This is a genomic window from Deltaproteobacteria bacterium (assembly GCA_029858205.1).
Classification (GTDB): Bacteria; Desulfobacterota; GWC2-55-46; order GWC2-55-46; family DRQE01; genus JAOUFM01.
Genome location: JAOUFM010000004.1, coordinates 57,672 through 173,014 on the forward strand (window position 1 = coordinate 57,672; position 115,343 = coordinate 173,014).

A 115,343-nucleotide genomic window follows, 5' to 3' on the forward strand; every position below is an offset into this window, starting at 1 on the left:
AAGCCGTACCTCCACGTTCTTCTGAATATCTCCGATAGGCAGCATATTCTCGGGAATCCCTTTTATGCCGAGTTGCACGGTGAAGCTCTCCTCTGCCGCCTTTTCTCCGACTACCAGGAACCAGAGAGCAGCGGCAAGCACCAGGGCTATGACCTTCAGCCCGTGATGCCTGTATATCAGATCGAACCTGCCGCCCTCTTCCTGCGTTCCGTTGGTCGACACCTTAGCCCCTTATGTTAGAAATTATTTTCTTTCTATACCCGGCACCGGAGGTCACAAGCTCCCTAAGTATCGGCGCCACGTCCACCGGGTCCACTCCCAGCTCGCGCATATCCTCGGAGATTATGGAAATATTGCCGGTGTTCTCGGACACAACGACCAGCACTGCATCCGTTTCCTCGGAGAGCCCTATCGCGGCCCTGTGCCTCGTGCCGAATGTCGGATCGACCGCGGCCTTGCTAAGCGGCAGTATGCAGCCTGCCTTTGCTATGCGCCCGTTCTTTACGATAACCGCGCCGTCGTGCATAGCAGAGCCCGTGTTGAATATGGCGAGCAAAAGGTCGCGCGAAATATCGGCGTCTACGGCCACGCCGCTCTCCGCCACATAGTTCAACAGGTCCTCTCCGCGCTCTATCGCAATAAGGCCGCCGACATTATCCTTCGACATAGCGGCAACGGCCCCGGCTATGTGCTCAACGAACTCGGGCTTGTCGGTGCCCTCTCTGCCGGCAAAGGGCTTGCCCATCTGGATTAGCGCGCGCCTGATGTCCTTTTGAAAAACGACGATTACGAGTATGACGATAGAACCGAGAAAATTCGCCAGTATCCAGTTAAGCGTCATCAGCTCTAGCTTCTCGGATATGAAATAAACGACGATAACGAGCGCGAGCCCAAGAAGCATCCTCTCGGCCCTGGTCCTCTTAAAAAGGATCATCAGCCAGTAGAACAGGGCGGCGACGATGAGGATGTCTATTACATCCGCTATGCCCGGCAGTTTTCTTAAAAAATTTTCCATGCCTTTTGAAAACCCTCTATGCCTTTACGGCGTTATTACTTTTGCCTTTTATCGCAGCAAGCATATTAACCGCTTCGCGCGTTTCCTCCACGTCGTGCACCCTTACAATCGACGCTCCGTTCGTAACGGCGGCGCACACGGTTGCGAGTGTCGGCACGCCTCTCGATGCCGCATCCGCATACTTATCCGCGCCAAGCGCCTTTGCTATGAACGACTTTCTCGACGTGCCGACAAGTACCGGACGGCCAAACGAGGTAAACTCCCTTAATCTCCTCAAAAGCTCGAGGCTTCCGTCCGCATCCTTCGCAAACCCGATACCCGGGTCAACGGCCGTTTTTTCGATATCAATGCCAGCGGCTACTGCGCCCCTTAGCGCGCCGTCCAAAAATGCGTACACCTCTGCGGCAACGTCGCCGTAATCGGTCATGGACTGCATCGAGCCAGGCTCGCCCCTCATGTGCATGAGGATAACGCCCGCGCCGGATGAGGCCACTACACCTGCCATTTGAGCATCCCTTGTCATGGCGCTTATGTCGTTTACAATCTCCGCTCCGGCGTCCACGCCAGCCCTTGCAACAGCCGCCTTTGTCGTGTCAACCGACACTGCAGCGCCCTTCCTGACAAGCCCTTCTATGACCGGGATAACGCGCGTAAGCTCCTCGGCCTCGCTAACTGGTTTTGCCCCCGGCCTTGTGGACTCGCCTCCGACGTCTATTATATCCGCGCCCTCTTCGAGCATCGCGATACCGCGCTCTATCGCGGCATCGGTGGAACCGTATTTCCCGCCGTCAGAGAACGAATCGGGCGTGACATTGAGCACGCCCATAACGAGCGCGCGGCCAGAGATATTCCACGTCCGGCTCACGCCCTTAAAAACAATGACATCGGCCTCGATGCAGTTTAGCGCTGCCTCTATCTCGCGCCCGATGGCCTTCAAGCCGTAGGGCTGATGACCAAGCTTTCTTACGAGTTCCCTTAGCTGTTTTTCCGTGCCAGAGAGCACGCAGCCCGTAAGAGAGGCCTCGCACGACACAACACCCTTTGCAACGGCAGCCTCTGCGCCAAGCGAGAGCGCGTCCTGTTTTAGGATGTTCGCCTGCGCCGGGCTTAAGTCGTCTATCCTTAAATTGCGGTGGAATTGTTTCGGGGCCATCATGGCGATGCCCGCAGGGTCAACGCCGATACGCTCCATCTCGCGTACGGCATCAGTGCGGCTGCCAAATTCGATAAGTCTTATTCTCGCCACGAAACCACCGCCAAAGTAAAATACCGGCCGGAGGTTTTCATGCAGACATGCTGGCCCCGGCAAAAGCCATTTTCATGCTACGCCCTCGCCTCCGGCGAAGAAGGCGGCAATACCGTTTGCCCTCCGCCGCTACCGCCCGATACCTTCACGCCCTCGGGGATATTGTCGCCGAAAATAATGCGGTCTATGGCGTCGCCGTCTAACGCCTCTTTTTCGAGAAGCGCGGCGGCAAGGGCATGGAGCTTGTCCATGCGTGCGGTAAGGAGGTCTTTTGCCCTGTTATAATTCTCGTCCACTATATTCCTTATTTCGGCGTCTATCGCCATTGCCGTGGATTCGCTGAAATCACGGCCCTGCCCGACATCGCGTCCGAGGAATATATGCTCTTCCTTCTTGCCAAACTTTAGCGGCCCGAGCTTCTCGCTCATGCCCCACTCGCATACCATGCGCCTTGCAAGCTCGGTTGCACGCTCTATGTCGTTACCGGCGCCGGTCGTTTTGTGCTTCATAACTATTTCCTCTGCAATGCGCCCGCCCATGAGCATGGATATGGTGCTCTGGAGGTATTCCTTGTTGTACATGTGGCGCTCATCTATCGGAAGCTGCTGCGTGAGCCCAAGGGCCATGCCCCTTGGTATTATCGAGACCTTGTGTATCGGGTCTGTCCCCGGGATGAGCCTCGCAACCAGCGCGTGCCCTGCCTCGTGATACGCGGTGTTCCTTTTCTCCTCGTCGCTGATTATCATGCTCTTTCGCTCGCTGCCCATAAGGAGCTTATCCTTTGCCTCGTCGAACTCGGCCTTGGATATCTTGTCCTTATTTCTTCTTGCGGCAAGCAGCGCTGCCTCGTTTACGAGGTTTGCAAGGTCCGCTCCGGAAAACCCGGGCGTGCCCTTTGCGATGATGTCGAGGTTCACATCGTCCGAGAGAGGCGACTTCGAGGCATGCACCTTTAATATCTCGCCCCTGCCCTTTACATCCGGCGCCGGCACGACCACCGTGCGATCGAACCTTCCAGGCCTAAGAAGCGCCGGGTCAAGGACGTCCGGGCGGTTCGTTGCCGCAACTATTATCACGCCCTCGTTGCTTTCAAAGCCGTCCATCTCTACAAGGAGTTGGTTTAGTGTCTGCTCCCTTTCATCGTGTCCGCCGCCAAGCCCGGCGCCCCTGTGGCGGCCTACGGCGTCTATTTCATCTATAAAGATTATGCACGGCGCGTTCTTCTTGCCCTGTATGAAAAGGTCTCTTACGCGCGAAGCTCCAACTCCGACAAACATCTCGACAAAGTCGCTTCCCGATATGCTAAAGAACGCAACCCCGGCCTCCCCGGCTATTGCCTTTGCAAGAAGCGTCTTGCCCGTGCCAGGCGAGCCCATGAGAAGAACTCCCTTGGGAATCCTGCCGCCAAGCTTTGTGAACTTTTTCGGGTCTTTTAGGAACTCAATTATCTCCTCGACCTCCTGCTTTGCCTCTTCTATTCCGGCGACATCTTTGAAGGTCACTGTCTGCTGGTTCTGGGTAAGGAGCTTTGCCTTGGATTTCCCAAAGCTCATGGCCTTGCCCCCACCAGACTGCATCTGACGCATGAAGAATATCCAGATGCCTATCAGGAGAAGTATCGGGAACCAGGAAATAAATATCGTGCCCCACCCCGGGGTATCGACCGCGGGCTCGGCCTTTATGCCGACCCCTTTGACGCTAAGGTTCTTTATAAGCTCCGGATCGTTTGGCGCGTACGTGGTAAACGCCTTGCCGTCCTTTAGCTGGCCGCTTATGAAATTGCCCTGCATCTTGACGGCGGTAATATCGCCCCTCTCGACAGCAGCGACAAACTCCGTGTACGCAAGCTCCGAGGTCGTTGTCTTGTTATAATTCAAAAGGTTGACCATCAACACGATTGCCACGATGATGATTAGCCACATGCCTATGTTTTTGTATAGCTGGTTCTTCATATCTCTATTTTCCCCTGATTATTTAAAATCACGTAACCTTTGAATAAGAAAGAATTTTCCCATATTTTACGTGTAATTACAACAAAAATATTGCCATTTACGCTTGATATGCCGGGATGTAAAAGGCTATCGCCTGGCCCTAAAGTTCATCTTTATGGGCACGCTCGAGAGTTTAAGGGCCTCTCGGAAGGAATTTATCAGGTAGCGCCTGTATGAATCCGTTATGCCCTTTGGCACGTTAACGAACACTGTAAAGCGCGGCGGATTGGTGCCGGTCTGAGTTGCGTAGTATAGCTTGACTTCCTTGCCGCTATACGCGGGCGGGCTGTAGTGGTCCACGAATTTTCCAAGAAAATCATTAAGTTGAGAGGTCTTGAACTTGGTCCCCATCTCAACCATCACGTCATCCACGATGCCAAATATATCTACGACACGCTTACCCGAGAGGGCGGAGACAAACTCAACCGGCGCGTATGTAATAAACGGCGCCCTGTGGCGGATATCGTCGGTATAACGCTTTGTGGTCTTATCGTCCTTTTCAACGATATCCCACTTATTGACCACTATGATGCAGGCCTTTCCCCTGTCCGAGAGAAGCCCTGCGATTCTCTCGTCCTGAACGCCAAAGCCATCCTTACCGTCGATTACAAGGAGCGCTATGTCGCATCTATCGATGCTCTTTATAGCCGATATTACGGCATAGGTCTCGAGCTTTGCGCTTATCTTGCCTTTTTTTCTTATGCCTGCGGTATCTATGAAAAGATACTTCTTATCCCCCTTTACATAAAGCGTGTCTATGGAATCGCGCGTGGTGCCAGGTACCTCGCTTACAATCGAGCGCTTTTTGCCAACAAGTCTATTTAAAAGCGACGACTTGCCGGCATTTGGACGGCCGACTATGGCAACCTTGACGATGTTCTCATCTTCTGCTTCTTCTTCCGCTTTTCCGGGGAGCGCCTGCACTATCCTGTCGATGAGTTCGGCAACGCCAAGCCCGTGCTCAGCTGACACGGGGCAGACCTCGTCAACGCCCAGGGAATAGAACTCCGCAGTTTCGGGCATCAGGTTCTTCGTGTCTATCTTATTGGCGGCGTAGATGACCTTTTTCCCGGTCTTTCTAAGGATTGCCGCAACCTCTCTGTCCTGGGTTACGGGCCCTGTCCGTCCGTCCATCAAAAACACGATGACATCGGCCTCTTCGATTGCGAGAAGCGCCTGCTCCCGAACCTTCGCCATCATGTCGCTCGTGGTAACGGGCTCAAAGCCTCCCGTATCCACCAATACAAAGGCGCGGCCAAGGGCTCCTGTGTCCGCGTAGTTTACATCCCGCGTAACTCCGGGCTCGTCCTTTATGATTGCCCGCCTCGACCCTACGATTCTGTTAAAGAGCGCGGACTTGCCGACATTCGGGCGGCCGACTATGGCGACTATTGGTTTCATTCGTACCCGAACTCCCTCATCGACCTTGAATTGGCTGTCCAGCCCTTGCTGACCTTTACAAAGAGCTCAAGAAATACCTTTACGCCAAGGAGCCGCTCGATATCCTCTCTTGCAGCTACTCCAATTTTCTTTATCATCTCGCCTTTTTTTCCTATTATGATGGCCTTTTGAGATTCGCGCTCCACGTTTATCGCGCCGCGTATGGCGATAAGGTTCTTACCTGGTCTTTCCGTGAACTCCTCCGTGACTACGGCAACGGAGTAGGGCACCTCTTCATGCGCCATGTTGAATATTTTCTCCCTCACGATTTCAGCGACAATAAAACGCTCGGGCTGGTCCGTTGCCATATCCTTTGGGAAATACTCCGGGCCTTCGGGCAAAACTCCTATGGTCGCCTCGACAAACCTTCCAAGGCCGTCGCCCTTTAGAGCGGACACGGGAATGATTTCCTTAAAAGCGAATTTTTTGGAATAGGAATCCATTAACGGCAAAAGTTTGTTTTTTGCCACAAGATCTACCTTATTAAGAATCAACATGACCGGGCACTTAAGCGGCTTAAGGTTCTCGAATGCAAGCGCGTCGTCGCCGCTTTCCTTTCTCGATACGTCGATTAAAAGCGCAACGCAATCGACGTCGTGAAGCGCGCCCACGGCCTCCCTGACCATGAAGGCGTTCAAAGCGCCCTCGCCCCTGTGTATGCCCGGGGTGTCGAGGAATATGAGCTGCGCGCCATCGCCATCTTCGACGTTCTTTACGCCGCGAATCACGTTACGCGTGGTCTGGGGCTTACGCGATACTATCGAGACCTTCTCGCCAAGCACCGCGTTAAGGAGCGTTGATTTGCCGACGTTTGGCGCGCCTATTATGGCTATGAAACCTGATCTAAACGGCATAGACCTTATAGGATAGCACCAACGCGGGAAAGAGTAAAGCTTTGTGCTCCTGCACCGGCAATATACAAACAACGCGCAATATGTTATTTTATACCATACCCTTTTTGAATATGAAGAACTTCTCTACCGCCATATTGCTGCTGGTCCTGGCGCTTTTGCCGTACGCATACTCCTACGGCGCCAACGACAGGCCTCCACGCGTGGACGTGCCTAAAGAAGAGCAAAAACTCTGGGCCGCGAAGTCTATCGGCGAAGAAGAGGCCGGAGAGTGGAAGTACTACGGCTTTACCCCTGAGGAAGCAAGGACGTGGAAAGATGCCGACATACCGTACGCAGGATGGGCAGACCAGTGGAAGTCCGAGCAGTTTAGCCCTAAAGAAGCAAAGGAATGGAAGGTAATAAACGTCTACACCGCGCGCGACTTTAAAGAGGCAAAATTTACGCCAACGGAATCTCTTGTCTGGATAAACCTCGGCATACGCTCCGGAAAGAGGGCGGCGGAGTTCCGCTTTCACGGCTTTACGCCAGAGGAGGCAGCTTTGTGGTGGAACGAAAAATTCTTTCCCCTAGACGCAAAAGAGTGGAGGGATGCCGGGCTAACTCCAAAACAGGCGCTTACCTGGAAATACAAAAAGGCCGGGGAGTACAGCGCGATAGTGTACTCGGCAGCAGAGTCAAAAGACTGGAAAGAGGCCGGGTTTTCGGTAGAAGAGATGCGCGGCTTCAAGGACTCTCGCTTTACTCTGAAGGAGGCCTCGGAATGGAAGGCCGCGGGCTTCGATGCAATCGCTTCGGCCATGTGGAAGGACTCCGGAAAAACCGTTACAGAGGCTGCAACTCTCTCTGCCTCGGGCATAAGGCCTTCGAAAATAGCCCTGGAAAAAATGCGCACGGAACCGGGGCCGCGGATAACTTCGCTAAAAAGCGACGTAACGCTTCGGCCGGACTCTATGCTGTCGGTGCGCCAGAGCTTCATTGTAACGGTCTTGCCGGAAGAAACATATTCCCTCGAGATAAACTTCCCGCGCTCAAGCGAGATAAGGGATATTTACGGGAATTATTCCCACAGACAAAGCATATACGGCGCAGTGCTCCTTCACATGGACGGCAAGTCAATTGAACCTTCTCTCGAGAAGACAGGCGGCTTAAACAAACTAAAGCTGCCGGCTGTAAAGGGCGAACACACATACACTCTCTTCTATACCGTCGATAACCGCATAACAAGGCGTAAAGACCATGACGAACTCTACATGGACGCGAACAGCCACCTGCCCTTTCCAATAGAAGACGCGCGCATTTCAATAGCGCTTCCAAAGAACGTAAGCATCGTTTCCGTAGACGGACATCTGGGCGAAAGAAAATTCGCGGAAGTAAACATAACCGACGCAGCACATGCCAACCTGGATTCGACGTACCCGATAGAAAAGGGCAAAGTTTTTGGCGCTGCAATAAGCATAACAAAGGGCATGGCGCCGCAGGGCGTGGCAAAGACCATTGCGTACGCCAACAGAGGATGCCTCGGTTGCATATCCGCGTCGTTTGTTTCGCTTGGTATTTTCACCTTCACATTTCTATACCTGTTCATCGCCTGGCGAAAGGCCGGCATAGACCCTCCAATGCCGACGATAGTTGCCGCATATGAAGCCCCGGAAGGGATATCCGGCGCAATGGCCGGATACATAAGGAACCGCGGCCGCTACGACAAGCGCCTTACCACGGCGTCGATAGTGCACCTCTGCGTAAAAGGGTTTCTCTCGATACAAAACACGGCATCAGGGTTCCTTGTGGAAAGAAAAAAGGACGCTGCAGCGCCGGATACGCTGCCCGAGGAAGAAAGCGCCCTGCTCGAAAACCTGCTTCCTGGCCCAGGGGCATTAAGGCTCGGCTCAAGTGAAGCGAGAGCGCGCCTCAAACGTGCAGCGCGGGAAGTGAACTCGATTCTGAAATCGAAATATCTGGAACACGCCAAGTCAAACTCTGGCTACCTTTACCCTGCCGCTTTTGCAGCGGCAGTCTCGCCCGTTGCCGCGGTCTTTGTCTCGAGCATGACCTTCGATGCGCAGCAGATCTTTCTATACTTTCTTGCAGCCGTTTTAAGCGCAGCGGCAACGTGGTGCTTTTTTCGCTCCTTCGGGGCCGTTAAAAAATCTTCGGCCCCGTCCTTATTAAAACGGATATTACCGGCATCCGCCCACTTTGGCGCCGGCGCGGCGCTAACAGTAGCGGCGATATTCGCGACAAAGACCGCGGTGGACAGGGCAGACCTCTTCGACGACGACGCGGTAAGGATATTTATCGCGGCGCAGATGCTCGTAACATTCCTCTTTGCGGCGGCACTGCTCATGTTCAGAAAGCTCCTCAGGGCGCAGACCGTCTACGGCCAGAAGATGTCGGCCCTTGTAGAGGGGTTCGCCCGCTTCATAGAATCTACTACAGATGAAGAATTCAGAAAGAGCGCCGGGCCAAGGCCCAAGCCGCGCCAGTACGAACGGCAGCTTCCTTACGCAATAGCCTTCGGGCTCGAGCAGGAATGGAGCAAGCGGTTTAACGAAGCCGTTTCGGAAAATTCCGTTTCATGGTATCTTGGAAAAGAGGATTTCTCGGCCCGGGCGTTTACCTCATCCATTGAGGACCGCGAAAGAAATAAATGAAAACACACCACCAAATAAGCAAGGCAAAAGCCTGGCAGATACTTATCGCTCTCTCTGTAACGCTCTTTATCGCACCGACTGTAGCTGCTGACGTGCTCACCTACTACACCGTTCGCCACTGGGAGGGGTACGGCTTTAGCCGCGCCTCCACGCTCGAGTGGAGGGAGCAGGGATTTGGCCTAAACGAGGCAAAGATATGGAGGGCAGCGGCATTCGATCCGCACAGGGCGTACTACTGGAAAAAAGACGGCTTTACAGGGTATGACGCGAAGCCGTGGAAAGATGCAGGACTGGACTCGAGAGAGGCGAAACACTGGCGCAACTCTGCCTTCGAGCCCAAGGACGCAACCGAGTGGAAGAGCGCGGGGTTCGACATAACAGAAGCAAGGAACTGGAAGAGCGCCGGGTTTACTCCGGCCGAGGCAACAAGATGGAGAACTGCGTTTAGCGCCTTCCGGGCAAAGGAATTAAGGGACTCAGGCATTTCGCTTGATGCCGCCAAGCGGCGGCAAAACGAAGGAGGAAGATAAGCTGCCATAGCTTTTTAACTTGGCTATGCCGTTATCCCAAACAATATGTACGGTCCTACTGTTACGACGATACTCACAGGCATCTTCCTCGTGGCCGCGCTGGTCATATATGTAATTATTCTCTACAACCGGCTCGTTGACCGTAAAAACAACGTCAACTCGGCGTGGGCGGATATAGACGTGCATTTGAAGAAAAGATACGACCTTATCCCAAGCATCCTCGAAACAGCAAGCGGGTACGCAGCACACGAGCAAAAGACCCTCGAGAAAGTAGCAGCTGCGCGCGGCAGCGCAATGCGCTCGTTGGCGCCGTCTGAAAAGGCCGCAAAAGAGAACATCCTCACCGAAACGCTTAAAAGCTTTTTTTCGGTCGTGGAGAACTACCCAACACTAAAGGCAAACGAGGCGTTCCTTAACCTTCAAAAGGAGCTGGGCTCCATAGAGAACTCGATAGAGAGCGCGCGGCGCTACTATAACGCTCTGGTGCGCGACCATAACATACTTGTCGAGATATTCCCGGCAAACATCGTTGCCGGCGCATTCGGCTTTACAAAGACCGAGTACTTTAGCCTGAAAGAACCTGAAAAAGAACGCACCCCGCCTGCGTTGCGGCCCAACCGGTAACCGTTTGGCAACACTTCGGAAGGAAACACCGCACCATCCGCAAAATAAAAGTCTTTTGATTGACAGTTACACCCGGGAAGACGTATTATTACCGATTATGAGAGCGCCTTTCGTCATCAAAGTCAAAAAAATATTCCTTGGCGGTTTTTTCCTCGCCCTTTTTACCACGACATTCCTGTTTATGACATACAATGCCGCCCCGGGCGCGCCTAAAATCCCGCTCGACCCTGAAGAACAATACCAGCACGACCTCGACATCGCGAGGCTAAACGACATCCAAACGCTTGGCTGGTATCTCGAAGAATACAGAAAAAAGACCATGAAATACCCGTTCCAGGGCAAACACCATAAACCTGTCTTTGTCTTCATAATAACCAAAGAACAAAGCATTTACACGAGAACCGAGATTGAACGCAACCAGGAGGTTATTGAATTAAAGGACTTTATTGCGGAACTCGAGCGCGTTCTCGGACGCGAAATCAAACTTCCCTTCGACCCGCAGGCAACTCCCGGCCATAGACCCAATTACTACACATACATGATAAGCGGCAGCACGTACTTTCTGGCCGTCAATCTGCATAACCCCTTCCCCTTTGCCAGGCGCATCGGGCCAAACCACAGCAAAGTAGAGCTCACCAACCGGCCAAACCCGGCAGGGGGACTCTGGAAATACTCGGAGCTGATACGGAACAAGGATTTTGTAAAAGCCCTGGAAGAAAAACCAATTGAGCCGGAATACGTAGAAAAACTCAGGGAACGGATATATCGGGAAGGTGCGTTCTAAAAAAACAGCCGTTTCGTTTTGAACACGAAACAGCTGCCCTGCGCCCCTGACCAGGCATCAGTCAGGCTCTGCGTCCTACCCCATCCTCGTGTGCTGTCTTACCCAGCCGTACAGGTTCGACGCGTCATAATAATGCCCAAGCGCATAGAAGCATATGGATGTGCATTCTGGCACGCATTTCTTTTTCATGGCATCGAGCGTCTTTTTATCAAACTTCGGGGCCCCAATGCTTCCCCAGTCGTTCTCGTTGGTGAGAAGTATGTAGCAGGGCGTAAGCGTGCCGTCTGGCCTGATGACAAGGCCGTTTTGTCCGGCACGGCAGTCCCATGGCGGTATGCTTCCGCGCATCCGCTTTTTCAGCACATTGAAGTGCTCTGGCGGGTTGACCATTGCCCAGCCGCTCTTTTGCCTCTCCTTTAGCCAGTCTATCAGCTCATCTATCTCGGCGTGCATGTCCGGGGTTATCCAGAGATCGTTTTCCAGGTTCTTATAATGCTCGGTGTTGGCCATTTCCTGGGGAAGCTCGTTTAAATGGTAATCGGTGCCTATATTATGCACTCTCGCTATTTCGGTAAGAAGCCTCACATCCTTTATGTTGGTCTTGCAGATATTGATATTGAAGAACAGGATATAGTTATATTTCTTTTGCCTCTCGAGAAGGTAGCGAAACTGCGGCTCTATGGACATAAGCGCTTTTGGCATGCCCTTTGTGGCCTTTACGCAGTCGACTGCGAGGTTGATGGATGCAATCCCTGCTGCCCCAAGCTCGTCTATGAAGGGCTTATCCATAAGATACCCGTTGGTTGCAAGGTTCATCAGCATGCCTTTACTGTTGCCGTACTCGACTATCTTTAATATCAAATCCTTTCTTACGAGCGGCTCTCCGCCCGTTATGCCTATGACGCCGCACCCGAGCGACTTTAGCCAATCGAGCGAGGCCTTGGCCGTTTCCCAGGTCATGCCCGGCTGGTCTTCCTTATAAAGGAAGCAATAATGACAGCTGAAGTTGCACTTCCAATCGGTTACGAGAAATCCTATCAAGGGCCTCAATTCGCCCTTTTTGCTTAAACGCGAGTTTACGTACGGAACAACCCAGTTCTTTACCGCCCTGACGCCGTTGTATCCCTTGTAATACAATTTCCTGGCTCTCATCAAAGCACCTCCGTTAACTTACGGTTTTTCGTTCATTGAACAAAAAAGAACGCAAATTACCGATAGTTTACCATGAAAAACAGGATATTGCCATCTGTTTAAATGAGCTGGGATTTGTCGCACAAGACATGTCAAGTGAAATACACGCAAAGACAGGCCTGTTCGTTAGAAACGCAGCATTACCGATACAATAAAGTTTTAACTGGGTTATAGTCTTACGCCTGGCAGGGGGTGCCTTTGGGAACGCGGCGCTTTATCTTCTTGCAGAATACGGCATTAAAGGTCATGCAGCTTTTCGCGGCACTTGTAGCGACCTCGGCCTTTGCATGCGCGCAGTCGAAGCTGCAAAAAAGCGGCTCGGGCTGTTTCGCCGATACGCGCTGGCTTTTCTTCGGCGCCTTTTTCATCCGACCTCGTTATACGGCCTTACGCGAAATACCACCCCTATGTCGTCCTCCGCTATCTTCCTGCAGGCCTCGATATCGAGCCCTGGGACCGCGACTACCGTTGCAACGACCTTTGCGATAAACCGCTTTGCCTCTTTCAGGAAAAATAGTATTGCAGGATGCGCCTTTTCGCCAAACGGAGTTTGACATAGTTTTTCATAAGTCGCCGCATCCGGGGCATTCAGGCTTACCGATATGACATCCACGAACATCAGCTCCGAAAGGATGTTTTTCTTGTTATAAAGGTTCGCGAGACCGTCCGTGTTTATGCGGATTTTAGCGCCCTTACGTTTAAGTGTCGTGCCGAGTTCCTTAACAAGGTCGAAGCGTATGAGCGGCTCGCCGTACCCGCAAAACACCACCTCATCGTATTCCTTCACCTCTTTGCCAAGAGCATTGATGGCGTCGAGTATCTCGAACATCGAAGGCTCTTTCTCAAGCTCAAGGTAATGGCCCTTTACAACGTAATCGCCATCGTTCTTTGCGCAGAAGGTGCATTTATTGGAGCAGCGGTTCGTTATGTTCAGATAAAGAGAGTTCCGTATGACATAGGCGATCTCTGCCTTTTTCGCTTCCTTTGGCGCAAGGCCGAAGAAGCTCTCGATATTACGCGCCGTTATCCTCGCCACATCGCCGACACTTAGCCGCTTAATCTCGGCTATCTTCTTTGCCGTTTCCACAACGTGCGCAGGCTCGCACCTTTTGCCGCGATACGGCACAGGCGCAAGGTACGGACAATCGGTCTCAATAAACATCTTTTCTATAGGCACTGCCTTTACAACTGCTCTAAGTTCCTCTGCCTTCGGGAATGTCACCACACCGGTAAAGGACAGGTAATAACCCGCGTCAACTGCCTCCCGTGCCATCTTTTCGGTGCCCGAGAAACAATGTATGACAACGTTCTTCGCGCCTTCGTTTTTAAGGATTGCCATGGTCTCGTCGTCAGCCTCGCGCGAATGCACGATTAGCGGCAGATTAAGCTCTTTGGCAAGGCGGATCTGGCGCGTAAAAACTTCACGCTGCTTGTCCTTTGGAGAATGAGTATAGTGAAAATCCAGGCCTGTTTCGCCGATTGCGACAATCTTTTTTTCCTTGGCAAGGCTTTTAAGACGCTCAAACGGCGTTTCATCCACAGCATCCTTTGCGTCATGCGGATGCACTCCTGCGGCAGCCTTTATGAAATCGCCGTCCGCGATTTTCATAAGCTTGTCTAAATTGTCCTTGGCCTTCCAGCAGCCGACACTTATGACGTGCTTTAGCCCGGCTGCCTTTGCCCTGGCTATAACATCGGGAAGGTCGGCGTCGAACTTGTCTTCGTCGAGATGCGCGTGCGAGTCTATGAACTGGTTTTTATTTTCCATTGTCCTCTAAAAACAAAAGAACCCGGACAGGGTTCCGAAAAAGTTTTATCGCCAGGCCTGCTACTCCATCTTCGGGAATAACGGCGCGCCCTTTACGACCTTCGAGCCGCCAACCACGCGGCCTCCCCATTTCACTTCGCTATCAAAGGAAACCGTATCTATCTTTTCGGCAATGCCGAGCGAATCCCATATTTTTTGCGCTGAAGAAGGCATGAACGGATACACATACACCGCGATTATGCGAAGCCCCTCGGTAAGCGTGTATAAGACCTCCGAGAGCTCGTCATCCTTACCCTCTTTTGCAAGCGTCCACGGCGCGCTCCTGTCAACATGCTCGTTCAACGCGCCGACAAGAATATTGATTACATGATAACCGACGACGTTATAGAACTCGAGGTTATCCATGTGGTCGACATAGCGCGGGGCCTGCGAAGCGAACTCTTTTACTATTGCCTCGCTTCCCTTGCCCTCTGGCACAACGCCGCCCCTGTACTTCTCTATCATCGATACGGTTCTGGAAAGAAGATTACCAAGCCCGTTTGCAAGCTCGCTATTGATGCGCATCTTAAGGGCTGCCTCGGAAAAATCCCCGTCATTGCCAAAGGGCACCTCTCTAAGGAGAAAATACCTGAACTGGTCCGTGCCGTAAGTTTCCGCTATCTTAAACGGGTCAACGACGTTACCTAGCGACTTGCTCATCTTTTTCCCTTCAACGGTCCACCAGCCGTGCGCAAAGACGGTTCTTGGCATTTCAACCCCCGCGCTCTTTAAAAACGCAGGCCAGTACACGGAATGAAAACGCAAGATGTCCTTACCGATAATATGCACGTCAGCAGGCCATGTCTTTGTATAAACATTACCCGGATATCCCGTGGCAGTAAGATAGTTGGTAAGTGCATCGAACCAGACATACATCACGTGCTCGGGATTATCTGGCACTGCTATGCCCCACTTGAATGTCGTTCTTGAGACCGATAAGTCCCGGAGGCCTTCCTTTAAGAAGCTGACTATTTCGTTTTTCTTGGCCTCTGGCTCTATGAACGACGGGTTTTCGGATATATAAGTAAGCAGCCATTCTCTGTAAGAGGACAATTTGAAGAAGTAGCTCGCTTCCTTAAGCTTCTCTACCGCTCGGCCACAGTCCGGGCACTTGCCGTCCTTAAGCTGCGTCTCCGTTATAAAGGTTTCGCACGGCGTGCAGTACCAGTCTTCGTACTCTCCAAGATATATATCGCCGTTTCCAACCGCCTTATCCCACATGACCTTTACAGCCGCACGGTGCCTGTCTTCCGTGGTGCGGATAAAATCGTCGTTCGAGATATTAAGGATCTTCCAGAGTTCCTTATATCTGCTGACGACCTTATCGGCAAGCTCCTTTGGAGATATGCCCTGCTCGGATGCCGCCTTCTCGACCTTCTGTCCGTGCTCGTCCGTGCCAGTCAGGAAAAACACATTCTCCTGCCCAAGCTTCAAACGCTTATACCTCGCCAGCGTGTCAGCCGCGACAGTGGTATACGCGTGTCCGATGTGCGGGATGTCGTTTACGTAATAGATGGGGGTGGTGATGTAAAACTTCTTCATCTACTGTCCTGGTTCCTTGTCCTTTATATCCTTCGAAGAGGCTTCCGGACCGCGCTGCTCCGAAGCGCCTTTTTCAGCCTGCCCCTGTCCACCCTGAGCGCCCTGAGCGCCAACCCTCTCGCCGCGCTTTCTGTTCCTGCCCCTGCGCCTCCGGTTTCTTCCCCTGCCACGCCTGTCATCGCGCTGCTGTTCGCCGGCAGCAGACGTGCCGACAACTGGCGCGCCTGCCGCAGCCGCGCCTTCGGCCTGCACAGGAGCCGTCTCGCCGCCCAAAGCAGCGCCCGGTGCTTTAACATCCTTACGTTCGCCGCGATCCATGCGCCTTGGCTCGCGCCCTGCTCGTTCTCCCTGGCGTTTGAACCTTTCCCTGCCATGCTCATGGCGCTTTTCTCCGGGCCGCTTCTCAAAAGCGGGCTTCGCTGCCGCCTCACCCGGCTGCCCTGGGGCTGCCGCAGTATCACCGCAGCCTGTGCACGAATGTTCTTTCTTCTTGTCCTTTTTATGGCACGGCCCGTCGTGCTCGTAACTCAAGCAGCACATCAGACGGCCGCATATGCCGGAAATCTTTTGTGGATTAAGCGCCAGGTTCTGGTCCTTCGCCATCCTAACGGTCACGGGAGCGAAGTTCGTAAGAAATGACGCGCAGCAAAGCTCTCTGCCGCAGGGGCCAAACCCTCCGGCGAACTTGGCCTCGTCCCTGACTCCAATCTGCTTCATTTCTATTCTGGTATAGAACTTTGCGGCGAGGTCTCGCACAAGGTCTCTAAAGTCAACGCGGTTCTCTGCAGTAAAAAAGAATATCGCCTTGCTCGAATCGAAAAGATACTCGACCCCAACAAGCTTCATCGGCAGCTTGTACTTGACTATCAGATCCTTGCAGGCGGCGTGGGCCTCCTTTTCGCGGCCTTCGTTAAAGGAGTTTCTCTCCATGTCCACGGTATCGGCCTTCCTGACTATTTTCTTTAGCGCGTGAACAACGCTTGCCTCGTCCTTCGCAATCGGCGCCGATACCACACGCGCGAACCCGATGCCCTTTTCCACCTCTACTATGACGTTATCCCCGGCGCTAAGCTCTATAGCACCGGCGTCGAACGAATATATCTTCCCGGCCTTCTTGAACCTTACGCCGGCTACCATTACCATATCAATTTCTCCCTTTCTTCTATCCTGCCCGGCCGGCCATGCGCGCGAGCAATGCCTCCATGGCAAGCTGCGCGTTATCGTAATACGGCACCGATATCCTGCCAAGAGAATGCTCTACTTCGAAAAACGCCTTTGCGTACGCGTCCTGCGTATTAACAGAAGAAGCCGTAAGCCCTTCTGCCGCGAGTTCCGGGCACCCGGCAGCCGTGACAGCGAGGTCTCTGAGTCTCGACTTGAGGAATTCGAGCATCTCCGTAAGCGACTCGTCCTTGGCCAAATTCTCCGCAAACCCTATCAACGCTAAGACCGAGCCCCTGGCAGAGGCGAATTTTTCGAAGAACTCGCGCCGCCTCTCTATCATGCCATCTTCTATCATTCTTATCGAACGTGAAACGCTTCCGTTACCCAGCCTCGCGGCAGCTAAAGCGTCTTCAGAAGACACGCCGCACGTCTTCTCTACAATCGGCGCCATCTCCGAGGCCTTAAGCGCGGAGAACGCCACCCTCTGGCACCTTGAGAGTATCGTAGGCAGCATCGAGTATAACTTCGACGATACGAGTATTATGACCGCGTTCCCAGGCGGCTCCTCGAGTGTTTTAAGGAACACGTTGGCAGCGGACTTCTGCATGGTCTCTGCCGCGTCCACTATCGCAACAACGCGCCCGGTCTCGGCCTTATACCGAAGAGCGCGCTGAAGGTCCCGTATCTCGTCGGCCTTAAGCGTCTTATCTTCGGGCGCAATATTTATGATATTCATGTTCGCCCCTGCAAACGACGCGCGGCACGGCTCGCAGCCCCCGCATGCCTCGTTACTATCCTCGTAACGCTCGCAGTTTAGCGCAGCTGCGAAGGCGAGCGCGGCCTTTCTCTTGCCAACGCCCTCTGGCCCGAAGAACACGTACGCGTGCGCCACCCTGTCAGCGCTTACCGAACGCCTTAGCATATCAAGCGCGTTCTTTTGCCCGTATATCTTTGAAAACATCATATTACTTTTGCCATCCTCAAGGCATCCTGTGCTGCCATGCGTATATCGGCATGCACCGCCTCGACACTGCGGTTGCCGTCAAAAACCTTTATCCTTCTCTCGAGCCTTGCCAGCCAGTGATACCCGTTTCTCACCCTCTCATGGAACATCCGCGCCTCTCTCTCGAAACGGTCGGCGCCCGGGGCCGCGGCCTCATTTCTACTGTTAGCCCTGGCAAGCCCGACATCTATCGGACAATCTATGAGGATTGTAAGATCGGGCTTTAGCCCGTCGGTAGCAAGAGCGTTCACCGTCTCGACCTTATCATAGGGGATATGGCGGCCAAAGCACTGGTACGCGAAGGTGGAGTCCGTGTATCTGTCGCAAAGCACTATCTTTCCGGCCTGCAGGGCAGGGACGATAAGCTTGGTAACTATCTCCACCCGCGCGGCCTCGTAGAGAAAAAGCTCAGTTAGCGTTTCCATGCCAGCGCCTTCGGATACGGAGAGAAGTATGTCGCGCACCTTCTCACCAACCTTTGTCGAGCCCGGCTCTCTTACGGCTATGACGTCCAATCCCTCGCCCGCAAGATAATCCCTAAGCTTGGCAATCTGAGTTGACTTGCCGCTTCCTTCCGTTCCCTCAAAAGTGATAAAAAAGCCCAAAAGGCCCCCTGAACAGGCAAAGTTATTACGGCCCTTTTCCGGCATACCGGCCAAAAGGGCGCGCCTTTGATACCATAATTGATAATATCTAAATCCCATGTTTTTCGCAAGGATAAAACCCTTTTTTGCCAAAAATCAATGGCCTGAAGCGGTTTTTTGGTTTATACTTGACCGATACGTTATGAACACCGCTAACCACGAACCCATAGTCTCGGTAAAGGGCCTGAAAAAGGAATTTAACGGCACAACGGCCGTTGACGGCATTTCCTTTGAGATAAAAAAGGGCGAAATACTCGCGCTCCTTGGCCCAAACGGCGCTGGCAAGACAACGACTCTCCATATGCTCCTTGGCCTTATCACGCCCACTGCCGGAGAGATACGCATCTTTGGCAAGGACATGAACAAGGAAAGGAGCGCGATATTATCGCGCATCAACTTTTCGTCATCGTATGTATCGCTTCCGTACTCGCTTACGGTGATTGAGAACCTAACTGTATTCGCAAGGCTCTACGGCGTAAAGAACCACAGAGAAAAAATACAAAGACTTCTCGAAACATTCGAGATTTCCGGCATCATGCACGACTCTACACGTAAGCTCTCTTCGGGGCAGCTAACACGGGTAAGCCTCGTAAAGGCGCTTATAAACGACCCGGAAATACTTTTTCTCGACGAGCCAACGGCGAGCCTCGACCCTGACATAGCCGACAGAACAAGGAAGCTGCTTAAGAAAATCAAGGACGAACAGGGGCTTTCGATACTATATACCTCGCACAACATGAGCGAGGTTGAAGAGCTCTGCGACCGCGTTGTGTTCCTTGATAAAGGCAGCATCATAGCCACTGGCGCGCCAGAAGAGATAAAGAAGAACTTCAACGAAACATCACTAGAGAACGTATTTCTAAAAATTGCAAGGCAGGGATAAGACTGTGAGCCCTCTAAGGATATTCGCGTACGTAACGCGCCACCTCTACCTATACAAAAGAAGCCTGCCGAGGCTGATGGAGGTGTTTTACTGGCCAATCCTGGATTTAATGGTCTGGGGGTTCATCACAGTGTACCTCGGCTCATATAAGGCCACACTTCCGGCCTTCATAACGTTCTTTATCGGCGCGCTCATACTCTGGGACATACTGTTTCGCTCGCAGCAGAGCATCTCTGTTTCGTTTTTAGAAGACATGTGGTCGAGAAACCTCCTTAATATCTTCGTCAGCCCGCTTACGCCGCTTGAGTACGTGGCCTCGCTCCTGATTATCAGCATGATAAAGCTCCTTCTTGCCTCGAGCGTGATGGTGGTTATCGCCTACCTTCTCTACTCCTTTAACGTCTTCACTCTCGGATTCCATCTCGTGCCGCTCGTTATAAACCTTCTTATAATGGGCTGGGCAATGGGCGTGATAACGACAGGCGTCATCCTGCGCTTTGGCCAGGAGGCCGAGGTGCTTGCCTGGGGTGTGGCCTTCCTTTTCCAGCCGCTTAGCGCAGTGTTCTACCCGGTAGAGGTGCTGCCGCCAATACTTCAGAAAATCGCCTACTACATACCATCTGCCCATGTGTTCGAGGGCATGAGGCACGTTATAAACGAAAAAACCCTTCCAACCGACCATCTTATAATGGCAATTGTTTTAAATATCGTTTACGTCGCAGGTTCGGCTCTTTTCTTTTACTGGAACTTCCAGTCAGTAAAGAAAAAAGGACTTCTTGTGAAGGTCGGGGAATAATGTTACCAAACCGCGCAATTTGTTCGGCCTACTGCCATGTCAAAACTAAGACAAATCTTTTTTATTGCTCCCTATCCGCTTAATAAATATAGCATTTGGCAATTGACATCCTGCCAAGTCATGATACAATAGTAGATACTTAGGAAATTCCTGCTCGTATGCTCTATTGTCCATTGTTACCCAAAAGGACAATATATTTCTGACTCCTCGACTTGACGTAACCACTCACCCGGATTCTTTTCTCTTTGGATTGTTCTACCACAAGTACGCAACAGCGCAATAGCGGATAGAGTTGTCTTGATTTTGGCGTAAAGCCGAGCCCATAAAGACCGGAGAGCAAAAAATGTTTGGCCATTTAAGTCTCGGAAAAAAACTTACCCTCGGCTTCCTTGTCATAGCCGTTCTGCTGTTAATCGTCGGCGGCTTTGGTTACAGGAGCCTCGACAGGGTTGCCGACGACAATGCAGCAACACAGCGCACATTCGCCCACGCAGACGCTGCCATGGAAATCAAGCATAACCTCGCGCTCGAGAGGCTCTTCTTTATGGAACTTCTTGCCTCAGAAGATCTGACTGATTTCGAAAGCGTATGGGGAGAGCACGAAGAAGCATCCTCTGCCTTCGTGGCCTATTCAAACGCGCTGCTTAACGGAGCAGAGGTCGAAGGCGAGCGCATCGAGGCCATAAAGAACGAAAAACTAAGGGCCCTGGTATCTAAATCCCTTTCAACATACGCAAATGAAATACTGCCAAGGTTCAAGGAACTCAAACCTGTCATAACCGAACTGCACGAAACCAGGGGAAAAATCGCCTCCCTTGGCGCAAAAGAGGTAGCGGCCGAAAGGGCCCTGGAGGCAAAGCTTGCTACCCTCGTTAAAGAGGCCAATCGAATAGACTCGGAGCTTGACGATAACGGCCGGCACATGGACACAATACTTGCGGAACTCGAACGTGCTCGCAAGGGAGATATTCAAAGCATCTTCGCCTCGGCAGAGACGCATGCCTCATCCTCCAAGACAATCACAATTACATCCATTATAATAGGCTTCGGCGCAGCAATTTTACTTGGCATAATCATGGCAAGACGCATATCAAGGCCCATATACGCCGTGATAAACGAGCTTTCCGGCGGCGCAGACCAGGTGCATGACGCCGCTGCCCAGCTATCTTCGTCAAGCCAGCAGCTCTCTCAAAACGCAAGTGAGCAGGCAAGCACCCTCGAGGAAACGAGCGCATCCATCCAGCAGGTGTTCTCCATGGTCAAACAGAATGCCGAGAACTCCGACCAGGCAAACAAGATGGCATCCGGCGCGAAGATGACGGCAGAGCGCGGCGCAAAAACAGTATTCGAGATGATAGACGGCATGAACCAGATAAACAAGGGAAGCTCCGAGGTTTCGAAAATCATAAAGGTCATAAACGAAATCGCCTTCCAGACAAACCTCCTTGCGCTAAACGCCGCAGTAGAGGCGGCAAGGGCAGGCGAGCACGGCAAGGGCTTTGCCGTTGTAGCCGAAGAGGTAAGGAACCTCGCAAAAAGATCGGCCGAGGCTGCAAAGGAAACCACCTCTCTTATCGAGCAGTCAGTGCTTCTTGCGAGCCAGGGCTCTGCAAAGGCCTCGGAAGCAGGTGGCGTGCTCTCGGGCATAGTGGACACCAATAAAAAGATGGAAGACCTTGTAAGCGAAATCAGTGCGGCAAGCAGAGAGCAAAGCGACGGGCTCGAGCAGGTGACCAAGGCAATCACCCAAATTGACGACGTAACGCAGCAGATATCGGCAGCGAGCGAGGAAAGCGCGGCAAGCGCCGAGGAACTAGCCTCTCAGGCCGACTCGATGAAGGTACTCGTTGAAAAGCTCGGCTCCATCATCGACGGCAGTAGCCGGGCAGGCTCGGCTGTTGCCGGGAATACACGCATCGGCAAAACGGCAGCTCCCGGCAGTAATGCCGTACCAACAAGAAAGATTACGACAGGCAAAAAAACTACGCAGCAAAAGGGCAACGGCCACGCAAAGCCGGCAAAGGCCGTGGTAGCAGCGCCAAGAGAACGCTTTGCAAAGGTTATTCCGCTAAACGATAAAGAAGAGGACGAGTTCAAGGAATTCTAATCCGTGGCAACACGGCAACAACGGTTGGTTCCTACCTGATAAGGGCCTTTAACGCCTCGGCATAAACGTTATAATCCTTTTCCGAAAAAAGCACCATCCTAACAAGCCGCACTTCTTCGTGTTCCTTCAAAAATCCTATTATCGTCTTTAGCGCTATTCTCGAGGCCTGCTCTACCGGATATCCGTAGGCCCCTGTGCTTATCGACGGAAACGCAATGGACACGATTCCCCTCTCCGCCGCTATCTGAAGGCTCGTTCTGTACGCGCCCTTCAAGTGCTCCCGGTCAACGCCCTTGCCGTCCCTGAAAACAGGGCCAACGGCGTGTATAACGAACCTTGCCTTAAGGTTGCCGCCGCCGGTCATAACGGCGCTCCCCGTGGGGCAGCCGCCGATCCTTCTGCACTCGGCCATTATCTCCGGCCCGCCTGCCATGTGTATGGCGCCGTCGACTCCGCCGCCTCCGGCAAGGGCGCTATTCGCGGCATTCACTATGGCCTCGGTCGTTTCTTTCGTTATATCGCCTGTTACGAGCTGTACCTTCTTTCCTGCTATGCGCGCTTCCATATGAGCTCCCCCGGGTATCTTTTCCCCTTCAAGAAACAGCGCTTACGACATAGTGCGAAGCATTGATGCTCTTTAACGTAACGCTTATGAACCCTGCGGCCATTACCTCGTCGAGCGCAACTGCAGCGTCTATCCTTTCCTCAAAAGGCGGCCCGCGCTCCTCTACCTTTTTTTGCCAGTCCATGAGGACGAATATGCCGCCCTTTTTTAGCATGCGCCTCATTTCCGCAAGAACCGCTACCCTGTCATGAAGCTCGTGGAACACGAAGGCCATGAGCGCGAAATCAACGGAGGCGTCGTTTAACTGAACCGAGCTCTCCTCGTTCCTTACAGCCTTGAGATTGTACGCATGCACGCGCCGCTTAAGCTCCGTCAGCATCTCTTCCTGCGTATCGAGGGCATACACCCTGCCCACACTTCCGACTATATCGACTGCGGGCTTTGTGAAAAAACCAGGGCCGCAGCCCAAATCCGCCATGACCATGCCGGAGCGAAGCCCCGAGTCTATGAGGAACTCGCGCGGCGTAAACGGCGCAATACGGTCTTCCCTTAAAAGCCGCTCTATGCCTGCGGGGTCGAATTTATGCGGCACTTTCCGTTTTCCACCTGTATTTTTTTATTAAAACCCGCCGCCGCGAATGATAACGGCGAGTATTACTATTATGATAGCAAGGATGAGGTTACCTCTGCCAAAGAGCATTGCGTAGAAGGAATACTTTCTGTTGGTCCTTGCTCCGGGCCCTAGCCAGAAGTCGTGTAAAAGGCTCGATAGCACAATCAGTATTACGAACACTATCTTGGTCATCACGGCCTTCCCAAGCGCGGACGCATGGAAGGAAGCGTCAAGGAGCATGGACGGCGTAACGCCGATATAATACAGAACCACCGGCCCTGTTATAAGGAGCATTATTATCGCGACCCAACCCCAGAACCTGAACTTCGCTCCTACGACCTGGTATATCTCGCTCTTCTTTGCCGGCTCAAGCGTCCTTAGAAAAGGCGCTATGACGAGCGTTAGAAAAAGCATGCCGCCGACCCAGAAAAGAGCGGCAACGATATGAAGGAAAAGAAAAAGTTTAAACAAGTTTCATGCCCTCCATTGTATTGGATTAAATGAGCTACTGCTCACAAGCAAACAATATACTTTGCGCGGCAAAAAAATTCAACCCCTACGTGGCGGCCTACTTCTTTAGCTCCCTGCCAAGCCTTCGCTCGAGTGTCTTTACCTTCTCGACAATCCTGTCCATGGGCTTACCTGGCCTGTCGTCTATCTTTATCCCGGTAATGATGCGCGGAGCCTTCGAAGCAACGTGGTCATGGCACTTGCGTATAAGCGCCATCACATCCTCCCAGTTACCTTCAACGACCGTGCCCATGGGATTTACGCGGTAAGGAAGTCCGCTCTCGTCTATTATCTTCATTATCTCGGAAACAGCATCCCCGAGGCTCTCGCCAGTGCCTACGGGCATTACCGTGAACTCTACAAGCATAAGAACCTCCTCTTTATACTCAATTCCAGACGCCTTCTATCAAGGCGCCGCACTTATGGCACTTGCCGTCCTTCAAATTATTGGCGAGCACGCTATAGCCGCGTCTCTCGATAATAAGCGCCTTGCATGACGGGCAAAATGTTGATTCGCCTTTTTCTCCGGGGATGTTGCCGGTATAAACGTATTTTAGCCCTTCTTCGTACCCTATCTCGAGGGCGCGACGAAGCGTCTCGACCGGTGTTGGCGGGACGTCCATCATCCGGTACGAGGGATAGAACGCGCTCACGTGCCAGGGCATGGACTCATCGACCGAGACAATCCACTTGGCAATGCTTCTTAGCTCGTCTTCGGAGTCATTCTTACCCGGAATAACAAGTGTCGTAAGCTCGACCCATATGCCAAGAGAACGCATGGTTACAACACTATCGAGCACGGGCTTTAGCCTTGCGCCGCATATCTTTTTATAAAAATCCTCGGTAAAGGCCTTTATATCAACGTTCGCCGCGTCGAGCCAGTCCTTTGCGTCCTCGAGACAGGCCTTCGACATGAAGCCGTTTGTGACGAATATGTTCTTAAATCCCTTTTTCTTCGCAATAAGTGCTGCATCGCGCGCGAACTCGTAAAATATCGTAGGCTCGGTGTATGTGTAAGATATGCTCGCCGCGTTCTCCGAGGCGGCCGTTGCAACAACTTCCTCGGGCCCGGTGTCGGCCCCGAGTATTATCTTTTTCTCCTTTGGCATCTGCGAGATATCGGAATTCTGACAGTGCATGCACCTGAAATTGCACCCGGCTGTTGCTATGGAATAAGAACGCGTTCCAGGAAGAAAATGAAAGAGCGGCTTTTTCTCTATGGGATCGGTATGCTCGGCAATGAGCTTACCATAGTTAAGGGCATAGAGCTTTCCGCCGACATTGCCTCTAACCCCGCATATGCCGCGCTTATTGTCGGCGATCTTGCAGTTATGCGAGCAGAGCAGGCACTCGACCCTGCCTCCTTCGAGTGAGCGGTAAAGGCTTGCCTCCCTCATCTGCCCCATCCCGAAAGATTACCTTTCCCTTGTCCAGTACACGCGCGCTATCTTTGTATCCGAGCTCCACTTGTACTCGATTTCACCGCTAAAGGCCTTCGTAACCATCTGCCCGATGCGCTGCGCAAGCTTTTCGGTAGTAGTGGTTATCGTTATTGAGCCCTTTTTGACCCTGGTCTCGATTATGCGCTCAAGAGGATTGGTATACATGGCCCTGGCTTCCTTGTTCTTCACGAGCCCTAGGAGCTCATTACGGTGGCCGTCGACAAAACCGCCGCTAAGTGTTACGTATCCGGCCGCGAAGTTATCGCGTATCTTCCTGCAAGCAGGGCACACAACCTTCTTGTACCGTGCCTTCTTCTCCATATCCTTAAGGCTCGCAAGACGCCACCTCTTTCCGGTATAGAGCGCCGAGCACACCGTGCACATGGCGTCCACATCGCCAAGCTTCGCGATATACGGATCCTTTGCCGTGTCTATGGCCTTTTTCCTGGTACTCTTTGAAAAATTCCTGCTAACACTCATAACCCCTCCCTCGGTATTATTACCCCCTAAGTGTCTTCGTAAGCCAATCCCCTGCCACAGGGCAAACGGTTTTAGCCCTGTCTGCTTTCAATATCCTTACATAACAGCTTATGTCCCGGACACGGCACGAAAAAAAGCAGGGCTTCCCTCGAAGTGAATATACCGAAAACTCGGCCGGGCCCTATTACCGGCCCGGTGAACAAGCGCTTATTTCTCCGTACCACACGCCTTTGGAAAGACCCTTTCAAAAACAGCACGGCAAACTTTCCAACGGAAAGCGCCGTTACCGCGCACGGCCATTGACTACAAAACGATTAGTTACCTGCCTGTAGGTGCATGTCCTCGCCGCAGCACACGAGCGTGCCGCCGCCTGCGTACGTTACCTCGACCTCGTTGCCGCATTTCTTGCAAACATATTTTTCGCCTTTTTTCTTGACCGCCATGATGTTTGGCTCCTTTGGATGATTTTTCTGAACCTGACTACTTCTTTACGGAAAGTTTTGCTGCTATTTCAGCTATGTATCTGCCCTGAAACCTTGCGCCGTCGAGTTCGTTCTTCGACGGCTTTCTCGAACCGTCGCCCCCTGCTATAGTGGATGCCCCGTAAGGCGAACACCCTGTAATCTCATCGGTGCGCATCTGGCCCTGAAAGGCGTAAGGAAGACCTGCTATTACCATGCCATGGTGAAGAAGGTTCGTGTGGAATGTGAGGATTGTAGATTCCTGGCCTCCGTGCTGGGTTGCCGAGCTTGTGAACACGCCGCCGACCTTTCCGACCAGCGCGCCCTTTTGCCAGAGCTGGCCCGTTGCATCGAGGAACTGGCGCATCTGAGCGCACATGTTGCCAAAGCGCGTGGGAGTGCCGAATATAACGGCGTCCGCGGCCCCGAGCTCTTCTACGGTACAGATTGGAATATCGGCAAGGGCCTTCTGCGCCTCAACCGCGCCCATCATTTCGAGCACTCCCTGCGGAAGTGTCTCGGGGACGCGCCTTAAAACCGCCTCCGCGCCCTTTACCTCCCTAACGCCTTCCAAAACCGCCTTTGCCATCTCGTATACATGGCCGTACATCGAATAAAAAACAATAAGCACCTTCATTTGCGCCTCCTTTTGCAAAACAGGTTCATGCCCATCAATCAAAAGTATAGCCCGCAAACGAAATAATGCAACGCTGCCGGATAAATAAGCACAAGCTACTCGGGCACGACCCTTACGGCCTTGAGGTAAACCTGTATCCTGCCAAGCGCATCGATAACGGCCTTGCCGTTCGCGGCATCGGCTTCTTTTTTAAGCTGCGCCGTGAACTCTTTTAAGGTAAGAAAACCCTCGCGCCCCAGGATAAAGCCGTGCCACATTTCCAGAAGCCCGGCAGCCCCGGCAACGCTATCGTCCTTTGGCAAAGCCAAAAGCCCGTTGACCTTCTCCAGCATGGATGCAAGGAACCGCTTTGCCTCTTCAATATCGCTTTTTTTAACCTTCAAAACGAACTCAGCGGCCCCCACGGCATCGCTTTCTTCAAGACATGCCTGCATCGCCGTAAGAAGCTCCTGCTTCTTGACAGGCTTTGTCACATGCCGCGTTGCGCCCGCATCGAGGCTCATCTGCTCGTGCTCCTTCAAAGCATGCGCCGAGAGAGTAATGATTGGAACCGGACGAAGCCCCTTTTCCTTCTCATGCTCGCGTATCCTTGACGTTGCCTCGTAACCACTTATGCCAGGCATCTGTATATCCATTATGACGATATCGTAGTTGCCCTCCTTGAACTCAAGAACCCCGGAAAGCCCGTCCCCAACGGCACGTACTTCGTAAGGGCCTTCGTTAAGGAAAAACTTTACCATCTCGCGTATATGCCCGGAATCCTCGACAAGAAGAACCTTGTATGTTCTGTTTGCCGCAGCCTTCCTGACCGGCGCCTGCCTGACTTCCGTTACAACTTCCCTCTGCGCGCCCTTTTGCAGATCAAAGGGGACGATAAAATTAAACACCGTGCCCTTGCCTTCCTCGCTCTCGAACCATATGCGCCCGCCCATCAACTCGACAAGCCGCCTGGATATGGCGAGCCCGAGCCCCGTGCCCTGACGCATGCCGCCGCGCATCTGGTCGGAGCTCACAAACGGCGAAAATATGAACGCCTTCTTATCCTCGGGTATGCCGATGCCGGTATCTTCGACCTTAAAGAGCAGCGATGTTTCCTTGTCGCTGTGAATCACGCTAGTATCTAGCGACACGCTAAGCCCAACCCTGCCGCCGCCCTCCGTGCATCTTATGGCATTGGCTATGAGGTTCATAAGCACCTCTCTTAGCCTTAGTCCGGCGCCCACGAGCGCCCTTGGCACTTCCTTGTCTATCGAATATGTAAATGCCACTCCCTTTTCAGCGGTCTTTAAGGTCATCATCTCTACGATTGTATCGACAAGCTCGCTAAGATTGAACGGCGAGACATACATCTCCACGTGCCCGCTCTCGACGCGCGAGAAATCCAGTATTTCGTTCACGATATTTATAAGCGTATCGCCTGCGGTCTTTAACATAGTGACCTTTCGCTGCTGCTCTGCATCGAGCTTAGATTCTCCAAGAAGCTCGGCAATACCTGTGATAACGGTTAAAGGAGTCCTTATCTCGTGGCTCATGGCCGCAAGGAACGCGCTCTTTGCCTTGTTGGCGCTATCGGCTATTACCTTTGCCTTTTTAAGTTCTTCCTCCGCCTTTTTAATGCCTGTTATGTCCTCATAGGTGCCGAGAACTCCGATAATCTCCCCTGACGGACCGCGAAGCGGCGTCTTACTAGTCCTTATCCATAGTTTCTCGCCCTTTGGCCCTGTCTGCGGCTCCTCGTAGTTGAGCTTGGGCTCGCCAAGCGCCATGATGCGCCTGTCGTCGGCACGGTAGAGCTCTGCCTCGTTTTTCCAGCCCATCTGAAAATCGTCCTTGCCTGTAAGCGCATCGGGCTCGTTCATGCCCGAGTCGCGCGCAAAGGCCGCGTTACAGCCAATGTACTTGAGATTCTTATCCTTCCAGAAAACGCGCGCCGGAATTGCGTCGAGCACGGTCTTTAGCATGTTTCTCACGGCAACGGCCTCTTCCTCTGCCCGTTTAATCCCCGTGATGTCTATAAGGAAGCCACGCAGGCCCGTTACCTCGTTATTCTTTCTTACGATATTGGCTATGTCGCGTATCCAGATGACCTTTCTGTCTTTCCTCACAACGCGGTACTCGAACTGATGGTCTATTCCCTTGGACGTCTGCAGCTGGCAGAACTCAACGGCCTTTTTTCTGTCGTCCGGATGAATCATCGCTGCCCAGGACTCGAAGTTCTTCCATTCGCTTGGGCTGTAACCGGTTATCGCGCTGGCCTGCGGACTTACGTACGTGAAGTTAAGTGTTTTAAGGTCCACCTCCCAGACGATGCAGTTGGTTGTTTCGACAAGACTTCTAAAGAGCTCTTCTCTATCGGCATATTCCTTTTCGTCCCTGACGTGCTGCGTTATGTCTGTCATGCAGCCGATAAGGCCTGCGGCCTTGCCGTCCTCGCCGTAAAAAACGCCTTTATTGAAGATAACGTCGCGCTTCATGCCGTCGGCGTGCTTTACATTGAACTCGTAACGCTGTATGCCGCCATTTTCAAAGAGCTCGTCATCCATGGCCTTGTACTTATCGCCAAGCTCCTTTGGCGCGACGTCGTAGACTGTCTTGCCTATGAGCGTTTCCCTCTTTATACCTACAAAATCGAAGAAAGCCTTATTGCCGCCGATATACACGCCGTTTGTGTCCTTGTAGAATATCGGGGCCGGAATGGTGTTGATGAGGCATTTAAGGAAGTCCTCACCCTGCTTGAGCTTCTTTTCATTTGCGCGGTACTCGGTCATGTCCACCATTGCGCCGACGATTCCCGCGACCTTGCCGTCCATGCCGTAGTACACGGACTTACTGAACATTACGCTTCTTAGCGTCCCGTCCTTTGCAAGCACCTTTGCTTCATAGGTCTGGGGCTTTAACTTCTTTAGTATCTCTGCGTCCGATTCCTCGTGCGCCTTGGCGAACTCCGTTGGCGCAAGGTCTCCCACCTTCTTGCCGATAAACTTTTCTTTTGACATGCCAAGGACTTCCTCCATGGCCTTGTTGCAGCCAAGGTACACGCCCTCGGTGTTCTTGTAATATATGGGAATTGGAATGGTGTCCAAAAGAGCTGGGAAGAAAAAGCTCTTTTTCGAGAACGATGCCTTTACAGGTTTCTTCTTAAGACGCCTCTTTACAGCAAGACGCACGACATTGGATATGGCTTTTTTATCTTCCGACTTCTTTTTTGTATTGCTCTCGTCGCTCATAGATGCCGCCCCCGGGATAATGCCAGTAAAATACGCCCGCCTCTGCTCCTAAAGAAAAAAACCTTAAATAAAAATGCGAAGTTATAAATATACCATAGCTGTGCTTGGTTTTCAAGTTATGCCTGCAAAAGCACGCCCACAAAATATTCAATAAAAACGCCGCCTTAGCCAAAATTGCCAAGGCGGCATTGGAAATTATCCACACATTTCAAACAAATTACAAAAGCTTTTTCACTTCACTGACTGCCCTGGCGTAATCAGGATGATCGGTTGCCTCCTTCACGACCTCCGCATACCGGACAATATCATCCTTATCTATTATGAACACAGCCCTTGCAAGAAGCCTGAACTCCCTTATAAGCACGCCGTATGCCTTTCCAAATGACGCCTCGCGATGGTCGGAGAGAGTGGTTACCCTGTCTATTCCAGCGCTAGAGCAGAACCGCTTTTGCGCAAACGGCAGATCCATGCTCATATTGATGACTGCGACGGACTCGGGAAACGCCTTTGCCTCTTCGTTGAACCTTCTGGCCTGCGCATCGCACACAGGGGTATCGAGCGAAGGCGTAACGCTAATCACCTTTACCTTGCCGCTAAAGTCCTTGAGCGTTACTTCCTTTAACGCCGCATCCACAACGCCAAACTCCGGGGCCTTGCTCCCGGGCTTAAGCTCAACGCCAACGAGCGTCATCGCATTGCCTTTAAACGTAATAGCGCCTTTTCTATCCATGCTCTCCTCCGAAAACGGTTTTTAAAGCATATTAAACTATAGCATGGGTTTTGAAGGTGTCAACTGCCAGGGATAGGGCTGGACTGTAACAGGGGTATGGTGGTTATAAAGAAACCGTCGATTTTTGCGTGATACTTCGTCAGCGACAGTTTGGGAAGGGGCGAAAAAAGTTCGCGCTCTCACTTTGCCAACTTAATATTTGAAAATCATGCCTTCTTACACTTTAAACAGATTTTCAACACTAAATATTTTACTCAACAAAACCATCTCAAGACGCTATACGGGACAATGCACTAATAATAATCTTATAATTAGCCGAGTTGTCACAGTACATATACAACATTTTCCTTTTTTCTTTAGCTACTTCCTGTAATGATCTTGAAAAAAGCTTATCATCCTCAACAAACTCTTTTGTCTTTGGCAAATAGAATTGTGCTTCTCTTGAGTAGGCCAGTGGATACGATAATTTCGGAGCTCTCATGAAAATTAGAAAATCGTTTGCGGTCAACTTGCCTCCACTCAATTCGATAACTTTCTTTTCAATATTGTCTTCTGGCACTTCCACAGCCATAGACTCAATTATCTTCCAAATAGCTGCAATGTGATTCTGCGCAGCAAGAAACTTGTCGAACTCTATATCTGTTTTCCAGAGAGGCTTAAAATGTTGTCTATCGAAAAGTTTTTTTCTGTAAAACTCACACACAGCATCATGAGCACAATAATATTTCAAAAGTTTCCAAATATCTATATCGTCTATCAACTCTACTTCCTCAACATACTTTATTCCTGTTTTTATTTTACCTGTAATCGCATCGTAAGAGAAAAGTTTGACAAAATTCTTGTTATCATTTTTAATTTTTCTCAAATACCTTCTGGCAATCTCAAAACAATACTGCACTTTATGATGATTATACACCCACCTGACAAGGTAGTTCCTGTTTTCAACCACTTTTTCCGCAACACTAAAACCAGACTTCTCGATCACATAAATATATGTACCATCCTTATTAATTATATTGAATGAGCCGACTATCCTTGCTATATCTAACACCATAGTAACAATACCTGCCGAATTAGAATCTCGCATTATATAATCGATTTTATCTGAATCATAGGCTCCAGATAATATATTAATCAGGGCATTCTTAAAACTCTTATCCACACCCTGAGTACAATCAACACCTGTAATCATCCTACAAAACAGATCCTTATCAACTTTATACTTTTTTATCTGTGGCTTAAATTTACGCAATGCGACAAGACAGCTCATAACTTCATGGCTAGCTGGTTTTTTATCGCATTTACTTAAATCAACCCCTTCGCCTTTCAACTCCTCCAACAACTTCGCACTATCTGGATAAAATTGTTCCCCCAAATGAGAAAGCGGCGCATGCCCTATATCATGCAACAAGCACGCCAACTCAACGGTTGGACGATACTTTTTTGCCAACATAGCAATTTTCTCATTAGCATCATTTTTTTTAATGATACTATCGATTATCCGCCTGCCTAGATAATAAACACCTATAGAATGTTCAAAACGCGAATGTGTTGCGGAGGGATAAAGAACATCGATGATAGTTTGCTTGATATTTCTTAAACGTTGAAACTGCGGCGTATCTATGAAGTCAGTAAAAATTTTGTCGTCTATTTCGACATATCCATGAACTGCATCTAAAATAAGTTTCATGTGGGTTTGTATTTATTATTTGTTGTACCCCTTGAACTCTTGATATGCCTTGTCAATTATCCCAGGTAGTTTTTTCTTTATATCATCATCTATACCATAGTTTACTATATTATTTAAATAGTTCTCATCTATACTTTTGTCCAATTCTATCGTCTTCTTGCCATAATCGATACACAATAAAATTGGTTTAAAATTAATAACTTCGTCTAGACTATAGTGATCACTAACTATAGTAACATTTTTAAGGCTCCCGCTCACAGCCGCAGAGGCAGTACTAGTATACTTCCAGAATTCACTATCGATCTTAATTGGCCCTTTGGCTACATGCAAACAATTAACTACAAATCTCCACGGCGTTAACTCTCTACTCATAGAAGCCCCCTACCATAATTTACTTCGAACATGTTAATTAAATATATTATACTTCGTAGCAATAAGTCAAGTCGCACAAATAGAAATAGCTAAAACACAACCGAACTTAAACATCACTAAGACAATCGAAAACCACCTAAAATATTCTCCCTATCAAAAACCCGCAAGTTGGCCGTCAGGCGAGGCGCGTGGAATTTTTGGCCGCAGGCGTATCCCGTTCGATACGTCGAGGACCAAAAATTCCACGCAACGAAGCATCACGGCCAAATCGCGGGTTTATGGCGTAAATATTTGACTTACCGCCCCTGTTCCTGTATAATCTTTGGCTTCGACACAAAGCACGGCCCGAAAACACCTATGGCCGCGCAATGCAAGGGGGTGAACGGATTTGTCAGAGGTCAAGGTATTCGACGATCAGCTCGAGAAGGCTCTCAAAATTCTCAAGAGAAAGCTCGCGCAGGATGGGACCTTCAAGGAAGTAAAGAAGAGAAGGTTCTACGAAAAGCCGAGCGTTAAGAAGAAGCGTAAACGCGCAGAGGCTGCAAAGCGCAGGGCAAAGGCCATGAGAAAAGGGCCGCGTCCTGGCGGAGACAGGAAAGAAGGCCGCGGACCAGGCGGGCCTGGTGGCCCGGGAGGGTTTGGCGGACCAAGAACAGGGGCGCCGTCCTCAACAGGACCGAAGTCGTAATAGCACGAAAAGCAAAAGGAGGGTCTTTGAGACCCTCCTTTTTTTATTTTTACGACCGTGGCATCAAGTCCAAAAGAAGCAGCAGAAATAAGCCGCCGCTCTAAACCCCTCCCTACAACCTCTCCTTCACAATGCCTTCGACAACGGCCGGGTCGGCAAGTGTTGAGATATCGCCCAAGTCCTCGGTCTCTCCCTTTGCTACCTTCCTGAGGATGCGGCGCATTATCTTTCCGCTACGAGTCTTTGGAAGCCCGGCAACGAACTGAAGCTTATCGGGCCTCGCAATCGGGCTTATCTCGACCTTCACGTGGTCAAGGAGCTCGGCCCTAAGTTTATCCGAGTTCTCGATACCTTCCTTAAGTAGCACGTACGCGTAGAGCGCCTCGCCCTTTACCTCATGCGGATACCCAACAACAGCTGCCTCTGCAACGGCCTTATGCGCAACAAGCGCGCTCTCTATCTCTGCGGTGCCGAGCCTGTGGCCAGAGACATTCACAACATCGTCTATTCTGCCCATGACCCAGTAATCGCCATCCCTGTCAACGCGCGCTCCGTCGCCGCTAAGGTAGTATCCGGGGAAGCGGCTAAAATAGACTTCCTTCATACGCTTATTCGTCTTGTCGCCGTAAGTGCCTCTTAACATTCCGGGCCAAGGTTTTTCGATTACAAGATAGCCGCCCTCGTTAGGCTTTGCCTCTTTACCCTGCTCATCGAGGATTTTCGGCACTATGCCAAAAAACGGCTTTGTAGCGCTCCCGGGCTTAAGCCCCATTGCGCCGGGAAGCGGGGAGATAAGTATGCCGCCGGTCTCTGTCTGCCACCACGTATCGACTATCGGCAGCTTTCCCTTTCCAACTATCTTATGATACCAGAGCCATGCCTCCGGGTTTATGGGCTCTCCAACACTTCCAAGCAGCCTTAGGCTGGATGTATCGCGCTTATTTACCCACTCGGCACCAAAACGCATAAGCGCCCTTATGGCAGTCGGCGCGGTGTATATGGTATTTACGCGGTGCTTCTCGACAATCTCCCAGAACCTGTCCGGGTTCGGGTACGTGGGTATGCCCTCGAACATGAGAGACGTTGCGCCGCAAGCAAGCGGGCCGTAGACAATGTAGCTGTGCCCGGTTACCCAACCCAAATCCGCAGTACAGAAGTAGACGTCTTCGTCGCGGTAGTCGAATATGTACTTGAATGTCATTGCAGAGAAGAGAAGATACCCGGCTGTTGTGTGAAGCACTCCCTTCGGCTTTCCTGTGGAGCCCGAGGTATAAAGAATAAAGAGCGGGTCTTCGGAGTCCATGGACACCGGAGAAACACCGCCCTTGCTTTTTGCCATATCATCGTGCCACCACGTATCGCGCTTCTCTGTCATGGGTGTTTTGCCATCTGTTCTCTTGAAGACGATGACGCTTTTAACGAACGGGCATTCTTCGAGCGCCTTATCAACGTTGGTCTTTAGCGAAACGGCCTTGCCGCCTCTGACACCTTCGTTTGCTGTCACAACAGTATCGGAGCGGCAGTCTATTATCCTGTCCCTTAAGGACGTCGGGCTAAAGCCCCCAAACACTACGCTGTGTATTGCGCCTATCCTTGCGCACGCAAGCATGGCAATAGCAAGCTCCGGTATCATGGGCATGTAGATTGTGACGCGAGAGCCCTTTTTTACGCCCTTGTCAAGAAGCACACGGGCGAAACGGTCTACTTCGGTAAGGAGCTGCTGGTAGGTGTAGGTCTTTACAGTGCCGTCGTCAGCCTCCCAGATGATTGCTGCGCGGTTCCTAAGCGGCCCTTCTACGTGCCGGTCAAGGCAGTTATAGGAAACGTTTAAGCGTCCGCCAACGAACCATTCTATCTTAGGCTTTTTAAAATCGTACTTGAGAACACTTGTCCATTTCTTGTCCCAGGAGAGGAATTCCTTTGCCGCCTTTGCCCAGAACTTTTCCGGGTTCTTGACGGACTTTTTATACATTTTCTCGTACTGCTTAAGGCTCCCGATATGCGCCTTTTCGGAAAACTCCCTCGAAGGCCTGAGCACCTTTACCCTGCCGCTTAGCACTTCTATTGTCTTATTTTTTTCAACCGGCTGCCTGGCCATACCCCACCCCCATAGGAAAACACCCTTTAAAATACCGCGTTCCTTAACAATACTAAAAAACCGGACAGGGTGTCAAGGCGCATCGCCATCATAAACATTTTCAGCATGCTTGCAAACGGCATGTAACTATGGTAAAAAATAAGGATAAACGGAGTTTACGGATTTTATGAAATTAGGCCTTAATCAGAACATACCCTACCGGGGCGAGACATTTCACATACAGACCGAGGACGGAGGCAGAAACAACCCCGTCATCACAACTCACCTTTTCATAGGCGGAGCAATACTTGCCTCGAGAAAGACCACGTACGAGGACATCCTTAAGAGCGACAAGCTCGATGACGTTGTGAAAGAAATAATGACCGAGCAGCACAAGAAGCTCATGAAGGAGCTCATTAACGGCGCCTTCGACGAGCACCCGGCAATAGCCGGAAAACTTAAACCAAAACCTGCTGCAGCGGCGCCTGCCGCAGCGGCCCCGGCTCCTGCCCCGGCAGCAGCCCCCCCGGCGCAGGCAAAGAGCTCGTCCATAGACGACATCATAATGGACCGCCTATCGCTAAAGGGCAAGGACCAGAAATAAAGCCCTGCCCCGAAGAAACCTCTTCGCCGCACCCCGGCCGCGTGCCGCCGGCACAGGAACTGAAATTACGATTTGCCCTTTATCTCCTTATATGTTAAAAACACCTGTAGTGAGGACGCCTGAAGGCGGCCCTCTACATTTCAAAACAACATGAGCATAACCGCCATAAGAGGCTTTAACGACATACTGCCAAACGAATGCAGCAAATGGGCCAAGATAGAGGCAGAGGCACGGCGCGTATTCGCGCTCCACGGGTTCCTGGAGATACGGCTTCCTATAGTCGAGCGCGCGGAACTGTTTCTAAGAACCATTGGCGAAACAACCGACATCGTCGAAAAGCAGATGTACCTTTTCAAGGATAACGGCGGCGACTCTCTTGCCTTAAGGCCCGAGGGCACTGCCTCGGCCGTAAGGGCATACATCGAACATAAACTCTACGAAAGCCCTGTTACGCGCATCTTTTACTCCGGGCCCATGTTTCGCTACGAAAGGCCGCAAAAAGGACGCTACCGCCAGTTCTACCAGCTCGGCGCCGAGGTGCTTGGGGACGCAGGGCCGTTCTCGGACGCGGAAACAATAGCAATGCTGGCTTCACTGTTCACGAATATCGGCATAAAAGGCGTATCGGTGAACGTCAACTCGCTTGGGTGCGAGGAGTGCAGGCCCTCGTATAAGGCAATGCTCTCGGAGTTTTTATCGGCAAAGACAGGCTCGCTTTGCGACAACTGCAAACGGAGAATGGACAAAAATCCGCTAAGGGCCCTTGACTGCAAGTCAGAGCACTGCATAGAGGCGACAAAGGACACCCCGTCCATACGCGAGCACCTTTGCACAGGCTGCAAAGAGCACTTCTCTGGCGCGCTTAATGCGCTCGATGCCCTCGGCGTATCGTATGAGATAAACCCGCGCATGGTCCGGGGGCTCGACTACTATACGCGAACCACCTTCGAGGTGATAGCAACCGAGGGGCTCGGAAGCCAGAACGCCATAGCTGCCGGCGGCCGCTACGACAACCTGGTAAAAGAACTCGGCGGGCCGCAAACCCCGTGCTTCGGATTTGCCATAGGCATGGAAAGGCTAGCACTTACCATGCCGGAAAAAAGCGACACAGCCCGTACAGCCCACATAATCACCATGGGAGACGGCACGCTAAAGACAGCCATGGAAGCAGCGGCAACCATACGCGGGCACGGCGTACCGGCGACAATCGACGCCTCGTCCGCCTCTTTGAAGAGCAAGATGAAAAAAGCCGACCGCATCGGCTCGAGATTTGTTATAATAATCGGCGAAGACGAGTTGAAAGAAGGCCTCTTCTCGCTAAAGGACATGACGGCCGGCACGCAGGAGCGCGTTACCAGGGAAGCGCTCCTTGAGAAACTTGCAGACAGCGGCAAATGAAAGCCCGCCACACCCTTAACAAAGGAGCTCTACGATGACCATATCGGCAGACAGCAGGATCGAACGCAAAGTTCTGTCCCTCGATTTTGTGTGCTCGCTCCTGGTAAAAAACAAGCTTCTTAGCGAAGAAAACAGAAAAGAGCTGATGATAAAGGGCGAGAGCCAGAGGGCCAGGATGCAAAAGGCCCAGCAGGCCCCTTACTCGCGCCAAAGGCTTCTTTCCTACGCGCCATATGTCACGGCAGCAGAGGTCATAGCATCATTCGAACTCGACATACCGGGATCCCCCGGAAAAATACTTACCGAAGATAAAATTACCGAACTTCTCGCCCCGGAACTCGGGCTTCCTTACATAAAGATAGACCCGCTAAAACTCGACATGGACTTCGTCACCGCGCAGATACCGCGCCCCTTTGCGCAGCGTCATCTCATGATACCGCTTGGCATAAGCAAGGAAGGCGTTCTTATGCTGGCCGTCACCGACCCGAGCGACACCGAGGCTCTGGCCGATCTGCAGCGCATGGGCAAAAAGGAAGTTTCTCTTTCCATTGCCTCCAAGACCGACATAGTGAAGATAGTAAGGGAGTTCTTCGGCTTCAGGAGTTCGGTCATGGCCGCTCAGAAGGAACGCGGCAAGGACGCCGAACTAAACAACCTCGAGCAGTACGTGAAGCTCAAGGGCGCGGCCGAGATAGAAGCAACGGACCAGCACGTCGTAAACGCCGTCGAGTACATACTTCGCTACGCATACGAGCAAAGAGCAAGCGACATACACATCGAGCCAAAGAGAAAGAACTCTCTGGTGCGTCTAAGGATAGACGGCGTACTGCACCAGATACACACCATCCCGAAGATAATACACCCGTCTATAGTGTCCAGGATAAAGATGATGTCGAGAATGGACATCGCGGAGAAGAGAAAACCGCAGGACGGAAGGATAAAGACCGAACACGAAACAAAGGAAGTCGAGCTCAGGGTGTCCACGCTTCCGACGGCATTTGGCGAAAAGGTGGTCATGCGTATATTCGACCCGGAAATAGTGGCCCAGGACATACGCACCCTCGGCTTTACGGCAAACGAATTCTCCATATTCGAATCGTACCTTCAAAAACCGCACGGCATAATACTGGTAACCGGCCCCACGGGAAGCGGAAAAACAACGACTCTCTATTCGGCGCTCAAGTACCTGTCATCCCCCGAGGTAAACATCACGACCATCGAGGACCCGATAGAAATGGTCTTCGAGGACTTCAACCAGATAGGCGTGCAGCCGCTGATAGGCGTGGACTTTGCGTCATCGCTAAGAACGATACTCAGGCAAGACCCGGACATTATCATGGTCGGAGAGATAAGAGACAAGGAAACGGCCACAAACGCCGTGCAGGCCGCGCTCACCGGGCACCTTGTCTTCTCAACGCTCCACACAAACGACGCCCCGAGCTCGCTTACCAGGCTAAACGACCTCGGAGTACAACCGTTTCTTATCTCCGCAACCATCATAGGCATCATGGCCCAGCGCCTTGTCAGAAAAATATGCAAGCACTGCAAACAGGAGCGCATCCTCACCACCGAGGAAATGGCATACCTCAATATGAAGCCGACGACCTACAAGGTCTACTACGGCACAGGGTGTGTCGAATGCCGCGGGACAGGCTATAAAGGAAGATGCGGCATATACGAGATAATGTCGCTAAGCGACCAGATGAAGAGCCACATGGAGCACACAATAGACCTGCCTGCGATAACAAGGATAGCCAAGGCCGATGGAATGAAGACCCTAAGAGAATCGGCCATAAGAAGGATGCTCGAGGGCATAACTACATACGAAGAGATTGTGAGCATCACGAACTAAAGTGAGCCGCTCGGATTTCATGAAGATAAAAGGGGCCGTCTTCGAGCTTTCCGCGGTCGAGCCCTCGACCATGCCAAACGACGGGCTTCCGGAAATTGCGTTTGCGGGAAGAAGCAACGTCGGCAAATCATCGCTCATAAACACGATTCTCGGCAGAAAACGTCTGGCCATAACGAGCTCGACACCCGGAAAGACAAGGACCGTAAACTTCTACCTCGTAAACGAAGCCTTCCGTCTGGTCGACCTTCCGGGGTACGGGTACGCCGAGGTATCCAAGGCGGAGCGCGAATCATGGCGCCGCATGATAGAAATGTATTTTACTGAGCGCGAAACGCTTTCGCTTGTAATATCGATCATCGACATCCGGCGCGACATAGGAGATCTCGAGGAAACACTCTATGCATGGCTGGCAAAGCTCGACATCCCGTTTGCCGTGGTGGTAACGAAGTGCGACAAGCTCTCGAAAAACGCCGCTGCCTCCCGTCTTGCTGCGATAAAACGGGCGTTAAGAGGGACCGAGCCTATAGCCTTTTCCGCAACCACGGGGTTTGGCAAGGACAAGGTGCTTGGATTGATAAAAGAGGCTATCGAAAGGCTGCAGTAGCATAAGATACGGCGAAAAACGGTTCATGTACCGTAAATTCTGCTTGACAAACCGTTTTAGCTGTTTAATTATTCAAAAAGGACATTTTGCGGTCTGGCCGCCCAAAACGCGCCAAAACGCGCAATTACGCCGCAACGCGACATATATTAATGATGAGGCACTTGACAAAAATACCGGCATTGCCGGCAACAATACTGACCGTGATGCTTTCCATTACAATCCTGGCCGGATGCAGAGCGCATACCGGCACGTCCGCCCCCCCCATAAACTCAACGGACGTAAAGATAGCCGAACTTAGAAAATCTCTTGCCGAAGCAAACGCAAGGATAGAAGAACTCAACAATAAGTTCCTTCTTTTAAAAGAAACCATCGATTCGGGTTACGCAAAAAGCTCCCCCGGCACCCACAACAGCGCCACGGAAGACGCCTCCGATGTAACGCCGCCAAAGGGGTTAAAAGTAGTAAAGCTGTCGGAAAACGACATTGCCGGTGACCCTGACAGAAAAAAACCGGGGGCCGCAGCCCCCAAATCACATCCAAAAGAACCGGCTGCCGGGGCAGAGAACCTTTACAACAAGGGCCAGGACCTTTTCATGGCCGGCGACTATGCGGGGGCAAGGAATATATTCAAAAGACTCATAGAAGAAAACCCGAAAAGCAGTTACACCGACAACGCCATCTACTGGACGGCAGAGTCATACTACTCGGAACAAAATTTTAAAATGGCGTACGAAAAATTCCACGATGTTTTCACAATTTATCCGTCCGAAAACAAGGCCCCGGACGCCATGCTCAAGGCCGCGTACTCGTTAAAGGAGCTCGGCGAAATAGACAGGGCCTCGGAAACTCTTAATGAACTGATAAACCGCTACCCGGACACACCGGCAGCGGCAAAGGCAAGAAAGGCCGTAATAAAGTTAACCTACCCTAACTAAAAAGGAAGGACGCCATGAGAAAAATTTTTGTCACAGCCGCAATTGCCTTCTTCATGCTATTGCCGATACTTGCCACAACCCCGTGTAACGCAGCCGATGAGGGTGAGGTCATAACACACACCGTAAAAGCCGGAGATACGCTCTGGGGCATCGCGCACAAGTACTTTAAGGATCCCAAAGGTTGGATGGGCATCTGGAAAAACAACCCTGAGGTAAGAAATCCGCACCTCATACGCCCGGGCGACATTATCAGGCTCTCGGCCAAGAAAATAGAGGTTGAAAGAAACGGCGAGGTAATTGAAGAAATAGTGCCGGAAAAGGCGCCCGAGAAAATCCCTGACGAAGAGATCCCTGAAGAAGCTGAAGAAGAAATCCCGACGCCCGTAACGCGCTACAGCAAGACAACGCCCGTAGAGATACCGACGGAAGCAGCTCCCGAGAAACAACCGTCGCTAAAACTTACAAAGCTCGTTACCGAGGCTATCGCGAGAAGCGGTTTCGTAACGAAATCCAAAATGGTCAACGTGGGAAGAATAGTAAAAAGCAAAGAGGGCGAACTTTATTATTCTCCAGGCTCTATACTGTATGTCGCGTTTATCGATCCCACAGGCATCGAACCCGGCGACCGCTTTACCCTCTACAATCAAGGCAAAAAGGAAATTAAGCACCCGGTAACAAAAAAATCGCTTGGCCATACAGTCGAATTCGTAGGCACCATCGAGGTAACAGAGATACACCCGGAGGTAATAGAGACAAAGGTGGTGGACTCTTACAAAGAAATCACGCGTAACGACCTTATCATGCAATACCAGCCGCCTATAAGTGAAGTGTATTTTAAAGAATCCATCACAACCGTCGAAGGACTCGTCGTAAGCGCCTATGCTGACGAATTAATGGCTGCGGATAACCGCATTATTTACATAGACAAAGGCATAAACGACGGCATAGAAGAAGGTACGATGCTCACTGCGCTAAAGCCGGCTACGGTCGTGGCCGACCCCTATGACAAAACAAAAAAACGCAAACTGCCCAAGAAAGAAGTGGGCCGCATAGTAGTCATCAGGGCAGGCGACAATGTCTCCACCGCCCTTGTTATACACAGTTCCGAGTCAATAGTGCGGGGTGACCTGGTGTCAACGGTCCTGCCAAAAGAAGAACCTGAGGAAGAAACAACCGAAAACGCGGAAACAGGGGCTGAAGAAGACAACACTGCCAAGTAACGCCTGCGGTTCGGGTATTTTTAACGGCCGCCATAAAAACGGCGCACTAAGCGCCGGCCAAGACAATGGACAGGGGAAGACTAAGATACTGGCTCGCGCTTGGCAGGGTCAAAGGGCTTCTCCGGCGCGAAATAAAGGACGCCCTGGCTACGGTTTTAGATGCCGGGGATTTCTTTTCACCTCGCCAAATTGACAATGCGGCCGCAAACAGGGCGCGCGAGGCAGCCATTGGATTCAAAGACTGGAAAGCGGTCGACAAAGAACTCGACCTTCTTGAGAAACACGGGGCGCGGATAATCACCTTCAAGGACAGCGATTATCCGGCGCTTTTAAAGGAAATAGATTCGCCGCCGCCGTTTTTGTACGCAAAAGGACGAAGCGCGGGGGCTGATTTCGCGGCAGTTGCGGTCGTTGGCACAAGGACTCCGTCGCGCTACGGCCTGGCAGCGTCAGAAACGATAGCAAGAGACCTCGCTTCATCCGGCGTTACGGTCGTAAGCGGGCTTGCAAGGGGATGCGACACGGCTGCGCACAAGGGTTCTCTCGCGGCAAACGGATACACCATTGCCGTGCTTGGCACCGGGATAGACATTGTATACCCGAGGGAGAATAAGGCCCTCTTTGATGAAATAGCGGAAGACGGGCTCATAGTGACCGAGTACTCGTTCTCAACGCCGCCGCAGCCCGGGAACTTTCCGGCGCGTAACAGGATAATAAGCGGCATCTCTCTTGGGGTCATAGTATGCGAGGCGCCGCTTAAAAGCGGCGCGATGATGACGGCAAAGCTCGCGCTCGAGTCCGGAAGAGAAGTATTCGCGGTTCCTGGCAACGCGACCTCGGATAAGAGCTCTGGCTCGAATAAGCTTATAAAGGACGGCGCCTACCTTGCCGAGAACGCAAGGGACGTGCTCGAAGTGCTCTTTCCGGGAAAAAGCTTCGCCGCACAGACAGGCGGCGCAAAACACGCAACGTCGACGGAAAGCGCGGATGAGAGAAAACTTCTCAAAGCGCTCGAAGACGAAGCGCTGCACATAGACGCCATAGCGGAGCTGGCCGGACTAAGCGCGCAAAAAGCCTCGGCGCTGCTTCTTGAGATGGAGCTTAAGGGGCTCGTTGAAAAACTCCCTGGCATGCGCTTTGCCAGAAAAATACAAAGGTAAACGGAAAGATACTTGTAAATGGGAAAATCACTCGTAATCGTAGAATCGCCGGCAAAGGCAAAGACCATAAATAAATACCTTGGCAAGGGCTTTACCGTCATGGCCTCCGTAGGCCACATAAAGGACCTTCCAAAAAGCAAGCTCGGCGTTGACATAGAAAACGACTTCGCGCCCCAGTACGAGACCATCAAGGGCAAGGCAACCATTATCTCCGACTTAAAAAAGGCAGGCAAAGAAGCAGACGCCATATACATCGGCCCTGACCCCGATAGAGAGGGCGAGGCGATTGCCTGGCACATCAGAGAGGCCCTTGACGGCAAGGGCAAGGCAAAAAAGCCCGTCTACAGGGTGCTCTTTAACGAGATAACCGAAAAGGCCATAAAAGAGGCCATTAAGAACCCCGGCGACATAGACATGAAGAAGGTCGACGCGCAGCAGGCCAGGCGAATCCTCGACCGCCTCGTCGGCTACCAGGTAAGCCCCATACTCTGGGACAAGGTACGCCGCGGGCTAAGCGCCGGAAGGGTGCAATCCGTTGCAGTGCGCCTTATCTGCGAAAGAGAAAGAGAGATACAGGCATTCAAGGCAATCGAGTACTGGAGCATCACGGCCGAGTTCGACAAGTTCGTCGCGAAGCTCGTCAAAAAAGACTCTAAACCCATAACCATCTCGACCGAGGCCGAGGCAACGGCCGTCCTTACCGACCTAAAAGGCGCGAAGTTCGCTGTCGCCGACATAGAGAAAAAGGAAAGAAAAAAGAACCCGCTTGCGCCGTTTATCACGAGCCGTATGCAGCAGGAAGCGGCAAGAAAACTCGGATACACGGCAAAGAAAACGATGATGCTCGCCCAGCAGCTCTACGAAGGCATCGAGCTTGGCGAGGAAGGCCCCGTGGGCCTCATAACCTACATGAGAACCGACTCGCCGCGCGTTTCGAGCGAAGCGATAGCTGCGGTAAGAGAGCACATACAGGCGAAGTACGGCAAGGATTTTCTCCCGGAAAAGCCAAACGAGTATAAAGGCAAAAAATCCGCGCAGGACGCGCACGAGGCCATCCGCCCCACAAGCCTCAATTACACCCCGGAGAAAGTAAAGACATTCCTCTCCAGAGACCAGCAGCGCCTCTACGACCTCATCTGGAAGCGTTTTGTCGCTTCTCAGATGACACCGGCAGTGCTCGACCAGACAAAGGCCGAGATCACGGCAAAGAACTACCTCTTCCAGGCAAACGGCGTGACCGTAAAGTTCGCGGGCTTTACTGCCGTGTACGAGGAAGGCAAAGACGATGTTGCCGAAGGAGAAGGCGACGAAGACGAGAAGAAGCTGCCGCCGCTAAAGGCCGGCCAGGAGCTCGCTGCCAATGCCGTCACTCCCAAGCAGCACTTTACACAACCGCCGCCGAGGTTCACGGAGGCGACCCTTGTAAAGGAACTCGAGGAAAAAGGCATCGGACGTCCCTCTACATACGCATCCATCATCTCGACGATAGTGGACAGAGAGTACGTGGCAAAGGACCAGAAGCGGCTCTCCCCGACCGAGCTCGGTTTCACCATAACCGATCTGCTTGTCGAGAGTTTCCCGAAAATACTCAATGTCGAGTTCACGGCCCTCATGGAGAACGAACTTGACCAGGTGGAGGACGGCGCAATCGAGTGGCTTCGCGTAATGCGCGACTTCTACGAACCCTTTAAGGAAAGCCTCGATAAGGCAAAGGAAGGCATGAAGAACCTGAAGGCCGAAGAAACACCCACTGACCTTAAATGCCCAAAATGCGGGAACTCCATGGTCATCAAATGGGGGCGCAGGGGGAAATTCCTCGCGTGCTCAGGCTACCCCGAGTGCAAAAGTACCAGCGATTTCCGCGTTGACGAAGACGGCAAGGTGCACCCGGTCGAGAGAAAAGACACTACCGACGAAAAATGCCCCAAATGCGGCAACCCCATGGCGGTCAAGTCCGGCCGCTTCGGCAAGTTCCTCGCCTGCACGGCATACCCCGAATGCAAGAGCACGATGCCCTACTCAACCGGAGTTCCGTGCCCCGAGGAAGGCTGCACGGGAAAGGTAATCGAGAGAAGAACGAAAAAAGGCCGCGTGTTCTACGGCTGCTCGAGATATCCGGACTGCAAATACGCGTCCTGGGTGGAGCCCAAAAAAGAATAGCCTTTGACAAAATCGCGTTTTGAGTTACAATAATAAGGCTTACCGGAGCGACACATGATAACCAAAACACCTAAAAACATACTCCTTGCAGACGATTCCATATTCTTTCGCACAAAGCTTAGCACGATACTTCTAGAGGCCGGGCACAAGGTGCGCGTATCGGCAAACGGCAAGGAAGTCATAAAGGAAATACAGGCCGACCCCACCGGGCTCGACCTCCTTATCCTCGACCTCCACATGCCAGAGCTCGACGGCTTTGGCGTGCTCGACTGGATAGAGGCCAATAACTTTGTCGGCAAGTTCAACATCCTCGTCATAACCGCGGCATACGAACTTACGAGCATCGTAGACAGGCTAAAGCGCGCCGGGGTGCTCGGCGTCATGACAAAGGCCTACACCGCAGAGCAGGTGGTATACCGGGTAAACAGGCTTCTCTTCAACGAAAAAACTCACGGCCAGAAAAGCGACCGCGCCCCTGTCTCCATACCCGTGGACTTCTCTATCTCGGACAAAAAGTATTCCGGGCTTCTCCTTAACATCAGCCCCACAGGGCTCTTCCTTCATACGATAATGGATCTCGCGCCAAAGACAGGGCTTACCCTTGTCTTCTCGCTCTACGGATACGACCGTGTGTTCAACTTAAAGGCCGAGGTCGTGTGGTCAACGCCTTCGAGCGGCCCTGGAAAGCTCTTTACCGGAGTCGGCGTAAAGTTTTCCTCCATCACCAATGAAGAAAAAGCCGTCATCTCCGAGTTCGTGGCAAGAGAGCAGCAGGTGCTCATCGCCTTCGAAGAACAATCCTAAGCCTTATCCTTTGAAAACACGATGGCAACGAGCGTTAGAACAACGCCGCTTGTTATGGCCGTGTCCGCGATGTTAAAAGCGGGCCAATGGTATCCTTTTACGTGAAAGTCGAGGAAGTCAACGACACTCGAGAACCTTACCCTGTCGATAAGGTTGCCGACGGCGCCTCCTGCTATGAGGGAAAGAGAAACGTCGGTAAGCTTCGAAACAGACTGCTTTAGCATGTAGGCTATAACGCCAAGGGCAACGATCGAAACAGCCACGAGAAATACGAATGCGGCAATGCCCCCCTCGGCAAACATGCCAAATGCCGCGCCGGGGTTATTGACGTAAACGAGGTTAAAAAAACCTGGAATGACCTCTACTACCTCGCCGCGAAGTATGGACGAGGCCGCGAGGGCCTTGGTAAGCTGGTCTATGACCGCTACAGATAGCGCAACAGCTGCAGGCAGCCGGTATTTTTTTATCCAAGCGCCTTGGCGCATCTTTCGCACACTGTTACATGTTTTGAGTTGGTTCCAACGGTCTGGTTTATATGCCAGCACCGCTCGCACTTAGTGCCAACGGCCTTTGTAACCCTAACCTTCAGGCCAGGTATCTCGTCGGAAGAAAACGCTTCGCCGGATAAATCGCCGACAACATCGAAGGCCGAAACTATAAGCGCGTCCTTGAACAAAGCGCTATTATCTGCCATGAATCTTCCAGGCTCTTCCGGCGCCGATACCTCCACCCTCGCGTCCAGCGGATGCCCTATCACCTTATCCCTTCTTGCAGCCTCGAGGGCCTTGGACACCGCCGCCTTGATGGCAGCAATCCTTTCCCACTTTGCGGCAAGCGCCTCGTCAAGCATAGACTTGTCGATCTTCGGGAATGCCGAAAGGTGCACGCTCGCTTCCTTTTTGCCCGGCATAAAGCCCCACGCCTCATCTGTCGTGAACACGAGAACAGGCGAAAGGAGCCTTAAAAGCGTATCAAGCACCTTATGCATCGTTGTCTGGGCAGCGCGCCTGTCAAGGGACGAAACGCCTGACGTATAAAGGCGGTCCTTCACTATGTCGAGGTAAAACGAGCTCAAGTCCACTGCGCAGAAGTTATGCACGGTGTGGTATATCACATGGAACTCGAAAGATTCGTATGCGCTAAGCACCTTATCCTTCAAGAGCTCGAGCCTGTGAAGAGTGAGCCTGTCCAATTCAAGAAGCTTATCGTATGGCACGGCGTCCTTATCAGGATCAAAGTCCGAGATATTGCCGAGAATAAAGCGCATCGTGTTCCTTATTCTCCTGTACGCCTCGGATAACCTCTTTAGTATTTCCTCGGATATGCGGATATCTTCTCTATAGTCCTCGGCAGCTACCCAGAGCCTTAGAACCTCTGCTCCGTAGGTCTTGATGACCTCCTGGGGCGCAATGACGTTGCCGGTAGACTTGCTCATCTTTTTACCATTACCATCAACCACAAAACCATGCGTCAAAACCGCTTTATAAGGCGCGGCCTTCCTCGTGCCAACGGATGTAAGAAGAGCGGACTGGAACCATCCTCTGTGCTGATCGCTTCCTTCGAGATAAAGCCGTGCCGGAGCGCCGAGGTTTGCCCGCTTCTCAACAACAGCCGAGAAGCTCACGCCCGAATCGAACCACACGTCCAGTATGTCCTCTTCCTTGTCAAACTCAGATGAGCCGCACTTCGGGCACTTCGTGCCTTCGGGGATAAGCTCTTTCACGTCCCTTGCAAACCACACGTCAGCTCCGTTTTTTTCAAAATCAACCGCTAACTTCTCTATAAGTTTCTCGTTAAGAAAACTTTCTCCGCATTTTTTGCAGCTAAGCGCGGGTATAGGCACGCCCCATGCCCTTTGCCTGGAAAGACACCAATCCGGCCTATTGGCAACCATGTTATAGATGCGGTCGCGTCCCCACGAAGGTATCCACTGGACGTCGCTGTCTATGGATTTGAGCGCGGTCTTTCTTAGCCCGGTATCCTCCATGGAAACGAACCACTGCGCCGTTGCCCTAAATATTATCGGGCTCTTGCACCTCCAGCAGTGCGGATACGAGTGCGAAATGTCTTCCTTCTTTAGAAGCGCGTCCTTTGATTTCAAAAGCTCTATGATGCCGTCGTTTGCCTTGAACACGAACGTGCCCTCGAACTCCTTAAAGTCGGATGTGAACTTTCCGCTGTTATCAACAGGCGCGTAGATATCGAGGCCGTACTTGAGTCCTGCCTGATAGTCGTCGTGGCCGTGCCCTGGCGCGATATGCACGCACCCTGTGCCTGCCTCAGTTGTGACAAAGTCGCCGAGTATTACCCTGGATTCTCTTCCAATGAACGGATGTTCACATACGATGCCCTCGAGGTCTTTTCCTTCGAAGGAGAATTTCTCATCTACCGAGTACTCTCCGTCCTTGAGCTCAAACTTTTCAACGCACGCTTTTACAAGGTCAGAGTGAACGATAAGCCCGCCCTCTGCGGTCTTAACAAGCGCGTATTTGCCATCAGGCTGCACGGCAACTGCAAGGTTTGCAGGCAAGGTCCACGGCGTGGTTGTCCAGATGACAAAGAAGGTTCCATCTTTGTCGTTTACGGCAAACTTTCCTTTCGCGTCCTTTACCCGAAACTTTACGAACACAGAAGGCGACTTCTTGTCAGCATACTCTACCTCTGCCTCGGCAAGTGCGGTCTTACAGGACGCGCACCAGTGAACGGGTTTTTTTCCTTTATACACGCATCCGGTCGCGTTCAATCTTCCAAGCTCTCTCAGTATGGTCGCCTGGTAGCCGTAGCTCATCGTGAGGTACGGGTCGTCCCATGCGCCGAGCACTCCGAGCCTCTTGAACTCTTCCTTCTGGATTGAGACGAATTTTTCCGCGTACTCGCGGCAAAGCTTTCTTATCTCCGTCTTTTTTAGCGTGTCCTTGGATTTTCCAAGGTTCTTCTCCACCTGAAGCTCGATTGGGAGACCGTGGCAATCCCAGCCCGGAACATAATCCGTAGAAAAGCCGTTCATGAAGCGCGACTTGACGACTATATCTTTTAAAATCTTATTTAACGCATGGCCGATGTGTATGTTGCCGTTTGCGTACGGCGGGCCGTCGTGGAGAGTATACTTCTCCCGCGCCTCCCCGAGCTTCATGATGCTTGGGTAGAGTCCGTCCTTTTGCCATTTTTCGAGTATTTCGGGCTCCCTCTTTGCGAGGTCTGCCTTCATCTGGAAATCGGTTTTAGGAAGGTTCAATGTGTCTTTATAATCCATCTTTCGGCTGCTCCGGTCGATATCTGCGGCGTCTACGCCGCTCCTTAAAAACGCTATATTAAAACATACTTGGCAGACAAAATGAAATCATTTTATGTTATGGCCACAGTGCCGACACCCTCAAAAAAAACGCCGCAGCCCTGTATGCTTTGGCCGCGGCGGTCTATAGATACGTGTATCAAATCCCTTCTATGCGTCCTCCCGGGCCAGTATATCGTGTAGCGTGTCTATCGATGTAATCCCGTACTCTTTTGTGCCTGAGGGAAGGTTTATAATAACGTCGTCGCCGACACTTTTATTTAAAAGCGCCCTTCCAATAGGAGAACTTACCGAAATCTTACCGTTCTTCGGATCCACCTCTTCGGGAGTAACAAGCTCGTAGACCACGGCATCACCGGTATTTAGGTCCTCGAGTTCGACCTTCGAGCCAAATGCTATGGAATCCTTCGGAATGTCGTCGAGCTTAAGGGAAGAAAGCGAGTTTATGCGGCCGCTAAGGTGCGCAACGCGGGCCTGCAGAAACGACTGCCTCTGCTTTGCAGCCTCGTACTCCGCGTTCTCGCGCAGATCCCCGTGCGCCGCAGCCTTCTGGAGCTCCTTTGGCACTTCCACCCGAAGCTCCCTTTCGGCCTTCTTCAAATCGTCTTTAAGTTTTTCGAGTATCGGCAGCTCTTTCATTTTTATCCTTTAACTCTTCGTAATTTCAGCAACGCTCTCTATATGGTAAGTGCCGGCAAACATGTCTATCACGGTCGCCGAAACGAGTGAGTACCCCTTTTTGGCCAAAAAAGATAAGTCTCTTGCAAAGGTCGCAGGGTTGCAAGAGACGTACACGATCCTCTTGGTTTTTCTCGCAGCCACCGCTGATACGGCCTCGAATGCCCCACCACGCGGCGGATCTAATATTATCACAGAAGGCGATGTTTTATCAAGAAGCTTGCGTAAAAACAGCCCCGAGGCGCTTAATTTAAGAAACTCGGCGTTTTCAATGCGGCCAAAGGATGCGTTATCTATGGCTGCTTTTACGGACGGCCTGCTTGAGTCTATCCCTATGATTTTATTAACTTTTTTGGCAAGCGGCAGGCTCATATTCCCGTTGCCGCAAAACATATCAACTACAGTATCACTGCCATTCAATGCAGCCTTGGTCATAACCTCTTTTATGAGCGCCCTGTTCTGGACGAGGTTAACCTGGCTAAAGGCCCCGGCAGAGGCCCTTAGCTCCAGCCCACCGGCTTCATAGGAAATAACCGTATCGCCTTCGCTAAGGATTTTTTCCTCTTTAGCGCCGCGCTTTTGCGGGCCGCGAAGCATGACCTCGAAGCCTTTTATGTGCTTTGAGCCTTTTACCGCCGCCTTCCAATCTAACTTCGTCTTTCCGGACAGATGAAACACCGCAACAACGCCTTCCGAGTCCCCACGCGAAAGCTCAACCGACTCGAGCTCTTCTGGAAACCTTAATGCGCGAAGCTCTGTTAGCGCGGCATTCAACTCGGGAACAAGCAGCGGACAGCTTTCTATATCGACTATATCGTGCGAGGCTGCCTTGAAAAATCCGACCATGCCGCTTTTTACCTGAAACCTGGCCCTGGAACGGTAGCCGTACTCAGAAGGCGCGGCAATTACAAAGGGCTCGGCAATATCGGCCTTTGCAAGCCTCTTTGCCGATTCATCGAAAATGGTTTTCTTCCACCTAAGCTGCGCCTCGTACTTTATGTGCTGCCACTGGCACCCGCCGCACTCGAAAAAGTATTTGCACTCAGGCTCCTGTCTGTCGGGCGAGGCATGCTTTATTTTTTTTACCTTCGCGCTTAAAAACCCCTTTTCCTCGCTTGTAACTTCAGCCTCAATAACATCGCCAGGCGCCGTGAAAGGCACGAATACGACGCGGCCCTCCACCCTGCCGATGCCAAGCCCCCTGTAGACGAGCGCATTTATCTCAACCGTAATTATCATATATTTATCCGAAATAAAATATGCCGCGCCTTGGCGCGGCATATGACAAAAAGCGCGTAACGCAGCTACGCGCCCTTTGCAGTCTTTACAAGCCTCTTCATCTTCTCAACCGCGGCAGTTGCTTCCCCGCCATACTCATCAGCGCCGATTCTCTTTGCAAATTCTTCGGTAACAACAGCGCCGCCGACAATGGTCTTTGCCCTGACCTTCTTTTCCTTTAGTTTCTTTATGACAGTATCCATCTCCATAACCGTCGTCGTCATGAGAGCCGAAAGCCCGACTATATCAACGTCCTTTTTAACTGCCTCCTCGACTATCTTCGCGGCCGGGACGTTTTTGCCTAGGTCTATGACGTCGAAGCCGTGGTTTTCGAGAAGCGTGCATACGATGTTTTTACCTATGTCATGTATGTCACCCTCGACGGTAGCCATAATAACCTTGCCTGTTGATACTCCCTTCTTCTCGCCAAACTCCTGCTTTACCCTTGTAAAGGCCTTCTTCACCGTGTCCGCGGAAAGGATTACCTGCGGCAGGAAGTATCTATTGGAGGCAAAGAGCTTTCCGACCTCGTCAAGGCCTGCTATGAGCGCGTCGTTACCGATTTTTACCGGCTCCCAGCCTTCTTTAAGCGCTTCTTCGACAAAGCCAACGATATTGGCCTCGTCGCCTTCGACAACGGCCTTTATTATCTTAGAACGCACGTCCGTTTGCGCGGCTACAGACGCTACCGGCGAAGACGCGCCAACAGGCGAGGCGCTGTCTTTAAACCTCGCTATATATGCCTCTGCCCTTTCATCATGCGCAAGCAGCACCATCGAGGCCCTATACGCATCCATGAGCGTTTTATTCTTCGTATTGACAATTGCGGCATCCAGCCCTGCTGCAAAGCACATAGAGAGAAAATTCGAATTCACCGTTTCCCTTGCCGGAAGGCCAAAGGAGATGTTACTTACGCCAAGCACAGTCGAGAGCCCGAGCTCCTTTACAAGCCTTATGGCACGTAGCGTCTCTCTTGCGCTAAGCGGCTCGGCGCTTACCGTCATGGCAAGACAGTCGATTACAACGTCTTCCTTCCTAAGCCCTGCCTTTAGCGCGGCTGCAAGGATTTTCTTTGCTACCTTCAACCTGCCCTCTGCTGTCTGAGGAATGCCCGAATCATCAAGCGTCAGGCCAAGCACGGCTGCGCCGTATTTCTTCGCAAGCGGAAGAACGGTCTTTATCTTCTTTTCCTCGCCGCTTACGGAATTTATAAGAGGCCTTCCATCAACTGCCTTTAGCCCGGCCTCCATCGCCTCGAGCGACGACGAATCCACAACAACCGGGAGCGCGCTCGTGCCGTTTACCGCAAACACCGCCATCTTCATGGACTCGGGCTCGTTTACATGCGGCACTCCGACATTCACATCAAGTATGTGCGCGCCGCTCTCTGTCTGCTCTCTGGCTTCAGTTCTTATAATAGAGGTCTTGCCTTCCTTTATCTCTGCAGCAAGGGCCTTCTTGCCCGTAGGGTTTATTCTTTCTCCTATGGTAACCGGAGATTTTCCGGCTCCGAATGCGCAAACGCTCGAGCGCGAGGCAAGCATAACAGACGCGTCTGTCTTGTCTTTCTTTTTCGCGCTCTTTTTAACGGCCTTTCTAAAGGCCTTTGCCATCTTCTCGATATGGTCGGATGTCGTGCCGCAGCACCCGCCAAGCGCCCTCACGCCTATTGAGGCAAGCTTTGGCACATACGCTGCCATCTCCTCTGGAGTTGCCGGAAAGACCGTTTCTTTGCCCTTTAGTACCGGTATTCCTGCATTGGGCTGCGCAATGAGCGGCAGGTCCGTGTACTTCGCCATAACGCTTAGAACGTCGTATATGCCCTCTATGCCAAGAGAACAGTTCGCGCCAAGCACATCTACACCGAGCCCCGTTGCAACAACGGCAAAGACCTCGGGAGAGGTGCCAAGTATCGTCCGCTTACTTAAATCGAATGTCATTGTCGCGGCAACCGGAAGCCCCGTTGACTTTGCGGCAATTATTGCGGCCTTCATCTCCTTTATATCCATTACGGTCTCGATGATAAAGAGGTCGACTCCGGCATCAGCAAGGGCATCTGCCTGCTCGGTAAATATTTCAACGGCCTCGTCAAAGTCCATGTCGCCTACGGGCTCGACAAACCTTCCTGTGGGGCCGATATCTCCTGCCACAAAACGCGTCTTGCCGGCGGCCTTTCTTGCGCACTTTGCCGCAGCTGCGTTTATCTCCTTTAAGCGGCCATCCAGCCCGTACTCGGCAAGTTTCGTGCGCGTTGCGCCAAATGTGTTGGTGCTAACTACATCCGAGCCCGCCTTTATGTAGGCCTCGTGCACCTTGCCGACGATATCAGGGTTCTTGAGGTTCAGCTCGTCCGGGCATCCCCCGGGCTTTAGTCCAAGCCTCTGGAGCATGGTGCCTGTGCCGCCGTCGAATATAACGGGATTGTTTTTGAGAAATTTTCTAAAGTCTCTGGCCATGCAAATTTCTGCCTTTCGTTTTTATGCGAGTTATTGTATCCTTTTATTGCCCGGCTATCAAGGAATTATGGCAGAAAATCACGACGGAGCCCCATTCATGCACGACCGCGAGGAAGAAGAACAAAGGGCCATAGACGAGCTTCACAGGACCCTCGGGCTTCTCACACCTGAGGCAAGGGCGCGCGTCATCGTGCGCCTTATCGAAGAGTTCTCCCTCGAGCCGTTCTTTAAAAAAATATTCGCCTCTTCCGACACAGCGGTTGACATTACGCACGAAGAAGAAAAGCCAAAGGAAAAATCCATCGAGGACTTCTCCTCCGTAAGCGACATCTCGGCATTTGCCGTGCCAAAAACCATTACCGAGAGAACGCTCGTCATAGCCGCGTATTTGCAGCTAAAGCGCAACGAAGCTGAACTCTCCGCCTATGACATCAATAAGGAACTCGAGCACACGGGGCACAAGGCAAGGAACATAACATCCGTACTCACACGTCTTTCGGACCTAGAGCCGCCGCTGATTCAAGTCATACAGATAGAGCACTCCAAGCACAAATACCGCGTAACAGCCGAAGGCATTGAAAAAGTCCGTAAAATGCTTACGGAATTCCCGTCTAAATAACGCCCATCTCCTTGAAATAATTAATCTTTTTTAGTTTTAAAAAATCCGTCTAAATAACCCTGTTTTTAATCGGACTTTAACACTCTTATTGTATAATAGGTATATTAGAATTATTTTAAGCCGTGCTATAATATATTTATACGCTATTTTTAATAGCTTTTTGAAAGGATTGCTATGGGGGCAATCCGCACTTATAACGTCCAAGGGACATGCACTATAAAACAAAGGAGCAAAACAAAATGAGCGCCCACAAGAACGAACATAGCGAACCTTCTGCGAACCAATACTTCGACCGCATACACGAGGCGCAGGAAAAGATATTTCCGGTTTTGCAGCTGATGAGCCTTTCCTCCGAGCTTAATCCGAGGCTTGGCGGCGCGCTAACCAACGAGGAACTAAGCGGCATCGGGCTTCTATTAAGGGACCTTTACGAGGACGTATTCAAGGCCGTGGACAACCTCGAGGAACTTTGCAAAGAACAAAAGTGCGGTTAAGCGGGGCGGGTCTTTGTAGACGGCACAAACGGCAAAAGGCCGCCGCAAGGCGGCCTTTTCTACTCGTGCGAAAACTTCTTGTCCAATCTCAGCAGGAGGCCGCATATCTTTTCAACCGATTCCCTGCTATCAGATACAACTGCACGCGGAAGCACGGCAATCAGCCACTCGACATTAAGGCCCAGGTCAACGTACGTGGCCCCTTTCTTGACAAGCTCTTGCAAGTCCGGGTCGTTCTTGACGCGCTCCATAACTTCCCTGCTCTCGCAGTTAACCTTGAACTCCCCGTTTTGCATTACTGCGATAAACGGAATGGTCACCGGGCCCGGCGGCTCCATCCAAACGGTAGCCTGTCCGTTCTTTAATTCCTCTACCACATACGGATAACCTTCATAGGTGCCTTCAAAAAGCGTTACGCCGGTATTTGCGCCCTTGGACTTCGACCGGCCGTCCATAGAGCCCGCTTCGGACGCACCCGTATTATCTGCCCTTGTAACACTTCTTCTTGAGATTACGAATACGACTATCGATAAAACTACGAGGGCCGCTATTATTATCTCTATCATTACCGTTTATCTCCAGTTCTCAAAAACATTTTCCCGGGACCCTGCCAAACGTCTGCGGATTTCTACTTACTGCCCTGCTTTTTAAAGAACCTCAAAAGCACCCTGGCAACCTGTTCGATAACGGCCTTATTACTTATAGCAATCTCTCTGGGCAATTCCGCGGCCACCCAATTGGTATTATATCCGATGTCGATATAAGTGGACTTTAGCCCCAAAAGCTCACGTATATCCGGATCAGTATCGATACGCGCGGCAATATCCTTGTCGCACTCTATCTTCAAGTCGCCGTCGCGCGCAGATAGCGCAAAGGGCTCTTCCACATCAACCTCCATATCGAGCCAGACGGTCGCGGTTCCATCGGCAAGCTCTTCGACAACGTAAGTAACACCGTCGACTTCGCCGCTAAACGGCTCGAACCCCTCGGTTGGCGTTGTCAGGTCTGTGCCGCCAGGCTCGATTGTAGTACCCGGTATATAAGCCCCCTTATCTGCCCGCGTGTCGCTTCGTCTGGCGATTATGAATACGATTATGGCAAGCGCTATAAGCACCCATATCGCCATCTCTATCATCTTAGCCTCCTATCCGCACAAGCTCTTTCTCAAGCGCTGTTATCCTGTCCCTTAACCCGGCCGCGCGCTCGAACTCGAGCCGCTTTGCCGCGTTCTCCATTTCCTTATGCAGTTCCTTTATTTTACCCGAAAGCTCGTGCGGCGCAACATATTCTTCGCCATCCTCTGCGGCAGCGGACGCATCGACCGTATAATAATCGGACTCGTATATGGAGCTCATGACGTCCTTTATCCTGCTCTTTATGGTCGATGGCTTTATGTTATTGGCTTCGTTATACTCGGCCTGGAGCTTTCTTCTTCTCTCTGTTTCGCCGGTAGCCTCGCGCATGGAGCGCGTAACCTTATCCGCGTAAAGTATGACCGTGCCGTCAACGTTCCTTGCCGCTCTGCCAAATGTCTGTATAAGCGAGCGCGTCGACCTCAGGAATCCCTCCTTGTCGGCATCGAGTATGGCAACGAGCGAGACCTCGGGAAGATCAAGCCCTTCTCTTAGAAGATTTATGCCAACGAGCACGTCGAATCTTCCAAGCCTCAAGTCGCGAAGTATCTCTATCCTGTCGAGCGTCTCTACGTCTGAATGAAGGTATTTTACCTTTATGCCAATGTCGGTATAGTACTGCGTGAGGTCCTCTGCCATGCGCTTGGTGAGGGTGGTTACAAGCACGCGCTCGTTCTTTTTTACGCGTTTTTTTATCTCGCCAAGAAGGTCGTCGACCTGCGTCTCTGCGCCGCGCTGCTCGATAACAGGGTCCATCAGCCCCGTTGGCCTGATTATCTGCTCCACCACCACGCCGCCGGCCCTTTTTATCTCGTAGTCTCCTGGCGTTGCCGACACGTATATGGCCTGCTTTATGCGCGCCTCGAACTCCTCGAACTTAAGCGGCCTGTTATCAAGGGCAGAGGGCAGCCTGAACCCGTAATCAACCAGCGTCTGCTTTCTCGACCTGTCTCCAAGGTACATCCCGCCTATCTGAGGAATAGCGATGTGGCTTTCGTCAACCACAAGGAGAAAATCCTCCGGGAAATAATCTATGAGCGTAAACGGCGGCTCTCCCGGAAGCCTGCCGCTTAAGTGGCGCGCGTAGTTCTCTATGCCCGAGCAATACCCCATTGCCTCGAGCATCTCAAGGTCATAGAGCGTTCTCTGCTCGAGCCTCTTTGCCTCAAGCTTCTTGTCGGTTCTGTCGAGTTCATTTAACCTTTCCCTCAGCTCCTCGCGTATGGTGTCCATAGCGCGCTTTAAGTTGCCGCTTGTGGTGACAAAGTGGCTCGCGGGGTGCACAAGGGCCTTGTTTAATCCGGCAATGGTCTTTCCACGCAGCGGGTCTATCTCGCTTATCTTCTCGACCTCGTCGCCGAAGAACTCAATACGAAGCGCCCTCTCGCCCTCGTACGCAGGAAATACCTCTACAACGTCGCCGCGCACCCGGAACGTGCCGCGGTGAAAATCGTAATCTCCCCTCTTGTACTGCATCTCCACAAGGCGCTTTAGTACCTCGTCCCTGCTTATGTTCATCCCCTTTTCCACATATACGCGAAGCTCGCCGTAGTCGTCCGGCGAGCCTATGCCGTAGATGCAGGAGACAGAGGCAACGACGATGGTATCGCGTCTTGTCAGTATCGAATGCGTTGCCGAATGCCTAAGCTTATCTATTTCGTCGTTTATGGCAGCGTCTTTTTCTATGAAGGTATCGGTGGTCGGAACGTAGGCCTCGGGCTGGTAATAATCGTAATACGAAACAAAGTACTCTACCGCGTTCTCCGGAAAGAGGTCCCTGAACTCGGCAAAGAGCTGCGCTGCGAGGGTCTTATTTGGCGCAAGCACAAGGGTCGGCCTGTCCACCTCCTCAACGACCTTGGCAACGGTAAAGGTCTTGCCCGAACCCGTAACGCCAAGGAGCACCTGCGCGGCACAGCCTTGCACAAGCCCTTTGGAAAGTTCCTTTATGGCAGCCGGTTGGTCGCCCTTTGGCGAAAACTCGCTTACAAGGCGAAAACCTTTGCCCTTATCCTCTCTATTCTTCCCTGGCATGAGTATCCCTAACCCGATATTATACACCGAACAAAATGGAAAATCACCGAATTTTAAACATGGAAAGATACTGCTGGGGTGGACGGCAAAACGCCGCTTACTTCTCGAACTCGGCCCTGATTTCCATGGCCTTGAATATGTCGCTTCTTGATATGACGCCGACCATGGCATTATTCTCCATGACAATGTGCCTGCCGCTTCCGTCAGAGGCCATGCGCGTAAGTAGCGAAAGGACTGTGTCGTTTGGCGCGGCAATCATGGAGACAGTTAAAGGGTCTGCCGCCTCGCTGACCAGGGTTGTTGCCCATTTGTCTTTTTCAATGCTGCGCACGTTCCTTAAGCCAATCATGCCGATGACGCCGTAAGGGCCTGTAACAGGAAACGCCGCGTGGTGGTACGCGAAAAAATACCTCTCAACCGCCTCGGTAACGGTTATGGAGCCGTCGATGGAAACAACATTCCTCGTCATGATGTCGGCAACACGTATGCCTTCTAACGCGAGCTTCATAACGAGCTGGCGGTAGCTTCCCTCGGCAGCCTGCTGCAAAAACATGCCTATAAGTATCGCCCATAGCCCCTGCACAAAGAGCCCGGATATAAGCTCAACAAACCCGAGCGCTATCAGGGCAAAGGCAAAGCCGCGGCCAACGGTGCTGGATGCCTTTGTTGCTGCCCTGACATTCCCGGTCCTCTGCCACCAGATGGCCCGTAACACCCTGCCGCCGTCGAGCGGAAAACCAGGAATGAGGTTAAATATAAGGAGAACGATATTTGCGGTAAAGAGAAACCCTGCCATGCCGGTTATCTCCGGAGGAGCGCCCGCGCTAACAAGTGCTATCTTAAAGACATAAAAAAATGCCGCAAGCACAAGGCTCGCAGCCGGCCCTGCAACGGCGATTTTCAATTCATCGGCGGCCTTGTCAGGCTCGCGCGTAAGGTGCGCGACCCCGCCGAATATGAAAAGCGTTATCTCTTTTACCGGAAGCCCGAGCCTGTTGGACACATACGAGTGCGCGAGCTCGTGAATGAGCACACAGATAAAGAGCGCAAGGGCAGAGAACGAGCCCATTACGATGTACGCGCCCTTGGAAAGCCCCGGAAGGTTTGCCGGAAAGTAGCCGTAGGCAAGGCTCCAGGCAAAGAGCACGAGCACTATGAACCACGTATAGTGCAGCGATACCCTTGTGCCGAGAACCGTAAAAAGAGGGAAAGATCTTGCCATAATTATCGAGACGCGCCCGGTCGGGCAGCGCGTCAAAGGAATACTTTAGAAACTCTGCGGAGCGCCCCTTAGGCCTTCGCGTTCCTTGAAGCCGCACATGATGTTCATGTTCTGTATGGCCTGGCCGGAAGCGCCCTTAACGAGGTTGTCTATGGCAGAGACCGCGATGATGCTCTGCTTATTCTCGTCTAGCCAGAGGCCTATGTCGCAGAAGTTAGAACCCCGCACGCGGCTTACATCCGGAAAGGTTCCCTCCGGGCAAAGGCGCACGAAACGCTCGTCCTTGTAAAATTCCTGATACGCGTCCCTTAGGTCCGAGGGCGATATGATTGCCGAGAGTTTCGCATACACTGTTGCGAGTATTCCGCGCGATATTGGCAACAGGTGCGGCGTAAACGTAACCGAGATCTCTGAGCCGAAAAGCTCTGTCATGGTCTGCTCTATCTCAGGAGTATGGCGATGATTGCCGACCTTATAGGGCTTAAAGCCGCCCGAGACTTCGACAAAGGAATTATCGAGTGTGGCAGCGCGCCCTGCGCCGGAAACCCCGCTCTTCGCGTCGATGATTATGGAATCCCTGTTCACGAGCCCTTTTTTAAGAAGCGGCGCGATTGCAAGGATAGAAGCAGTCGGATAACACCCGGGGTTCGCAACAAGGCGCGCCTCTTTGATTTTCTTCCGGTTGATTTCCGGTAGCCCGTACACAGCTTCCTTTAGAAGCGATGCTGCCTTATGCGGCTCATACCAGCGCTTGAAGAGCTCGGCGTCCTTCAAACGGAAGTCCGCGCTCAGGTCAACGACCAGACGCTCACCGCCGCAGATATCGGGCACGATTTCCATGGCGTTGCCGTGCGGCAGACACGAGAAATAGAACTCCGCATCCGTGTTGGAAAACTCGGAAGGGTCTTTAAAGGTAAGCGCGTCGTAGAAGCCGCGAAGGAACGGGAATACCTCGGTAACGGGCTTGCCGGCGTACTGCCTCGATGTTACGAGCGAGACCTCTGCCATGCTGTGAGACGCAAGTAGCCGCAAAAGCTCAAGCCCCGTATAACCGCTTGCTCCGAGCACGGCAACCCTTAACATGCAAGACCTCCCGTAAAAATGATATTGTCAGAAAAGTATACCAGTATTGGCGAAAAAAACAAAATAAATCTGAGCACAGAGGCGGCCCTCCGGGCCGCCACGCAAATAAAAAGGGAGGGCGTCGTCCGCCCTCCCTTCGTGATAACCTTAAGCCGCCCCTTCGAAAGGGGCCGCGTATTATCTCTTCGAGTACTGGAACCTTGCCCTTGCGCCCTTCTGTCCGTACTTCTTTCTTTCCTTCATCCTCGGGTCCCTGGTGAGGAAGCCCGCCTTCTTAAGGGCATCCTTATTTTCGGCGCTTATCTCTATAAGAGCCCTTGAGATCGCGTGCCTTACAGCGCCTGCCTGGCCGCTTGGGCCGCCGCCCTTTACATTGACGCGCACATTGAACTTACCTGAGGTCTTCGTGACATCGAAGGGACGCCTCACGTCCATCTTCAATGTCTCTCTCGGGAAAAACTTATCCATGGGCTTATCGTTTACCGTTATCTCGCCCGAGCCCGCAGAGAGGATTGCCCTCGCAACCGAGGTCTTTCTCCTGCCGACGGCTATAAACACATTTTCAGCCATTTTAAAAATCGCCTCCTGTTATTATACAGCCATGTTCTCCGGGTTCTGCGCCTGGTGCGGATGCGCAGTGCCCGCGTATACCTTAAGCTTCTTGAGCATCCTTCTGCCAAGCGGCCCCTTGGGGAGCATGCCCTGCACCGCATCTGTGATAACCCTTGTGGGGTTGTTCTCGATAACCTTCCACATGGGAAGCTCCTTTAAGCCGCCCGGATACCCGGAATACGACCTATAGAGCTTCTCTTTCATCTTATTGCCGCTTACCGCTACCTTTTCGGCATTTACGACAACGACGAAATCGCCCATATCCATGCTCGGCGAGTACGTCGGCTTGTGCTTGCCTCTTAGTACCGTGGCTATGCGGGTTGCGATCCTGCCAAGGGTCTTTGCCTCGGCGTCGACCACGAACCACTTTCTATTGTCCTTACTAAGTTCCTCTACCGCGCTCATGACCTTCTCCTCGAACTTTGCAATGATTAATATTTAAAACTTGCCAGAATATTCAAATATAATGATTTTCAGGCCGTTTGTCAAGGAATTTCTGCGCGTCACGGCGTCCTGCACCTAAAAGCATGATATTTCAAAAATCTGAGAAAAGTCATGTTTTTCATTTCCAATCCCGGATATAATATGTTATGTTATATTGGATAGCACCCAAAATGCTTTAAATATCAAGGAGGTAAAGGATAATGAGTGATTGCGGAAGCGGTTGCGGGGACGGTAAGGGCGGCGGCCCTTTTTCAGAAGGAAGAGAGCTTGTGGAGTTCGTGATGCAGGCCCACGGCGGCGGCGTAGCAATAGCCGAGATACCTGATGGCGGGCTAAAGGCCAAGTGCCAGGGATGCGGCGCGGACTTTCACATGAAGACCTTTGTAGACAGGTGCCCCAAGTGCGGCGGCGTGCACGCAGTAAGCCCGCCCAGATGCCACGACGCAGCGAACATCCAGTTCGCGGGCAAGGACTTCAAGGGCTAAGCTTTAAAACCCCAGAGAAACGAAAAAAGGCCGGACGATTAGTCCGGCCTTTTTGTTTGATAAACATTACGCTACCACGAAAATATAACCCCTCTACCTCTCAAGCCTTGCCTTGGCTTTGTTATTAGCCTTGTCCATCTCCTCGAAGCCTGTTTTCAACTCAACCTCGACCGTCTTTATTTCATAATTGGCCTTAACCGTATGCGCGAACCCTGCCCCCGGCTCCAAGGAACCAAAAGCAAAGTCCGCAACTGTCTCGCCTGTATCGGTATTTTTGATAATAATCTTTGCCGGCGCGGATTCGGTCATGCCGGAGTTCACGGCCTCTACGCGTATCACATAGTCCTTCGATACTTTCTTAAGAGTAACGGACTTTATCACAAGGTCTGGCAGGCCGGATATGTTGTAGAGCCGCGTTATGTCGTCGAGTATCTCTCTTTTTATTGTCTGCGAGCAGTCGAGCATGGGATAGAGAATGCTCGAAGGGTCGCTGCTGTGCTTATACCCCATTGCGTGAAGGATTTCGTGTATCTCGACAAGCGGCTCGCTGCAGTCGTGGTCGCGCTCGATTAATACCTCGCCGCCGACAATTATATTATAATGTTCCCCGAGCGTGTACCTCGGCCCGCCGCGCCCCATTTCGACAACGCCGTAATCATCGCCCTTCTTGGCCTTTTTGAGTGCCGGGCTGCAGTTCACCACAAGCTGCTCGTCTCTGATTACGGGATTGAAAAACACGGGAGTAAGACCGGATATTTTGTTAAATGCCTTTTCTATATCCATCCACTTATAGCGCGGACAATCGTTTATGCGGTAGGTAATGACCTTGTCCTCGTAGCGCATGTTCGGGGCGAACTGAAGCATAGACGGCTCCCCGGCAAAGAGCGCGGAGGGCAAAAAAACAGCAATCAAAAAAACAGCTGCCAGTAAAAAACGCATTGTAATCATATTACCACTCCTGCTCAATAGGCCGGCACAATTGCCCGCCGGATTACGGCCATATGACTTCGTCTGGTTCGAACGGCAATATAAGTTTTTTTAATAATTTTGTGTCCTTTACGCTAATTACAAAGAGTTTATCTCCACCTGTCTTATAAAACAACAGGTCGCCTGACTTGGAAAGCCCGAGCCGCCCTACAGCACTATCTACTTCTGGTATCGGAAGTTTTATTTCTGCTTTTAAAGTGTTAGATGCTATATCGTAAAAACGTAATATACCGGCAAAAGAATTTGCCTCATTTCTTACATCGCTTATTATATATTTGATATCTTTTGACAAGAAATAATCGCCAATGGATTCTGGATATTTGTCGTATGGCATCGTCACACGACCTATCTCTTTAGATGTTAAAAGGTCCAAAATAGAATATTCCTGTAATGTTTCCTCAGCGTTCACGCTGCCAAAGTTGAGAACCTTTTCATTAATACAATCATCACCTGGACCAATATCATACAATATGCCTGGATTGTATAAGAAAGTAGGCGGGGCAGTAGAAATATCGAACACACGACCCGATGTAAAAAGCCTTTTTTCATCTATGAAGCATGCGTCTTTGCTTATTCTAAATGCCTTATCCTCATAAAAATCGCCGGGGTCGATCGTAGGAAGCTTATATATAGCATCTTCGTAATTATTGAGCTCCGCAAAGGTGGTATTATCGTAAACACTGCCGCCTTTATACATCTTCTTTCCGGAAGGATTAACAACAAAGGGACCTCCTTGCTTTATCAAACCAAGAAAATCCATCTCTGGGTATTTTAATGCAAAACAACCATCAAACACGTCTTCCGCTGGAAGCCCTGTGCAAACAAAAAACCTGTTTCTTTCCATGTCAGGAGTAACTTCAAGAATTAATCTGACGCCGTACTCGGCGAAAAATTCTTCCTTCATCGAAGGGTCGAGTTTGGTTTTAAAGTCTTCCCAGAGATCGCCTGTCTTGACGATACTGTAATCCGTTTCCGATATAATCGCATACTGGCCGTCTCTGGCAAATACAATGCCTGCCTCGGATTCATACGCATTAAGGCACGCTGCAAGCAAAACAGCAAAAAAAATAATTTTCTTAGGCAACATGGACATTCCTCTATATAAAAGCTACCCTTGCCCGTACCGTAAAAATGCTTCTTGGTCGCCAGCTACCCCTCCTGCTCAATCGGTGCCGCAACGCTTCCGTAGTTCTTTCTCCACCTTACCTTCAGGAGAACAAAGGCAGCAGCTGCCTCGAGAACGCCTGCCGCAAGCGCGTACGGCGAATCAGCGGCCCAGAAAAACGCCCTGGCCTCCTCGATACCTGCGGTATAGAGGATAAGCGGCAGCACGAACGCTATGAGCAGGAGATACACCACGGCAGCTGCGTCCGCGCGTTTCGGGTTTTTCGAAAAATTAAGGTACAACACGATAAAGGTATCTCTTAGCGCGAAGAACAGTCCGGAGAAGAACAAAAACGCCTTTTCGCCGCCCATCACAACCGAGTGCACGATAACGAGCGCGGCAATCAGGCAAAACGTCACCATCCAGCACGGCACGAGCGTAAAGAGCCCGTCCAGGTCAACGGCCTTCAAGGCCTTGCCCATCGAGCGGAATGCCACGGGGTTCTTTCTTTCTGAAAAAAGCGCCGCGTAAAAAATAACGCCAAGCACCGCGAACGCGGCTATAAACGACTTCGTTATTATATCCTGCTCAAGAAGCGGCATCGCGCCGACCGCTATGCCGAAAACATACACGACGATAAAGAGGTTGAATATAAACCACACAAAAAAAGTGTTCTTTACCTGCAGCTCCTCTGCCATAACCCTGTATGAGCCGATGACCGCCCACGCGGAAAAGATAACGGCCGAGATAAACGTGAACTCGATGACCCGCAGCTCATAGGAGTACCAGTGCATCTTCCAATTCACGTCCGCGTACCCGAAACTTATGACCGCAAACGCAGTCAACGCGCCAAGAAGCGTGTACGCAGTCTTCTCCTGCGCGAGCATGAACGAGCCGCCCTTTCTTACCGAAACAAGGCTCGAAAAAAGCGCAACGGCCTGCGCGAGAAAACTCGACACGAGCACAAGAGCCAAAAGCATCTCCGGTTCCTTTATCTTCGAAAAATCGCCCGTAAGCATTGCCATACCGTATGCCGCCGCGCAAAATACGGCACAGTACCATACAAACAACGTCGAGCCAAAGAGCTTGCCCCAGGTAAGCGTCCATGGCGAAAGAGCGGACATGCGCTGCGAGTCCCAGGTCTTATTATGTATTTCGCTAAGCACCGAGTCCGAGGCAAGGCGCCCGCCCCAGAGAGCTCCGAGAAGGCCTATCCCGGTTAGCGCCATATAGGCAACACCGTCGGTCCTGTGCTTATCGGCCACGTAAACAAGCACGAAGATCGCTGCCAGCGCAAGCGGCGCGACAATTAACCTATGAAGCGTCATCTCACGCCAGATGTTACGCCGAAATTCCGGATTAAGCCCCACCCCTTGTCTCCTTTATCTTCTTAAGATACGACTCGTGCATGTTCTCTCTTGTCTCGTAAAAACCCTTTACGCCAAAACCCTGGCCAACGAGCCTTTTAAGGAGCTCTGCCTGCGTAGACGCGTCGCCCCTTAGCATGAAGACCGCGCCGCCGGGCTTTACGCTTACATTCGAAACACCGTCGACAGATAATAAAAAATTCTCGAGCGCTGCATGCGGGGCAATAAGCTCGACTGTAAAGTACGCGCCTTCATCGCCAACTGCCTTGCCCGACACGCCAGAGCTCGACACAACGCGGCCCTTATCGAGTATTATCATGTGCGTTGAGTACTCTTCCAATTCGGTAAGAATGTGGGATGAAACTATAAGCGTCATGCCCTGCCCCGAAAGTTCGAGAAAAAGCCCGGACAAGGTATGCCTTGCCTCAGGGTCGAGCCCTGAGGCAGGCTCATCGAGTATGAGGACAGCCGGCTCGTGCACAACTGCCTGCGCTATGGCAACGCGCTGCCTTAAGCCGCGAGACAAGACCCCTGCCTTTGCCAAAAGATGGTTGTCTATACGAAGCCTTGCTGCGGCTTTCTTAACTGCTTCGGGAAGTGCCGCATCCGCTATGCCGTGCGATGCTGCCGCGTAGGTGATGCAGCGCTCGACACTCAAATCGTCGTAGAGGCCGAAGATGTCGCGAAGATACCCTATCTTCTTATGGCACACTCTTGGGTCTTCATGCGCGTCAACGCCGCCTATCTTGACCGTGCCGGCAATCGGGTGCTCGAGCGCAGCCATGCATCTTAAAAGAGTAGTCTTTCCCGCGCCATTTGGCCCGACAAGCGCGGCGATACTGCCCTTTTCGATAGAAAGGGAAACATTATCGAGCGCGAGCACGCCCGGGTATTCGAAGCTTAAGGAATCAACCTCTATCACGGCGCAAACCTCCACAGAGGAACCTTGATAATGACAAGACATATTATCATAAAATACGACAAAAAACACTCTCAACTGCGGTGTTTTGTATGTCGTGCTGACCGTTTATACCGATTTTTACCATTGCCCTTTTATGTAAAAAGGATATATACTTTCATCATGGTTAGAGCACAGAAAATCTTTTTTAGTTGCTTCGGCGACGCATTACCAGCCTTTATTATTGCCTTTGTCTTTTCGTTTTTCATTTTAACATCCGCTGTCCACGGCGCTGACACGAAATACAAGGCAACCGGAGAGACCTGCGACGGATTCCCGAAACTCCCGATAGAGACAATCGAAGGCACCTGCATCGGCCTCGTGATGCAGGACGGCGACGGCGGCGTCACATTCAAGAAACCAAGAAAGATTACGCAAATCAAAGGCAAGGACGCATTCCTCCTTACCGACATGGGCGGATGGGGTAGAAATAGCGGCTCGTTATTCCTCATAAGCCGCTTAGGGGCCGGGTACTCGGCAACAGTGCTCCTTGAAGAGCTCGATCTACCGCACCAGATACTTCCGGGACCGGGCAACAGATATTATCTTGGCGAAGCGCACAGAATCGTGTCCTTCGAGCTCGACGATAAGAACAACGTTAAAAACCTCAAGGCCGTCGTAGAAGGCCTTCCCGCGGAAAAAGGCAACATGCACCCGCTTTCTCATTTCGTATTTCTTGAAAATAACGACCTGCTCCTTAATATCGGCGCGCCAAGCGACGACTGCAAAAGCGAACTTTCTTCCGGCAAATGCTCCACGCGAGAGTCCTTCGCAGCGCTTCGCCTCTACCGCTACGAGCAAAAGACAAACTCCTGGTCAAAAGACTTTGAGCTATACGCAAAGGGGCTAAGGAACTCCATGGCCCTTAGCGTGCATCCTTCGGGAACCATCCTTCAATCCGAAAACAACATGGACTTTGATTCCGACGACGAGCCTTACGAAGAGATAAACGTAATCGAGCGCGGTAAAGACTACGGCTGGCCCTACTGCTATGATAACGACGCTGCAAACCCCGTCTGGAAAAGAGACGCTGAATGCAGAACACCTGCGTACGCGCAGCCATGGACGCTCGTGCCTGCGCACACGGCCCCGCTCGACATGATGTACTACACCGGAAGCCGCATAAAGGCGCTAAAGGGCAAACTGCTCGTAAGCTGGCATGGATACAGAAGAACAGGGCACAGGATAGTTGCCTACGACGTAGACGAAAAAGGCCGGCCAAAACTTACTATAGAGGCATCCTACATATCAGACCCAGGTGGTAATGACAAAAACTTCGTGGTAAAGCCCTTTAAGCCAACAGGCTCTGCGCTTCCCGTTGCCAGGCACACGGAAATCACAACTGCTTGGAATGCCGTGACGGGCTTACGGCCAAAGGGCGCGCCGGTTGGACTACTTCAAGCTGAGGACGAAAGCCTCTGGATAGTTGACGACAAAAATAAAATGGTACTTCGGCTCTCAAACGGCACGCCGTGGAAACCTGCTAAAGGAAAAGGCGCTACTGCACCATCTGCCCCGGTTTTTATCGAAGACCCTAAACTTTCCGCCAAGGTTGCCTCGATTTTCAAATCAAGCTGCTCAAAGTGCCATGCGTTTACAAACGAACTCTCTGCCGGAAAGGCAGCAACAGAGCTTTCCAAACAGGGCTGGATCGACATGCCCGCAAAAGACAGCAAGCTCTACGATGCCGTCGTGAACACGAAGCGCATGCCTCCGGATAAGCCGCTTTCAAAAGAAGAGCTTGCAGTAATAGAGAAGTGGCTCTCCTCTCTTCGCAAAAAATAGTTCCTTTTCAAAAGAAACTGCACCTACACCATCACAAAGCCGCCGTTTACGTGTATGTATTGCCCTGTGACAAAGGCCGACAGGTCGCTTGCGAGGAACACGGCAACGCGCGCTATGTCGTCCGGAACTCCGGTACGCTTTAGCGGCGTAAGCTCGCGGTAGATGTCAAAGACCTTCCTATCGAGCACAGATGTTGCGTCCGTGTCCGTGAGCCCAGGGCCTATGACGTTCACTTTTATGCCGCTTGGCCCGAGTTCCTTTGCAAGAACGCGCGCTCCGCTGTCCATACCGGCCTTTGCAGCAGCGTGCGCAAAGAACGCCTCAGAGGGATATCTCGATAAACCGCTGCTTATGAATATGAGCCTGCCGCTACCGCGTTTCATCATGTCCGGCACGACCGCGTGCGAAGAATGGAAGAGCGCTTTCATCTCGCCCATGAACTTGGCTTCAACGTCTTCCCACGAAAGGTTCATAAACGGCCGCATTGGGAAGTTTATGGCAGCATTACAAACAAGCACGTCCACCTTGCCAAACTTCTTCAAGGTCTCGGCCACAAGCGCCTCTGCCTCGACCTTGTTTGTCACGTCCGCCCTGAAGACAAAGCCGTCCGAACCCTGCTCTTTTACCTTTGCCAGCACCTCCTCGGCCTTGTCCTTTCTCTTCATGTAGTTTATGACGACCTTTGCCCCGGCTTCGGCAAGGGAAACCGCTATTGCAGCGCCTATGCCGCGGCTAGCGCCTGTTACTATCGCAACCTTGTCTTTAAGCCCTATATCCATACCGGCCTCCTTTTTAGCCTTTTTTACCCGTTCCATAAAGTGACATAAAAGCATCCACTGCCTCGTCCACCAGCCTCCTGACCTCTTTATCCGAGGGCGCTTTCCTGTAGCCAAGGGCCATCTCCATGTGGTTGTACTCAAGAAGCATGCCGTGAAATATGTCCGAGGCCCATGCTGGATTTTTTACGCGAAGCCTTCCTGCCCTGGTCTCTTTACTCAAAAAATCGGCGAAGGCGCGGCGCACCTTCAGGGGCCCTCCCTCATAGAACTTATGCGCCACATCCGGGAACCTCCGGGACACGGATACAGAAAGCCAGAAAAGCCCGGTGCATTTATAGGAAAGAACGCCGCGCGTAATGGCGTAGCCTATCTTCCAGATCGCCGCGCGTATCGACATGCCTTCGGTATCAGGAAGCGTCATATCAGCAAGTATCTTTCCCGTTGACTCATTTATAATCGCATAGAAGAGCCCCTCTTTGCTGCCAAAAAGCTCATAGACCGTTGCCTTTGAGCCGCCCGCCTTCTTTACTATCGCATCCACGCTCACTGCCGCATACCCCTTTTCCATGAAAAGGTCCCATGCGGCCTCCATTATAGCGCCTCTGCGCTTCTCTGCCAGGCGGCTAAGCGTGTTTTTCGGCTTACTTTTTCTCACAATGCGCACACGAATACGAGAATACCACGATGGCGAAGATTATAAAGGAGATAAGGCTCACCACCGAGCCTATGCCCGCAAGCGGCCCTCCTGCGGCGTTATTAGTGGATAGCATAACAAGCCCGACTGTCATCACGATGAGCCCTATGTTCGAGAGCCAGAAATGCGCTGCCGCCATCTTTGATTCCGAGGCCTTGGCCACCAACTGATAATACACGGCGAATATGGCAAAGGAGACCCAGCCGAAAAGATTGATATGCGAATGCACGGACCTCATGGCAAATTCGTGTGTTGCGCCCATGTAAACGCCTCCGGCAAACCCTATGACGCCGTAAATCACCGCAGCTATCATAAACCTTGAAGCAAGCCTGTTCATACTCCCTCCTTTTTGATTGTTGATACCCGAGCGGCGTCTTGCCCCGCCCTCCCCATCCATCCTGCCGCCCCTGCGGCCCGATTTTATGTACTGTACCGTACAGTACATAATTTGTCAAGAGAAATGTACGGCGGATACAGAAATGCCGTCCCTACCCGCCCTGCGGCAACTCTGGCACGCCGCCAACAAGCTTCTTGACCATTATAATGAAGACCCCGGTGAGCACGAGGTTAAGGGCCAGGGACAGCATGGCCACCGTTACTATCGGGCCGCCTATGCCGTAGCTGATGCTAAGGACCAGTATGCCGGCGCCGACCTCGCCTCGAGGCCACATGCCGATTGCAAGCGCGAGGCGGTGGCGCCAGTGCGCCTGTCTTCTGTAACAGAAAGCCGGGAACATCTTGCCGAGGTTGCTTATAAGGGTGACCATAAGCACATGAAACAGTATCATGCCCCATCCTATGGCCGGCTGCCCGGCGGTCACTGTCGTGGCGTAGCGCCCGACAAGACAGCCACCGTGCACCTCAGGGTCGTCGACAACGCAAGACGGCGCGGCAGCATGCAGCTCTGCAGCCACCGGAGCCGGGTGCTGCAAATCAGGCCCGCCGAATACTACCGGCATACTAAGCCCCACAAAAAACATGAACATGGCAGAGACGATAAACGCGGCCCTTTTCTCCCCTGGCCGATCGAGCATCCTTGTGAATTCTCGCTCAACAGCCTCCGGGCCTTCGTTTACCTTGACGCTTCGCGGCACGGCCAGGCATCCGAGCACAAAGGCCGGTAAAAGCACCTCTATGTGTATGGGCACGGACGGGTCTATCACCTTGCTTCCCGAGTAAAGCGCCTCGCTTACAGCGACGATAAAAGCGGCATAAAACAATACCCAGCCGCGGGTTACTGGTATGCGGAGCCTGTGCAGCCAGAGATACGCCGCCACGAGGAGCGCCATCATTATGATAACAAGCACGCCGAGCTGCCAAGCCACACCCACCATGAACACCTTGAGCGGTATCATCAGAAGCACTGTGTCCAGGTCGTCGAATATCGCGAGCACGCGCGCCTTCTTAAATATCCATGTCGCGCCTAATCCCGCGGCCGCGAGCATACCGAATAACACACCCGCGGAGGTCGGGGCCGCGAACCTGCCGGCAAGGAGCGTTTCCTTCCACGCCGCGAAATCTCCCCAGAGCCCGGATGGCAACAGCACAAAGACAAAGTAACAACTGACGAATACCCAGGGAAGCGATGCGGCAGTGAAGGCAACGAAATAATCCCAGCCGTAGGAGCCGAGCCTGGACTTGTTTATATGGAACTCGAACCCCACATGTATCATTATGAAAGCAAGCCCTATGGTCGTAAGAACGCGTACCAGTACGACCGTGACGTCGTGCGCGCCGCCAAGAAGCGACGGCAGCACCTGCGAAAGTCCAAGCCCTGCAACGAGCAACATCGAAAAAAATATTACTTTACGCATGAGAAACCCCTGGTAATACCGGCCCGTGGCCTTGCCTGATTTTTTAAATATTCGCCCGGTTATCAGATTTTATCATAAATAAGGCTGGAAAGAACCCCGGCAGAGACAAAAATACAAAATAGCGGCAAAGCAATCCCGTCCGTGCTGTCATCCTGAACTCTATTCAGGGTTGTTTCGGGATCTCGCTTTTTATAAAAGCGGAATGCTGAAATGAATTCAGCATGGCAATAACCTTGCGCTGGCCGCGCGGCCGGGGTTTGAAAAGAAACAAGCGCCGTAACCCCTCTTCTTTATCCTCTCCCCAATGCGCTTAGGGAGAGGCAGGCCGAGGGCCTGCACCCCAATATAAAAACCCCTCTCACGCTGAAACTCGGAGAGGGGCACTTAACTCGCGGGAGAAAGGGAGGGAGGCGCGGGCTTGATTTGCATTTCGTAAGCTCTGTGGTTTAAGTGACCTCAAAAAGGGCGCTGTCCCCTTTTTCTCATTTTTTTAACTTTTTTAAAATGCCGTTTTTACGAACTCAACCCACTCGATTTTATCCAAATCATCTATCGTAACATTATCATCTTCCCGCCAAGGAAAACCAAAAACTATTCCTTCCCTTTCAACAAAAACCATCCTTCCATACCCAACCAAAGGCACAACATAATAATTTTTGTACGTGCTCTTAATTTTACTAAAATTATCTCCAATAGCAACGCCACTTTTTAAGCGAAATTTTGGGTCTTCGATTACAATCTTATCTATTCGTTCATCTTTATCAAAAGTCATCCAAAAAATTATCCCGTTTATTTCAGCAATATAACCTTCTACAATATTTGCAGAAGAAACCATGCGATGCTGCTTTATACGAGACTTAGCAATAATATCAAGCTCGTTCTTAGGCATGCCGAGATATACCATTTGCCTTGTTATACACCCCATAAAAACAAATAGAAACAAAAAACACACTATTTTTAGAGCACCATTTCTACCGACATGTATAGCAATTGCTTGGCTTATAATATTTGACCGTTGCATTCGGATCCTCCCATGCATTTTGTACAGATGTTACCGTTTTTTCCGTCTGAATTCCGCCTAAACCAGAAACCATTACTTCCCCACCTGACATTCCTTCAACGGTAACACTATGAACAACATCGCCATTACCATCTCTGTAGACAGCCACCGCCCCCGGGGTTGGAAAAATTGTCTCCTCATAATGATCGAGGGAAAAAGGGCGCGTGGTGCGGGCTTGGTTTGCATTTCGTAAGCTCCGTGGTTCAGCTGGCCACGCTTGCAAAACACGCGGCGGGTGTGAGCGGCCCTACGTCGCTACTTAATTCTAAAAGAAAATAAAAGCACAACCATTACTAAAAAAAATATTTGCGCCAACCTGGTCACAATGCGCAGCCTAATTATTAACGAATTCAACTTATTATCATTCAAGTCCAAATACTTCTTCTCTTTTAAAAATTGTCTTATTAATTTACTATTTGATTTGCTGACAAACAAAAATGGTGGCTCACCCAACTTTTTCCATACAGTTATATGCTTTTTTTTGATGTGGGAAAACATTCTAACATTTAAATAGCCTGCAAAAAATATTAGCGTGAGCAAAACAACAAACAAACACACGTATATTTGATGAGAAATTACCATAATATTATCTGCCCACTATAACCCACTGTGGCCAATACTCCAGTCCATAGCGCGGATCACAGCCCACCGCTCCTTAACGCCCCAATTCTACCACAAAACCCGCCTACGACAAAAGCCGTAACCCCTCACCTTTATCCTCTCCCCAATGCGATTAGGGAGAGGAAGTTTTTTGAAGAACACTTTGCGAAGCAAGAACCGCTTGGCTTCCAAGACAGTATCTACCCGGCTAACAAAATGTAGTACGAAAACAAATCAATGGTCTTCCAAGGAAAAACATTACAAATATAAAACACAAGACACAAATAAATTTAATTACACTAACAAGCGCCTTCGACTCCAACCTGGTTGTAAATAATTCTAAATAGCCTACAAAAAACAATATGATCCACAACGGCAAAAAATACAAACTTTCCATAGGAAGAATAATATCGTATAATAATGTATCCGTAATTACAGGGGGTATGCCACCTATAACAATATAAGCTTTATCAATTATAGGAAGGACACTATAATCGAAAAATACATAGCACAAAAAATACAACGTCATATCGTAAGACAAATTAAGTTTTCTAAAATCAACTCTTACCATATCGCTAAAATAATTACCATTTGATTAAAGTTTCGAGATGTTCGCCTGTCTCTATCCCTGGATTCTTATCAAGTGTATATGCATCGACATAATGTCCAAGTTCATGAATAAACCAGCTTGCAGCATTTTGTTCATCCCCAGCATCAGTATGCCACCACGAATAATCAAACACATCTGCATTAAGCCCAATACTCATATTCGGTATATCATTACGTGTTTCAGGGAAGAAACCGTCACATCGCGTTTCTCCAATAAAATCAGAAAGACCGCCGGGGTATATAGTAAGCGTAACATCATGCTTACCTGTTAAAATGTTTGAAATAGTTTCTCCCTTCTTCGCTAGCATAGAGTCGAACCAGCCTTTTAACTCTGGATTATTCATTATTTGTACTATAGCCATACCAACAACACGATTAGGATTAATATCATGCGACCTACCGCTTTGATCGCTTATACGAATCCGCAACCCCCACGGATCCGTGTAGTTCACCGGATTACCACCCACGTACGCATACATATTCATGCCGCCGGCAAAGCCTTTCAGGTCTTTCGTTATAAAGCATCCGTCGTTGGCATCATAATACCGCGCCCTGTAATAGTACAGCCCGGTCTCCGCGTCCCACTCCCTGCCCTGCCGCCCATTCTACCACAACACGGCTCAAATAAAAATCCCTCTCCCCGTTGTAGTTCGGGGAGAGGGAAAAAGGTAGAGGGGCACCGGGCTTGGGGTGCATCTCGTAAGCTCCATAGTTCAGTTAGCCTCGATTGCAAAACTTGCGGCAGGTGTGACCCGCGCTACATCGAATAGATGGTGGGCTGTACCAACCCTACCCGACTATTCGTCATTACCTGCCCTATAAAGTTTCTTCAAAAGCTTGGTCGCTCTTTCTTTACTATCATAAAAAAGTTTTTTATCATCACTTCGCAACACAAATCGCAACCATTTTTCAGCGATTTTTTCACTTCTACCGTGATGCATATAGGTCTTTGCCAATTCTATTGCCGCATCAGTATCTCCACGTTTTACAGCTCTTTTAAACCAACTCCTCGCCAATTTAAAATTACCGGCATCCCTGTATATCGTGCCGAGATTGTTCATAGCAGCGCTGGAATTACACTTTACAGCTCTTTTATACCAGTACATAGCCAAACCGCTGTTTTTTCGCACACCTCGGCCAACATCGTAATAATACCCCAAAATCGTAAATACAATCGTATCGCCTTCCGCCGCCGCTTTCTTAAACAAATAAAATGCAGTCTTATACTTTCTTGCCCAATCAGCCTCAAAACCTTGATCAGCACAAGATTTGATTTTCTGCTTTGCTATCTCTTTCCCGCTTTTTTTCACACCAAACCCCAAAATTAACAAATTAATGTGCAGGTCGAGCATCTCCCGCCCTATGCGGTTACAGCATTACTTGGCAAGGTATTTAGCAAACTCCTCGGGCGCCGGCCACCACAAGCCGCCATTTTTTATTCGATACGGCTGCGTCATGCCATCTTTATTTACTAACTTAAAGTGCTTCTCCATCGTGTATAAATACACGTCCCCGCACTCGCAGACATAATACACTCCTTCTTCCGTCCGATCTTTAAGACTATACCTCTTGGTGCTACATCTTTTATTCTTGCACTTGGGAAGCAAATCGCATCTATCTATTATGAGCAAAGTCAAACGGTATATACCCACAGGCGCAAGAAGCCCTACAACAAACATGCCTATGCGTATAAACGGTTCGGCAAAAAAGCTCGACATAATATATCCGCACGCCAAAAGAACGACAAACCAAATCACCGTAAAAATAGTCATACACCTATCCTTCTACTTTGCGAATTCATAGAGCGGGCACTGCCCGCCATTCCTTACTGCGCCCATATTCTACCATGAAAAGCGACAGCACCCTCGCCCTGCGCTAACGCAAAAAAATCACACGGCTTACGGCAAAACGGATATCAATTTTTCGGGTTTATATGCACATCTACGAACTTGCGTATAAGGCGCGCCATTGCGCGAGGGGAATGGAAGTTCTCCTTGAATTTTTTCCAAAGGAAGGACGGTTGAAGGGAGCGGCTCCTGATGTCGGAGCGCTTTTTGTTGGCCCAGAACTGCTTAACCTCCTGGTAATAATCCCACACCTCTTTGTTCGTGGGGTTGGTGCGAATGATAAGGTGCGGATATAACCAGAAGTAAAAGAAGTAATCGTCTGTAAGAAGCCGCTTCTCGGCCATGAGCTTATTAAAGGTCTCGGAGCCGGGAAACGGAGTTAGCATAAAGAAGCTCGTCTGGTAGCAGCCAAGCTCTTCTGCAAATGCCTGCGTTGCCTTCATCGTCTCCATCGTGTCCTCGACAAAGCCGAGAATAAAGTAAACGTAGGGCTCGATGCCCGCTTCCTTTATAAGGACAACGCTATTTTTCACCTGATCGAGCGTGATGCCCTTCTTTATGGCGCGAAGCACGTCCTTATGCCCGGACTCGACACCGAGCCACGTATAATCGCACCCGGACTGCTTTGCCTTTCTAAGAAGCTCCATGGGCAAAAGGTCCACCCTCGTCTGGAACCCCCACGAAATTTTTAAGCCGCGCTGTATGATTAAATCCATTATGGCTACTGCGCGCTTGATGTCCGCGGTAAAGGTGCTGTCCTGCATGATGAACTGCTTAATGCCCTTACGGTACCAGAACTCTATCTCGTCGACAACATTCTCCGGCGACCTGAACCTTACGTTCCTGCCGAGTATCGAGGACTGCGAGCAGAAGGTACACCTGAAATAGCAGCCGCGGCTCGTGAGTATGGCCCGCCTCGGATGCGTTTCGTACACAGGGTCAGGAAGCGGCATCGGAAGCTTGTCAACAGCCTCTATAAGAGGGCGCGACGGGGTCCGCGCTATTTTGCCGTCTTCCTTCTTATAATAAATACCGCCAACGTCCTCGAGCTTTTTTGTCTTGTTCACATAAACGTCCATCAAATCGAGGGCCGTTTCCTCGCCCTCGCCGCAAACAAGCACGTCGAACTCCTTTATAGCAGCGGTTGTCTCGGGTAAGGCGCTTGGGTGCACGCCACCGACAATGACCGGAATACCGGGGTTCTGCTCCTTCACGACCCGCGCCATATAAACGGAAAGGTCGAGCTGCGGCGTCATCATCGTAAACCCAACGACCTTCGGCTTTATCGCGCCAAGGTCGCTTATCATCTGTTTCCACTCGGGCGCGTCCGGGTAACCTATGAACCTTTCCTTGAACGCGCGCCTGCTCTCATCGGTAAGCGGAGGAAAGCCGTCGATTTCCATGGAGATGTATTTATCTTCGAAGACCGGGTTGTATATCTTAACCGAGTACCCGCGCTGCTTTAAGACTGCCGCAACGTAGAGAAGCCCAAGCGGCGGGTAATAATAGGAATAGCTCTGGTCCGCCGGCGTTTGGAAAAACGGCGGATTAATCAGCAGAATATCTACTTCTTCGGAGACAACGTTCCTTGGCGCAGTGCTCATGTATGGTAGGCTCTAGTGGTTTGTGTCGGCAAACCCGGCACAAACTCATCCTTTATTAATTTTTACCACATAGTTCAAACCCTGTCAAACCAAAACAGGGCGGAAAAAGCCGCTTATAACGCTGCTTTTATTCGAACAGGCCCGGATATCGAAGAAAAATACCTGACAGGGGAATATGCATCGGAAACGCTACGAACGAAAAAATACTTAAGCCGCGACCTCGACACGGTTACGGCCGTTTTCTTTTGCGCGGTAAAGGGCCTTGTCGGCTGCGGCAAGAAGCAGGTTGTAAACGGTATGCGAGTTCTCCAGTTCGGCAACGCCGACACTTACGGTAAAGCTTATCTCGATGTTGTCAAAGAAAACCTTTATCTCTGACATCTTCTGACGAAGCCTTTCGGCAAGTATCTTTGCCTCTTCTATTCCGGTCTCTGGCATTGCGATGGCGAACTCCTCGCCTCCAAGGCGACCTGCCATATCGGCGTCACGTATGGCGCTTCTCATGGCCTCGCCCGTGGCAGATATGACCTCGTCGCCAAACACGTGGCCGTAGTTGTCGTTTATGGGCTTAAAGTGGTCTATGTCTATTATCATAAGCGACAGCCGCCTTTTATAACGTCTCGCGTTATTGAACGAGGCCTCGAAGAGCTCGATAAACGCTCTGCGGTTGTTTAGCCCGGTCATAACGTCTGTGCGCGCAAGGAGCATGGCCTCGTCTTTTGTAATGCGAAGGCTTTCCTCGAGCGCCTTTCTCTCCGTTATGTCGTGGAAGTTAACGACAATGCCGCGTATTGCCGGATGCTCCATGTAACTCGTGCCAACGGAACTGTATGTGCGGTAATCCCCGGCAAAATTTCTCACCCTCATCTCGAGCGGCACCGGCACGCCCGGGTTCGTCAACGCATATTTTGTCACTGCTTTTACGCGCGGCATGTCCTCGGGATGTATCAGGTCAAGGCCCACGGAAGGATACTCTGCCACGCTATAACCCGATATCTTCTCAACGGAGTTGCTTACATACTTGATGTTATTGTGCTCATCTATCAATATTACAAAATCATTACTGTGCGCGAGAAGGGCCTCTATCCTTTCGCGGCTCTCGGCAACGGCCTTTTTCGACAGATAGTCGTTACGAAGCGCCCTTCTGTATATCCTGCAGCAAAAGAGCGTAAATACCCCGAATGCCGCTATGTATAAAAGCTCGCCGATAAAAATAGCGGTGTCGAGCTTGTACACGATGGGTATGGGACTATAGAGCAGAAAAGATACTGCGGTATTTACGACATTTGTCTCAAAGGACAGGCGAAAGATTATAGGCACTACGAACATTGTCGCAAGCATGGCAGGAAAATAAAACACCGCGGCATCCTCGTTAAGAAGACACACGGCAACCACGAGCCCGGCTGTTGCTATGTGCGACACAAGGCTAAGGTAAAGCTCGCTGTATGCGTGCGAACGGATGGCAGCCCGTATGCAAAAGAATATTAAAACAGCGGCAACAACGCGAAGGATGAGAAGCTCCCATAATTTTTCTGGAACCATGAAGCCGTCGAATACGGCAAAGGCAAGCCATATGACCACGGAGGCATACGCCGCCATACGAAGAAAGCCGAGCTTCGAGAGCCATTCGCCTTTACGAAAAGCTTCTTCCTCTGCCGGCTCGGAAAAATTCAAAGGAGCAAACAACTCTTTTATATTCTGCCAAATTGTCATTTTTGTATCCCGGGGGATATTAACTTAATACTACAAAGAATCCTGTGATATAAGTTTATTCCCTGCAAATATCACAACCCAGCATATACCGTTTAGAATGGTTTTTCAATAAGATTTTGTGTTGGTCTCGAAAATAACCAAGATAACAAGGATCAAAAGTTGGCTATTTTTATTTGGTGGCATAACCAGCTGAAAAATAAGGCTAATGAACGACGATGCTTCACCTGCCGTTAAAAAGAACGCTTAGCGGCTGCGCTTGGCGGGATTCCAAGACCATTTAGAACGAACTACCGGCACAATCTTTCAGAAAATAAAAAGGGCTGCGAACCTTGAGTCCGCAACCCCTTATAATCTGGCTCCCAGGGAGGGATTTGAACCCCCGACCCGGTGGTTAACAGCCACCTGCTCTGCCAGCTGAGCTACCTGGGAATTTTGTTAACCGGCGGCCTCTTTCCAGGATATCCGTATATGCTGCCTGACAAAAACGGCCGTCTTCTGCAAACCTCTATAATAAATGATTTTATAGCCGGTAGTCAAGAACCTTTCGCCGTAAAGCAGCATAAAAAAGCGCCGCGTACCAGAAACCTTGACAACAAGCGAACCGGAGATATGCTCTCAATAAGAACCAAAGACCGAAAGGAGGTGAACCTAAATGATACTAAAGCAAATCATGCAGACCAATCTGGTATCGGTATCTCCGGCAACAAAGGTAACGGAGGTGGCCAAGAAGATGCGCGACAAAAACGTCGGATGCGTGCTCATTACGGAAAACGGCATGGGCCTAAGAGGCATCATCAGCGACAGAGACATCGTGTGCTTTCTTGCCGACGGCAAAGACCCGTCCAAGACCGCAATAGAAAAACTCATGAAGAGCGCGGTCATAACGGCAACCATGTCAACCGACGTGTTCGAGGCAGGAAAGATAATGGCCTCGAAAAACATCCGCAGGCTTCCGGTAATGGACGGCGACATGGTCGTTGGACTCGTCTCTACGGCCGACCTCGCATCCTTTCTCGAAGAAGAACTCGACAACTTCATGAAGCTCGAGAGCGCGTACCAGCACTAAGCGTACCCCGCCCAGAACATCATCCTGCTTTGAACAAAGACCGCTTTGTACGCCCGCGTTTTGCAAAAGTACTGCGCGGGCGTACAAACATCTCTCCCTAATAGTGTTGACACTTCCTTCTATCTTCTGTTAGAATGTATTTTTACTGCGGGGTGGAGCAGTCCGGTAGCTCGTCGGGCTCATAACCCGAAGGCCGTAGGTTCAAATCCTACCCCCGCGACCAAATAATACAAGGGGTTAGCCAATCGGCTAACCCCTTTTTTTGCCCAAAAACAGGTTTTGTCTAACATTTGTCTAACAAAACTTAAATTTTATTACTCTCGTCAATTTGCCAAGTTGCTCAGTATTGCACAAATATTTCTCGTTAAAATTTATCTAATCATTTTGAAATAATTCTTCTATTGCACTCTTTTGCGAATTATAATCTTCCCTCGAACAACTTAAATAACTGGAAGCAGTATCTTCTGAAATCAAACCCTGTTTTTCTGCCATAACTACCACGTAAGCAAAATATTCTGTTCGACTTTTTGGTGCATTACGGATGGGGAAATAATCAGCTGTAAAAGAATCTCTTCCCATCCATTCATCTGTTGGTTCAAAACTATCCGCTGTAAAACTTTCAATCTCTTCAGTTCTGTGTGACCCATTCCATGCTTGATAACGAGCAACTGTATAACTTATACCAAAATGCTCCATGACTGTACGTAATCCGTTTTTCTTATAAATTTTAAAAACAGCATCTTTTGGTGCTAAAAATTCTGCGGCAAACGCATTGGCCCTTTGTTCAACATAATCCACACCATCACTTGCCAACAAACCACTGTCTAATTCCTCGTAGCTATCAACACGAATACGTTCGAGCTGTTGCTCCGGGTCCCAAAGTAAATGCCCTAGCTCGTGTGCTATTGTTGCTCTACGTACCCAAACATTTCCATTTCTTCCAGCAGTATTCACCACAATACCTCTTACTGTATCATTAGCAATAGTTGCACCGGCTATAACTCTAGGTAGCTCACATTGTAATAATGGTAAAGATAGTTTTTTAATACATAATTCACGTAAGCTATTAATTGGCTCATCGTTATTTAAGCCGAGTATTTTACGAGTATCTTCTGCCAAGTTGTATCCCATTTCCCAAGCAGGATGACCAGAAAATCCATAATTTTTTGAGGGAACAAATTTTTCTTTTAAGCTATTGCTTCGCAAACCTAACCATTCTTTTAATCTTGTCTCTGTGCTAAAAACCCATGCGGCCTCGTTAAAGGAAATTACTGTTTTAGGATTAAGTCTCTTATTTTCACAACTTAGACTTTTTAAACGTATTGCAAGGTTTTTGTCCCCACCAAACCCCTTTTTAAATGTAATTTCTCTTTCATCTAGACCTAAATATTGTGCTAGCTTTTTTAGCTTCTGTATCGGATTTTTCTTTTTAGGATTTTCAATATCAGCAACTTCTTCATTCGTTAATTCACAATATTTAGCGATATCTTCTTGGGTTAACCCAAGATTTTCTCTTCGTTCTTGAAATGTTTTTGCAGGTTCATCTTGCGCACAAACCAAAATCGCCGAGCCTTCATCTACTGCTTCTTCTAACACATCGATACCAAATGTTTTAAATGCTTCCCATGCGGTCAATTTCGAGCCTTTTGCACCATTACTGTATATCGCCAATTCATCTTGACTACGCACGAATATAATCTTCGACGACTTGGCGCGTTCTTCTGCGGTCGTTCCTTTGCTTTCTTTACCAAAAATTTTTTCGAATCTATTCATCCTATTATCTTCTTAAATAGCCGGAGGCTTGATTTATGTCTTCGTCCCATCCTAAATTTATTACATTATAACCTATACGACCCAATGCCTTACAAACTTCATTCAACTCTTCTAAGCTTCGTGCCGGATATCTACCCGATTTACCAGATACATAAATATCATTACCACCATTATTAAACCACACTTCTCCGCCACAATACGCTGCTTTACCACCTGTTAAGTTAGTATGAGTAACTCTTTTGCTCTCCAGGGTGTCGCCTGCCGCAGCATATTCTAAAATCATCGGGGTGTTCATTTGCATTATGACCCAAATATACTTGCCTTTACTTTCTCTATTCTCATCCTTAGTTTTTGGTGGGTCACAATATTGCCTACTATTTATTTTATTTTCTAAATTATCTACCCCGTCCGCTGTTGTTAATAATCTTTTTTCATCATCATTTCGAATTTTTATTTCATCGGGGAATCTTAAGGTATATGCCTTACGATAGATGTCCATTTTTTTCAAACGACACGATAATTTATTAATAGAAAGTATTATATTATACATCATGTCGTTGCTGGAAAGTCAAGAAAAATTGGAGGGGTTTCGTTCAGTGCTGTGCGGACAATTTGACAGCTTCAATACTTCTTATTTCGTTATGCATAGTATCCTGCTGTCTATTTATTCCAACCACCTTATCGAGCTTACTTCCTGCCTCATTATGGATTTCCGGCAAAAGATGACCATAACGGTCTAAGGTTGTTTGTATTGAGGCATGGCCTAATTGTGACTGAATGAACTTGACGTTCTCACCTTGGCTAATAAGTAGCGTAGCAAAAGTATGCCTCAGGTCATGGAACCTCACCCTTCTAAGCCCGGCTCGCCTTAAAGCAGGCAAAAATTCTGTCCTAACAAACTTGTCCGGGTCAAGTGGCTTGCCATTGCACTTGGTAAATATCAAATCCATCTCATTAGGGATTGACTTTAACTTATGCTCCTTAAGGATGCTAGCTAGCAAAGGGGTCATTATTACCTTGCGCTTTGAATTCTTGGATTTAGGCGTAATAAATTGGTCTTTATAGAGAGCGCGTCTTACATGTATAGTATTAGTAGCAAACTCTATATCGCCCCAGGTAAGCCCTAACAACTCGCCCCTACGCAAACCCGTTAGAACAGCCATAAGAAAAAATGCATAATATTCCGGCCTCACGTGCTGTAAAAAAAGACGAATTTCCTCAGGACTTAAAAAGTCCATCTCCTTATGCTCAACTCTTGGTTTTTCTACATGCTCGGCCGGGTTTTCTTTTAAGTATCCCCAACGTACCGCGTGCTTGAGCATTTCTTTTAACGGGACAATATGGTTATTTATGGACTTTGGGCTTAACCGAGGAACAAGCATATTATCCTTGTTGAGTATTTTTTCGTTAAGCTTGCTCGATACATATTGCTGTACCTTTGCAGGAGTAATACCTGTCAAAGCAGTATTTGCAAAAAACAGCTCAAGATGTACTTTTATTATATCTTCGTAAGAACGTAGCGTCGAGGGTTTGCATTTGGTCTTGGCATAGGTTTCTACCCATAGCTTGGCAAAATCTCTAAACCCTATTTCCTCTATTTTTTTGTAAGTGCCATTGTTAAGGTCATGCATTATTTCGGCAAGCATGCATTCTGCTTCTTTTTTGGTGCTGCCTCCCTTTTTCCAGACTTGCCGACCCTCGACTCTGTATATACAATACCAACTCCCGTTTTGTTTTCTTACTGTACCCTTCATGCTAGTCCCTGCTTGTTTTCCTCTATGTACTTAGAAATTTCCACCATTTTGAATCTGAGTTTATTGCCGACCTTGCAGTGTGGCAACGCATCTTTATATACTTGTTGATAGACCCAGCTCTGCTTTACTTTGAGATACTCACAGAGCTCTTTTATCGTCATTAGTCCGTCTGTGTTCTTTTCTTTTGCTAGCATTGGAAGCAATAGCTCTACAACCCTTTGTGCCGTCCTTTCCACCAACTCGTCTAACTCTAAAGATATTTCCGCTTTCATAGCGCATGGGTCTTTTCCTCTGGTCGATGTTTAGAATCGAGTACAGCACCATTGCCATGATTAAAGACTTTTTTACCTCCTTTTTTTATTTATTAACTTAAACTCCTCTTCTTTAAGAGGCCTGATTAATACAGCAGGCTTCCCATACTTTGTAATTATTAGAGTGCCTTTTGTCTTCTCTATCTCTTTTACCAAACGGGTCGCATAAAGACGCAAGTGACTAACTGTTATAAACTTCAAAGCACACCTCCCAATAAAAAATATTAAAAAACCCGGGGACAACTGTTGTAATTTTTGTTACTGTAAATATGGTCAAATCCTTTTGACTAAAAGTCAACCGGATTTTGGGCTACGAAAAAGAGTTGACAAAACAGAGGGTTACGACAAGCATAGAAAAAAGTGAAATTAAGTCAGTAAAGTGAAGGCCCCTTTTGACTATAATAATATATAGGAGCAAATTTAACCCAGGGCCTTAGTAAAATATAGAAAGGAGGGCCAAATGAAAGACAAGACGTATTACGCTAAGACTAGAGGAGCTGGCAAGGACAAACTTTATACAATTAAAAAAAGAGTTCTTTTGGGGCTTACCATTGAGGATATGGTAAAGCTTATCGGTGCCGAAGCAGCTTGTAAGCTTCTACGGTTTTATGGCGGCGTAAGCATGTACATACCTCAAGTAAAAACAATTCAGCGCAGGATATTGGATGCCTTGCTTAAAAATGAAAGTGCAAGACTTTTGGCCGATGGCATGGGGCGCAGGGAAGTTGTCGCATACTTGAGCCAAAAAACAGGAAGACCACAAAACACTATAAAAATGAAGTTGTGCAGATGGTTTGGCAATACCGAAGGCACCCAAGCACAAAGGGTCAAAATGATACTGAACGACCATTTAACCCAAGTGGTGCGGACGCACTATAACGTATTTAAGCTCCATGGCATTATTTAGCAAATATCATTTTTTCAAAAACTCGAAAACTGAGTTTTTACCCAACAGGGTATAAAAAGGCGCTAAATCGGTAAGGGAAGGACTCTTTACAATTTATTTTTTACTTTAACTAGAGGGGCATCCACACATGGATATCGATATTTTATCTAGTTCCATTTATGACAACAAGGATTTTTTAAAAATAATAAGTCAAATTAAAAAAAATATTAGTTCCTCTGTACCATATATCGACAAGGTGGTAGTGTGGTTCAAACAGTACAACTCAAAAATTGATAAAGAGGAATTAGAGAAATTTTGCACTAAAGCCATTACGCGAAAAGGCTTAATGCATTATTATAATAAACAAAAAAAACGCTGGCTTTTTAATTCTAAATGGTCTTATCGAATTATCCTGCTACAACCCAAACCTGAACTATTCGTATACCTAAAACAAAATACAACACAGGCATATCTCATTTCCCACTTTGAAGAAGCCTTAGACTATATTACACCTGATTTCGAATCAGCTCTTACTGTTCATGACTTTCTTCAAACCTTTTTAGTAAAAAAATGGCACGGCAAGCAAGAGCTCCATTGCCTTATTAATCATAAAAATAAAAACAAGACTACCTACTTTGCCAAACGTGGCACGCCTGTTAATTTTGTTATTTATAGTGGCAGGAATTCTAAAATTAGAAAGAATCAGCCATGTTGCCACCTAGAAATACGGTTTTTTGGCTCTTCGGCAGTAAAAAACAGACTTGGTATAACATCATTCGACGACATAATTAATTTTAATCATTATAATTTTTGGAAGAAATACATCAGATTATATCGCATAAGTAATATTACTAAACTTGGAAAAATTTTTACCAAAAATAAGTCAAAAAAAACCAAAGCCAGACTACGTAGAAAACCGAAACTTAAAAAACATGGGCATATTACTATCAATATCGATTTGTTGAATGCTCGTTCAGTTTTACATACTGCTACTATACTGAAATCAAACTTACGAGGTTACTACCGTTCTATGCAAGCACTGTTCGATTATGCAAAAATACTAAAAAAGTCTAGAGAGCTTCGTAGTGTTATCGAACAAATTGAGAATACTATTTTCTTACCTGGCCAACAAAAAATTTTATAGGATAATAATATAATATAAATTCTTTATATTATATATTATGTATACAAAAGTACCTTAAGCACAAAAAATCTTTTTTTTAAAAGTAGTTAGAGGATTTTTTAATTTACTGCACTCTAAGCTAATCCTATAATTTTTTTAAAGCACTAGGCTACGAATTATGCCCTAAAACAAATTTTAAGGCATGACTCTCTTATCCAAAGCTACCCTCCTAGCCATTACAACAGGATTTCGCCCCTAGGGGCATTATAGGCCCTATAAAGGCCAATCTTGAGGGGTAAAATTAATATAGGCTAGTGTAAAGGATGGGGGTGCCTACCAAAACCAGGTGACATGGCTAAGAACTGCGCTTTTTACTACCAACTACCTTACAAGTGTTTTTACTACCTGCAAAACCGTGCTTAGCTTTTCTTGGTCAACATTTTTTAGTATTGACTCAATATCCCTTTTGAGTTCCTTTTTGTCCTTGCCATGATGTTCGAACTCAAAAAAATCCTTCATTTGTACATTTAAGGCCCCGGACATTTTCTCTAGCGTAACAAGTGAGGGGTAGCTTTTGCCTACCTCTATTCTACTTAAATGATTAGGCTCTATGTTTACCAACTCCGATAATTTGTCTTGAGTCAGCTTTTTTGCCCGTCTTAGTTCTTTTATTCTAGCTCCCAGCAATTTTTGTATTTGCATGGCCTCTCCTTTTTTATAAGGAAATAATGTTCTTTTTACGAGGCCTTTTGAACGTCAATCAATGACTATTCCTCTTGTCTTTATAGTCTTTTAATGTATAATTTATGCATTAAAGGGCTTTTTGGCTTATTTTTTCTTCTTTAAAGGTTGGGGTTTTCCCCTTCCCTACAACTACCGAAAGGAGCCTATATGAGACTCAAAGCACTTGCTTCAATTCTTTTTCTATGTTTTTTGGTTTGCGGCTGCGCCATGAATTCCATCGATATTGTTAACTCTCCTCCTTCTAAAATCCTGCGCCTAAACGTAGCTGCCGTAACAATTAAGAACACTGCCGAAATAGAGCCTTGGCGCAACCAACCATATTCTAGCACCCCGAACCCTTTACGCGAAGGAGTTCAAGCGCAATTTCACAGTGCTGTTCTTAAAAAACTAGAAAACCTTTTTGTCTCTTCTTCTAACGGACAAGGCAAAGCCACGATAAAAATAGAACGAGCCGTTATTATGAACACCACCCAAGGCATAAAAAATGTCGTGGTCGTGGGTTGGTTTTTCTTGGGAAATAAAGAGGACTACATTGCTATCATAGACGGCTCTATAGAAATAGAGGACAAAAGCGGACAGGTCGTAGAAAGGATTTATTGGAAGGTCAAGACAAATGTTAGCGGCTCCTCTTTGACAGAGGCAAGAATAAGAGAGGCTTCTAGCAAAGCCGCAAACATGGCCTTGGATAAATTAGAAGGAGAACTCGAGGAACGAGCCAAACGGTACTTGCTTCTATAGCTACCAACAATTCCCTCTAGCATATTGTATCCGGGCATAATGGTTTCGTTATGCCCGTTTTTTATTGCCTCTTTCCTAACTACTACAAGGAGGGGGTAAGGGGGTTTTAACTTTGCAGGGTTTGGCTTCCTACTTGAAATTACCCCTCCCCAATAACTGTGGCATTTTTATATGTCAGCTTCTTTTTCTTAAAGAAGCCTGTTTTTATCTTTTCTATAAGTTTTTATTTTTCAATACATTGCTATTTAAAGCCTTAAATGATAAAATTCGCTTGAATCCGAACCCTTATAACTAATGACTGCTCCCGAAGAAAAGGCCCGGCTCGAAATAGACCGCATGCTTAAAGAAGCGGGGTGGACGGTTCAGCTTCTAAGTGAACTTAACCTCGGAGCTTCCAAGGGCGTTGCTATCTGCGAATTCCCGTTAAAGAACGGTTTTGCGGACTACTTGCTTTTTGTAGATAGAAAAGCCGTTGGCGTAATTGAGGCAAAGGCCGAAGGTACGACGTTAAGCGGTGTTGCAGACCAATCGGAACGCTACATAGCAAGCATACCGGAAAACCTTCCGCATGTTCAAGAGCCGCTTCCCTTTGCGTATGAGAGCACCGGGAGCGAAACTTTTTTCCGCGATACGAGAGACCCTAACCCGCGCTCAAGGCGGGTTTTTTATTTTCATAGGCCTGAGACTTTGAGCGAATGGATTGCAAAGTCCGATACCATAAGGGCGCGTCTCAAAAAACTTCCGCCCCTTATTACAACTAACTTAAGGGATTGCCAGGTCGAGGCTATTACGGGCCTTGATGAGTCCTTTGCAGACGACAGGCCGCGTTCTCTCATACAAATGGCGACCGGAAGCGGCAAAACATTTACGGCGATTAATTTTATATATCGCCTGATTAAGCACGCGGACGCAAAGCGCATACTTTTCTTGGTAGACAGGAAATCGCTCGGTGACCAGACATTTGTCGAGTTCACGAAGTTCAATACTCCGGACGATAACCGTAAATTCAATAACCTTTATAACGTGCAGCATCTTTCTTCCAATAAGCTCGATAAGGTAAGCAAGGTCTGCATAACGACCATTCAGCGGCTTTATTCCATGCTTCGCGGAGAGGCCGAGTACGAGGAAGAGGCCGAGGAGCATTCCCTCTTTGATTCCGATTTGAGCGGCGAGCGGCCCAAGGAGGTCGTGTATAATCAAGAGATACCAATCGAGACCTTTGATTTTATCGTTACCGACGAATGCCACCGCTCTATTTATAATTTGTGGCGGCAGGTGCTCGAATACTTCGACGCTTACCTCATAGGCCTTACCGCTACTCCTTCGAAGCAGACCCTCGGATTTTTTAATAACAACCTTGTCATGGAGTACGGTCATGAACGCGCCGTTGCCGACGGCGTAAACGTTGGTTATGACGTGTATAGGATAAAGACCCGGATAACCGAGCAAGGCAGCAAGGTCGAAAGCGGCAATTATATAGATAAACGCAATAAGCTTACGCGTAAGGTTAGATGGGAGCGGCTTGACGAGGCATTGGAATACGACGCAGGCGCGCTCGATAGGGACGTGGTAGCAAAAGACCAGATTAGGACGGTCATAAAGACATTTAAGGAAAAGATTTGTACCGAGATTTTCCCGGGCAGAGAGCATGTGCCAAAGACCCTTATTTTCGCAAAGAACGATTCTCATGCCGAGGACATAGTTCATATTGTACGGGAGGAATTCGGCAAGGGTAACGACTTTTGCAAGAAGATTACCTACAGGACGACCGGAGAAACCCCAAAGGAGCTTATCCAGAGTTTCAGGACGGACTTTAACCCGCGTATTGCCGTAACCGTTGATATGGTTTCCACCGGTACGGACATTAAGCCGCTCGAATGCCTGCTCTTTATGCGTAACGTACGTTCAACCGGGTTTTTCGAGCAGATGAAGGGTAGAGGCACAAGAACGATTGACCATAACGAACTAAAGAGCGTTACCCCGGACGCTTCGCATAAGACGCATTTTGTCATCGTGGATGCCGTCGGCGTTTGCGAAACGGATAAGACCGACTCAAGGCCGCTTGAGCGTGTGCCGTCTATATCTTTTAAGAAGCTTGTCAATCATATTGCGCAGGGCAGGTGGGACGACGATATGCTTACCTCCCTTGCCGGAAGGCTTGCAAGGCTTGATAAGGAAATAGGCAGTGAGGACAAGGAAGACCTTAAAAAAGCCGCAAAAGATAAAAGCTTGCGGGATATCGTCAATAAGCTATTTGATGCCGTTGACCCTGATAAGCAGGAAGAAAAAGCAACAGAACTCTTTTCGACAGCCGTAGTGACGGATGAGCAGTTAGAGAAGGCCAAGGACGAGCTTAAGAAAGAGGCTTGCCTTGTGTTCGATAGTCCGAATTTCAGGAAGCTTCTTTTGGACATTAAGGAGAAAACCGAACAGACTATAGACACGGTAACCATCGATAAAGTAGAATATGCCGGGGGCAGCGAGGCCGGGGACGAAAAGGCGCGCTCGACCATACTGTCCTTTAAGAAGTTCATGGAAGATAATAAGGACGAACTTACAGCCTTGCAGATTATATATAACATCCCTTACGGCAAGCGGCATTTGACGTACGAGCAGATTGAAGAGCTTGCCAAGGCCATAAAAAGGCCTCCGTATAATTTGCAGTCCCATGAAGTGGTCTGGGAGGCTTACGAGCGGCTTGATAAATCCAAGGTGCGCGGCGCGGGAGCAAGAAAGCTTTTGACCAATATCGTGTCTTTATTAAGGTTTACAATCGGCGAAGCCCCTCTTCTTGAGCCGTTTCCTGATACCGTAGCAGAGAGGTTCGACAAGTGGGTAAAGGAGCATAAGGCCTCGGGCGATGAGTTTACGCCTGAGCAGCTTGAGTGGTTAAGGATGATAAAGGACTTTATAGCAAAGAGCCTCAGTATAAATGTGTCTGACTTCGAGCTTCCGCCGTTTTTTGCCAAAGGCGGGCCTTATAAGGCAAAGCAGGTCTTTGGCGATAGGCTCGAAACCCTTTTGAACGAACTTAACGAGGTTCTTGCGGCATGATGATGGATAAAGATAATCTTCCCAAATTGCCCAATGGGTGGGAGTGGACACATTTAGAATTTATTGGAACTATAGCTGCAGGCGGGACGCCGAGCACTAAAGAGAAAAAAAATTTTAATGGTAATATAGCATGGATAACTCCAGCAGATTTAACTGGATTTTCAGGCAAATATATTTCAAGAGGCGAACGTAACATTTCTACGCAAGGATTGCAAACATCTTCAGCTAAGCTGCTACCCGCGGGAACTGTGTTGTTTTCGTCCCGCGCTCCAATAGGTTATGTTGTCATAGCTAAAAACGAACTTGCTACGAATCAAGGGTTTAAGAATTTATCTGTTAATGCAGCCTATATTTACAATGAATACGTGTTTTATTATCTAAAGGCAAGTAAGCGGTTAGCTGAAAAATTTGCTAGTGGTACTACATTTTTGGAAATTTCTGCAAGCAAATTTGCCAAGCTTCCTTTCCCCCTTCCGCCACTTGCCGAGCAGAAGAGGATTGCGGATAAAATCGAGGAGCTTTTTACAAGGCTCGATAAAGGCGTAGAAGAGCTCAAAAAGGTAAAGGCTGAAATCAAGCGTTACCGCCAGTCTGTTTTAAAGCACGCCTTTGAAGGCAGGCTTACCGAGGAATGGAGGAAGGAGAACGCCGATAAGCTCGAACCCGCCTCCGTTCTTCTCGAACACATAAAAGAAGAGCGCAAAAAAACTCTCGCTAAAAAATACAAAGAACTCCCGCCAGTCGATACCTCCACCCTCCCCAAACTACCCAAGGGGTGGGAGTGGGCACAATTAGGGAATGTTGGAATTATAAAGAATGGGCAGACTCCTAAGGAACTTCCAAAGAGTAGTGCAACAGGACTGATACCATTTTATAAGGTTGCGGATATGAATAGAATTGGCAGCGAAAAATATATGAATGATACCGAGATTTTGTTAAGCGAAGAAAAGACGAAAAAATTAAAAATCAAGGTTTGCCAAGAAGGGACTATTATTTTTCCAAAAAGAGGCGGCGCAATTGCTACTAATAAAAAACGTATATTGGTGAAACCGTCTGCGTTTGATTTGAATATTATGGGCTTTTTTCCCGTCGTAGTATCTGTAATGTATACTTATTATTGGTTTGTAAGTTTAGATTTAGGCAAGTTGTCGGATGGCTCTAATGTTCCGCAAATTAATAATGATGATATTGCATTATTGTTCATATCGGTGCCTTCTATTGCCGAACAAAATGAAATCGTCTCTCAAATCGAGCGGCATTTTTCAATAGCAGACGAGGTGGAACAGGCAATTGATGCAAGCTTAAGACAGGCCGAGAGGCTAAGGCAAAGCATTTTAAAACGCGCATTCCAAGGCCGCCTCGTCCCTCAAGACCCAAACGACGAACCCGCCTCAGTGCTTCTTGAGAAGATAAAAAAGGAAAAAGTAGGCGTTAATAATGTAAAAAAGGGGGGTAATCATGGTTAAGACTATGAAGTGGAGCAAGCTTTTATCTCAAAAGCGTTTTGGCGATACTCGTGCCGCAGCAAAGGATAGTGGGCGTTCTCCCTTTCAAAGAGATTATGATAGGATAGTTTTTTCTTCAGCTTTTAGGAGAATGCAAGACAAGACGCAAGTATTTCCTTTGGCCGAAAGTGATTATGTTAGAACCCGGTTAACCCACAGTATAGAAGCATCTTGTGTTGGACGTTCACTTGGAAGAATAGTTGGTGCGGAGCTTATTAAAAAATATGGAAAAGAACTTAAAGGATATACTGCCGATGATTTTGGTGCCATTGTTGCGGCCGCAACTCTAGCACATGATATAGGGAATCCACCTTTTGGACATTCCGGAGAAAATGCTATACAAGATTTTTTTACAGGCAATAATAATGGAAAGCAATGTATGCGTCGTGTAAGCGAGAAAGAGTATGATAGTAGTGCTGATTTTATGTTTTTTGAGGGTAACGCTCAGGGCTTTCGAATTCTTACTACATTGCAACACTCGAAACGTCCTTGGGGGATGCAATTAACTTGCGCAACCTTGGCTGCTTATATGAAATATCCGCGCGAAGCTTGTCACGAAGCAGAGAAGTTAAAGGAAATAAAATATTTTAAGAAGTTTGGTTTTTTTAAGCCCGAAAGGAAAAAATTTGAGAAAGTTGCAAGTGAAGTTGGCTTATTTCGAAAAAATATAGTCGACAATGTTTTTTCTTGGGTGCGTCATCCCTTAGCTTTTCTTGTCGAGGCGGCAGATGATATATGCTATGCGATTATAGATTTAGAAGATGGTGTGAGATTGGGATGTGTTAAGTACAATGAAGCGCAGAGATTATTGTTGAGCTTGTTTGTTAGCAAGAAAGAGAAAAATTCGGTTGTAAAGGGTTTAAAAAAAATACCCTTTGAAAAAGAGAAAATAGAATATCTAAGGGCAGCAGCGATAGGGGAGTTAATTAATCAATTTGCTGCGGCATTTATGATACATGAGGCAGAAATGCTGAAAGGAAATTTTTTCAAATCGTTAGAAGATAAAATAAAGGCGAATAAGGCGTTAAAAGCAATAAAAGAAAAAGATAAGTTCAAAGTGTATACAGAAAGAAATGCGGTTTATATAGAGGCAGCCGGATTTGAGGTTTTAGATTTTCTTTTGAATGCATTATTGGCATCGGCCCAAGAAGTGGCCGAGCAAAAGAAAAATGCTTCATATCGTGCCAAGAAGATTTTACAATTAATACCAGTACAATTTAAGAAAAGCAATGAAGAAGTTGATGAAGACCCATATACAAGAACGATACAAATTACCGATTATGTTTCCGGTATGACAGATTCTTTCGCTGTCTCTATGTACAGAAAAATCAAAGGAATAGCCTTGCCCCATCCGGGTTGATTTTAATGACCCTAAAGGATAATAAAACATGACCCCATCTGCGGCAATAGTACAAAAGCTCTGGAATTACTGTGGTATTCTCCTTAACGCCGGAGTGAGTTACGGAGACTACGTCGAGCAATTGACTTATTTGTTATTCTTAAAAATGGCCGACGAAAAAGCATCCTTGCCTACCACAAAGCGTATTTCCATTCCTAAGGGTTTTGATTGGAAAAGCATAAAAAGTCTCGAGGGCGATGCGCTCGAAATTCAATATCGACACATTCTAGAAACCTTGGGTAAGTCAAAAGGTACTCTAAGCATAATATTCAAAAGAGCGCAAAATAAAATCCAAGACCCTGCAAAACTTCGCCGCCTTATAGCCCTCATAGACAGCGAAACATGGCTCGGCATGGATATAGACATAAAGGGCGATATCTACGAAGGCCTGCTCGAAAAGAATGCTCAAGACGTAAAGGGCGGAGCTGGCCAATATTTTACGCCAAGACCTTTAATCAAAGCTATTGTCGAGGTAATGCGCCCGGAGCCGGGCGAGCGTGTATGCGACCCGGCATGCGGCACAGGAGGCTTCTTCCTTGCGCATCATGACTACCTTATAAAGAATTGCGGACTCGATAAAAGACAGCTTAAAAAACTTAGGGAAGAAACATATAAAGGTTATGAGTTAGTGCCAGAGGCCGCAAGGCTCTGCATGATGAATATGTTTTTGCACGGCATAGAGAGCGATAAGGATGACGAGACTCTTGTAGAGGTAGAAGATGCATTAATATCCGAGCCAGGCGAAAACAAACGTTTTCCTTTGGTGCTTACAAATCCGCCATTCGGAAAGATGGGTAGCATTACTATTACTAATGAAGAAGGCAAGGACAAAAAAGAAACGATTATATATGAACGGGCCGATTTTTGGGTAACAACCTCGAACAAACAAATAAATTTTCTTCAGCACGTAAGGTCTTTGCTTGAAATTAACGGCAGGGCCGCAATTGTAGTACCGGATAACGTGCTTTTCGAAGGCGGAGCAGGTGAAACCGTTAGAAAAAAGCTTCTGCAAACATGCGACGTGCATACGCTTCTTAGGCTTCCGACGGGAATATTCTACGCACAGGGAGTAAAGGCAAACGTGCTTTTCTTTGATAAGAAGGAAGCGCGTGAAAAGCCGTGGACGAATAAGCTCTGGCTATATGATTTCAGAACCAATATGCACTTTACGCTCAAAGAAAATTCTTTGAAGGTAGAAGCCTTGAGCGACTTTATAAAGTGCTATAACCCCAAAGACCGTTTCAAAAGGAAAGAGAGCGAGCGGTTTAAGGCATTTAAATACGACGAGCTTATAGCAAGAGACAAAGTAAGCCTCGATATATTTTGGCTAAAGGACGATAGCATCGAAGACGCAGAGAACCTGCCTGAGCCGGATGTCCTTGCGCGGGATATAGCCGAAAACCTTCGCGCAGCCCTCGCACAATTCGACGAGATAAAGGAAGAGTTGGAAGAAAAATAAAAAGGGGGTATGTATGGGGCAGAAAAAATGGTTTACAAAAGATAGGATGGAAAAATTGTTTAAAGATAAAGGTGTTGAGCACCACGATGATAAGTTGGTGTCATTTTTAAAAAATGCTTGGTATAGGATGAATAAAAAAACTGGTAAAAATTGTTTTGGTAAAAAAGAGTTCGTATTATGGTATTTGGAAGAAGCAAGTAAGGGCTGTTATTACTGTGAGTTAGAACAAGGTGGAGTTGAGGAGGTTTACGGACACCTATTTCGTGAAGGTAGGCGAGGAAAATTTTTGGAAATTGATAGAAAAAAACCAAAAGGAAAATATACGGAGAGCAATTGTGTGGTTGCCTGTTATCCTTGTAATAATGCAAAAAGCGATATTTTTGATGCCGAAGTTTTCAAAGATAATATTGGAGAGGCAGTCAAGAAGTGGATAGCTGAAAAAAGAAGAAATTAGATTTTTTACTGTGCAGTAATTGTGCAGTAACTGTGCTAAAAAGCGTCGAAGAAGAGGCCTTGATATCATGAAAAATAAATATTCTTTTGGCTATCCCAAGCAATGTACTGATTGTTGTAAAGATATTGGCGGACTTGATAATACGGTAGAACCTTTTTACTTGGAGAATACTGGTGGTAAAAAAATTATGTTAATAGGACAAGACCCCACCGTAAGTAATCCAAAAACAAGCGTAAAAGTAGCCTTGATGCTCGACGTAGATGGAACGCAAAAGAACGATAAAGGAAAAAATATAAAGAAAGGTGCTTTAAGAAAATGGGTTGAAGAAGAATTGAAGATACGTTTCGAGACCAATACTATATATGCAACCAATGTCGTTAAATGTCGTTTTGAAGATTTTAAGCACCGAGATAAGCATTTAAAAAATTCTTTTATGAAAAATTGCGAGAAATATCTCAAAAACGAGCTTTTAAATTATGAACCCGATGTTGTAATAACTTTCGGTGAGCCTGCGCACCAACTATTTATATCTATACTTGAAAATACAGATGTACCTAAAAAAATGGGTGGGGCTTTGTTTGGTGGGAAATTCTTTCGTGCAAGGTATAAAAAATTAAACTTTGATTATTCTCCATGTTTGCATATAAGCACATTTAGAACAGCTAATAAGTATGGGTGGCCAATTTCAAGGTTTAAAAGCAACTTAGCTAAAATGTTGGGTGTTGCAGATACTTCCAAAAAAGATTTACAAAAAGAGTTATGTGATAATTGCGTAGGGAAGATATTAAAAAGCGATACGTTTGAGATTGTTCGCAAACTGTAAAATCTTTTTTGTCTAACAGCTGTCTAACAAAACACCCAAAAACAGGCTAAAACTGGCAAAACCCATATTGTGGTCTGCTCGCCTTAACTCCTTAAAACCCTTAGTTTTTTTGTTATTGCTTTATTTTGCTTTATAGCTTATAAGGGGCTCATAACCCGAAGGCCGTAGGTTCAAATCCTACCCCCGCGACCAAATAATACAAGGGGTTAGCCAATCGGCTAACCCCTTTTTTTGCCCAAAAACAGGTTTTGTCTAACATTTGTCTAACAAAAAAATTTTACGAACACCGTAAGCTTCCCCTAAAAATAGAGCTTTAAAACCAGCTTTTTAGCATGTCTACGACACGTCGCTTGACGCCAGGCATAATCGTGCTACATTCTAAAAAGATCGTTCCTCCACGTATTTTTCCTCAATAACGCCAAAATAAAAATTCGAAGGAGGCGCTTTATGGCAAAGGTCGCACTGGAAATGGTGGAAAAAACAGGGATTAACGTCAAGGAACTCGTGGATTTGCTCGTAAAGAACGCGGCAGCGGAACTTACAACCTTCTACTATTACACCATACTCAGAGTAAACCTCATCGGCACCGAGGGCGAAGGACTAAAGGAAATTGCCGAAGTGGCAAGAATAGAGGACAGAAATCACTTTGAGGCGCTAGTGCCTCGCATATACGAACTTGGCGGCGCGCTGCCACCATCCATGAACGACTTCCACAACATATCGGCCTGCCCGCCGGCAATGCTGCCTAAAAACCCTGCCGATATAAAGGCCATGCTTACTGTTCTGGTGAACGCCGAGCGCTGCGCAGTGAAGGGATACACACACATCTGCAACCTGACCGCAGGCAAGGACCACCGCACTTACGACCTTTCTCTTTCCATACTGCACGAGGAGATAGAGCATGAATCGTGGTTTTCCGAGTTTCTTGGAGAAGGCCCGTCCGGCCACTTCATGCGCAGGGGCGAAACATCGCCTTTTGTTGGAAAGTTCCTTAGATAACAGCTTATGCCCTGCGGCTGCGACCATATTGGCGCCGCAGCCGCAGGGCCTGTCTCTCTTTAGTCAACCCGATAAAATCCTCGATATGGTAGAAATCGTATGTTCCCGGCTTTCGATTGCTTACCCGGCTATTGTATGCCATAATAACATATTACGCCGGAGACCATTATGCCAAACGACGCTGTTGCAAAAAAAATGATGTCCATTGTCTGGACTTACGCTGACAAAGACGCTGCCGCGCTTGCCGAAGTAAAGAATAGGATAGGCATTGCCGCAAAAAAAGAAGTGCTGCTTCGCTCCTCCGAGTTCGTAAAGGGCCTGACATTCAAGCTGCCCCAGGTATTCAACAGCGAGCCCTACTATATAAAGATCTGGAACTGGAGCGAGCGCGACAAAAACATACTCGGCGATTTTCTCGGCCATGTCTCCATGGACAGTTATCTGGAGCACGGCTTTATGCTAAGCGCTCTGGTTATAGACGACAAAGGAGACGGACCGGGCGAGATGTTCTCGGACATGATAAAAATGTCCGGGGCCGTTACAGACCCAAGCGAAGATAACATTCGCGCCTTCTGGGCAGAGCAGGTCAAAAAGGTCTTCGCGCATTACAAAGGAAGATAGCGGATTACGGTAAAACCCGGCCGAATTGGGCCGATAGCCTTTGCGTTATCATTCACAAGTGATATACTTAGACCATGCCCTGGCTTTTAATCCTCGAGTTTCTCGGCTGCTCAGCGCTTATTGTATTTGCCGGCATAAAGCTCTCTCGCTACGGTGACGTGATAGCCGAAAAGCTCGGCCTCGGTAGAGCCTGGGTCGGGCTCGTCCTCATGGCCAGCATCACGTCCCTGCCAGAGCTCATAAACGGCATAAGCTCTGTCACCATAGCCGACGTCCCTGACATAGCGGTTGGCGACATCATGGGCAGCTCCATCTTCAACATCGCGATAATAGCGGCAATGGACTTCTTCCATCGCCCCGGGCCGGTCTTTGCCTCGGCCTATCCCGGCCACGTGCTCTCGGCCGGATTCGGCATCGTGCTCATAGGAATAGCCTGCATCTCGGTGCTTGTCAGCGACCAGATACCGGCCATCGGTACAATCGGCCTTTACACGCCCGTAATACTGGCCGTTTACTTCATCGGCATCAGAAGCATCTATTACTTCGAAAAACGGCGCATTGCCGAAATAGCCGGAGAAATAACCAAGGCAACCATATACGACGACGTTCCGCTCAACAAGGCCGTCAAGCTATACGCCCTAAACGCCGGGATAATAATACTTAGCGCAACGGCGCTGCCATTCATCGGCGAAGCCCTTGCCGACGCAACCGGGCTCGGAAAAAGCTTCGTCGGAACGTTCTTTATCGGCATCACGACGTCTCTTCCGGAGGTGGTTGTATCTCTTGCCTGCATCAGAATAGGCGCAACCGACATGGCGATTGCGAATCTCTTTGGCTCCAACATGTTCAACATCTGCATACTTGCCGTAGACGACATCCTGTACACAAAGGGCCCGCTCTTGTCGGCCGTATCCAAGAACCACGCGGTAAGCGGCTTTACCGCCATGGTCATAACTGGCATGGCAGTTGTAGCGCTCACCTACAGGATAAAGAGCAAAACGTTTTTGCGGCTCGGATGGGACGCAATCGCAATACTCGCGACATTTTTCGCAAGCATCGCGCTGCTCTACGCCCTAAGAGGAAGCGGATAGACCTTTTCCATCTTTTGCAAGCGACTCAACCCCTGACACACCCTGATCAATTCCTTTAATTTTAATGCTTTACTTTCATATAATATTTGATAATATTTCTTTCCTGAAGATTACAACATGATTACCAGACATCCCAAAAATATACTTATCGCCGACGACAGCGCGTTTTTCCGCGAAAAAATGTCAGACATGCTTCTTGACGCAGGGCATACCGTGGAACTTGCTGAAGACGGCGACTCGGTGGTCGAAAGGCTCGAAAACGGGCAAACGGGCATCGATGCGCTGCTCCTTGATTTGAGGATGCCGCAAATGAACGGCTTTAAGGTGCTCGAGTGGCTAAGGGAGAACGACCTTGCCAAGCTGCCCACCGTCTGCGTAAGCGGCATAGACGATTCAAGGGAAACGGCCAGGATAATAATGGCACTCTGGGGCAAACGGCTTATACCCAAGTCCGCGCCTGACGCGCAGCTTATCTCGGTACTAAACAACACCATCTTCGGCTTTCCTGAAAAAGAAAGGGCCTTTGCCGAACTGCCGACACAGTGCATGCTCGGCATCAATCAGTTACGCGCAAGCATCCTTAACATCTCCGAGGAAGGCGCATTTCTGCGCGGCATGCCGGAGCGCCTTAAAGACGGCACCTCATTAAGGTTAAAATTCATGCTCATCGGAAAAAAACCCGTTACCATATTCCCATCCGCAGAGGTGCAGTGGTCAACGGACACCATGTCGCCAAAAAACAGATTCTCCGGACACGGCATAAAATTCAAATACCTCACCCCGGGCGAAAGAAACCTGATAAAAGATTTCACCAGAAACAGTTCTTCCACAGCGGCTTAAGACGACCGCTTGCCGGGGCGTTCTACCGCCCGAAATCAAAAATTTTTAAATTAGAAACTGCGGATTGCGCGCCAAAGGACCGCGTCATTCTTCCTTGGCATTGAGGATTTTTACAGCGCTGTGAAGGTCGGCGTGCCCGCCTATGAGCACGAGGATATCGCCAACGCTTATCTTAAAATCCCCTCTCGGGTTAGTATGCGCCTTGCCCTCGCGTATAATGGCCATTATCGATGCCCCTCCGGTGCGCTTACGGATGTCAAGCTCCTGTAGCGTCTTACCTAAAGACGGGCAATCCTCGGCAACAAAGAAACTCTCCATCGCGCTCGTATCGAGTATGCGCGCAAGGCTAACTAGCCGCTCCGAAGAAATCGACGGGTTTCTAAACATCGCATACCCTTCCTGCCTAACGATATCTATCTGGTTCTGTATGATGTTGCCGGGGATATTGTATTCCTTCAGCACGCGCGAGAATATCTCGACCGATGTCTCGAACTCCTCGGGTATGACCTGGGTTGCGCCAATTGAGTAAAGATCCTCTACCTCGCTTGTGTACCGCGTCCTGACAATTATGGTAACCGTTGGGTTTAAGTCCCTCGCCACCTGTACCGCGCGCCTCGTGCTCACCGGGTCCGTGATGCCTACGACCATCATCTTGGCCTTATCGATGCCGAGCATCTTTAATATCTCGTGGTGCCCCGATTCTCCGTAATAGGCCTTGTACCCCTGTTTCCTCGCCTTCTTAACCCTTTCGTGGTTTATATCAACGACGAGAAAATCTATGTACGTCTTCTTCAGCACACGCGCGAGATTCTCGCCGTTTAGCCCGTACCCGACTATGATAACGTGCTTTGATAACGAGGTCGTATGCTGCTTTTTTGCTGCCACGAAGTGCGCTCCAAGAATCCTGCCGATAGCAGCAGCGAGCCTCGGAGATGCCTGAAACAGGAAAGGCGTAATGGCCATGGAAAGCACCGAGACCGAAAGAACGAGCTGGTAGAGGTTGTGCCCGAGAAGCGCGTGCTCCTCCTCGGCCATGTTGACCAATATAAAAGAAAACTCCCCTATCTGCGCGAGATTGAACCCGACCATCAGGGCAAGTCTCAGTGGATAACGAAGGATCTGCCCAACCGCGGCAATAACAACGGTCTTTACCGCTATAAGCGCCGCGCACACAGCAAGAACGCTGATAATATTGTCCTTCAGGTACTCGAACTCAATTAGCATCCCTATCGAGATGAAGAAAAGCGAACTGAAGGTATCCCTAAACGGCAGCACCTCGGCGACAATTTGGTGAGAGTACTCGCTCTCGGCAATGACAAGCCCTGCAACAAAAGCGCCGAGTGCCAGCGATAGTCCGAACAGAGAAGCCGCCCACGCCGTGCCAAGGCACACGAGCACGATAGTGAGCATGAAGACCTCTCTGTTTTTTAGCTTCACGACTTCTCTAAAGAGCCTTGGCGCAAGGTACGACGCCATGACGACTATGAACACTATCGCGCCAAGGGCCTTGCCAAGCTCCTTGGCCATAAGAAGCCCGGTTTCGGAAGAACCAACCCCTTTGCCAAACCCCTGCACGACAAGCACCATGAGCACAACAGCAAGGTCCTGGAATATAAGTATGCCGACAGAGAGATTCCCTGCGGAGCTTCTTACTTCGCCCCTGTCCACGAGAAGCTTTAGCACTATTGCCGAAGAAGAAAGAGAAGCGATAAAACCGAGAATAAGGGCTACGTTGAAATCAAGGCCGTATATGAGGGTAGAGACCATTACGAAGGCGATGGTGATTAGCACCTGAAGGCCGCCGCCGATAAAGGCTTCGCGCTTTATGTCGAGAATCTTTTTTATCGAGAACTCGATGCCGATTGTAAAGAGGAGAAGGACTATGCCGATTTCCGCAAGCATTTCAACGGATCCCGCTTCCTTGACGAGCGCGAAGCCGTGCGGACCGATGATTATGCCGGTAACGAAAAACCCGACAATACTTGGCAGCCCGGCCCGCGTAAGGATAAAAACAATCGGGACCGAAACGGCCATCAATATTACAAGTTCTTTAAGTAACGGGATTTGTTCCACTGTCGTTTGTCTAAGAGAACTTCTTTTTTATCGTATCGAGCACTTTTTCCTCGCAAAGCACAGTAAGGCGGTCGCGCTCTATCAACTCGAAACCCGGAGAAGCAAGGAAGAACTCCTCGCCCCTCTCGACCACCACGGCAAGCGACGCCGACGGAAGCCCCATCTCTTCTATCTTTTTCCCGGCCTGCTCGTCCTTTATATCCACGGTAAAAGCCCTGAGTGCTCCTCCTACAAGTGTCGACACCTCTATGGCATGACGCCTCTTGGCCATATCGGCTATGTGCGCGGCCGCCGCGGCCTTGGGGTTTATTATCTCCTCCATGCCGAGCTTTATGCACACGGCATTGAACTCCCTGTCGTCGAGCATTACGATGCAGCGTTTTGCGCCGTACTGCTTTGCGATAAGCGATATTATGATGTTGTCCTGGTCCTTTTCCGTAAGCGCTATGACTATATCCGCTCCTTCGACGCCGGCCTTCTCGAGCATATCCGGGCGCGTGGCATCGCCGCAAAGTATCATGGCGTCAAAAGACTCGGCAAGCTTTGTGCATACTTCCTTATCTCTCTCTATGAGCGTAACCTCATGGCCGAGGTTTATGAAGTTCTCGGCCGTAAGACGGCCGACATCGCCGCCGCCGGCTATGATTACCTTCATGTGCCGTTTCTCCAAAATCTCGTTTTATTTATCTGCGCGCTATAATGGCGGCGCCCCATATCATAAGGGCGATGAACTCGAGCCTGCCGCCCCACATAAGGAATATCAAAATAAGTTTCAGGGGCGAGGCAAGCTCCGGTGAAACAATGCCGCCGGAGAGCCCGACAGTGGAGGCCGCGCTTACGACCTCGAAAACGCTTAAAAGCGGCCCATACCCGCTCATAACGAATATTACCGCCGAAACGATTACGGCGCAAGTATATAATGTTATAACATAAATCGCCGCGGATAAGCCGTCCTTCTTCCCTTCGTCCCCGGCAGACACCATCTCTCTTGGGTATATCGTTGAAAGCGCGAACCTCTTAAGCCCCTTGAATACGTCTATGGCACGCGATATTTTTATGCCGCCCGCGGTCGAACCCACCGAACCACCGACGAACATAAGAACTATCGCGAGCATAAGAACCGGCTCAGGGAACGCGGTTACTGGCGATAAAGTAAATCCTGTGGTCGAGTGCGCGGACACGGCAAGAAAGATTCCCTCTACGGCCTCGTGCGGGCCGTCGTAGATAACAGCGAAGACAATGCCGGCTATGGTCATGGTAAAGGTAAGTGTTAGAAACTGCGGGTTCGTCGCCACCGCGCGCAAGGCATCTTTCAGCGTTTTCTGCTCCTTTAACTCCTTATAATAGGCCATGAAGTTCGTTGAGCCGAGAAACATTATTACGATCAGCGGAAAGAACACCTGCCACGGCGAATACAATACCGATATATCGGAGACCGGGGCAAACCCGCCAGTGGAAATGCCGGCCATCGCGAGACTTACGGCATCGAATACCTTTATACCGAATATGAGAAGGAGAATAATCCCGGCAAGCGTAAAGACAAAGTACGTTAAAGCAACGGTACGAATGTTCTTCGTAATTCGGGCAAATACCTTTTCCTCTATAGCGTCTTTAAGAAGCGTCACAGCCGGACGGCCGGAGACAAGAAATACCGCGGCTGTTATGATGATAAAACCCAGGCCGCCTATCCACTGAAGAAGCGCGCGGTAAAAAACAACAGATCTTGGCGCGGTATCTACGGTAAGGAGCGAGAACCCGGTGGTGGTTACGCCGCTCATGGCCTCGAACCACGCGTCAATAAGCGGCGATCCCGTAAGGAACACAAACGGCACTGCACCGATTATGCTGGCCGTGAGAAAGGAAAGCGCCGCCACTGCCGCGGCCTCCGCGTCGGCAACATCCTTTTCAGGAACCCGTTTTATGAGAAAAACCCCGATAGCGGCAGAGGCGATACTCGCCGGCAAAAAGAAATACAGCGCGCCTTTCTCGCCGTACACCACTGCGCAAGCGGCCGTTACCGCAAAGACCGCTGCCATGACGAGAAAGACCGTGCCTATGTACTTCGATACTATCCTGTAACGAATACCGCTCATGATGCGAGAAAATTACTGCGCTGGCTGGTCTTTCGAGGTGTCGTCCGAACCATTCCCGCCCTTTACCTTGATGGCGGCTATCTCGGTCTCTATTGCGGCAACCTCTTCCTCTATCTTCCTGACCTTCTCGACAAGCCCCTTTACGCCTTCGTTGGCAAACGGATTTTCAGAGGGCGTCTTCGACAGGTCATAGACCTTGCCGCCGAGTTCGGAAAGAATATTCTCGGCCTCTTTGTGCTTTGAATAGGCGTTGTAGCGAAGCTTACTGACCTTTGCAACCTCTTCGCCCTTGTCAGAGGCCTTCTTTGCCCCGACCTTGACCGCTTCCCACCCGTTCTGTGCAGCTTTTTTGAGCTCTCCGCTCATTTTTTCCCAAAACGTAGCCATAATTCCGTCTCCTTCTCTATTTTATTCTTCCTTATAGATACTATATCATATGTGACGCATGTCAAGCCGCTAAAATCGGCAAAATGCGCGCGCCACAGCTCGAAATGTTTGCTTTTTGCGGCTTTTTTGAAGTATAATGACTGTCTATGACAACCATCGGGAACATTATAGACGGCAAGGCGGTTGCGGAGAGTATCCGCGAAGCGCTAAAGAACGAAGTCGCGGCAATGAAGGCCGCGCATAACGTAACACCCGGGCTCGCGGTCGTGCTCGTTGGCGAAGACCCGGCCTCAAAGGTATACGTAAAAAACAAGGGTATTGCCTGCGAAAAAGCGGGAATCCGCTCTGTGCAACATACGCTCTCAGCTGACACGAGCGAAGAAAGCCTTCTTAAGCTCATAAAGGAACTAAACGCTGACAAAGAAGTCCACGGCATTCTCGTGCAGCTTCCGCTCCCAAAGCACATAAACTCAGATAAAATCCTCGAAACAATCGCGCCTGAGAAAGACTCAGACGGGTTCCACCCGTATAATGTAGGCCGACTGATGACCGGGAGGCCCACTTTCGAGCCATGTACTCCGCTTGGCGTAATGAAGTTAATCGAGGCCTCGGGCATAGAGCTTTCGGGTAAGGACGCTGTCATAATTGGCCGTTCCAATATAGTCGGAAAACCAATGGCAATGATGCTTCTCCAGAAGAACGCCACTGTGAGCATCTGCCACTCGAAGACAAAGGATTTGGAAAAGAAAGTTCTCGCGGCGGACGTAGTGGTTGCCGCAATAGGAAAGGCCGAGTTCGTAAAGGGCTCGTGGATAAAGGAAGGCGCAGTTGTCATAGACGTTGGCATCAACAGAACTGCCGAAGGCAAGCTCGTTGGCGATGTTGAGTACGAGGCAGCGAAAAAACGCGCCTCCTTCATAACGCCTGTTCCCGGAGGCGTGGGGCCGATGACCATCGCAATGCTTCTTAGGAATACAGTGGACGCGGCAGCACGCACAATCAAAAAAGGATAACTGGCATGATAATCACGACAAAAAAAGATCCAAATGACATCCTTGAGTCGCTAAAAACCACCGGTGGAAAATCCGTTTACCTCTTTGGCTGCGACACGTGCGCAGAGCAGTGCAAAACAGGCGGGGCCCCTGAGATAAAAGAGATGACCGGGCTTCTTGAGAAAAACGGTTATAAAGTAACAGGCTCCTCCCTTGTCGACGAAACCTGTTATAACCAGCTCGTAAGACGCGAGTTCAGGCAGCAGGATGCCCTTAACACCTCGGATACAATACTTGTCCTAAGCTGCGGCGCAGGGGTAAAGACAGTTGCTGATAACGCAAAGGAAACTCAGGCAGTGCTTCCTGCGCTCGATTCGACTTTCCTTGCAAGTGTCGAGAGAGTTGGAAGGTTTTTCGAAGGCTGTTCATTATGTGGCGACTGTGTGCTTGACGCAACGGCCGGCATCTGCCCGCACACAGATTGCCCAAAGGGGCTTTTAAACGGCCCGTGCGGCGGCGTTGACAAAGGTAAATGCGAGGTAAACCGGGGTAACGACTGCGCGTGGATACGTATTTACGCGCGCCTCAAAGCACAGGGGCGTTTGGAGCTCATGACGCGCTATACGCCTCCGAAAGACCACTCGGTAAGCGTAAAACCGAGAACAACGCTTCTTAGATAACACTTGCCTCGGGAAAGGACGCGTTATTCGATGAAAACGAAAAGCGCCTTTCTGTATTCCGAAAAATTCGCTGACGCAATCTACGGCAACACGCACCCCATGCGCCCTGTGCGCCTGGCACAAACCTACGAGCTTATCAAGAAGCACGATCTACTTAATCAAACAGACTCAATCGAAATAGCGGCCACAAAGGCAACCGAGGATGACGCACGCCTTATACATACGCCCGAGTACGTTAGTGCGCTAAAGGCAGTTAATGACGGCACGCTCGATGCAATGGATGAAAAAGATGCCGCGAGGTTTTCCCTTGGCGCAGGCGATAATCCGGTATTTAAAAATATCTTCGAATGGTCGCTGTATTCAACAGGCGCGTCTCTTCAGGCTGCGGCGCTTATTAAAAACAAAGAAGCCCAGACGGCATTTAACATTGCAGGAGGGCTGCATCACGCAATGGCTGCAAAGGCCTCGGGGTTTTGCTATTTAAACGACGCGGCAGTTGCGATAAAGAAACTCGTTAACTCCGGCAAACGCGTTCTCTACGTTGACATAGACGCGCACCACGGCGACGGCGTTGAAAAGGCGTTCTACTCAACGGACAAGGTGCTTACCGTATCGCTCCACGAAAACGGGTTCTATCTATTTCCAGGCACCGGGTTCCCGGAAGACATGGGCGAAGGTAGCGGCAAGGGATACTCAATCAACCTGCCCTTTCCGCCCGGTACAGGGGACGAGCTCTTTGTATACGGGTTTGACGAAATCGTGCCGGATGCCGTAGATGCCTTCAAGCCCGATGTCCTTGTAACGCAGCTTGGTGTGGACACATTCGCAAGCGACCCTTTGACGCACTTAAACCTCACGACAAACGGGTTCGAGGAGATGATACGGACATTCAAATCATTCGACCTTCCGTGGATTGCGCTTGGAGGAGGCGGATATAACCTTGATAACGTAAAACGCGCATGGACGCTTGCGTGGGCGATAATGTCGGGGCAGGAAAGCGATAAGCTCGACATACTAAGAGACGCGCCACTTAATTCTTCGGCAAGCGCACGGGATGAAAAACAGGTGGATACGGCGATTAATTTCCTGAAAAAAGAAGTATTGCCGAGGATAAAGGGGCGATAATGGCGTACTTCGTCGGCGTTGATGTGCAGGCGTGACGCCTGCAGCAGGCCGAGGGCCTGCACCCAAATGATAATACTGTCATTGTGAGCGAAGCCATCCCACAATTTCGTCATTCCCGCGAAAGCGGGAATCCAGCGTCTTATCTCTGTCATTCCTGCGGAAGCAGGAATCCATTTTTCTGAAAGACATTGCGCTGGCCGCGCGGCTTTGGCCGTAAGGTCTGCAAGGCTACGACCCCACCGGCAGGCCGACGGCCTGCACCCAAATATTCCTCGATTAGTCCACGAACCTAACGCGATCACTTGCCTGTTACACGTCATGAAACAGGCGGAGCCTGCCTTAAATCGCTTCGCTCATGCGCCCCCGGTTTGGCGCCCGCCTCCTGTGCGGCCCGCTTAAGCCTTGCGTGACCTCACGGCCGGGGTTTTGAAAGAAACAAGTGCCGTAACCCCTCACCTTTTTCCTCTCCCCTTTTATAATAAGGGGAGAGGAAATTTTTGAAAGAACACTTTGCGAAGCAAGAACCGCTTGACTTCCAAGACGGTATCTACCCGGCTTAATTTGCCTTTGACCATTTTTTCAAATAAAGCTTTATGCCTTCTTTTTCTCTATCTATATAATAAATCCCTTCCTTTCCGTACTGATAATATCTGGAAATAAACATTTTAAACTCTCCATCATTCCGAGTTAGCTTCATTTCTTCTATTGGCATACCATCTTTATACAAAAAAACATTCTTCCAATTGTCATAAACATATTCGTGATCATCCAAAACGGTATATTCATATGCATTACCATACTTGTTGCCTTTGAATCTCCACATGGGTGCATATTCTTCAAAAATACGCCCTTTGCATTCAATATCTGTAATATCCAAAAGGTTAAAACATGCATTGGCTCCCGACGCAACTACAAGCATATCGTAAAGAAGATACATATGATATGCACCTCTATCGTCAGACCACTCCATTTTCTCTCCCCACACAGATTCATTTCTTTTAACAACCACCTTGCCGGTATTACGGTCAATGCGCTCGATAAAGCCAAAATCATCCAATATATAAATTGAATGTTTGTTTACTGCTATATCAACGATATCGCCTGTCGAATGCGGCAATTTCGCAGGAATATAATCTAGAACAACTTCAACACTGTTGTTTTTGTACGCAGCTATTCTTTCCTTAACAGGGTCGTATAAATATAAAGAACCATCCCAAACATAAAAGGCCGAAAAACCTATGTAGTCGGTACCATAAAAATCAGGACTCTTAGCAAGCCCAAGAATATCCTTTTTCTCAGGGCCCCAAGAAATTTGCATTATCAATTCCGGTTTGTTATCGGAAATAATTACAACTTCTTTTTTGTCACAACCCAAAACAAGAAAAATAATGCCCGTCAAAAAAGTGCATATCGTATTTTTGATTAAAACATTAAGTGTTTTCATAAACAATACATCTTACACGCCGTGTCTGGCAAAACATTCCTGCCGTATTTTGTCACAACCCAATTCTACCACAACCGGGCTCAAACAAAAACCCCATGCCTGATTATAATATAAACGATTTTTCTTTGTTTTTAAAACCCCGGGTATGGGGCTAAGCGGCCCGCTTAAGCCTTGCGTGACCTCACGGCCTGGGTTTGGAAAAGATTAAGCTCCGTAACCCCTCACCTTTATCCTCTCCCCAATCGCATTGGGGAGAGGATATTTTAGGGAAAACCGCCATAATCAATGGTCGAAAATAACTACTGTTGTTCAAATGATAATCCCTCTCCCCGATTGCAACGGGGAGAGGGAGAAAGGGAGAGGGGTACCGGGCTTGGTTTGCATTTTGTAATCTCCGTAGATTTTTTGTCGGATTACACTTCGCTAATCCGACCTACCAGGCTTAGTTTTTACACATCAGTTTTTCTTCTCTCTTTTCCATTTTTCAAAGCCTTCTTCGTATTCCTTCAATTCACTCTGTGCCGCTTTGTTCCCGGGATCTATCTTCAAAGCTTCTTTCGCCAAACCAATTGCTTTTTCATACTCATGTCTTCCTTCATACACACTTGCAAGACCCAAAATTGCAAGAACATATTTGGGTTCCTGCTTCAAAACACTATTAAACGCCTTTTCGGCTTTATCGTAAGCATTCTCCTCCAAATAGACAGCGCCAAGGAGAAAATAGTAGGGAGTTTTAGGAGATAATTCTATTGCTCTTTCAAGATTTCTTATAATACGCCCATTCTTGTTAAAATCAAACTTTTTCGTCACACTATCATCGCTACTCATCAAAACAATCGTCTGATTATAATACAAACTTTCCGCATCCGTCTTTCCAATTCCTTCCTCCAACAACGCAATCGCATTCAACATATCTTTCGTATAAACGTACAGCAAAGCACTTTCCGTATAAACAACAGGTTCTTTGGGCGCAACTTTTCTTGCAATGCCAAAATATTCAGCGGCTTTACTTATATCTTTATATTTTCCTGATATATATATTTGTCCCAACAAAAGATAGCTCTGATAATGATCGGCCTTCATCTTTATGGCTTCAAGCAATTCCTCTATCGCCTTTTTGTCGTTGGACTGCGCTCTATATAATACCCCCCGAATATAATGCACATTAAAATTATTATCTAATTGGGCGGCATCTAAGACCTTTACCGCTTCCTCGTTGGCCCTGGACACATCAAACCCATCAACCAACCCTGCTTGCACACCCACTGTTGTAGTTCCGTAGCTCCAATCCGACAACAACAGTACAGAAAAAGCACAACTTATAAGAAGTAAAAGCTTTTTCATTGGTTTTCTCCTTTAGTATCTATAATACTTAAAATTTAATCTTTAATTCAAATTCTATAGAGTGAACAGCGCCCGCCCCCAATTCTACCACAACAACCGCAAAAACAAAAACCCCATGCCAAATTATAATATAAACGATTTTTCTTTGTTTTTAAAACCCAGGGTATGGGGCTAAGCGAGCGGCTTAAGCGGGCCGCACATGAGGCGGACGCCAAACCGGGGGCGCATGAGCGAAGCGATTTAAGGCAGGGTTTGACGCGGGGTGGCTGTGCGGCGGGGCCGCAGCCCTCGCACGTCCCATACCCAAAAGCCGCCCCGCAGGGGCAAAGCTTCGATAAACACCAAATTCCCGCCTGCGCAAGAATGTCAGCTTTTACTTTCGGGTGCAGGCGTCACGCCTGCCGCGAAAATCGGCGGCCTCAAGCCAGAGAAATCCTTTGCGCCAGCCGTATTATTCTGCTAATTTAATGAAATGCACTCCGCCGACCTCGTACCATTAATCGCAGGACTGATGATACTCGTCTCGAGCATGATTTCTCTTCGGTTCGGGATATCTGTTGCCGTTATCGAGATACTTATCGGCGTGCTCGCAGGCACAGCCGGGCTCGAGCCCGCTGACTGGATGATATACTTTGCCGGGTTTGGCGGCATAATACTCACCTTCCTTGCCGGAGCGGAGGTGGACTTAAAGCTCCTTAAGGAAAAATTCTCGCAAAGCCTGCTTATCGGCCTCGGTTCATTCGGAGTACCACTTGTCTTCACATTCATATACACGTACTTCTGGGCCGGATGGAGCTTAAACGCCTCTCTCATTGCCGGAGTGGCTATGAGCGAGACATCCATAGCAGTCGTCTACTCCGTGCTCCTCGAGACAGGGCTCATAAGAACGCAGACCGGAAAAACGCTCATGGCCGCGACATTTATCACCAACACCGGCACAGCGCTCATGCTAAGCATACTATTTGCCAAGCTCACGCTCTATATGTGGGTCTTTATCATCGTCTCGATAGGCGTCATATACCTCGCCACCAGGTTCTCGCACCTTGTATTCGAAAACCCCGTATTCAAGAACAAGGTCGTTGAGCCGGAACTGAAATACATATTCGCCCTTCTTTTGGTGTTCATATACTTCGCGAACCTCGGGGGCGGACACGCCATTTTACCTGCGTTTTTACTGGGTCTTTTCATGTCCAGGCATTTCGCGGAGGTAAAGACCGCGTCAAACGTCAAAGGCCGCATCCGCATCGTTGCGTTCTCGCTCATAACGCCGGTGTTCTTCATCGTCGTAGGCATGAAGGTGCAGCTCTTCGTGGTGCTTGGCGCGTTCGTGATGTTTTTCGAGCTCTTCATCATAAAGCAGGTATCGAAGTTCCTCGGCGTGTACTTCATCGCGAAAAAGATTTTTCCGCAGGGCGACGACATGTACTCTACCCTTCTACTTAGCACGGGCCTTACCTTCGGCCTCATAGCCCTGATGTTTGGCCTTAAGTCCGAGTACATAACCCAGACGCAGTACTCTGTGCTTACGGCAGTATTGATAGCGAGCGCTGTTGTGCCGACCTTCATCGCGCAGAAATGGTTCATGCCAAGGCACTTGGAAGACATCAACACCGCGCCAGATAAGGACGGAAAATAACATTATGATAATCGGCGTGCCAAAGGAAATAAAAGACAACGAGTACCGCGTAGCACTTATCCCGTCCGGTGCCAGGGCCCTCATAGAAGCAGGGCACGATGTGCTTATAGAGAAAAACGCAGGCACTGAGAGCGGCTTTCCTGACGAAGATTACTTAAGTATCGGCGCAAAAATAGTTGCTACGGCAAAAGAGGCGTACTCGGCCGACATGGTAGTGAAGGTAAAGGAGCCGCTCGAGAGCGAGTACGTATACCTAAGGCCCGGGCTCATACTCTTTACCTTCCTTCACCTCGCGTCCAATAGAAAGCTCCTCGACGAGCTCGTTTTAAAAAAGGTCTCGGCAATAGCCTACGAAACAGTCGAGACGCCGGATAAGAGACTTCCGATACTAAAACCCATGAGCGAGGTTGCGGGCAGGCTCTCTGTGCAGCTTGGCGCAGAGTACCTTATGCGCCACCACGGCGGCAGAGGCATACTTTTAGAGGGCGCAACAGGGGTAGAGCGCGGCTCGGTCGTCATAATAGGCGCGGGCATAGTCGGGCAAAACGCCGCAAAAACAGCGCTTGGATTAGGCGCGGATACGCTGGTACTCGACTCTAACCCCGACAAACTCGGGCATATAGAGGACATGTTCCTTGGCAGGATAAAAACGCTTATCTCCAACTCCCATAACATAGAGCACGCTGTAATGGGCGCGGACCTGCTTGTCGGCGCGGTGCACATACCCGGGGCAAGGACGCCTATACTGGTCAAAAAAGAGCTTGTGAAAAAGATGAAAAAAGGCTCTATAATCACGGATGTAGCCGTTGACCAGGGCGGTTGCGTCGAGACCATTCGCCCTACCACCCACTCCTCGCCAACCTATGTGGTAGACGGCGTCATACACTACGGTGTGGCCAATATGCCCGGGGCAGTGCCCCGGACCTCGACCATAGCGCTGACAAATGTCACCCTATCCTATCTTCTAAAACTCGCAAACCTCGGTGTGCAAAAGGCAGCTATGGAAGACAGCGCCATACTTTGCGGCATAAACACCCTAAACGGCAAGATCACGAACCGAAACCTGGCCGCCTCCTTTGGCCTGGAATACGCCGAGGCAAAAGGCCTTTTTTAGGGATTTATCCCCAAACCTTAAAATCTTTTAACCCCGTGAAAATTCGTGCTTTTTCCTTGACTAAGGGCCCTAAATAGGATACCTTTACAATTTAAACGTGCCCAAAGGTGCGGCAGGTCTTTTTTTGCTTTTTCAAGGGTGGTATTTACCCAATTTTACTATTCGGAGCGTTATTTTGAAGGAATCGGTTGGTCAGGAATTCGAACAGCGACTTGAGAGACTAAAAACCTTAAAACAAAAGGGCATTAATCCGTACCCTAACGACTTTAAGCCTGAGGCGAGCTGTCTTTCATACATAGAAAAGTTCTCGCCAAAGAACAAGGAAGAACTCGAGGCCCTAAAGCCCGGGGCAATAATCGCCGGACGCGTCATGTCGCGCCGTGATTTCGGAAAGGCCTCCTTCGCGCACGTGCAGGACGCAAGCGAGCGGCTCCAGGTGTACTTCAAGAAGGACGGGCTTGGCGATGACGGCTGGGCGCTATATAAGGAAATAGACATAGGCGACTTTGTCGGCGTATCGGGCACGCTTTTTCGCACAAAGACCGACGAGCTGACACTCGAAGCGACTTCTCTTAAGCTTCTCTCAAAGGGCCTTCGCCCTCTTCCGGAGAAGTGGCACGGCTTAAAGGACGTTGAATCTAGGTACAGACAGCGCTACCTCGACTTGATGGTCAACAAGGACGCGCGCGATGTGTTCCTTAAGCGGACGGAAATAATCCGGCTCGTAAGGGAGTACCTCACAACGCGCGGCTTTATAGAGGCCGAAACCCCGATGATGCAGCCAATCCCCGGGGGCGCTGCGGCAAAGCCCTTTGTAACGCACCATAACGCGCTCGATATGGACCTGTATCTAAGGATTGCGCCGGAGCTCTACTTAAAGAGGCTCCTTGTCGGCGGCATAGAGCGCGTGTTCGAGATAAACAGGAACTTCAGAAACGAAGGCGTATCAACGCAGCACAACCCTGAGTTCACGATGCTCGAGTTCTACCAGGCTTATGCAACGTACGAGGACATGATGGACCTTACCGAGGACATGATAAGCTCCATTGCCATGAAGCTTAACGGCTCCATGAAGATAACCTATCAGGGCACAGAGCTCGACCTTACGCCGCCGTGGAAGAGGATAACGGTAAACGACGCGATACGCGAGTACGCGAAACCGCCCGAAGACGTGTTTACTGACAGGGACAAGGCCTTTGCATTTTTAAAGACCCTTGTAAAAGACGCGAAAAAAGACCTTTCGCACGGCGCTATACTTCTTGAGATATTCGAGCAAACGGCAGAAGGAAAGTTCGTGCAGCCGACCTTCGTTACCAAGTACCCGGTCGAGGTCTCCCCTCTTTCGAGAAAGAACGAAAAAGACCCTACTGTCGTGGACCGCTTCGAGCTTATCGTATGCGGCAGAGAGATAGCCAACGCCTTTAGCGAACTTAACGACCCTGTAGACCAGAGGGAAAGGTTCGAGGCGCAGGCAAAAGAAAGAGAAGGCGGGGACGAAGAAGCTCAGCCCATGGACGAGGACTTTCTACGCGCCCTTGAGTACGGCATGCCTCCTGCAGGGGGCGAAGGCATTGGCATAGACCGCCTTGTGATGCTCCTTACGGACTCGCCGTCGATACGCGATGTAATTCTATTTCCGCACCTTAGGCACGAGACAAAGGAATAAACGGCTGCCGTGGGATATGAGTGGTTCATAGCGCTACGCTATCTGAGGGCAAAGAAAAAACCGACGTTTCTCTCGGTCATATCGGCGATATCGATACTCGGGATAACCGTTGGCGTAATGGCCCTGATAATAGTGCTCTCGGTAATGACAGGGTTCGAGGAAGACCTTAAAAAGAAGATCCTCGGCATGAACTCGCACCTGATACTTAGCGAGTTCGGCTTAAAGAACTCGATGACGAATTACCGCGAGCTTAACGACAAGGTGGCAAAGGTCGAGGGCGTTACCGGCTCCTCGCCCTTCATATACAGCCAGGGGCTATTGTCTTCGGGCGATTCGGTTACAGGTGTCGTAATACGCGGGCTCGACCTTTCGACATATTCGAAGGTCATCGTGCTCGATGAAAAGATAAAGGCCGGCAGTATCGAAGGGCTTAAGGTGGGGTTCAAGGAAGCTGCGGGCTCCGGCAAGCTTCCGGGAATAATGATCGGCAACGAGCTCGCAAGAAGCCTTGGTGTAAGGCTTGGCGACGAAGTGAACATGATCTCGCCGACCGCAAGCAGGGCCCTTGCAGGAGCAGCGCCAAGGATGGCGAGCTTTAAAGTGGCAGGGATATTTTCCGTCGGCATGTATGAGTACGATTCGAGCCTCGCGTTCGTCTCTCTCGAGAACGCGCAGACGTTTTTCAGGCTCGGGAACACGGTATCGGGCATAGAGGTGACGGTAAAGGACATCTACGCCGCGCCCGACATCGGCAAACGCATACGCGAGAGCATAGACCCGACACTCTCGATAAAGACATGGATGGACATGAACAAAAATCTCATGGCCGCGCTGAAACTCGAAAAGGTGGCGATGTTCATAATACTGTCGCTGATAATAATAGTAGCCGCGCTAAA

Annotated in this window: 104 protein-coding genes, 2 tRNA genes and 2 pseudogenes (2 of these 108 cut by a window edge); 43 read left to right on the forward strand and 65 right to left on the reverse strand. The window is 49.5% G+C overall.

Annotation, left to right across the window (positions count from 1 at the left end; translation table 11 throughout):
• From OEV59_04285 to era, 6 genes and pseudogenes are all read right to left on the reverse strand, one after another.
• Positions 1–222, reverse strand: partial view of a CdaR family protein gene (locus OEV59_04285; protein MDH4226958.1) — the 5' end (the start) only. 468 nt of this gene lie to the left of the window's left edge; the window shows 222 of its 690 coding nt (coding positions 1–222); its start codon is at positions 220–222; the stop codon falls past the left edge of the window.
• Position 223: 1 nt separating this feature from the next.
• The gene (gene cdaA / locus OEV59_04290; protein ID MDH4226959.1) at positions 224–1,015 is read right to left on the reverse strand and encodes a diadenylate cyclase CdaA; all 792 of its coding nucleotides are present in this window, start codon (positions 1,013–1,015) and stop codon (positions 224–226) included.
• Between the two features lie 16 nt (positions 1,016–1,031).
• Positions 1,032–2,261 (reverse strand): dihydropteroate synthase, encoded by a 1,230-nt coding sequence (gene folP / locus OEV59_04295; protein ID MDH4226960.1) that lies wholly within the window; start codon positions 2,259–2,261, stop codon positions 1,032–1,034.
• A gap of 77 nt (positions 2,262–2,338) precedes the next feature.
• Positions 2,339–4,213, reverse strand: coding sequence for an ATP-dependent zinc metalloprotease FtsH (gene ftsH, locus OEV59_04300; protein ID MDH4226961.1), 1,875 nt, complete (start codon positions 4,211–4,213; stop codon positions 2,339–2,341).
• 126 nt (positions 4,214–4,339) lie between these two features.
• Positions 4,340–5,638 (reverse strand): annotated as a pseudogene (gene der, locus OEV59_04305) (ribosome biogenesis GTPase Der).
• An 11-nt stretch (positions 5,639–5,649) separates the two neighbouring features.
• Positions 5,650–6,555 carry a GTPase Era gene (gene era, locus OEV59_04310; protein MDH4226962.1) on the reverse strand — a complete coding sequence of 302 codons (906 nt, stop codon included), beginning with the start codon at positions 6,553–6,555 and terminating at the stop codon, positions 5,650–5,652.
• Between the two features lie 101 nt (positions 6,556–6,656).
• Here era and OEV59_04315 point away from each other — a divergent pair, with 101 nt between their 5' ends.
• The 4 genes from OEV59_04315 (at position 6,657) to OEV59_04330 (ending at position 11,135) form a co-directional block, all read left to right on the forward strand.
• On the forward strand, positions 6,657–9,197 hold the full coding sequence (locus OEV59_04315; protein ID MDH4226963.1) for a DUF2207 domain-containing protein: 2,541 nt from the start codon (positions 6,657–6,659) through the stop codon (positions 9,195–9,197).
• Positions 9,194–9,727, forward strand: a complete 534-nt coding sequence (locus OEV59_04320) for a hypothetical protein (protein ID MDH4226964.1) — start codon at positions 9,194–9,196, stop codon at positions 9,725–9,727. Before OEV59_04315 ends, OEV59_04320 begins: the two co-directional genes overlap by 4 nt.
• A gap of 45 nt (positions 9,728–9,772) precedes the next feature.
• Positions 9,773–10,351 (forward strand): LemA family protein, encoded by a 579-nt coding sequence (locus OEV59_04325; GenBank protein ID MDH4226965.1) that lies wholly within the window; start codon positions 9,773–9,775, stop codon positions 10,349–10,351.
• Between the two features lie 181 nt (positions 10,352–10,532).
• Positions 10,533–11,135, forward strand: coding sequence for a hypothetical protein (locus OEV59_04330; GenBank protein MDH4226966.1), 603 nt, complete (start codon positions 10,533–10,535; stop codon positions 11,133–11,135).
• A 75-nt stretch (positions 11,136–11,210) separates the two neighbouring features.
• Here OEV59_04330 and OEV59_04335 read toward each other — a convergent pair whose 3' ends face one another.
• The 7 genes from OEV59_04335 to tmk all read right to left on the reverse strand — a co-directional run bounded on the left by OEV59_04335 (position 11,211) and on the right by tmk (position 18,447).
• Entirely contained in the window at positions 11,211–12,287 is a 1,077-nt protein-coding gene (locus OEV59_04335; protein ID MDH4226967.1) for a radical SAM protein, read from the reverse strand.
• A 215-nt stretch (positions 12,288–12,502) separates the two neighbouring features.
• A complete protein-coding gene (locus OEV59_04340) occupies positions 12,503–12,694 on the reverse strand; it encodes a hypothetical protein (protein MDH4226968.1) in 192 nt (63 codons plus the stop codon).
• On the reverse strand, positions 12,691–14,094 hold the full coding sequence (locus OEV59_04345; protein ID MDH4226969.1) for a YchF/TatD family DNA exonuclease: 1,404 nt from the start codon (positions 14,092–14,094) through the stop codon (positions 12,691–12,693). Before OEV59_04345 ends, OEV59_04340 begins: the two co-directional genes overlap by 4 nt.
• Positions 14,095–14,154: 60 nt before the next feature.
• Positions 14,155–15,675, reverse strand: a complete 1,521-nt coding sequence (metG, locus tag OEV59_04350; GenBank protein MDH4226970.1) for a methionine--tRNA ligase — start codon at positions 15,673–15,675, stop codon at positions 14,155–14,157.
• Positions 15,676–16,818 carry a stage 0 sporulation family protein gene (locus OEV59_04355; GenBank protein ID MDH4226971.1) on the reverse strand — a complete coding sequence of 381 codons (1,143 nt, stop codon included), beginning with the start codon at positions 16,816–16,818 and terminating at the stop codon, positions 15,676–15,678.
• Positions 16,819–16,837: 19 nt separating this feature from the next.
• Positions 16,838–17,800, reverse strand: coding sequence for a hypothetical protein (locus OEV59_04360; protein MDH4226972.1), 963 nt, complete (start codon positions 17,798–17,800; stop codon positions 16,838–16,840).
• The gene (gene tmk, locus OEV59_04365; protein MDH4226973.1) at positions 17,800–18,447 is read right to left on the reverse strand and encodes a dTMP kinase; all 648 of its coding nucleotides are present in this window, start codon (positions 18,445–18,447) and stop codon (positions 17,800–17,802) included. Before tmk ends, OEV59_04360 begins: the two co-directional genes overlap by 1 nt.
• Positions 18,448–18,628: 181 nt before the next feature.
• Here tmk and OEV59_04370 point away from each other — a divergent pair, with 181 nt between their 5' ends.
• The 3 genes from OEV59_04370 (at position 18,629) to OEV59_04380 (ending at position 22,272) form a co-directional block, all read left to right on the forward strand.
• On the forward strand, positions 18,629–19,369 hold the full coding sequence (locus tag OEV59_04370; GenBank protein ID MDH4226974.1) for an ABC transporter ATP-binding protein: 741 nt from the start codon (positions 18,629–18,631) through the stop codon (positions 19,367–19,369).
• A gap of 4 nt (positions 19,370–19,373) precedes the next feature.
• Complete coding sequence (locus OEV59_04375) at positions 19,374–20,165, forward strand: ABC transporter permease (GenBank protein MDH4226975.1); 792 nt, start codon at positions 19,374–19,376, stop codon at positions 20,163–20,165.
• 343 nt (positions 20,166–20,508) lie between these two features.
• Positions 20,509–22,272 carry a methyl-accepting chemotaxis protein gene (locus tag OEV59_04380; protein ID MDH4226976.1) on the forward strand — a complete coding sequence of 588 codons (1,764 nt, stop codon included), beginning with the start codon at positions 20,509–20,511 and terminating at the stop codon, positions 22,270–22,272.
• Positions 22,273–22,303: 31 nt separating this feature from the next.
• Here OEV59_04380 and OEV59_04385 read toward each other — a convergent pair whose 3' ends face one another.
• From OEV59_04385 to OEV59_04440, 12 genes are all read right to left on the reverse strand, one after another.
• Positions 22,304–22,837, reverse strand: a complete 534-nt coding sequence (locus tag OEV59_04385) for an O-acetyl-ADP-ribose deacetylase (protein MDH4226977.1) — start codon at positions 22,835–22,837, stop codon at positions 22,304–22,306.
• A gap of 28 nt (positions 22,838–22,865) precedes the next feature.
• Positions 22,866–23,429, reverse strand: coding sequence for a class I SAM-dependent methyltransferase (locus tag OEV59_04390; protein MDH4226978.1), 564 nt, complete (start codon positions 23,427–23,429; stop codon positions 22,866–22,868).
• 27 nt (positions 23,430–23,456) lie between these two features.
• On the reverse strand, positions 23,457–23,921 hold the full coding sequence (locus OEV59_04395; protein ID MDH4226979.1) for a DUF4149 domain-containing protein: 465 nt from the start codon (positions 23,919–23,921) through the stop codon (positions 23,457–23,459).
• Positions 23,922–24,018: 97 nt separating this feature from the next.
• Positions 24,019–24,327, reverse strand: coding sequence for an MTH1187 family thiamine-binding protein (locus OEV59_04400; protein MDH4226980.1), 309 nt, complete (start codon positions 24,325–24,327; stop codon positions 24,019–24,021).
• Between the two features lie 19 nt (positions 24,328–24,346).
• Positions 24,347–25,357: an AmmeMemoRadiSam system radical SAM enzyme gene (gene amrS, locus OEV59_04405; GenBank protein MDH4226981.1), complete on the reverse strand. Its 1,011-nt coding sequence runs from the start codon at positions 25,355–25,357 to the stop codon at positions 24,347–24,349.
• 18 nt (positions 25,358–25,375) lie between these two features.
• On the reverse strand, positions 25,376–25,882 hold the full coding sequence (locus OEV59_04410) for a BCAM0308 family protein (GenBank protein ID MDH4226982.1): 507 nt from the start codon (positions 25,880–25,882) through the stop codon (positions 25,376–25,378).
• A gap of 314 nt (positions 25,883–26,196) precedes the next feature.
• Complete coding sequence (locus OEV59_04415; GenBank protein MDH4226983.1) at positions 26,197–26,325, reverse strand: desulfoferrodoxin FeS4 iron-binding domain-containing protein; 129 nt, start codon at positions 26,323–26,325, stop codon at positions 26,197–26,199.
• A gap of 37 nt (positions 26,326–26,362) precedes the next feature.
• Positions 26,363–26,980, reverse strand: coding sequence for an NAD(P)H:quinone oxidoreductase (gene wrbA, locus OEV59_04420; protein MDH4226984.1), 618 nt, complete (start codon positions 26,978–26,980; stop codon positions 26,363–26,365).
• A gap of 95 nt (positions 26,981–27,075) precedes the next feature.
• Positions 27,076–30,207 carry a PAS domain S-box protein gene (locus OEV59_04425; protein ID MDH4226985.1) on the reverse strand — a complete coding sequence of 1,044 codons (3,132 nt, stop codon included), beginning with the start codon at positions 30,205–30,207 and terminating at the stop codon, positions 27,076–27,078.
• A 217-nt stretch (positions 30,208–30,424) separates the two neighbouring features.
• Positions 30,425–30,937 carry a thiol peroxidase gene (gene tpx, locus OEV59_04430; protein MDH4226986.1) on the reverse strand — a complete coding sequence of 171 codons (513 nt, stop codon included), beginning with the start codon at positions 30,935–30,937 and terminating at the stop codon, positions 30,425–30,427.
• 268 nt (positions 30,938–31,205) lie between these two features.
• Entirely contained in the window at positions 31,206–32,627 is a 1,422-nt protein-coding gene (locus tag OEV59_04435; protein MDH4226987.1) for an HD domain-containing protein, read from the reverse strand.
• Between the two features lie 15 nt (positions 32,628–32,642).
• On the reverse strand, positions 32,643–32,999 hold the full coding sequence (locus OEV59_04440) for a hypothetical protein (protein ID MDH4226988.1): 357 nt from the start codon (positions 32,997–32,999) through the stop codon (positions 32,643–32,645).
• 388 nt (positions 33,000–33,387) lie between these two features.
• Between OEV59_04440 and rpsU the strand changes: the two genes are divergently transcribed.
• Positions 33,388–33,687, forward strand: coding sequence for a 30S ribosomal protein S21 (gene rpsU / locus OEV59_04445; GenBank protein ID MDH4226989.1), 300 nt, complete (start codon positions 33,388–33,390; stop codon positions 33,685–33,687).
• 112 nt (positions 33,688–33,799) lie between these two features.
• Here rpsU and acs read toward each other — a convergent pair whose 3' ends face one another.
• Complete coding sequence (gene acs, locus OEV59_04450) at positions 33,800–35,785, reverse strand: acetate--CoA ligase (GenBank protein ID MDH4226990.1); 1,986 nt, start codon at positions 35,783–35,785, stop codon at positions 33,800–33,802.
• A gap of 166 nt (positions 35,786–35,951) precedes the next feature.
• Here acs and OEV59_04455 point away from each other — a divergent pair, with 166 nt between their 5' ends.
• The 9 genes from OEV59_04455 (at position 35,952) to OEV59_04495 (ending at position 46,501) form a co-directional block, all read left to right on the forward strand.
• Positions 35,952–36,368 (forward strand): hypothetical protein, encoded by a 417-nt coding sequence (locus OEV59_04455; GenBank protein ID MDH4226991.1) that lies wholly within the window; start codon positions 35,952–35,954, stop codon positions 36,366–36,368.
• 150 nt (positions 36,369–36,518) lie between these two features.
• A complete protein-coding gene (gene hisS / locus OEV59_04460) occupies positions 36,519–37,766 on the forward strand; it encodes a histidine--tRNA ligase (protein MDH4226992.1) in 1,248 nt (415 codons plus the stop codon).
• 34 nt (positions 37,767–37,800) lie between these two features.
• Entirely contained in the window at positions 37,801–39,618 is a 1,818-nt protein-coding gene (locus OEV59_04465; protein MDH4226993.1) for a GspE/PulE family protein, read from the forward strand.
• A 19-nt stretch (positions 39,619–39,637) separates the two neighbouring features.
• On the forward strand, positions 39,638–40,222 hold the full coding sequence (gene yihA, locus OEV59_04470) for a ribosome biogenesis GTP-binding protein YihA/YsxC (protein MDH4226994.1): 585 nt from the start codon (positions 39,638–39,640) through the stop codon (positions 40,220–40,222).
• A gap of 161 nt (positions 40,223–40,383) precedes the next feature.
• Positions 40,384–41,157 (forward strand): tol-pal system protein YbgF, encoded by a 774-nt coding sequence (gene ybgF / locus OEV59_04475; protein MDH4226995.1) that lies wholly within the window; start codon positions 40,384–40,386, stop codon positions 41,155–41,157.
• A 14-nt stretch (positions 41,158–41,171) separates the two neighbouring features.
• The gene (locus tag OEV59_04480; protein MDH4226996.1) at positions 41,172–42,377 is read left to right on the forward strand and encodes a LysM peptidoglycan-binding domain-containing protein; all 1,206 of its coding nucleotides are present in this window, start codon (positions 41,172–41,174) and stop codon (positions 42,375–42,377) included.
• Positions 42,378–42,442: 65 nt separating this feature from the next.
• Positions 42,443–43,537 carry a DNA-processing protein DprA gene (gene dprA, locus OEV59_04485; protein ID MDH4226997.1) on the forward strand — a complete coding sequence of 365 codons (1,095 nt, stop codon included), beginning with the start codon at positions 42,443–42,445 and terminating at the stop codon, positions 43,535–43,537.
• 18 nt (positions 43,538–43,555) lie between these two features.
• Positions 43,556–45,697, forward strand: coding sequence for a type I DNA topoisomerase (gene topA / locus OEV59_04490; GenBank protein MDH4226998.1), 2,142 nt, complete (start codon positions 43,556–43,558; stop codon positions 45,695–45,697).
• Between the two features lie 54 nt (positions 45,698–45,751).
• The gene (locus OEV59_04495; protein MDH4226999.1) at positions 45,752–46,501 is read left to right on the forward strand and encodes a response regulator; all 750 of its coding nucleotides are present in this window, start codon (positions 45,752–45,754) and stop codon (positions 46,499–46,501) included.
• Here OEV59_04495 and lspA read toward each other — a convergent pair.
• The 5 genes from lspA to OEV59_04520 form a co-directional block, all read right to left on the reverse strand.
• Positions 46,498–46,986: a signal peptidase II gene (gene lspA / locus OEV59_04500; protein MDH4227000.1), complete on the reverse strand. Its 489-nt coding sequence runs from the start codon at positions 46,984–46,986 to the stop codon at positions 46,498–46,500. The two genes, OEV59_04495 and lspA, sit on opposite strands and share 4 nt — an antisense overlap.
• The gene (ileS, locus tag OEV59_04505) at positions 46,965–49,754 is read right to left on the reverse strand and encodes an isoleucine--tRNA ligase (GenBank protein MDH4227001.1); all 2,790 of its coding nucleotides are present in this window, start codon (positions 49,752–49,754) and stop codon (positions 46,965–46,967) included. The genes lspA and ileS overlap by 22 nt, the downstream gene beginning before the upstream one ends.
• Positions 49,755–49,943: 189 nt before the next feature.
• Complete coding sequence (locus OEV59_04510; protein ID MDH4227002.1) at positions 49,944–50,432, reverse strand: transcription elongation factor GreA; 489 nt, start codon at positions 50,430–50,432, stop codon at positions 49,944–49,946.
• Positions 50,433–50,441: 9 nt separating this feature from the next.
• The gene (gene rlmD, locus OEV59_04515) at positions 50,442–51,710 is read right to left on the reverse strand and encodes a 23S rRNA (uracil(1939)-C(5))-methyltransferase RlmD (protein MDH4227003.1); all 1,269 of its coding nucleotides are present in this window, start codon (positions 51,708–51,710) and stop codon (positions 50,442–50,444) included.
• A gap of 65 nt (positions 51,711–51,775) precedes the next feature.
• On the reverse strand, positions 51,776–54,205 hold the full coding sequence (locus OEV59_04520; protein ID MDH4227004.1) for a homocysteine S-methyltransferase family protein: 2,430 nt from the start codon (positions 54,203–54,205) through the stop codon (positions 51,776–51,778).
• Positions 54,206–54,272: 67 nt separating this feature from the next.
• Between OEV59_04520 and OEV59_04525 the strand changes: the two genes are divergently transcribed.
• Positions 54,273–54,824 (forward strand): hypothetical protein, encoded by a 552-nt coding sequence (locus OEV59_04525; protein MDH4227005.1) that lies wholly within the window; start codon positions 54,273–54,275, stop codon positions 54,822–54,824.
• A gap of 239 nt (positions 54,825–55,063) precedes the next feature.
• Complete coding sequence (locus tag OEV59_04530) at positions 55,064–55,318, forward strand: hypothetical protein (protein ID MDH4227006.1); 255 nt, start codon at positions 55,064–55,066, stop codon at positions 55,316–55,318.
• Between the two features lie 59 nt (positions 55,319–55,377).
• Here the strand turns inward: OEV59_04530 and OEV59_04535 are convergent, their stop codons facing one another.
• The 7 genes from OEV59_04535 to rplM form a co-directional block, all read right to left on the reverse strand.
• Positions 55,378–55,884, reverse strand: coding sequence for a hypothetical protein (locus OEV59_04535; protein ID MDH4227007.1), 507 nt, complete (start codon positions 55,882–55,884; stop codon positions 55,378–55,380).
• A 62-nt stretch (positions 55,885–55,946) separates the two neighbouring features.
• On the reverse strand, positions 55,947–56,453 hold the full coding sequence (locus OEV59_04540) for a hypothetical protein (protein MDH4227008.1): 507 nt from the start codon (positions 56,451–56,453) through the stop codon (positions 55,947–55,949).
• Between the two features lies 1 nt (position 56,454).
• Entirely contained in the window at positions 56,455–58,485 is a 2,031-nt protein-coding gene (gene uvrB, locus OEV59_04545) for an excinuclease ABC subunit UvrB (protein ID MDH4227009.1), read from the reverse strand.
• 97 nt (positions 58,486–58,582) lie between these two features.
• Positions 58,583–59,707, reverse strand: a complete 1,125-nt coding sequence (locus OEV59_04550; protein MDH4227010.1) for a site-2 protease family protein — start codon at positions 59,705–59,707, stop codon at positions 58,583–58,585.
• Positions 59,708–59,752: 45 nt separating this feature from the next.
• Positions 59,753–60,790 carry an N-acetyl-gamma-glutamyl-phosphate reductase gene (gene argC / locus OEV59_04555; protein MDH4227011.1) on the reverse strand — a complete coding sequence of 346 codons (1,038 nt, stop codon included), beginning with the start codon at positions 60,788–60,790 and terminating at the stop codon, positions 59,753–59,755.
• A 177-nt stretch (positions 60,791–60,967) separates the two neighbouring features.
• The gene (rpsI, locus tag OEV59_04560; GenBank protein MDH4227012.1) at positions 60,968–61,360 is read right to left on the reverse strand and encodes a 30S ribosomal protein S9; all 393 of its coding nucleotides are present in this window, start codon (positions 61,358–61,360) and stop codon (positions 60,968–60,970) included.
• Positions 61,361–61,381: 21 nt separating this feature from the next.
• Complete coding sequence (gene rplM, locus OEV59_04565) at positions 61,382–61,807, reverse strand: 50S ribosomal protein L13 (protein ID MDH4227013.1); 426 nt, start codon at positions 61,805–61,807, stop codon at positions 61,382–61,384.
• A gap of 239 nt (positions 61,808–62,046) precedes the next feature.
• On the opposite strand from rplM, the gene OEV59_04570 reads away from it, so the two are divergent.
• The gene (locus tag OEV59_04570; GenBank protein MDH4227014.1) at positions 62,047–62,331 is read left to right on the forward strand and encodes a hydrogenase maturation nickel metallochaperone HypA; all 285 of its coding nucleotides are present in this window, start codon (positions 62,047–62,049) and stop codon (positions 62,329–62,331) included.
• Positions 62,332–62,424: 93 nt separating this feature from the next.
• Here OEV59_04570 and OEV59_04575 read toward each other — a convergent pair whose 3' ends face one another.
• The 4 genes from OEV59_04575 to OEV59_04590 form a co-directional block, all read right to left on the reverse strand.
• Positions 62,425–63,195, reverse strand: coding sequence for a M10 family metallopeptidase domain-containing protein (locus OEV59_04575; GenBank protein ID MDH4227015.1), 771 nt, complete (start codon positions 63,193–63,195; stop codon positions 62,425–62,427).
• A gap of 127 nt (positions 63,196–63,322) precedes the next feature.
• A complete protein-coding gene (locus OEV59_04580) occupies positions 63,323–64,405 on the reverse strand; it encodes a hypothetical protein (protein MDH4227016.1) in 1,083 nt (360 codons plus the stop codon).
• A 62-nt stretch (positions 64,406–64,467) separates the two neighbouring features.
• The gene (locus OEV59_04585) at positions 64,468–65,793 is read right to left on the reverse strand and encodes a hypothetical protein (GenBank protein MDH4227017.1); all 1,326 of its coding nucleotides are present in this window, start codon (positions 65,791–65,793) and stop codon (positions 64,468–64,470) included.
• Positions 65,783–66,712, reverse strand: a complete 930-nt coding sequence (locus OEV59_04590; GenBank protein MDH4227018.1) for an ABC transporter ATP-binding protein — start codon at positions 66,710–66,712, stop codon at positions 65,783–65,785. Before OEV59_04590 ends, OEV59_04585 begins: the two co-directional genes overlap by 11 nt.
• A 159-nt stretch (positions 66,713–66,871) precedes the next feature.
• On the opposite strand from OEV59_04590, the gene OEV59_04595 reads away from it, so the two are divergent.
• Positions 66,872–68,533, forward strand: a complete 1,662-nt coding sequence (locus tag OEV59_04595; protein MDH4227019.1) for a PQQ-dependent sugar dehydrogenase — start codon at positions 66,872–66,874, stop codon at positions 68,531–68,533.
• Between the two features lie 23 nt (positions 68,534–68,556).
• Here the strand turns inward: OEV59_04595 and OEV59_04600 are convergent, their stop codons facing one another.
• The 11 genes and pseudogenes from OEV59_04600 to OEV59_04650 form a co-directional block, all read right to left on the reverse strand.
• Positions 68,557–69,312, reverse strand: a complete 756-nt coding sequence (locus OEV59_04600) for an SDR family oxidoreductase (protein MDH4227020.1) — start codon at positions 69,310–69,312, stop codon at positions 68,557–68,559.
• Between the two features lie 13 nt (positions 69,313–69,325).
• Positions 69,326–69,967, reverse strand: a complete 642-nt coding sequence (locus OEV59_04605; protein ID MDH4227021.1) for a TetR/AcrR family transcriptional regulator — start codon at positions 69,965–69,967, stop codon at positions 69,326–69,328.
• Positions 69,954–70,343 (reverse strand): cbb3-type cytochrome c oxidase subunit I, encoded by a 390-nt coding sequence (locus OEV59_04610; protein MDH4227022.1) that lies wholly within the window; start codon positions 70,341–70,343, stop codon positions 69,954–69,956. The genes OEV59_04605 and OEV59_04610 overlap by 14 nt, the downstream gene beginning before the upstream one ends.
• A 151-nt stretch (positions 70,344–70,494) precedes the next feature.
• Entirely contained in the window at positions 70,495–71,820 is a 1,326-nt protein-coding gene (locus OEV59_04615; GenBank protein ID MDH4227023.1) for a sodium:proton antiporter, read from the reverse strand.
• A gap of 499 nt (positions 71,821–72,319) precedes the next feature.
• The gene (locus OEV59_04620; protein MDH4227024.1) at positions 72,320–72,709 is read right to left on the reverse strand and encodes a hypothetical protein; all 390 of its coding nucleotides are present in this window, start codon (positions 72,707–72,709) and stop codon (positions 72,320–72,322) included.
• A gap of 1,355 nt (positions 72,710–74,064) precedes the next feature.
• Positions 74,065–74,673, reverse strand: a pseudogene (locus tag OEV59_04625) (hypothetical protein).
• 213 nt (positions 74,674–74,886) lie between these two features.
• Positions 74,887–75,441: a sel1 repeat family protein gene (locus OEV59_04630; protein ID MDH4227025.1), complete on the reverse strand. Its 555-nt coding sequence runs from the start codon at positions 75,439–75,441 to the stop codon at positions 74,887–74,889.
• A 24-nt stretch (positions 75,442–75,465) separates the two neighbouring features.
• Positions 75,466–75,861, reverse strand: a complete 396-nt coding sequence (locus OEV59_04635) for a hypothetical protein (protein ID MDH4227026.1) — start codon at positions 75,859–75,861, stop codon at positions 75,466–75,468.
• A 143-nt stretch (positions 75,862–76,004) separates the two neighbouring features.
• A complete protein-coding gene (locus OEV59_04640; GenBank protein MDH4227027.1) occupies positions 76,005–77,540 on the reverse strand; it encodes a B12-binding domain-containing radical SAM protein in 1,536 nt (511 codons plus the stop codon).
• 207 nt (positions 77,541–77,747) lie between these two features.
• Positions 77,748–79,253, reverse strand: a complete 1,506-nt coding sequence (locus OEV59_04645) for a sensor domain-containing diguanylate cyclase (protein MDH4227028.1) — start codon at positions 79,251–79,253, stop codon at positions 77,748–77,750.
• A gap of 353 nt (positions 79,254–79,606) precedes the next feature.
• Positions 79,607–79,682, reverse strand: a tRNA-Asn gene (locus OEV59_04650).
• A 223-nt stretch (positions 79,683–79,905) separates the two neighbouring features.
• On the opposite strand from OEV59_04650, the gene OEV59_04655 reads away from it, so the two are divergent.
• The gene (locus tag OEV59_04655) at positions 79,906–80,319 is read left to right on the forward strand and encodes a CBS domain-containing protein (GenBank protein ID MDH4227029.1); all 414 of its coding nucleotides are present in this window, start codon (positions 79,906–79,908) and stop codon (positions 80,317–80,319) included.
• 146 nt (positions 80,320–80,465) lie between these two features.
• A tRNA-Met gene (locus tag OEV59_04660) sits at positions 80,466–80,542 on the forward strand.
• Positions 80,543–80,694: 152 nt separating this feature from the next.
• On the opposite strand, the gene OEV59_04665 is transcribed toward OEV59_04660, so the two are convergent.
• The 5 genes from OEV59_04665 to OEV59_04685 all read right to left on the reverse strand — a co-directional run bounded on the left by OEV59_04665 (position 80,695) and on the right by OEV59_04685 (position 84,313).
• The gene (locus OEV59_04665; GenBank protein ID MDH4227030.1) at positions 80,695–82,092 is read right to left on the reverse strand and encodes an XRE family transcriptional regulator; all 1,398 of its coding nucleotides are present in this window, start codon (positions 82,090–82,092) and stop codon (positions 80,695–80,697) included.
• A gap of 4 nt (positions 82,093–82,096) precedes the next feature.
• Positions 82,097–82,645 (reverse strand): hypothetical protein, encoded by a 549-nt coding sequence (locus tag OEV59_04670; GenBank protein ID MDH4227031.1) that lies wholly within the window; start codon positions 82,643–82,645, stop codon positions 82,097–82,099.
• Positions 82,646–82,685: 40 nt separating this feature from the next.
• Positions 82,686–83,846, reverse strand: a complete 1,161-nt coding sequence (locus OEV59_04675; protein MDH4227032.1) for a site-specific integrase — start codon at positions 83,844–83,846, stop codon at positions 82,686–82,688.
• Positions 83,843–84,118, reverse strand: a complete 276-nt coding sequence (locus tag OEV59_04680; protein MDH4227033.1) for a helix-turn-helix domain-containing protein — start codon at positions 84,116–84,118, stop codon at positions 83,843–83,845. Before OEV59_04680 ends, OEV59_04675 begins: the two co-directional genes overlap by 4 nt.
• A 72-nt stretch (positions 84,119–84,190) precedes the next feature.
• Positions 84,191–84,313 (reverse strand): hypothetical protein, encoded by a 123-nt coding sequence (locus OEV59_04685; GenBank protein MDH4227034.1) that lies wholly within the window; start codon positions 84,311–84,313, stop codon positions 84,191–84,193.
• Between the two features lie 304 nt (positions 84,314–84,617).
• Between OEV59_04685 and OEV59_04690 the strand changes: the two genes are divergently transcribed.
• Positions 84,618–85,064, forward strand: coding sequence for a hypothetical protein (locus tag OEV59_04690; GenBank protein ID MDH4227035.1), 447 nt, complete (start codon positions 84,618–84,620; stop codon positions 85,062–85,064).
• A gap of 127 nt (positions 85,065–85,191) precedes the next feature.
• Positions 85,192–86,187, forward strand: a complete 996-nt coding sequence (locus OEV59_04695) for a hypothetical protein (GenBank protein MDH4227036.1) — start codon at positions 85,192–85,194, stop codon at positions 86,185–86,187.
• 360 nt (positions 86,188–86,547) lie between these two features.
• On the opposite strand, the gene OEV59_04700 is transcribed toward OEV59_04695, so the two are convergent.
• On the reverse strand, positions 86,548–86,868 hold the full coding sequence (locus OEV59_04700) for a helix-turn-helix domain-containing protein (GenBank protein ID MDH4227037.1): 321 nt from the start codon (positions 86,866–86,868) through the stop codon (positions 86,548–86,550).
• 189 nt (positions 86,869–87,057) lie between these two features.
• On the opposite strand from OEV59_04700, the gene OEV59_04705 reads away from it, so the two are divergent.
• From OEV59_04705 to OEV59_04755, 11 genes are all read left to right on the forward strand, one after another.
• Complete coding sequence (locus tag OEV59_04705; GenBank protein MDH4227038.1) at positions 87,058–87,648, forward strand: hypothetical protein; 591 nt, start codon at positions 87,058–87,060, stop codon at positions 87,646–87,648.
• A 294-nt stretch (positions 87,649–87,942) separates the two neighbouring features.
• Positions 87,943–90,702 (forward strand): DEAD/DEAH box helicase family protein, encoded by a 2,760-nt coding sequence (locus OEV59_04710; protein ID MDH4227039.1) that lies wholly within the window; start codon positions 87,943–87,945, stop codon positions 90,700–90,702.
• A complete protein-coding gene (locus tag OEV59_04715) occupies positions 90,699–92,168 on the forward strand; it encodes a restriction endonuclease subunit S (GenBank protein MDH4227040.1) in 1,470 nt (489 codons plus the stop codon). Before OEV59_04710 ends, OEV59_04715 begins: the two co-directional genes overlap by 4 nt.
• Positions 92,161–93,567, forward strand: coding sequence for a deoxyguanosinetriphosphate triphosphohydrolase (locus tag OEV59_04720; GenBank protein MDH4227041.1), 1,407 nt, complete (start codon positions 92,161–92,163; stop codon positions 93,565–93,567). The genes OEV59_04715 and OEV59_04720 overlap by 8 nt, the downstream gene beginning before the upstream one ends.
• 28 nt (positions 93,568–93,595) lie before the next feature.
• Complete coding sequence (locus OEV59_04725) at positions 93,596–95,065, forward strand: type I restriction-modification system subunit M (GenBank protein MDH4227042.1); 1,470 nt, start codon at positions 93,596–93,598, stop codon at positions 95,063–95,065.
• Positions 95,066–95,078: 13 nt separating this feature from the next.
• Positions 95,079–95,519 carry an HNH endonuclease gene (locus tag OEV59_04730; protein MDH4227043.1) on the forward strand — a complete coding sequence of 147 codons (441 nt, stop codon included), beginning with the start codon at positions 95,079–95,081 and terminating at the stop codon, positions 95,517–95,519.
• A 67-nt stretch (positions 95,520–95,586) separates the two neighbouring features.
• Complete coding sequence (locus OEV59_04735; protein MDH4227044.1) at positions 95,587–96,342, forward strand: uracil-DNA glycosylase family protein; 756 nt, start codon at positions 95,587–95,589, stop codon at positions 96,340–96,342.
• A gap of 447 nt (positions 96,343–96,789) precedes the next feature.
• Positions 96,790–97,341 carry a DNA protection during starvation protein gene (gene dps, locus OEV59_04740; GenBank protein MDH4227045.1) on the forward strand — a complete coding sequence of 184 codons (552 nt, stop codon included), beginning with the start codon at positions 96,790–96,792 and terminating at the stop codon, positions 97,339–97,341.
• A gap of 168 nt (positions 97,342–97,509) precedes the next feature.
• Positions 97,510–97,962, forward strand: coding sequence for a hypothetical protein (locus OEV59_04745; GenBank protein MDH4227046.1), 453 nt, complete (start codon positions 97,510–97,512; stop codon positions 97,960–97,962).
• A 74-nt stretch (positions 97,963–98,036) separates the two neighbouring features.
• Complete coding sequence (locus tag OEV59_04750) at positions 98,037–99,053, forward strand: sodium:calcium antiporter (protein MDH4227047.1); 1,017 nt, start codon at positions 98,037–98,039, stop codon at positions 99,051–99,053.
• Between the two features lie 117 nt (positions 99,054–99,170).
• Positions 99,171–99,893, forward strand: coding sequence for a response regulator (locus OEV59_04755; GenBank protein ID MDH4227048.1), 723 nt, complete (start codon positions 99,171–99,173; stop codon positions 99,891–99,893).
• Between the two features lie 84 nt (positions 99,894–99,977).
• On the opposite strand, the gene OEV59_04760 is transcribed toward OEV59_04755, so the two are convergent.
• Genes OEV59_04760 through OEV59_04775 form a run of 4 tightly spaced genes read right to left on the reverse strand, consistent with a single transcriptional unit; the run spans position 99,978 to position 104,446 of the window.
• A complete protein-coding gene (locus OEV59_04760) occupies positions 99,978–101,927 on the reverse strand; it encodes a cation:proton antiporter (protein ID MDH4227049.1) in 1,950 nt (649 codons plus the stop codon).
• Positions 101,928–101,976: 49 nt separating this feature from the next.
• On the reverse strand, positions 101,977–102,621 hold the full coding sequence (locus OEV59_04765; GenBank protein ID MDH4227050.1) for an NAD-binding protein: 645 nt from the start codon (positions 102,619–102,621) through the stop codon (positions 101,977–101,979).
• Positions 102,622–102,649: 28 nt separating this feature from the next.
• Positions 102,650–104,059 (reverse strand): hypothetical protein, encoded by a 1,410-nt coding sequence (locus OEV59_04770; protein MDH4227051.1) that lies wholly within the window; start codon positions 104,057–104,059, stop codon positions 102,650–102,652.
• A 12-nt stretch (positions 104,060–104,071) separates the two neighbouring features.
• Positions 104,072–104,446 carry a hypothetical protein gene (locus tag OEV59_04775; GenBank protein ID MDH4227052.1) on the reverse strand — a complete coding sequence of 125 codons (375 nt, stop codon included), beginning with the start codon at positions 104,444–104,446 and terminating at the stop codon, positions 104,072–104,074.
• A 155-nt stretch (positions 104,447–104,601) separates the two neighbouring features.
• On the opposite strand from OEV59_04775, the gene folD reads away from it, so the two are divergent.
• Genes folD through OEV59_04790 form a run of 3 tightly spaced genes read left to right on the forward strand, consistent with a single transcriptional unit; the run spans position 104,602 to position 107,243 of the window.
• Positions 104,602–105,459 (forward strand): bifunctional methylenetetrahydrofolate dehydrogenase/methenyltetrahydrofolate cyclohydrolase FolD, encoded by an 858-nt coding sequence (folD, locus tag OEV59_04780; GenBank protein MDH4227053.1) that lies wholly within the window; start codon positions 104,602–104,604, stop codon positions 105,457–105,459.
• A gap of 5 nt (positions 105,460–105,464) precedes the next feature.
• Positions 105,465–106,118 (forward strand): methylenetetrahydrofolate reductase C-terminal domain-containing protein, encoded by a 654-nt coding sequence (locus OEV59_04785; protein MDH4227054.1) that lies wholly within the window; start codon positions 105,465–105,467, stop codon positions 106,116–106,118.
• A 30-nt stretch (positions 106,119–106,148) separates the two neighbouring features.
• The gene (locus OEV59_04790) at positions 106,149–107,243 is read left to right on the forward strand and encodes an acetoin utilization protein AcuC (protein MDH4227055.1); all 1,095 of its coding nucleotides are present in this window, start codon (positions 106,149–106,151) and stop codon (positions 107,241–107,243) included.
• Between the two features lie 556 nt (positions 107,244–107,799).
• Here the strand turns inward: OEV59_04790 and OEV59_04795 are convergent.
• Together OEV59_04795 and OEV59_04800 are read right to left on the reverse strand one after the other, a co-directional pair.
• The gene (locus OEV59_04795; GenBank protein ID MDH4227056.1) at positions 107,800–108,687 is read right to left on the reverse strand and encodes a hypothetical protein; all 888 of its coding nucleotides are present in this window, start codon (positions 108,685–108,687) and stop codon (positions 107,800–107,802) included.
• 456 nt (positions 108,688–109,143) lie between these two features.
• The gene (locus OEV59_04800) at positions 109,144–110,031 is read right to left on the reverse strand and encodes a tetratricopeptide repeat protein (protein MDH4227057.1); all 888 of its coding nucleotides are present in this window, start codon (positions 110,029–110,031) and stop codon (positions 109,144–109,146) included.
• A gap of 472 nt (positions 110,032–110,503) precedes the next feature.
• Here OEV59_04800 and OEV59_04805 point away from each other — a divergent pair, with 472 nt between their 5' ends.
• From OEV59_04805 to OEV59_04820, 4 genes are all read left to right on the forward strand, one after another.
• Positions 110,504–111,667, forward strand: a complete 1,164-nt coding sequence (locus tag OEV59_04805) for a cation:proton antiporter (GenBank protein MDH4227058.1) — start codon at positions 110,504–110,506, stop codon at positions 111,665–111,667.
• A gap of 4 nt (positions 111,668–111,671) precedes the next feature.
• Positions 111,672–112,781: an alanine dehydrogenase gene (ald, locus tag OEV59_04810; GenBank protein MDH4227059.1), complete on the forward strand. Its 1,110-nt coding sequence runs from the start codon at positions 111,672–111,674 to the stop codon at positions 112,779–112,781.
• A gap of 175 nt (positions 112,782–112,956) precedes the next feature.
• On the forward strand, positions 112,957–114,447 hold the full coding sequence (gene lysS, locus OEV59_04815; protein ID MDH4227060.1) for a lysine--tRNA ligase: 1,491 nt from the start codon (positions 112,957–112,959) through the stop codon (positions 114,445–114,447).
• Positions 114,448–114,456: 9 nt separating this feature from the next.
• Positions 114,457–115,343 carry the 5' portion of a lipoprotein-releasing ABC transporter permease subunit gene (locus tag OEV59_04820; GenBank protein MDH4227061.1) on the forward strand. It continues 388 nt past the right edge of the window, so the window shows 887 of its 1,275 coding nt (coding positions 1–887); the start codon lies at positions 114,457–114,459; its stop codon lies beyond the right edge, outside the window.

Coding starts and splice junctions, on each gene's coding strand:
- cdaA (MDH4226959.1), bottom strand. CDS start 1,015: ATGGAAAATTTTTTAAGAAAACTGCCGGGCATAGCGGATGTAATAGAC.
- ftsH (MDH4226961.1), bottom strand. CDS start 4,213: ATGAAGAACCAGCTATACAAAAACATAGGCATGTGGCTAATCATCATC.
- OEV59_04315 (MDH4226963.1), top strand. CDS start 6,657: ATGAAGAACTTCTCTACCGCCATATTGCTGCTGGTCCTGGCGCTTTTG.
- OEV59_04320 (MDH4226964.1), top strand. CDS start 9,194: ATGAAAACACACCACCAAATAAGCAAGGCAAAAGCCTGGCAGATACTT.
- OEV59_04325 (MDH4226965.1), top strand. CDS start 9,773: ATGTACGGTCCTACTGTTACGACGATACTCACAGGCATCTTCCTCGTG.
- OEV59_04330 (MDH4226966.1), top strand. CDS start 10,533: ATGACATACAATGCCGCCCCGGGCGCGCCTAAAATCCCGCTCGACCCT.
- OEV59_04335 (MDH4226967.1), bottom strand. CDS start 12,287: ATGAGAGCCAGGAAATTGTATTACAAGGGATACAACGGCGTCAGGGCG.
- OEV59_04340 (MDH4226968.1), bottom strand. CDS start 12,694: ATGAAAAAGGCGCCGAAGAAAAGCCAGCGCGTATCGGCGAAACAGCCC.
- OEV59_04345 (MDH4226969.1), bottom strand. CDS start 14,094: ATGGAAAATAAAAACCAGTTCATAGACTCGCACGCGCATCTCGACGAA.
- metG (MDH4226970.1), bottom strand. CDS start 15,675: ATGAAGAAGTTTTACATCACCACCCCCATCTATTACGTAAACGACATC.
- OEV59_04355 (MDH4226971.1), bottom strand. CDS start 16,818: ATGGTAATGGTAGCCGGCGTAAGGTTCAAGAAGGCCGGGAAGATATAT.
- OEV59_04360 (MDH4226972.1), bottom strand. CDS start 17,800: ATGTTTTCAAAGATATACGGGCAAAAGAACGCGCTTGATATGCTAAGG.
- OEV59_04370 (MDH4226974.1), top strand. CDS start 18,629: ATGAACACCGCTAACCACGAACCCATAGTCTCGGTAAAGGGCCTGAAA.
- OEV59_04380 (MDH4226976.1), top strand. CDS start 20,509: ATGTTTGGCCATTTAAGTCTCGGAAAAAAACTTACCCTCGGCTTCCTT.
- OEV59_04385 (MDH4226977.1), bottom strand. CDS start 22,837: ATGGAAGCGCGCATAGCAGGAAAGAAGGTACAGCTCGTAACAGGCGAT.
- OEV59_04400 (MDH4226980.1), bottom strand. CDS start 24,327: ATGCTTGTAGAGTTCACGGTAATGCCCGTAGGCACTGGCGAGAGCCTC.
- amrS (MDH4226981.1), bottom strand. CDS start 25,357: ATGAGGGAGGCAAGCCTTTACCGCTCACTCGAAGGAGGCAGGGTCGAG.
- OEV59_04410 (MDH4226982.1), bottom strand. CDS start 25,882: ATGAGTGTTAGCAGGAATTTTTCAAAGAGTACCAGGAAAAAGGCCATA.
- OEV59_04415 (MDH4226983.1), bottom strand. CDS start 26,325: ATGGCGGTCAAGAAAAAAGGCGAAAAATATGTTTGCAAGAAATGCGGC.
- wrbA (MDH4226984.1), bottom strand. CDS start 26,980: ATGAAGGTGCTTATTGTTTTTTATTCGATGTACGGCCATGTATACGAG.
- OEV59_04425 (MDH4226985.1), bottom strand. CDS start 30,207: ATGAGCGACGAGAGCAATACAAAAAAGAAGTCGGAAGATAAAAAAGCC.
- tpx (MDH4226986.1), bottom strand. CDS start 30,937: ATGGATAGAAAAGGCGCTATTACGTTTAAAGGCAATGCGATGACGCTC.
- OEV59_04435 (MDH4226987.1), bottom strand. CDS start 32,627: ATGAAACTTATTTTAGATGCAGTTCATGGATATGTCGAAATAGACGAC.
- OEV59_04440 (MDH4226988.1), bottom strand. CDS start 32,999: ATGAGTAGAGAGTTAACGCCGTGGAGATTTGTAGTTAATTGTTTGCAT.
- acs (MDH4226990.1), bottom strand. CDS start 35,785: ATGGCCAGGCAGCCGGTTGAAAAAAATAAGACAATAGAAGTGCTAAGC.
- OEV59_04455 (MDH4226991.1), top strand. CDS start 35,952: ATGAAATTAGGCCTTAATCAGAACATACCCTACCGGGGCGAGACATTT.
- hisS (MDH4226992.1), top strand. CDS start 36,519: ATGAGCATAACCGCCATAAGAGGCTTTAACGACATACTGCCAAACGAA.
- OEV59_04465 (MDH4226993.1), top strand. CDS start 37,801: ATGACCATATCGGCAGACAGCAGGATCGAACGCAAAGTTCTGTCCCTC.
- yihA (MDH4226994.1), top strand. CDS start 39,638: ATGAAGATAAAAGGGGCCGTCTTCGAGCTTTCCGCGGTCGAGCCCTCG.
- OEV59_04480 (MDH4226996.1), top strand. CDS start 41,172: ATGAGAAAAATTTTTGTCACAGCCGCAATTGCCTTCTTCATGCTATTG.
- dprA (MDH4226997.1), top strand. CDS start 42,443: ATGGACAGGGGAAGACTAAGATACTGGCTCGCGCTTGGCAGGGTCAAA.
- topA (MDH4226998.1), top strand. CDS start 43,556: ATGGGAAAATCACTCGTAATCGTAGAATCGCCGGCAAAGGCAAAGACC.
- OEV59_04495 (MDH4226999.1), top strand. CDS start 45,752: ATGATAACCAAAACACCTAAAAACATACTCCTTGCAGACGATTCCATA.
- lspA (MDH4227000.1), bottom strand. CDS start 46,986: ATGCGCCAAGGCGCTTGGATAAAAAAATACCGGCTGCCTGCAGCTGTT.
- ileS (MDH4227001.1), bottom strand. CDS start 49,754: ATGGATTATAAAGACACATTGAACCTTCCTAAAACCGATTTCCAGATG.
- OEV59_04510 (MDH4227002.1), bottom strand. CDS start 50,432: ATGAAAGAGCTGCCGATACTCGAAAAACTTAAAGACGATTTGAAGAAG.
- rlmD (MDH4227003.1), bottom strand. CDS start 51,710: ATGATAATTACGGTTGAGATAAATGCGCTCGTCTACAGGGGGCTTGGC.
- OEV59_04520 (MDH4227004.1), bottom strand. CDS start 54,205: ATGGCCAGAGACTTTAGAAAATTTCTCAAAAACAATCCCGTTATATTC.
- OEV59_04525 (MDH4227005.1), top strand. CDS start 54,273: ATGGCAGAAAATCACGACGGAGCCCCATTCATGCACGACCGCGAGGAA.
- OEV59_04530 (MDH4227006.1), top strand. CDS start 55,064: ATGAGCGCCCACAAGAACGAACATAGCGAACCTTCTGCGAACCAATAC.
- OEV59_04535 (MDH4227007.1), bottom strand. CDS start 55,884: ATGATAGAGATAATAATAGCGGCCCTCGTAGTTTTATCGATAGTCGTA.
- OEV59_04540 (MDH4227008.1), bottom strand. CDS start 56,453: ATGATAGAGATGGCGATATGGGTGCTTATAGCGCTTGCCATAATCGTA.
- uvrB (MDH4227009.1), bottom strand. CDS start 58,485: ATGCCAGGGAAGAATAGAGAGGATAAGGGCAAAGGTTTTCGCCTTGTA.
- OEV59_04550 (MDH4227010.1), bottom strand. CDS start 59,707: ATGGCAAGATCTTTCCCTCTTTTTACGGTTCTCGGCACAAGGGTATCG.
- argC (MDH4227011.1), bottom strand. CDS start 60,790: ATGTTAAGGGTTGCCGTGCTCGGAGCAAGCGGTTATACGGGGCTTGAG.
- rpsI (MDH4227012.1), bottom strand. CDS start 61,360: ATGGCTGAAAATGTGTTTATAGCCGTCGGCAGGAGAAAGACCTCGGTT.
- rplM (MDH4227013.1), bottom strand. CDS start 61,807: ATGAGCGCGGTAGAGGAACTTAGTAAGGACAATAGAAAGTGGTTCGTG.
- OEV59_04570 (MDH4227014.1), top strand. CDS start 62,047: ATGAGTGATTGCGGAAGCGGTTGCGGGGACGGTAAGGGCGGCGGCCCT.
- OEV59_04575 (MDH4227015.1), bottom strand. CDS start 63,195: ATGCTTCAGTTCGCCCCGAACATGCGCTACGAGGACAAGGTCATTACC.
- OEV59_04580 (MDH4227016.1), bottom strand. CDS start 64,405: ATGTTGCCTAAGAAAATTATTTTTTTTGCTGTTTTGCTTGCAGCGTGC.
- OEV59_04595 (MDH4227019.1), top strand. CDS start 66,872: ATGGTTAGAGCACAGAAAATCTTTTTTAGTTGCTTCGGCGACGCATTA.
- OEV59_04600 (MDH4227020.1), bottom strand. CDS start 69,312: ATGGATATAGGGCTTAAAGACAAGGTTGCGATAGTAACAGGCGCTAGC.
- OEV59_04610 (MDH4227022.1), bottom strand. CDS start 70,343: ATGAACAGGCTTGCTTCAAGGTTTATGATAGCTGCGGTGATTTACGGC.
- OEV59_04615 (MDH4227023.1), bottom strand. CDS start 71,820: ATGCGTAAAGTAATATTTTTTTCGATGTTGCTCGTTGCAGGGCTTGGA.
- OEV59_04620 (MDH4227024.1), bottom strand. CDS start 72,709: ATGCCTAAGAACGAGCTTGATATTATTGCTAAGTCTCGTATAAAGCAG.
- OEV59_04630 (MDH4227025.1), bottom strand. CDS start 75,441: ATGCTCGACCTGCACATTAATTTGTTAATTTTGGGGTTTGGTGTGAAA.
- OEV59_04635 (MDH4227026.1), bottom strand. CDS start 75,861: ATGACTATTTTTACGGTGATTTGGTTTGTCGTTCTTTTGGCGTGCGGA.
- OEV59_04640 (MDH4227027.1), bottom strand. CDS start 77,540: ATGAGCACTGCGCCAAGGAACGTTGTCTCCGAAGAAGTAGATATTCTG.
- OEV59_04645 (MDH4227028.1), bottom strand. CDS start 79,253: ATGACAATTTGGCAGAATATAAAAGAGTTGTTTGCTCCTTTGAATTTT.
- OEV59_04655 (MDH4227029.1), top strand. CDS start 79,906: ATGATACTAAAGCAAATCATGCAGACCAATCTGGTATCGGTATCTCCG.
- OEV59_04665 (MDH4227030.1), bottom strand. CDS start 82,092: ATGAATAGATTCGAAAAAATTTTTGGTAAAGAAAGCAAAGGAACGACC.
- OEV59_04670 (MDH4227031.1), bottom strand. CDS start 82,645: ATGATGTATAATATAATACTTTCTATTAATAAATTATCGTGTCGTTTG.
- OEV59_04675 (MDH4227032.1), bottom strand. CDS start 83,846: ATGAAGGGTACAGTAAGAAAACAAAACGGGAGTTGGTATTGTATATAC.
- OEV59_04680 (MDH4227033.1), bottom strand. CDS start 84,118: ATGAAAGCGGAAATATCTTTAGAGTTAGACGAGTTGGTGGAAAGGACG.
- OEV59_04690 (MDH4227035.1), top strand. CDS start 84,618: ATGAAAGACAAGACGTATTACGCTAAGACTAGAGGAGCTGGCAAGGAC.
- OEV59_04695 (MDH4227036.1), top strand. CDS start 85,192: ATGGATATCGATATTTTATCTAGTTCCATTTATGACAACAAGGATTTT.
- OEV59_04700 (MDH4227037.1), bottom strand. CDS start 86,868: ATGCAAATACAAAAATTGCTGGGAGCTAGAATAAAAGAACTAAGACGG.
- OEV59_04705 (MDH4227038.1), top strand. CDS start 87,058: ATGAGACTCAAAGCACTTGCTTCAATTCTTTTTCTATGTTTTTTGGTT.
- OEV59_04710 (MDH4227039.1), top strand. CDS start 87,943: ATGACTGCTCCCGAAGAAAAGGCCCGGCTCGAAATAGACCGCATGCTT.
- OEV59_04715 (MDH4227040.1), top strand. CDS start 90,699: ATGATGATGGATAAAGATAATCTTCCCAAATTGCCCAATGGGTGGGAG.
- OEV59_04720 (MDH4227041.1), top strand. CDS start 92,161: ATGGTTAAGACTATGAAGTGGAGCAAGCTTTTATCTCAAAAGCGTTTT.
- OEV59_04725 (MDH4227042.1), top strand. CDS start 93,596: ATGACCCCATCTGCGGCAATAGTACAAAAGCTCTGGAATTACTGTGGT.
- OEV59_04730 (MDH4227043.1), top strand. CDS start 95,079: ATGGGGCAGAAAAAATGGTTTACAAAAGATAGGATGGAAAAATTGTTT.
- OEV59_04735 (MDH4227044.1), top strand. CDS start 95,587: ATGAAAAATAAATATTCTTTTGGCTATCCCAAGCAATGTACTGATTGT.
- dps (MDH4227045.1), top strand. CDS start 96,790: ATGGCAAAGGTCGCACTGGAAATGGTGGAAAAAACAGGGATTAACGTC.
- OEV59_04745 (MDH4227046.1), top strand. CDS start 97,510: ATGCCAAACGACGCTGTTGCAAAAAAAATGATGTCCATTGTCTGGACT.
- OEV59_04750 (MDH4227047.1), top strand. CDS start 98,037: ATGCCCTGGCTTTTAATCCTCGAGTTTCTCGGCTGCTCAGCGCTTATT.
- OEV59_04755 (MDH4227048.1), top strand. CDS start 99,171: ATGATTACCAGACATCCCAAAAATATACTTATCGCCGACGACAGCGCG.
- OEV59_04760 (MDH4227049.1), bottom strand. CDS start 101,927: ATGGCCGTTTCGGTCCCGATTGTTTTTATCCTTACGCGGGCCGGGCTG.
- OEV59_04765 (MDH4227050.1), bottom strand. CDS start 102,621: ATGAAGGTAATCATAGCCGGCGGCGGCGATGTCGGCCGTCTTACGGCC.
- OEV59_04770 (MDH4227051.1), bottom strand. CDS start 104,059: ATGAGCGGTATTCGTTACAGGATAGTATCGAAGTACATAGGCACGGTC.
- OEV59_04775 (MDH4227052.1), bottom strand. CDS start 104,446: ATGGCTACGTTTTGGGAAAAAATGAGCGGAGAGCTCAAAAAAGCTGCA.
- OEV59_04785 (MDH4227054.1), top strand. CDS start 105,465: ATGATAATCACGACAAAAAAAGATCCAAATGACATCCTTGAGTCGCTA.
- OEV59_04790 (MDH4227055.1), top strand. CDS start 106,149: ATGAAAACGAAAAGCGCCTTTCTGTATTCCGAAAAATTCGCTGACGCA.
- OEV59_04795 (MDH4227056.1), bottom strand. CDS start 108,687: ATGAAAACACTTAATGTTTTAATCAAAAATACGATATGCACTTTTTTG.
- OEV59_04800 (MDH4227057.1), bottom strand. CDS start 110,031: ATGAAAAAGCTTTTACTTCTTATAAGTTGTGCTTTTTCTGTACTGTTG.
- OEV59_04805 (MDH4227058.1), top strand. CDS start 110,504: ATGCACTCCGCCGACCTCGTACCATTAATCGCAGGACTGATGATACTC.
- ald (MDH4227059.1), top strand. CDS start 111,672: ATGATAATCGGCGTGCCAAAGGAAATAAAAGACAACGAGTACCGCGTA.